Origin of the sequence: Pantoea sp. GbtcB22 (assembly GCF_019091025.1) — a bacterium.
Taxonomy (GTDB): Bacteria; Pseudomonadota; Gammaproteobacteria; order Enterobacterales; family Enterobacteriaceae; genus Pantoea; species Pantoea leporis.
On the sequence record NZ_JAGXKB010000006.1, the window covers coordinates 1 to 114,765 of the forward strand.

109 protein-coding genes and 1 tRNA gene (1 of these 110 only partly in view) are annotated in these 114,765 nt (G+C 56.0%); 56 read left to right on the forward strand and 54 right to left on the reverse strand.

Annotated elements, in window-relative coordinates:
* Window positions 1-112: 112 nt before the first annotated feature.
* On the reverse strand, window positions 113-325 hold the full coding sequence (locus tag KVT28_RS17710) for a hypothetical protein (protein WP_217549666.1): 213 nt from the start codon (window positions 323-325) through the stop codon (window positions 113-115).
* Between KVT28_RS17710 and mdtD the strand changes: the two genes are divergently transcribed.
* On the forward strand, window positions 264-1,667 hold the full coding sequence (gene mdtD / locus KVT28_RS17715) for a multidrug transporter subunit MdtD (protein ID WP_217549492.1): 1,404 nt from the start codon (window positions 264-266) through the stop codon (window positions 1,665-1,667). The genes KVT28_RS17710 and mdtD overlap by 62 nt on opposite strands.
* Here the strand turns inward: mdtD and rbsR are convergent.
* From rbsR to KVT28_RS17750, 7 genes are all read right to left on the reverse strand, one after another.
* Window positions 1,664-2,656, reverse strand: a complete 993-nt coding sequence (rbsR, locus tag KVT28_RS17720) for a ribose operon transcriptional repressor RbsR (RefSeq protein ID WP_368734931.1) — start codon at window positions 2,654-2,656, stop codon at window positions 1,664-1,666. The genes mdtD and rbsR overlap by 4 nt on opposite strands.
* A gap of 4 nt (window positions 2,657-2,660) precedes the next feature.
* On the reverse strand, window positions 2,661-3,590 hold the full coding sequence (rbsK, locus tag KVT28_RS17725; protein WP_192236788.1) for a ribokinase: 930 nt from the start codon (window positions 3,588-3,590) through the stop codon (window positions 2,661-2,663).
* A gap of 64 nt (window positions 3,591-3,654) precedes the next feature.
* A complete protein-coding gene (gene rbsB / locus KVT28_RS17730) occupies window positions 3,655-4,530 on the reverse strand; it encodes a ribose ABC transporter substrate-binding protein RbsB (RefSeq protein WP_008106759.1) in 876 nt (291 codons plus the stop codon).
* 26 nt (window positions 4,531-4,556) lie between these two features.
* Window positions 4,557-5,528 carry a ribose ABC transporter permease gene (gene rbsC, locus KVT28_RS17735; protein WP_008106756.1) on the reverse strand — a complete coding sequence of 324 codons (972 nt, stop codon included), beginning with the start codon at window positions 5,526-5,528 and terminating at the stop codon, window positions 4,557-4,559.
* On the reverse strand, window positions 5,525-7,033 hold the full coding sequence (gene rbsA / locus KVT28_RS17740; RefSeq protein ID WP_101763923.1) for a ribose ABC transporter ATP-binding protein RbsA: 1,509 nt from the start codon (window positions 7,031-7,033) through the stop codon (window positions 5,525-5,527). The genes rbsC and rbsA overlap by 4 nt, the downstream gene beginning before the upstream one ends.
* 7 nt (window positions 7,034-7,040) lie before the next feature.
* Entirely contained in the window at window positions 7,041-7,460 is a 420-nt protein-coding gene (rbsD, locus tag KVT28_RS17745; RefSeq protein WP_137386811.1) for a D-ribose pyranase, read from the reverse strand.
* A gap of 172 nt (window positions 7,461-7,632) precedes the next feature.
* Window positions 7,633-8,028: a YgiW/YdeI family stress tolerance OB fold protein gene (locus KVT28_RS17750; protein WP_217549493.1), complete on the reverse strand. Its 396-nt coding sequence runs from the start codon at window positions 8,026-8,028 to the stop codon at window positions 7,633-7,635.
* Window positions 8,029-8,208: 180 nt separating this feature from the next.
* On the opposite strand from KVT28_RS17750, the gene qseB reads away from it, so the two are divergent.
* On the forward strand, window positions 8,209-8,871 hold the full coding sequence (gene qseB, locus KVT28_RS17755; RefSeq protein WP_101763920.1) for a quorum sensing response regulator transcription factor QseB: 663 nt from the start codon (window positions 8,209-8,211) through the stop codon (window positions 8,869-8,871).
* The gene (gene qseC, locus KVT28_RS17760; protein WP_101763919.1) at window positions 8,868-10,199 is read left to right on the forward strand and encodes a quorum sensing histidine kinase QseC; all 1,332 of its coding nucleotides are present in this window, start codon (window positions 8,868-8,870) and stop codon (window positions 10,197-10,199) included. Before qseB ends, qseC begins: the two co-directional genes overlap by 4 nt.
* An 11-nt stretch (window positions 10,200-10,210) precedes the next feature.
* Here the strand turns inward: qseC and kup are convergent, their stop codons facing one another.
* The gene (gene kup / locus KVT28_RS17765) at window positions 10,211-12,079 is read right to left on the reverse strand and encodes a low affinity potassium transporter Kup (RefSeq protein WP_101763918.1); all 1,869 of its coding nucleotides are present in this window, start codon (window positions 12,077-12,079) and stop codon (window positions 10,211-10,213) included.
* Between the two features lie 297 nt (window positions 12,080-12,376).
* On the opposite strand from kup, the gene ravA reads away from it, so the two are divergent.
* The 24 genes from ravA to KVT28_RS17885 all read left to right on the forward strand — a co-directional run bounded on the left by ravA (window position 12,377) and on the right by KVT28_RS17885 (window position 38,974).
* On the forward strand, window positions 12,377-13,873 hold the full coding sequence (gene ravA, locus KVT28_RS17770) for an ATPase RavA (RefSeq protein WP_101763937.1): 1,497 nt from the start codon (window positions 12,377-12,379) through the stop codon (window positions 13,871-13,873).
* Entirely contained in the window at window positions 13,870-15,330 is a 1,461-nt protein-coding gene (gene viaA, locus KVT28_RS17775) for an ATPase RavA stimulator ViaA (RefSeq protein ID WP_217549495.1), read from the forward strand. Before ravA ends, viaA begins: the two co-directional genes overlap by 4 nt.
* Window positions 15,331-15,397: 67 nt before the next feature.
* A complete protein-coding gene (gene ovoA, locus KVT28_RS17780; RefSeq protein ID WP_217549497.1) occupies window positions 15,398-17,524 on the forward strand; it encodes a 5-histidylcysteine sulfoxide synthase in 2,127 nt (708 codons plus the stop codon).
* Window positions 17,525-17,630: 106 nt separating this feature from the next.
* Window positions 17,631-18,092 (forward strand): transcriptional regulator AsnC, encoded by a 462-nt coding sequence (gene asnC, locus KVT28_RS17785; protein WP_008106733.1) that lies wholly within the window; start codon window positions 17,631-17,633, stop codon window positions 18,090-18,092.
* Between the two features lie 154 nt (window positions 18,093-18,246).
* Window positions 18,247-18,687 (forward strand): FMN-binding protein MioC, encoded by a 441-nt coding sequence (gene mioC, locus KVT28_RS17790; protein WP_217549499.1) that lies wholly within the window; start codon window positions 18,247-18,249, stop codon window positions 18,685-18,687.
* A 442-nt stretch (window positions 18,688-19,129) separates the two neighbouring features.
* Window positions 19,130-21,019 carry a tRNA uridine-5-carboxymethylaminomethyl(34) synthesis enzyme MnmG gene (mnmG, locus tag KVT28_RS17795; protein ID WP_217549501.1) on the forward strand — a complete coding sequence of 630 codons (1,890 nt, stop codon included), beginning with the start codon at window positions 19,130-19,132 and terminating at the stop codon, window positions 21,017-21,019.
* Window positions 21,020-21,066: 47 nt separating this feature from the next.
* Window positions 21,067-21,684 carry a 16S rRNA (guanine(527)-N(7))-methyltransferase RsmG gene (gene rsmG, locus KVT28_RS17800; RefSeq protein WP_110868235.1) on the forward strand — a complete coding sequence of 206 codons (618 nt, stop codon included), beginning with the start codon at window positions 21,067-21,069 and terminating at the stop codon, window positions 21,682-21,684.
* A 713-nt stretch (window positions 21,685-22,397) separates the two neighbouring features.
* Window positions 22,398-22,778: a F0F1 ATP synthase subunit I gene (gene atpI / locus KVT28_RS17805; protein ID WP_064738312.1), complete on the forward strand. Its 381-nt coding sequence runs from the start codon at window positions 22,398-22,400 to the stop codon at window positions 22,776-22,778.
* A gap of 8 nt (window positions 22,779-22,786) precedes the next feature.
* On the forward strand, window positions 22,787-23,605 hold the full coding sequence (gene atpB / locus KVT28_RS17810) for a F0F1 ATP synthase subunit A (protein WP_007893608.1): 819 nt from the start codon (window positions 22,787-22,789) through the stop codon (window positions 23,603-23,605).
* 49 nt (window positions 23,606-23,654) lie between these two features.
* On the forward strand, window positions 23,655-23,894 hold the full coding sequence (gene atpE / locus KVT28_RS17815; RefSeq protein WP_003849523.1) for a F0F1 ATP synthase subunit C: 240 nt from the start codon (window positions 23,655-23,657) through the stop codon (window positions 23,892-23,894).
* 107 nt (window positions 23,895-24,001) lie between these two features.
* Window positions 24,002-24,472: a F0F1 ATP synthase subunit B gene (atpF, locus tag KVT28_RS17820; protein WP_007893603.1), complete on the forward strand. Its 471-nt coding sequence runs from the start codon at window positions 24,002-24,004 to the stop codon at window positions 24,470-24,472.
* A gap of 14 nt (window positions 24,473-24,486) precedes the next feature.
* Window positions 24,487-25,020 (forward strand): F0F1 ATP synthase subunit delta, encoded by a 534-nt coding sequence (atpH, locus tag KVT28_RS17825; protein WP_008106723.1) that lies wholly within the window; start codon window positions 24,487-24,489, stop codon window positions 25,018-25,020.
* A 14-nt stretch (window positions 25,021-25,034) separates the two neighbouring features.
* On the forward strand, window positions 25,035-26,576 hold the full coding sequence (gene atpA, locus KVT28_RS17830; RefSeq protein WP_008106721.1) for a F0F1 ATP synthase subunit alpha: 1,542 nt from the start codon (window positions 25,035-25,037) through the stop codon (window positions 26,574-26,576).
* A 52-nt stretch (window positions 26,577-26,628) separates the two neighbouring features.
* Window positions 26,629-27,495 (forward strand): F0F1 ATP synthase subunit gamma, encoded by an 867-nt coding sequence (gene atpG, locus KVT28_RS17835; RefSeq protein WP_101763910.1) that lies wholly within the window; start codon window positions 26,629-26,631, stop codon window positions 27,493-27,495.
* Between the two features lie 63 nt (window positions 27,496-27,558).
* Window positions 27,559-28,956 (forward strand): F0F1 ATP synthase subunit beta, encoded by a 1,398-nt coding sequence (atpD, locus tag KVT28_RS17840; protein WP_008106718.1) that lies wholly within the window; start codon window positions 27,559-27,561, stop codon window positions 28,954-28,956.
* Window positions 28,957-28,980: 24 nt separating this feature from the next.
* Window positions 28,981-29,400, forward strand: a complete 420-nt coding sequence (locus tag KVT28_RS17845; protein WP_008106717.1) for a F0F1 ATP synthase subunit epsilon — start codon at window positions 28,981-28,983, stop codon at window positions 29,398-29,400.
* 163 nt (window positions 29,401-29,563) lie between these two features.
* The gene (glmU, locus tag KVT28_RS17850) at window positions 29,564-30,934 is read left to right on the forward strand and encodes a bifunctional UDP-N-acetylglucosamine diphosphorylase/glucosamine-1-phosphate N-acetyltransferase GlmU (protein WP_217549503.1); all 1,371 of its coding nucleotides are present in this window, start codon (window positions 29,564-29,566) and stop codon (window positions 30,932-30,934) included.
* Window positions 30,935-31,064: 130 nt separating this feature from the next.
* On the forward strand, window positions 31,065-32,894 hold the full coding sequence (gene glmS, locus KVT28_RS17855) for a glutamine--fructose-6-phosphate transaminase (isomerizing) (RefSeq protein WP_217549505.1): 1,830 nt from the start codon (window positions 31,065-31,067) through the stop codon (window positions 32,892-32,894).
* 176 nt (window positions 32,895-33,070) lie between these two features.
* A complete protein-coding gene (pstS, locus tag KVT28_RS17860; RefSeq protein ID WP_049852409.1) occupies window positions 33,071-34,114 on the forward strand; it encodes a phosphate ABC transporter substrate-binding protein PstS in 1,044 nt (347 codons plus the stop codon).
* A gap of 89 nt (window positions 34,115-34,203) precedes the next feature.
* Window positions 34,204-35,166, forward strand: coding sequence for a phosphate ABC transporter permease PstC (pstC, locus tag KVT28_RS17865; protein WP_101763907.1), 963 nt, complete (start codon window positions 34,204-34,206; stop codon window positions 35,164-35,166).
* The gene (gene pstA / locus KVT28_RS17870) at window positions 35,163-36,050 is read left to right on the forward strand and encodes a phosphate ABC transporter permease PstA (protein WP_101763906.1); all 888 of its coding nucleotides are present in this window, start codon (window positions 35,163-35,165) and stop codon (window positions 36,048-36,050) included. Before pstC ends, pstA begins: the two co-directional genes overlap by 4 nt.
* A 43-nt stretch (window positions 36,051-36,093) precedes the next feature.
* Window positions 36,094-36,867, forward strand: a complete 774-nt coding sequence (pstB, locus tag KVT28_RS17875; RefSeq protein ID WP_101763905.1) for a phosphate ABC transporter ATP-binding protein PstB — start codon at window positions 36,094-36,096, stop codon at window positions 36,865-36,867.
* 14 nt (window positions 36,868-36,881) lie between these two features.
* A complete protein-coding gene (gene phoU / locus KVT28_RS17880; RefSeq protein WP_007893583.1) occupies window positions 36,882-37,616 on the forward strand; it encodes a phosphate signaling complex protein PhoU in 735 nt (244 codons plus the stop codon).
* A gap of 119 nt (window positions 37,617-37,735) precedes the next feature.
* Window positions 37,736-38,974 carry an MFS transporter gene (locus KVT28_RS17885; protein WP_217549507.1) on the forward strand — a complete coding sequence of 413 codons (1,239 nt, stop codon included), beginning with the start codon at window positions 37,736-37,738 and terminating at the stop codon, window positions 38,972-38,974.
* Between the two features lie 171 nt (window positions 38,975-39,145).
* Here KVT28_RS17885 and yieH read toward each other — a convergent pair whose 3' ends face one another.
* Entirely contained in the window at window positions 39,146-39,808 is a 663-nt protein-coding gene (gene yieH / locus KVT28_RS17890; RefSeq protein WP_192414277.1) for a 6-phosphogluconate phosphatase, read from the reverse strand.
* Window positions 39,809-39,959: 151 nt separating this feature from the next.
* Between yieH and KVT28_RS17895 the strand changes: the two genes are divergently transcribed.
* Window positions 39,960-41,273, forward strand: coding sequence for an NCS2 family permease (locus KVT28_RS17895; protein ID WP_217549509.1), 1,314 nt, complete (start codon window positions 39,960-39,962; stop codon window positions 41,271-41,273).
* Between the two features lie 28 nt (window positions 41,274-41,301).
* Here the strand turns inward: KVT28_RS17895 and KVT28_RS17900 are convergent, their stop codons facing one another.
* Entirely contained in the window at window positions 41,302-42,048 is a 747-nt protein-coding gene (locus KVT28_RS17900) for a 4'-phosphopantetheinyl transferase superfamily protein (protein ID WP_110868240.1), read from the reverse strand.
* Window positions 42,049-42,342: 294 nt separating this feature from the next.
* Here KVT28_RS17900 and KVT28_RS17905 point away from each other — a divergent pair, with 294 nt between their 5' ends.
* Window positions 42,343-42,852, forward strand: coding sequence for a flavin reductase family protein (locus KVT28_RS17905; protein ID WP_101763900.1), 510 nt, complete (start codon window positions 42,343-42,345; stop codon window positions 42,850-42,852).
* Between the two features lie 46 nt (window positions 42,853-42,898).
* Here KVT28_RS17905 and KVT28_RS17910 read toward each other — a convergent pair whose 3' ends face one another.
* The 6 genes from KVT28_RS17910 to rpmH all read right to left on the reverse strand — a co-directional run bounded on the left by KVT28_RS17910 (window position 42,899) and on the right by rpmH (window position 47,527).
* A complete protein-coding gene (locus KVT28_RS17910; protein WP_217549511.1) occupies window positions 42,899-43,489 on the reverse strand; it encodes a malonic semialdehyde reductase in 591 nt (196 codons plus the stop codon).
* A 192-nt stretch (window positions 43,490-43,681) separates the two neighbouring features.
* Window positions 43,682-45,046: a tRNA uridine-5-carboxymethylaminomethyl(34) synthesis GTPase MnmE gene (mnmE, locus tag KVT28_RS17915; protein WP_137386828.1), complete on the reverse strand. Its 1,365-nt coding sequence runs from the start codon at window positions 45,044-45,046 to the stop codon at window positions 43,682-43,684.
* 96 nt (window positions 45,047-45,142) lie between these two features.
* Window positions 45,143-46,789 carry a membrane protein insertase YidC gene (gene yidC / locus KVT28_RS17920; protein ID WP_217549513.1) on the reverse strand — a complete coding sequence of 549 codons (1,647 nt, stop codon included), beginning with the start codon at window positions 46,787-46,789 and terminating at the stop codon, window positions 45,143-45,145.
* 2 nt (window positions 46,790-46,791) lie between these two features.
* A complete protein-coding gene (gene yidD, locus KVT28_RS17925) occupies window positions 46,792-47,049 on the reverse strand; it encodes a membrane protein insertion efficiency factor YidD (RefSeq protein WP_007893564.1) in 258 nt (85 codons plus the stop codon).
* On the reverse strand, window positions 47,013-47,372 hold the full coding sequence (gene rnpA, locus KVT28_RS17930) for a ribonuclease P protein component (protein ID WP_036648555.1): 360 nt from the start codon (window positions 47,370-47,372) through the stop codon (window positions 47,013-47,015). The genes yidD and rnpA overlap by 37 nt, the downstream gene beginning before the upstream one ends.
* Window positions 47,373-47,386: 14 nt before the next feature.
* A complete protein-coding gene (gene rpmH, locus KVT28_RS17935) occupies window positions 47,387-47,527 on the reverse strand; it encodes a 50S ribosomal protein L34 (protein ID WP_003849659.1) in 141 nt (46 codons plus the stop codon).
* Between the two features lie 602 nt (window positions 47,528-48,129).
* On the opposite strand from rpmH, the gene dnaA reads away from it, so the two are divergent.
* The 11 genes from dnaA to KVT28_RS17990 all read left to right on the forward strand — a co-directional run bounded on the left by dnaA (window position 48,130) and on the right by KVT28_RS17990 (window position 61,883).
* Window positions 48,130-49,530: a chromosomal replication initiator protein DnaA gene (gene dnaA, locus KVT28_RS17940; RefSeq protein ID WP_101763897.1), complete on the forward strand. Its 1,401-nt coding sequence runs from the start codon at window positions 48,130-48,132 to the stop codon at window positions 49,528-49,530.
* 5 nt (window positions 49,531-49,535) lie between these two features.
* Entirely contained in the window at window positions 49,536-50,636 is a 1,101-nt protein-coding gene (gene dnaN / locus KVT28_RS17945) for a DNA polymerase III subunit beta (protein ID WP_008105300.1), read from the forward strand.
* A 167-nt stretch (window positions 50,637-50,803) separates the two neighbouring features.
* Complete coding sequence (recF, locus tag KVT28_RS17950; protein ID WP_217549515.1) at window positions 50,804-51,889, forward strand: DNA replication/repair protein RecF; 1,086 nt, start codon at window positions 50,804-50,806, stop codon at window positions 51,887-51,889.
* A 17-nt stretch (window positions 51,890-51,906) separates the two neighbouring features.
* Window positions 51,907-54,312 carry a DNA topoisomerase (ATP-hydrolyzing) subunit B gene (gene gyrB / locus KVT28_RS17955; protein WP_101763895.1) on the forward strand — a complete coding sequence of 802 codons (2,406 nt, stop codon included), beginning with the start codon at window positions 51,907-51,909 and terminating at the stop codon, window positions 54,310-54,312.
* Between the two features lie 170 nt (window positions 54,313-54,482).
* Complete coding sequence (gene yidA, locus KVT28_RS17960; protein WP_101763894.1) at window positions 54,483-55,292, forward strand: sugar-phosphatase; 810 nt, start codon at window positions 54,483-54,485, stop codon at window positions 55,290-55,292.
* 260 nt (window positions 55,293-55,552) lie between these two features.
* Window positions 55,553-56,251, forward strand: coding sequence for a FadR/GntR family transcriptional regulator (locus tag KVT28_RS17965; RefSeq protein WP_101763893.1), 699 nt, complete (start codon window positions 55,553-55,555; stop codon window positions 56,249-56,251).
* Entirely contained in the window at window positions 56,248-57,126 is an 879-nt protein-coding gene (locus KVT28_RS17970; protein ID WP_101763892.1) for a 2-dehydro-3-deoxygalactonokinase, read from the forward strand. The genes KVT28_RS17965 and KVT28_RS17970 overlap by 4 nt, the downstream gene beginning before the upstream one ends.
* Window positions 57,110-57,727, forward strand: coding sequence for a 2-dehydro-3-deoxy-6-phosphogalactonate aldolase (locus tag KVT28_RS17975; RefSeq protein WP_061719996.1), 618 nt, complete (start codon window positions 57,110-57,112; stop codon window positions 57,725-57,727). The genes KVT28_RS17970 and KVT28_RS17975 overlap by 17 nt, the downstream gene beginning before the upstream one ends.
* Window positions 57,724-58,872, forward strand: a complete 1,149-nt coding sequence (gene dgoD, locus KVT28_RS17980) for a galactonate dehydratase (protein ID WP_007893527.1) — start codon at window positions 57,724-57,726, stop codon at window positions 58,870-58,872. The genes KVT28_RS17975 and dgoD overlap by 4 nt, the downstream gene beginning before the upstream one ends.
* 307 nt (window positions 58,873-59,179) lie before the next feature.
* Window positions 59,180-60,475, forward strand: coding sequence for an MFS transporter (locus KVT28_RS17985; protein ID WP_101763891.1), 1,296 nt, complete (start codon window positions 59,180-59,182; stop codon window positions 60,473-60,475).
* 145 nt (window positions 60,476-60,620) lie between these two features.
* Window positions 60,621-61,883, forward strand: a complete 1,263-nt coding sequence (locus KVT28_RS17990) for a DUF3748 domain-containing protein (protein WP_217549517.1) — start codon at window positions 60,621-60,623, stop codon at window positions 61,881-61,883.
* Here KVT28_RS17990 and KVT28_RS17995 read toward each other — a convergent pair.
* The gene (locus KVT28_RS17995; protein ID WP_304622225.1) at window positions 61,861-62,220 is read right to left on the reverse strand and encodes a YceK/YidQ family lipoprotein; all 360 of its coding nucleotides are present in this window, start codon (window positions 62,218-62,220) and stop codon (window positions 61,861-61,863) included. The genes KVT28_RS17990 and KVT28_RS17995 overlap by 23 nt on opposite strands.
* Window positions 62,221-62,506: 286 nt before the next feature.
* Here KVT28_RS17995 and ibpA point away from each other — a divergent pair, with 286 nt between their 5' ends.
* Window positions 62,507-62,920 (forward strand): small heat shock chaperone IbpA, encoded by a 414-nt coding sequence (gene ibpA / locus KVT28_RS18000; protein WP_101763888.1) that lies wholly within the window; start codon window positions 62,507-62,509, stop codon window positions 62,918-62,920.
* 46 nt (window positions 62,921-62,966) lie between these two features.
* Here ibpA and KVT28_RS18005 read toward each other — a convergent pair whose 3' ends face one another.
* From KVT28_RS18005 to KVT28_RS18030, 6 genes are read right to left on the reverse strand one after another with little or no spacing between them, the layout of a single operon-like run.
* Window positions 62,967-63,872, reverse strand: a complete 906-nt coding sequence (locus tag KVT28_RS18005) for an EamA family transporter (protein ID WP_217549519.1) — start codon at window positions 63,870-63,872, stop codon at window positions 62,967-62,969.
* Between the two features lie 21 nt (window positions 63,873-63,893).
* On the reverse strand, window positions 63,894-64,394 hold the full coding sequence (locus tag KVT28_RS18010; RefSeq protein WP_217549521.1) for a YbaK/EbsC family protein: 501 nt from the start codon (window positions 64,392-64,394) through the stop codon (window positions 63,894-63,896).
* A 27-nt stretch (window positions 64,395-64,421) separates the two neighbouring features.
* The gene (locus KVT28_RS18015) at window positions 64,422-65,222 is read right to left on the reverse strand and encodes a hypothetical protein (protein ID WP_192236807.1); all 801 of its coding nucleotides are present in this window, start codon (window positions 65,220-65,222) and stop codon (window positions 64,422-64,424) included.
* A 5-nt stretch (window positions 65,223-65,227) separates the two neighbouring features.
* Complete coding sequence (locus tag KVT28_RS18020) at window positions 65,228-65,935, reverse strand: class II glutamine amidotransferase (RefSeq protein ID WP_110868247.1); 708 nt, start codon at window positions 65,933-65,935, stop codon at window positions 65,228-65,230.
* Entirely contained in the window at window positions 65,923-67,200 is a 1,278-nt protein-coding gene (locus tag KVT28_RS18025; protein ID WP_217549523.1) for an acetyl-CoA carboxylase biotin carboxylase subunit family protein, read from the reverse strand. Before KVT28_RS18025 ends, KVT28_RS18020 begins: the two co-directional genes overlap by 13 nt.
* 17 nt (window positions 67,201-67,217) lie before the next feature.
* Window positions 67,218-68,684 (reverse strand): hypothetical protein, encoded by a 1,467-nt coding sequence (locus KVT28_RS18030; RefSeq protein ID WP_217549525.1) that lies wholly within the window; start codon window positions 68,682-68,684, stop codon window positions 67,218-67,220.
* A gap of 196 nt (window positions 68,685-68,880) precedes the next feature.
* On the opposite strand from KVT28_RS18030, the gene KVT28_RS18035 reads away from it, so the two are divergent.
* Window positions 68,881-70,314: a PLP-dependent aminotransferase family protein gene (locus tag KVT28_RS18035; protein ID WP_217549527.1), complete on the forward strand. Its 1,434-nt coding sequence runs from the start codon at window positions 68,881-68,883 to the stop codon at window positions 70,312-70,314.
* A gap of 72 nt (window positions 70,315-70,386) precedes the next feature.
* Here the strand turns inward: KVT28_RS18035 and KVT28_RS18040 are convergent, their stop codons facing one another.
* From KVT28_RS18040 to KVT28_RS18080, 9 genes are all read right to left on the reverse strand, one after another.
* Window positions 70,387-71,634, reverse strand: a complete 1,248-nt coding sequence (locus KVT28_RS18040; protein ID WP_217549530.1) for a valine--pyruvate transaminase — start codon at window positions 71,632-71,634, stop codon at window positions 70,387-70,389.
* Between the two features lie 82 nt (window positions 71,635-71,716).
* Entirely contained in the window at window positions 71,717-72,691 is a 975-nt protein-coding gene (ghrB, locus tag KVT28_RS18045; protein WP_217549532.1) for a glyoxylate/hydroxypyruvate reductase GhrB, read from the reverse strand.
* 50 nt (window positions 72,692-72,741) lie between these two features.
* Window positions 72,742-74,025 carry an MFS transporter gene (locus tag KVT28_RS18050; protein ID WP_101763879.1) on the reverse strand — a complete coding sequence of 428 codons (1,284 nt, stop codon included), beginning with the start codon at window positions 74,023-74,025 and terminating at the stop codon, window positions 72,742-72,744.
* Window positions 74,026-74,204: 179 nt separating this feature from the next.
* Window positions 74,205-75,149: a sugar kinase gene (locus tag KVT28_RS18055; RefSeq protein WP_008105274.1), complete on the reverse strand. Its 945-nt coding sequence runs from the start codon at window positions 75,147-75,149 to the stop codon at window positions 74,205-74,207.
* Between the two features lie 10 nt (window positions 75,150-75,159).
* Window positions 75,160-75,906 (reverse strand): sugar phosphate isomerase/epimerase, encoded by a 747-nt coding sequence (locus KVT28_RS18060; protein WP_217549534.1) that lies wholly within the window; start codon window positions 75,904-75,906, stop codon window positions 75,160-75,162.
* 125 nt (window positions 75,907-76,031) lie between these two features.
* Window positions 76,032-77,057, reverse strand: coding sequence for a LacI family DNA-binding transcriptional regulator (locus tag KVT28_RS18065; protein ID WP_217549536.1), 1,026 nt, complete (start codon window positions 77,055-77,057; stop codon window positions 76,032-76,034).
* 58 nt (window positions 77,058-77,115) lie between these two features.
* Window positions 77,116-78,120: a LacI family DNA-binding transcriptional regulator gene (locus KVT28_RS18070; RefSeq protein WP_137384838.1), complete on the reverse strand. Its 1,005-nt coding sequence runs from the start codon at window positions 78,118-78,120 to the stop codon at window positions 77,116-77,118.
* Window positions 78,121-78,279: 159 nt separating this feature from the next.
* Window positions 78,280-78,942: an OmpA family lipoprotein gene (locus tag KVT28_RS18075; RefSeq protein ID WP_101763875.1), complete on the reverse strand. Its 663-nt coding sequence runs from the start codon at window positions 78,940-78,942 to the stop codon at window positions 78,280-78,282.
* A gap of 109 nt (window positions 78,943-79,051) precedes the next feature.
* Window positions 79,052-79,612, reverse strand: a complete 561-nt coding sequence (locus tag KVT28_RS18080) for a DNA-3-methyladenine glycosylase I (RefSeq protein ID WP_217549538.1) — start codon at window positions 79,610-79,612, stop codon at window positions 79,052-79,054.
* Between the two features lie 140 nt (window positions 79,613-79,752).
* On the opposite strand from KVT28_RS18080, the gene KVT28_RS18085 reads away from it, so the two are divergent.
* The 5 genes from KVT28_RS18085 to KVT28_RS18105 all read left to right on the forward strand — a co-directional run bounded on the left by KVT28_RS18085 (window position 79,753) and on the right by KVT28_RS18105 (window position 83,726).
* The gene (locus KVT28_RS18085) at window positions 79,753-80,448 is read left to right on the forward strand and encodes an autotransporter (RefSeq protein WP_217549540.1); all 696 of its coding nucleotides are present in this window, start codon (window positions 79,753-79,755) and stop codon (window positions 80,446-80,448) included.
* A gap of 73 nt (window positions 80,449-80,521) precedes the next feature.
* Window positions 80,522-81,199 (forward strand): hypothetical protein, encoded by a 678-nt coding sequence (locus KVT28_RS18090; protein ID WP_192236815.1) that lies wholly within the window; start codon window positions 80,522-80,524, stop codon window positions 81,197-81,199.
* A gap of 111 nt (window positions 81,200-81,310) precedes the next feature.
* Window positions 81,311-81,847, forward strand: a complete 537-nt coding sequence (gene dnaT, locus KVT28_RS18095) for a primosomal protein DnaT (RefSeq protein ID WP_217549542.1) — start codon at window positions 81,311-81,313, stop codon at window positions 81,845-81,847.
* Complete coding sequence (dnaC, locus tag KVT28_RS18100; protein WP_110868257.1) at window positions 81,847-82,587, forward strand: DNA replication protein DnaC; 741 nt, start codon at window positions 81,847-81,849, stop codon at window positions 82,585-82,587. The genes dnaT and dnaC overlap by 1 nt, the downstream gene beginning before the upstream one ends.
* Before the next feature lie 8 nt (window positions 82,588-82,595).
* Window positions 82,596-83,726 (forward strand): ROK family protein, encoded by a 1,131-nt coding sequence (locus tag KVT28_RS18105; protein ID WP_137384842.1) that lies wholly within the window; start codon window positions 82,596-82,598, stop codon window positions 83,724-83,726.
* A gap of 45 nt (window positions 83,727-83,771) precedes the next feature.
* On the opposite strand, the gene KVT28_RS18110 is transcribed toward KVT28_RS18105, so the two are convergent.
* A complete protein-coding gene (locus KVT28_RS18110) occupies window positions 83,772-85,235 on the reverse strand; it encodes a sugar porter family MFS transporter (protein ID WP_101763868.1) in 1,464 nt (487 codons plus the stop codon).
* A gap of 401 nt (window positions 85,236-85,636) precedes the next feature.
* Here KVT28_RS18110 and KVT28_RS18115 point away from each other — a divergent pair, with 401 nt between their 5' ends.
* Entirely contained in the window at window positions 85,637-86,629 is a 993-nt protein-coding gene (locus tag KVT28_RS18115) for a LacI family DNA-binding transcriptional regulator (RefSeq protein ID WP_110868259.1), read from the forward strand.
* 1 nt (window position 86,630) lies between these two features.
* Here KVT28_RS18115 and KVT28_RS18120 read toward each other — a convergent pair whose 3' ends face one another.
* Entirely contained in the window at window positions 86,631-87,071 is a 441-nt protein-coding gene (locus KVT28_RS18120; RefSeq protein ID WP_217549544.1) for an acetyltransferase, read from the reverse strand.
* A 132-nt stretch (window positions 87,072-87,203) separates the two neighbouring features.
* Between KVT28_RS18120 and KVT28_RS18125 the strand changes: the two genes are divergently transcribed.
* Window positions 87,204-87,668 carry an Rrf2 family transcriptional regulator gene (locus KVT28_RS18125; RefSeq protein WP_110868261.1) on the forward strand — a complete coding sequence of 155 codons (465 nt, stop codon included), beginning with the start codon at window positions 87,204-87,206 and terminating at the stop codon, window positions 87,666-87,668.
* Between the two features lie 30 nt (window positions 87,669-87,698).
* On the opposite strand, the gene KVT28_RS18130 is transcribed toward KVT28_RS18125, so the two are convergent.
* Window positions 87,699-88,076: a DUF1360 domain-containing protein gene (locus tag KVT28_RS18130; protein WP_192414310.1), complete on the reverse strand. Its 378-nt coding sequence runs from the start codon at window positions 88,074-88,076 to the stop codon at window positions 87,699-87,701.
* Between the two features lie 314 nt (window positions 88,077-88,390).
* Here KVT28_RS18130 and KVT28_RS18135 point away from each other — a divergent pair, with 314 nt between their 5' ends.
* A complete protein-coding gene (locus KVT28_RS18135; RefSeq protein ID WP_217549547.1) occupies window positions 88,391-88,789 on the forward strand; it encodes a helix-turn-helix domain-containing protein in 399 nt (132 codons plus the stop codon).
* On the opposite strand, the gene KVT28_RS18140 is transcribed toward KVT28_RS18135, so the two are convergent.
* Window positions 88,746-89,594 carry an AraC family transcriptional regulator gene (locus KVT28_RS18140; protein WP_217549549.1) on the reverse strand — a complete coding sequence of 283 codons (849 nt, stop codon included), beginning with the start codon at window positions 89,592-89,594 and terminating at the stop codon, window positions 88,746-88,748. The two genes, KVT28_RS18135 and KVT28_RS18140, sit on opposite strands and share 44 nt — an antisense overlap.
* Before the next feature lie 111 nt (window positions 89,595-89,705).
* Complete coding sequence (locus KVT28_RS18145; protein WP_217549551.1) at window positions 89,706-90,749, reverse strand: virulence RhuM family protein; 1,044 nt, start codon at window positions 90,747-90,749, stop codon at window positions 89,706-89,708.
* A gap of 195 nt (window positions 90,750-90,944) precedes the next feature.
* Between KVT28_RS18145 and KVT28_RS18150 the strand changes: the two genes are divergently transcribed.
* Window positions 90,945-91,604: a DUF1345 domain-containing protein gene (locus tag KVT28_RS18150; protein WP_101763861.1), complete on the forward strand. Its 660-nt coding sequence runs from the start codon at window positions 90,945-90,947 to the stop codon at window positions 91,602-91,604.
* 18 nt (window positions 91,605-91,622) lie between these two features.
* Here the strand turns inward: KVT28_RS18150 and KVT28_RS18155 are convergent.
* From KVT28_RS18155 to xylF, 5 genes are all read right to left on the reverse strand, one after another.
* A tRNA-Sec gene (locus tag KVT28_RS18155) sits at window positions 91,623-91,717 on the reverse strand.
* Between the two features lie 61 nt (window positions 91,718-91,778).
* The gene (gene xylR / locus KVT28_RS18160) at window positions 91,779-92,957 is read right to left on the reverse strand and encodes a D-xylose utilization transcriptional activator XylR (protein ID WP_061719296.1); all 1,179 of its coding nucleotides are present in this window, start codon (window positions 92,955-92,957) and stop codon (window positions 91,779-91,781) included.
* A gap of 93 nt (window positions 92,958-93,050) precedes the next feature.
* On the reverse strand, window positions 93,051-94,232 hold the full coding sequence (xylH, locus tag KVT28_RS18165) for a xylose ABC transporter permease XylH (protein ID WP_192236832.1): 1,182 nt from the start codon (window positions 94,230-94,232) through the stop codon (window positions 93,051-93,053).
* Window positions 94,225-95,745 carry a xylose ABC transporter ATP-binding protein gene (locus KVT28_RS18170; RefSeq protein ID WP_101763859.1) on the reverse strand — a complete coding sequence of 507 codons (1,521 nt, stop codon included), beginning with the start codon at window positions 95,743-95,745 and terminating at the stop codon, window positions 94,225-94,227. Before KVT28_RS18170 ends, xylH begins: the two co-directional genes overlap by 8 nt.
* 28 nt (window positions 95,746-95,773) lie before the next feature.
* Window positions 95,774-96,766 carry a D-xylose ABC transporter substrate-binding protein gene (xylF, locus tag KVT28_RS18175; RefSeq protein WP_101763858.1) on the reverse strand — a complete coding sequence of 331 codons (993 nt, stop codon included), beginning with the start codon at window positions 96,764-96,766 and terminating at the stop codon, window positions 95,774-95,776.
* A 345-nt stretch (window positions 96,767-97,111) separates the two neighbouring features.
* Between xylF and xylA the strand changes: the two genes are divergently transcribed.
* The 3 genes from xylA to KVT28_RS18190 all read left to right on the forward strand — a co-directional run bounded on the left by xylA (window position 97,112) and on the right by KVT28_RS18190 (window position 101,040).
* Window positions 97,112-98,434, forward strand: a complete 1,323-nt coding sequence (xylA, locus tag KVT28_RS18180) for a xylose isomerase (RefSeq protein ID WP_061719300.1) — start codon at window positions 97,112-97,114, stop codon at window positions 98,432-98,434.
* Between the two features lie 17 nt (window positions 98,435-98,451).
* Window positions 98,452-99,894, forward strand: a complete 1,443-nt coding sequence (gene xylB / locus KVT28_RS18185) for a xylulokinase (RefSeq protein WP_217549554.1) — start codon at window positions 98,452-98,454, stop codon at window positions 99,892-99,894.
* Between the two features lie 213 nt (window positions 99,895-100,107).
* On the forward strand, window positions 100,108-101,040 hold the full coding sequence (locus KVT28_RS18190; RefSeq protein ID WP_217549556.1) for a GlxA family transcriptional regulator: 933 nt from the start codon (window positions 100,108-100,110) through the stop codon (window positions 101,038-101,040).
* On the opposite strand, the gene KVT28_RS18195 is transcribed toward KVT28_RS18190, so the two are convergent.
* The 10 genes from KVT28_RS18195 to KVT28_RS18240 form a co-directional block, all read right to left on the reverse strand.
* Window positions 101,025-102,020 (reverse strand): acyltransferase, encoded by a 996-nt coding sequence (locus KVT28_RS18195; RefSeq protein ID WP_217549558.1) that lies wholly within the window; start codon window positions 102,018-102,020, stop codon window positions 101,025-101,027. The genes KVT28_RS18190 and KVT28_RS18195 overlap by 16 nt on opposite strands.
* Before the next feature lie 113 nt (window positions 102,021-102,133).
* A complete protein-coding gene (locus KVT28_RS18200; RefSeq protein WP_217549560.1) occupies window positions 102,134-103,249 on the reverse strand; it encodes a mandelate racemase/muconate lactonizing enzyme family protein in 1,116 nt (371 codons plus the stop codon).
* 32 nt (window positions 103,250-103,281) lie between these two features.
* A complete protein-coding gene (locus KVT28_RS18205; protein ID WP_210081047.1) occupies window positions 103,282-104,043 on the reverse strand; it encodes a GntR family transcriptional regulator in 762 nt (253 codons plus the stop codon).
* A gap of 14 nt (window positions 104,044-104,057) precedes the next feature.
* The gene (locus KVT28_RS18210) at window positions 104,058-105,434 is read right to left on the reverse strand and encodes a dihydroorotase family protein (RefSeq protein ID WP_217549662.1); all 1,377 of its coding nucleotides are present in this window, start codon (window positions 105,432-105,434) and stop codon (window positions 104,058-104,060) included.
* Window positions 105,434-106,357, reverse strand: a complete 924-nt coding sequence (locus tag KVT28_RS18215) for an ABC transporter substrate-binding protein (RefSeq protein ID WP_217549562.1) — start codon at window positions 106,355-106,357, stop codon at window positions 105,434-105,436. The genes KVT28_RS18210 and KVT28_RS18215 overlap by 1 nt, the downstream gene beginning before the upstream one ends.
* Complete coding sequence (locus tag KVT28_RS18220; RefSeq protein WP_217549564.1) at window positions 106,357-107,400, reverse strand: alpha-hydroxy acid oxidase; 1,044 nt, start codon at window positions 107,398-107,400, stop codon at window positions 106,357-106,359. Before KVT28_RS18220 ends, KVT28_RS18215 begins: the two co-directional genes overlap by 1 nt.
* A complete protein-coding gene (locus KVT28_RS18225; RefSeq protein ID WP_217549566.1) occupies window positions 107,384-108,913 on the reverse strand; it encodes an amino acid ABC transporter permease/ATP-binding protein in 1,530 nt (509 codons plus the stop codon). The genes KVT28_RS18220 and KVT28_RS18225 overlap by 17 nt, the downstream gene beginning before the upstream one ends.
* A 55-nt stretch (window positions 108,914-108,968) precedes the next feature.
* Window positions 108,969-109,865 (reverse strand): transporter substrate-binding domain-containing protein, encoded by an 897-nt coding sequence (locus KVT28_RS18230; RefSeq protein ID WP_217549568.1) that lies wholly within the window; start codon window positions 109,863-109,865, stop codon window positions 108,969-108,971.
* A gap of 116 nt (window positions 109,866-109,981) precedes the next feature.
* Entirely contained in the window at window positions 109,982-110,953 is a 972-nt protein-coding gene (locus KVT28_RS18235; RefSeq protein ID WP_217549570.1) for a D-2-hydroxyacid dehydrogenase, read from the reverse strand.
* Window positions 110,953-111,345: a RidA family protein gene (locus tag KVT28_RS18240; RefSeq protein WP_101763844.1), complete on the reverse strand. Its 393-nt coding sequence runs from the start codon at window positions 111,343-111,345 to the stop codon at window positions 110,953-110,955. Before KVT28_RS18240 ends, KVT28_RS18235 begins: the two co-directional genes overlap by 1 nt.
* A gap of 347 nt (window positions 111,346-111,692) precedes the next feature.
* On the opposite strand from KVT28_RS18240, the gene glyQ reads away from it, so the two are divergent.
* Window positions 111,693-112,604 (forward strand): glycine--tRNA ligase subunit alpha, encoded by a 912-nt coding sequence (glyQ, locus tag KVT28_RS18245; protein WP_008105242.1) that lies wholly within the window; start codon window positions 111,693-111,695, stop codon window positions 112,602-112,604.
* A 9-nt stretch (window positions 112,605-112,613) separates the two neighbouring features.
* Window positions 112,614-114,683 carry a glycine--tRNA ligase subunit beta gene (gene glyS / locus KVT28_RS18250; protein WP_101763843.1) on the forward strand — a complete coding sequence of 690 codons (2,070 nt, stop codon included), beginning with the start codon at window positions 112,614-112,616 and terminating at the stop codon, window positions 114,681-114,683.
* Window positions 114,684-114,751: 68 nt separating this feature from the next.
* Here glyS and KVT28_RS18255 read toward each other — a convergent pair whose 3' ends face one another.
* A protein-coding gene (locus KVT28_RS18255; RefSeq protein ID WP_217549573.1) for a type II toxin-antitoxin system RelE/ParE family toxin crosses the window boundary here: on the reverse strand, window positions 114,752-114,765 show its final stretch. 277 nt of this gene lie beyond the right edge of the window; only the last 14 of its 291 coding nucleotides appear in the window; its start codon lies beyond the right edge, outside the window; its stop codon occupies window positions 114,752-114,754.

The window sequence follows — 114,765 nt, forward strand, 5'->3', positions numbered from 1 at the left end:
TCTGCGTTGCCGCTTTGCCGTCTCAGTGGTGGCGCATTATAGGGAGTTATTCGGAGCTGACAAGGGTTAATTGCAAAAAAATGACTGAGCGCCTCTTTTTTAAACGAACGCGTTAAAAACGGACATTTCCCGGCGAAGAATCAGTCAAAATCGCCGCTTCATCGGCATAAATCAGCGTCATCACCTTAGACACCAATGCTATTCTCTTTAACCAAACGTAATTTCTTTGTCGCAGGCTGACAATTATTCGAGAAGGACTTTCAATGATTCGCTCCGCGCGCAGCATGGCCGGCTTGCCCTGGATCGCCGCCATGGCGTTTTTCATGCAAGCACTTGATGCCACCATCCTGAATACTGCGCTCCCTGCTATCGCCACCAGCCTTGAACGTTCCCCTCTTGCCATGCAATCCGCCATCATCAGTTACACGCTAACGGTAGCGATGCTGATTCCGGTGAGTGGCTGGTTAGCCGATCGCTACGGCACACGCAAAATCTTCATTCTTGCGGTATCGCTATTTACGCTGGGTTCGCTAGCCTGCGCCTTATCCGGCTCGCTGAGCATGCTGGTGGTCTCGCGCGTGGTACAAGGGATTGGCGGGGCGATGATGATGCCCGTCGCGCGCCTGGCGTTGTTACGCGCTTATCCACGCAGTGAACTGCTGCCCGTGCTGAACTTCGTCACCATGCCGGGTTTAGTGGGTCCGATTCTGGGCCCAATGCTGGGCGGATTGTTAGTGACCTACGCCAGCTGGCACTGGATATTCCTCCTCAACATTCCCATCGGTATCGCCGGCATCTTCTACGCACGCAAATATATGCCGGACTTCACTACCCCAAAACGCCGCTTCGACTTTTCAGGCTTCCTGCTGTTTGGTTTGGGTCTGGTGCTGATCTCGGTCGGTATCGAGTTGTTTGGCGAGCGCGTGGTGTTGCCGTGGCAAGCGTTGTTGGTACTGTTTGGCGGCATTGCATTACTTCTTCTCTATATAGTGCACGCGCGTCGCCATCCGGCACCGCTGATTAATCTGCCAATATTTAAAACCCGCACCTTCTCGGTCGGCATCATTGGCAACATAGCTTCGCGCCTGGGAACCGGCTGCATTCCGTTCCTGATGCCGCTGATGTTGCAGGTGGGCTTTGGTTATCCCGCACTGATTGCCGGTTGTATGATGGGTCCAACGGCGATTGGCGCGCTGCTGGCGAAATCCACGGTGACGCAAGTGCTACGCCGCTTTGGTTATCGCCATACGCTGGTGGGTATCACCATTATTATTGGCATATTGATCGCCACCTTCTCACTGCAATCGCCGGGTGGCAGCGTGGTGATGTTGCTGGCGGCACTGTTGATTCTGGGGATGGCGATGTCAACGCAGTTCACCGCGATGAACACCATCACGCTGGCAGATTTAAATGATGAGAACGCCAGCGGCGGGAACAGTGTGCTAGCGGTAACGCAGCAGCTGTCGATCAGCTTTGGCGTAGCGGTGAGTGCCGTAGTGCTGCGTTTCTATCAGGATGTCGAGGCCACAACCGTCGCGCAATTCCACGCCACCTTCCTGACGATGGGCGTCGTCACGGTGTTGTCTGCCTTTACCTTTATGATGTTACGTCCGAGCGATGGGCGTAATCTGATCGCCAACCGCGAGAAAAAGAAGAAAGCGACTTAGACCGAACCGCGCTCCACCAGCTCCGGCGTCAGCACCAGCGTTTGCTGACTGGCGTCGGGATCGCCCATACGATGAATCAAGGTATCAATCGCCAGTTCACCTAACTCATCTTTCGGCTGATGGATGGTACTAAGCGGCGGAGTCAGGTAACGCGCCAGCTCAATGTTGTCATAGCCCATCACCGCAATATCCTGCGGCACGCGCAATCCGGCCTGGAACAAGGCGTGATAGACGCCAACCGCCATCGCATCGTTGCTGGTAAATATCGCTTCTGGCAGCGTATCCAGCGTCAGCAGTTGATTCATGGCGTTGAAGCCGCCCTGAAACTCGAAATCACCATCAACCACAAAACCCGGCAGAACCGATAATCCGCTGTTGGCCATCGCTTTATGGAAACCTTCAAGACGCAAACGCGCGGGGGTTTTATCCTGCGGCCCGGCAATACAGGCAATGCGCGTGTAGCCACGATCAATCAGATGCTGGGTTGCCAGTTCGCCGCCGAGCAGCGCGTTGTCCTGAATAATGTCGCCGCGTCCTTCAAATGGCGCCCAGTCCATCATCACCATCGGTACCGAGGGATAACGATTGAGGATCTCCGCCGACGGCAGATGGGTTTCGGTGCACATCATCAGTAAACCATCGACGCGCTTTTGCATCAGCGTTTCGAGGCTGCGATTCATACGCTCTTCATCGCCTTCGGTATTACACAGAATCAGGCTGTAGCCGCGCTCGTAGCAGCTGTTTTCTACGCCGCGCACCACTTCGGAATAGAATGGGTTACTGCTGGCGGTCAGCAGCATGCCGATGGTGCGGGTTTGTTTGATCTTCAGGCTGCGTGCCAGCGCGGACGGCGCATAGTTCAGCTCACGAATTGCCTGTTCCACCTTTTCACGCACCTGCTCGCTGACAAAGCGATTGTTATTGATGACGTGTGAAACGGTGGAGGTAGAGACGCCCGCCAGGCGGGCGACATCTTTCATGGTAGCCAAGCGCTTAGCCCTGTTGTTGCAGGAAGGCGTCAATCTCAGTGCGCCACGGCACTGAGGGCTGCGCGCCCGGACGCGTCACTGCAATCGCAGCGGCGGCATGGGCGAAACGTACAGCATCATGCATCGCCACACCTTCCAGACGTGCGGTAATAAATGCCCCGTTGAAGGTATCGCCCGCTGCGATAGTATCGATGGCCTGCACGCTGAAGCCCGGAATGCGCACGCCGTTGCCTTGCTCACTCAGCCACACACCGCGACGGCCTAGCGTGATCAACACGGTAGCAATACCTTTCGCATGCAATGCCGCAGCAGCACGCGCGGCATCTTCATCGCTCTTTACCGCAATGCCGGTGAGAATTTCAGCTTCGGTTTCATTTGGCGTGATGATGTCGATAAGCGCGAGCAGCTCATCAGAGAGCGCCGTGGCCGGTGCGGGATTCAGGATCACTTGCGTCTGCTGCGCGCGAGCAATCTTCGCGGCGGCCAGAACGCTTTCCAGCGGAGATTCCAGCTGCATCAGCAACGCATCAGCATCGGCAATCACCTGCTGATGCTGCGCAACGCGAGCCGGCGTCAGCGCGGCATTGGCACCGGAATAGATGCCGATATTATTTTCGCCTTCGCCATTCACGAAGATCATCGCTACACCGGTCGATTCATCTGCGACAGTTTCAACCGGTGCGGTATCAATGCGGTCTTGCTGCAACTGCTGACGAATACGCTCGCCAATATCATCAGCGCCTACACAGGCAATAAAAGCAATGTCTGCACCGGCACGGCCCGCAGCCACAGCCTGATTGGCCCCTTTGCCGCCAAAAGCAATTTGATACTGTTTCCCGATCACCGTTTCGCCCGGACGTGGAAAATGGGCGAGGTTAAGGATGTGATCGGCATTGATGCTGCCGAGAACGGCCAGTTTTGCGCTTGTGGTCATTGGGATTCATCCAGAAAGATGCGCCACCAGGACGGTGGCGCGTTGCCCTGCTTTTCTTTACTTATTATTTGGTCACCAGCTTCAGGTCAACCGGATTAACCGCCTGCACCTTCTCGCCTTTCAATACTTTATCGGCAGTCTGCACGCCAATCACACCAATCTTGTCTGGCATCTGCGCCACAGTCGCGGTCAGTTTACCCGATTCTACGGCTTTCACACCGTCAGCGGTGCCGTCAAAACCCACCACCAGCACGTCGGTTTTACCCGCGGTTTGCAGCGCACGCAGCGCGCCCAGCGCCATTTCATCGTTCTGAGCGAAGACAGCCTGCACATCCGGATGTCCCTGCAGCAGGTTCTGCATCACGTTCAGACCTTTAGTACGGTCGAAGTCAGCAGGCTGGCTCGCCAGGATGTTGAATTTGTGGGCATCGGCTGCCTGTTTGAAGCCTTCGCCGCGCTCACGCGCCGCAGAGGTACCGGCAATGCCTTGCAGTTCAATAATTTTCGCGCCATCGCCCAGTTTTTTGGCGATGAAGTCACCGGCCATTTTGCCGCCGAAGCGGTTGTCAGAAGCCACGTGGCTCACCACGGTGCCTTGTGCTGCTACGCGGTCCAGCGTGATCACCGGAATATTTGCCTGGTTCGCCATCTTCACGGCGTTACCCACCGCATCAGAATCAGTTGGGTTGATCAGCAGCAGCTTGGTGCCGCGCACCGTCAGATCCTGCACGTTCGCCAGCTCTTTCGCCGGGTTGTTCTGCGAATCCAGCACCACGAGGTTATAACCCAGTTGGTCAGCTTCTTTCTGTGCGCCATCTTTCAGTGACACAAAGAACGGATTATTCAGCGTAGATACCACCAGAGCAATGGTGTCCTTAGCCATCGCGCCAGCACTGAGGGTGGCGCCAAGAATGACGGCCAATGCAGTTAACTTTTTCATTTTTAAATCCTGTGTGAAGGTCAGAGTTATTTACTGCTTTTGTTATCCACCAGCACCGCTAGCAGAATGACGACGGCTTTAACAATCATTTGGTAGTAAGACGATACGCCCATCAGATTCAGGCCGTTATTCAGGAAACCGAGGATCAACGCACCAATCAGCGTGCCCATGATGCGACCTTTACCGCCCGCCAGGCTGGTACCGCCCAGCACCACGGCAGCAATCGCATCCAGTTCATAACCGGTGCCCGCTGTAGGTTGTGCGGAAGAGAGACGCGCCACTTCGATGGTGCCCGCCAATGCCGCCAGCAGGCCGCACAGCGAATAGACGATGATTTTAACGCGATTAACGTTGATGCCCGACAAACGCGTGGCCGCTTCGTTGCCACCCAGCGCATAGATGTAACGACCAAGGCGCGTGTGATGCAGCATGTACCACGCCAGCCCGAACACCGCGACCATCAGCCACACCGGCGTTGGAATGCCCAACGGGCGACCGATACCGAACCAGCCGAACAGATCGGCGTTATCGTTAAAACCGGTATTAATTGGGCTGCCGTTGGTGTAAACCATGGTGACGCCGCGCAGCAGCAACATCATCACCAGCGTGGCGATGAAAGCCTGCACCTTGCCGCGCGCCACAATCACGCCGGTAATACCGCCAATCGCCGCCCCCAGCGCCAGCGAAGCCGCAACGGCCACCAGCGCATTCACCTCTAATCCGACAATCGATGCCGCCACCGCGCCGGTCAGCGCCAGCAGCGATCCCACCGATAGATCAATGCCCGAGGTCAGAATCACCAGCGTCATGCCGACCGCCATGATGGCGTTGACCGACGTCTGCTGCAGAATGTTGAACATGTTAGCCAGCGTGAAGAAGTTCGGACTCTGGCTGGCAACCACGGCGATCAGCACGATCAATGCAATCAGTGATTTCTGCTCCAGCAGCCAGGCTTTGCTAAACCAACGACGGCTGGCGGGTAAGGTTTGGGTGCTCATACAACTAACTCCTCGCTGTGTTGCTTACCGACTGCCGCCGCCATCAGGGATTCCTGGGTAGCTTGCTCACGGGAAAATTCGCCACTCAGATGGCCTTCATGCATCACCACGATGCGATCGCTCATGCCCAGCACTTCCGGCATTTCCGACGACACCAAAATGATGCTCAGCCCTTCGGCTTTAAACTGGTTAATTAACTGATAAATTTCTTTTTTTGCCCCGACATCGACGCCGCGTGTCGGCTCATCAAGAATCAGCACATCGGGGCGCGTCATCAGGCCACGCGCAATCGCCACTTTTTGCTGATTACCGCCAGACAGCAGACCAATCGGCTGCTCCATTGATGGGGTTTTAACGTTGAACAGGCGGATAAAATCGCCCACCGCCAGCTGCTCGTCGCTGTGGCGCAGGTTGCCCGCGCCAGTGCTGAAATAGCGCAGCGCGGTCAACGACATGTTCTCTTTCACCGACATGCCGAGCACCAGACCATCGCGCTTGCGATCTTCCGAGATATACACAATGCCGCTGGCGAGGCCATCCTGCGGAGAGCGGGTCACGATCTCGCGGCCGTTCAGCGTCACTTTGCCTTTGCTGCGCGGCAGCGCGCCGTACAGCACTTTCATCAGTTCAGTACGTCCTGCGCCCATCAGACCCGACACGCCAAGGATTTCCCCTTTGCGCAGCGTAAAGCTGACGTTATCAACGCCCGGACCGCTGAGATTTTCGACTTTTAAGCGGATCTCGCCCGGCTGTTGATCGATACGCGGATATTGATCTTCCAGCTTGCGGCCGACCATCATCTCGATCAGGCTCTCTTCGCTGAGATCGCACACCGCGCGTTCGGCAATAAACTGCCCATCGCGGAACACAGTGACGTCATCGCAAATCTCGAAGATCTCTTTCATGCGGTGCGAGATATAAACGATGCCGCAGCCCTGCGCTTTCAGTTCATTGATGACGCGGAACAGCGACAGCGTTTCGGTATCAGTCAGCGCATCGGTCGGTTCATCCATAATGATGACTTTCGACTCGAAGCTGAGCACTTTGGCGATCTCGACCATCTGCTGATCGCCAATCGACAAATCGCCCACCAGCTTGTGGCTGTCGAAACGCAGATTGAGGCGCTTTAATAGCGCATCCGCTTCGGCATACATCTTTTTCCATTCGATGCGACCAAAGCGGTTAACACATTCGCGGCCAAGGAAGATATTCTCGGCAACAGTCAGCTGCGGAATCAGGTTCAGTTCCTGATGGATAATGCCAATGCCTGCTTCCTGCGACGCCTTTGGACCGGAGAACGCCACATCCTTACCCAGCCACTGCAGGGAACCGGCATCCATGCTGTAAATGCCGGTCAGCACTTTCATCATGGTGGATTTGCCCGCGCCGTTTTCACCCACCAGCGCCATCACGCGTCCCGGATAAACGGCCAGCGATGCGCCATTCAACGCCTTCACGCCAGGAAACGACTTTTCAATTCCTTTGAGTTGCAATAACGGTTGCATAGCGGCCTCAGAAGGTCACGCCGGCGCTCAGGATGACATTCGCATACGGAGAACACTCTCCGCTGCGAATGACCGCCTGACTACGCTGCGTATGTTGTTTGAATTGTTCATGGCTGGTGTAACGGATGGTGATGACATTCCCCTGGTGCTGTTGCAAGGCTTCGAGCACGGCGAGCAGTGCGCTGTGGAGCTGCGGATTGTGCTGCTTAATCTCCTCCGCTATCAGGGCGCTTTCGACCTGCATCTCCTGCGTGACAACGTCAACTACCTGTAGAAATTCGGGCGTACCCGGCGTTAACGCCAGATCGATGCGCTGTGGACCGGCCGGAATCGGCAAGCCTGCATCTGCAATCGTCAGCGTATCGGTGTGCCCCAGGCGAGCAATCACATGTGAGACTTCAGCGTTTAACAAGCGACCTTTTTTCATTTATTCCACTCCACAGCGAAACGTTTCGCTGATCGGGAGTGTATAAAATGCGCACGGCAACTCAATGGCGGCATCGCGGAAATGTGATCGCCATCGAAACGTTTCGCTTGTGCCAGAGAGAATTTGAGTTTGGTGGGATTTTGGAGCCGCTGCTGCGGCCCCGAAGATGGGATTACGGCAGTTTACGTACCTGTTTCACGTCCAGTTCGATGGAGTTGAAATCTTTATCCAGTTCGCCGGTCAGTTCTACCTGATCCTTCGGCGTGATGGTCAAACCGTTCCAGCGTTTATGATCGATTTCAACCTTCATGGTGCCGGTGGCATCACGGAACTGATAATCCTCATCACCGATTTGCTTCTCAAGCGTACCGCGCACGGTAATCCAGCTATCGTCTTTCATCTCTTCGGCCTGTTTCACCGTGACAACGCTGGTGTTATCGGTTTTGAACCCGCCGGACTTCACCTGCGCGGATGGCGCATTGGGATCAACAAAGCCACCTTGCTGAGCGGCAAGAACCGGCGTGGCGGCCAGGGCGACAATCGCTAACAGAGCTGCAGACTTTTTCATAATTCACCTCTTTTCCATGAATGTGTCGGTTTACAGGAGCTATTTCACCATAAGGTTCTTAACAGGATCTTAAGAGAATCCGTCTGGCTAACATTCATGAAAAATAGTCTATTTGCCGGGATTTTCGCTGTACAAGAGCAATTGTGCTTCGTATAACTCCGCTTAACAGAAGGAGAGTTGATGCGCATTTTACTGATTGAAGATGACACGCTGATTGGCGACGGTTTGAAAGTCGGGTTGACCAAACTCGGTTTCAGCGTGGATTGGTTTGTCTCCGGCGAAGCCGGATTTCAGGCGTTGACCGCCGCGCCCTGGGACGCGGTGGTGCTGGATCTGTCGCTGCCCGAACGCGATGGTCTGGATATCCTGCGTCAGTGGCGCCAGCAAGGACACGATGTGCCGGTGCTGATTCTCACCGCGCGCGATGCGCTCGATCAGCGCGTCCAGGGATTGCAACTCGGCGCCGACGATTACCTGTGCAAGCCGTTTGCGTTAACAGAAGTGGCGGCACGCTTGCAGGCGCTAATCCGTCGCCGTCACGGGCAACTGCAGCCGGAACTTAAACACGGCAACGTGGTAATGGCGCCCGGCAGCCACAGCGTGCTGTGCGATGGCGAAGCCGTCAGCCTGAAGAGCCGCGAACTGGCGCTGCTGGAACTGTTTCTGCGTAATCCTGGCCGCGTGCTGACGCGCAGTCAGCTGGAGGAGAAGCTCTACAGCTGGGATGAAGATGTCTCCAGCAATGCGGTGGAAGTGCACATTCATCATCTGCGCAAGAAACTCGGCAGCCAGTTTATTCGTACCGTACACGGCGTCGGTTATACGCTGGGAGCGGCGGAATGAGTCTGTTTCTGCGCCTCGCCATCGGCTTTGTGCTGCTGATTATAGTGTGCGGCGGCTTGGCCGGCCTCAGCGCCTGGCATCAAACCCGCGATACGGTAAACGAGCTGTTTGATACTCAGCAGATGCTGTTCGCCAAACGGCTGATAGCGCTTGATCCCACCTCGCTGCAGGACGTGACGTTGCCGAAAACCAAAGCGATCCTGCGCCATCACCGCGGCGATCAGGATGATGATGCGCTGGCATTTGCCATTTTCAGCGCGGCAGGCCAGCCACTGTTGAACGACGGCGAAAACGGTCGCGACCTGCAATTCGATCATCAGCGCGATGGCTTTGTTGATGGACGACTGCGCGGCGATAAAGATAGCTGGCGCCTGGTGTGGCTCACCTCCGAGGATAAGCGCTATCGCGTGGTGGTCGGGCAAGAATGGGAATACCGCGAAGATATGACGCGCGATCTGGCGCTCAGCAGCCTGCTGCCGTGGCTGATTGCCATGCCCTTTATGTTGCTGCTGCTGCTGGCGCTGGTGTGGTTCGAGCTGCGCCCGTTGAAACGCCTCACGCTTTCCCTGCATCAGCGTGCGCCGGATGATGCCACGCCATTGCCGGACACGCGCTTGCCTAAAGAGGTGAAGCCGCTGGTGGTGGCGCTCAACGGTTTGTTCAGTCGTATGGCGCATCTGGTGCAGCGCGAACGTCGTTTTACCTCCGATGCCGCCCATGAACTGCGCAGCCCGCTGGCGGCGCTGCGCGTGCAGAGTGAAGTGATTCAGTTGGCTGATGATGATGAGGCGATGCGCAAACGCGCCATTCAGCAACTGGATAGCGGCATCGTGCGTGCCACGCGTCTGGTGGATCAGCTCTTAACGCTGTCACGCGTGGAAGCAGACGATCTGCGCAGCGAGTTTCAACCAGTGGCGCTGGCGCCGCTGCTGCAAAACCTGCTGGCGGAGCACTTCCCGCAGGCAGAACAACAAAACACCGCTTTGCAGTTCACCAGCCATGCCGAACCGGTGATGAACGGTCATCCGCTGTTGCTGGGGTTGATGGTGCGCAATCTGCTGGATAACGCGCTGCGCTATTCGCCGTCGGGCAGCACTGTTGATGTGCAGCTCAATGCCCGCGCCATTACCGTTGATGATAACGGGCCAGGCGTCAGCGATGAGCAGTTGATAAGGTTGGGTGAACGCTTCTGGCGACCGCCGGGACAGGCGCAAACCGGCAGCGGATTAGGGCTTTCCATCGTGAAAAATATTGCCCAGCTGCACGGCGTTCGCTTGCAGTTCAGCCAGCGCGCCAGCGGAGGATTGCGCGTCACCTTAAGTTGGTGACGCGCACAGCGTTAAATCTCGACCTGGGTTCCCAGCTCGATCACGCGGTTCGGTGGGATTTCAAACTGATCGGGCGCGCGCAGTGCATTACGTTGCAGCGCGAGGAACAGCTTGCCGCGCAGGCGCAGATACCACGGACGATCGCCGATAATCAGCGATTCATGCGACATAAAGAAGGAGGTTTCCATCATGCGGCAGTTCAGGCCTTCAAGACCGCAGCGGTGGAAAATCTCTTCGACGTTTGGCGTTTCGCGCCAGCCGTAACTCGCCACCACGCGCCAGAAAGTCGGCGACAACTGTTCGATGGTCACACGACGGACGTTGTGCACGTAAGGCGCATCTTCCGTACGCAGCGTCAGCAGCACTACGCGCTCGTGCAACACTTTGTTGTGCTTGAGGTTATGCAGCATGGCAAACGGAATCACATTCAGCGCACGCGACATATACACCGCGGTGCCCGGCACGCGTACCGGCGGCGATTTCTCCAGCGACGCAATCATCGCTTCCAGTGAATTGCCGTGCTCATGCATACGACGCAGCAGACGGAAACGCTCGCTTTTCCAGGTAGTCATGATGATGAACATCATCAGCGCCAGCGTCAGCGGCAGCCAACCGCCGGAGAACACCTTGATCAGGTTGGCGGAGAACAGCGACACGTCGATGATCAGCATGGCAATCAGAATCAGCACCACCAGATAGCGGTTCCAGTGCCAGTTTTGAATCGCCACGGTAGAACAGAGAATGGCGGTCAGCACCATGGTGCCGGTGACCGCGATGCCATAAGCCGCCGCCAGATTGCTGGAGTGCTCGAAGCCGACAATCACAATCACCACCGAGAAGTAGAGCAGCCAGTTAATCACCGGAATATAGATCTGCCCGGACTCCTCTTCTGAGGTGTGCACAATGCGCATCGGCGGCAAATAGCCGAGACGCACTGCCTGACGCGTTAATGAGAACACGCCGGAAATCACCGCTTGCGAGGCGATCACTGTGGCTAAGGTGGCGAGAATCAACATCGGGATCAGCATCCAATCCGGCGCAAGCAGGAAGAACGGGTTTTTGATCGCTTCAGGATGTTTGAGCAGCAGCGCGCCCTGACCAAAGTAGTTGAGCACCAGTGAAGGCAGCACCACGATAAACCAGGCGAGACGAATCGGAAATTTACCGAAGTGGCCCATATCGGCATACAGCGCTTCCACGCCGGTAATCGCCAGCACCACCGCGCCCAGCGCGAAGAAAGAGACACTTTTGTATTGAATAAAGAAGTGCAGCGCCCAGTAAGGATTCATGGCGTGCAGCACGTCAGGATTATTAATGATGCTACGCGCACCCAATACGGCGAGGATGATAAACCACAGCAGCATCACCGGCGCGAACAGCTTACCGACAATGCCGGTGCCGTGCTTCTGGATGACAAACAGCAAGGTCAGCACCGCAATCGCCAACGGCACGATGTAGGTATCGAGGCTCGGCGCGGCAATTTCCAGACCTTCTATCGCCGATAGCACCGACACCGCCGGCGTGATCACAACTTCCCCGTAGAAGAAGCTGCCGCCGATCAGGCCCATGATCACCAGTATCGCGGTGGCTCTGGCGCCGGTATTTCGTCCGGCCAGCGACATCAGCGTTAAAATCCCGCCTTCACCGGCGTTATCTGCACGCATCACGTAGCTGATGTACTTCAGCGACACCACCAGAATCAGCAGCCAGAAAATCAGCGACAGGAAGCCAAAAACCGCTTCGCGCTCCACGCCAAATCCAAACTGACCAGAGAGGCATTCACGCAATGTATAGAGTGGGCTGGTACCGATATCGCCATACACCACGCCAATTGCCGCCAGCGTGACTGCCCCAAGGGACTGTTTCTTATCCGAGCTCATAAGTTGTCTTTTGTTGGAGCCGGAGGCGCTTGCCTTCCGCTCAAGCCATCAAAAAGCGCACAGTATGCACATATTCCCAAAAAAACCTACTCTTACAAAGTGTCACCATCGCGTCGGTGACGCGGTTTTTCGCCGAAAATAGCGCCAAAAAACCGTTGGAAGCGGCGAGTTTTCTCGCATCAACCTTCTGAAACAAAAAAGCTGACGGCTATCAACGCAATCGCGCATGATAATCAGTAGAGTATTGCGCTCGCCAGACTATGACGGCACCAGTATCAAAAGGATAATGATGTGATTATGGCTCAACCCCATCTTTTGGCAGAAAGAATTTCTCGCCTGAGCAACGCTCTGGAAAAAGGGCTGTATGAACGCCATCATGCGATCCGCCTCTGTTTGCTGGCTGCCTTAAGTGGCGAAAGCGTGTTTCTGCTCGGGCCGCCGGGCATCGCCAAAAGTCTGATTGCCCGCCGATTGAAATATGCCTTCCAGCACGCCCGCGCATTTGAATACCTGATGACCCGTTTTTCCACCCCCGAAGAGGTGTTTGGCCCGCTGTCGATTCAGGCATTGAAAGATGAAGGGCGTTATCAGCGTCTGACCAAAGGTTATCTGCCGGATGCCGAAATTGTCTTCCTCGACGAAATCTGGAAAGCCGGACCGGCGATTCTTAATACCTTGTTGACCGCCATCAACGAACGCCGCTTCCGCAATGGCGACAGCGAAGAAAAAATCCCAATGCGCCTGCTGGTTACCGCTTCCAATGAATTGCCGGAAGCCGATAGTGGCCTGGAAGCGCTGTATGACCGCATGTTGATTCGCCTGTGGCTGGATAACGTGCATGAGAAGCAGAACTTCCGCAGCATGCTCACCCACCAGCAGGATGAAAACGACAATCCGGTGGCGGAATCGTTGCGCATCAGCGACGAAGAGTATGAGCAGTGGCAGAAAGGCATCAGCCAGGTCAGTTTACCGGATCACGTGTTTGAACTGATCTATCAGCTTCGTCAGCAGTTAGAAACGCTGCCGGACGCGCCGTACATTTCCGATCGTCGCTGGAAGAAAGCCATTCACCTGTTGCAGGCTAGCGCCTTTTACAGCGGTCGCGTGGCCATCGCGCCCATCGACTTAGTGCTGCTGAAAGATTGCCTGTGGCATGACGTGGCGTCGATGAAAATGCTGGATCGCGAAATCGATACGCTAATGTCGCAACATGCGTGGCAGCAACAGGCGCTGCTACATAAGCTGCAGCAGATCAAAAGCCGCCGGCTGGCGCTGCAACAGCAGCAAAGCGTGGCGCAAGCGCTAACGCTGGAGAAACACAGCGGCATGTTCAGCCGCAAACCGCACTACGAATTACCCGCCGCCATCACCGATGATCAACTGACGCTAATGCTGCAACAACCGTTGATGCTGCACGACATGCAGGTGACGCACATTCTGATTGGCCGCGAAGCGCTGGATCAGTGGCTGCTGAAGGGCGGTGAAATCCGTGGCAAGCTGAACGGCATCGGCTTTGGTCAGACGCTGGATATGCTGGTGGATACTCATCACTGTTTGACGCTGCGCGATGTCAGCCTGCAATCCACGCGTCTGACACTGCCGGGCGCCAGCAGCAGTAGCGAGATGCCGCAGGAGATCGCTGATGAATATGACGCGCTGGAAACCCAGCTGCGCGCGCAGCGCACGCTGTTCAGCCAGCATCAGCGCTGCCTGTTCATTAGCGATGACTGGCTGGCACGCATCGAAACCAGCCTGCAGGATGTCGCGGAACAGCTGAAACAGGCGAGAAAATGATCTCACTGGAGACGCTGAGTGCGCTGTTGTCGATTGGCGAAACCGAGTTAATCGAAGAGCTGATTATCGCGCTGCTCGCCTCGCCGCAACTGGCGCTGTTCTTTGAGAAATTTCCCCGCCTGAAACAAGCCATGATGCGCGATCTGCCGCGCTGGCGATCGGAGATCGCCGAGCAGATCAAAGTCACGCCGGTGCCAGAAGCGCTGGCGCAGGAATTTCAGCTGTTTCAACAGATGCAGCTACTCAGCACGCAACATTTCACCCAGCAGTTACCCAACATTATGACGCAGCTGAAAAGCCTGCCGTCGCCGTTCATCGAAGAAGCCAGCAAACTGCTGCTGAATGCTGAAAGCGACCAGCTCAGCAACGCGCAACACACCTTGTTCCTGCAACGCTGGCGCCTCAGCCTGACGCTGCAAACGCTGACGCTGAATGAAACCCTTCTGGAAGAGCAGCGCGAACGCTTGATGGCCGAGCTGCAGCAGCGCATGGCGATCAGCGGTCAGCTGGCGCCGATCCTGACCGATGACGATGAAGCTGCCGCCGGACGCCTGTGGGATTTAAGCAAAGCGCCACTGCAGCACGGCGATTATGAACTGATCGTGCAGTACGGCGATTTCCTCGCCCAGCAGCCGGAATTGATGAAGCTGGCGCAGCAGCTGGGTCGCAGCCGCGAGGCCAAATCGGTGCCGTCGCAGGATGCGCCGCTGGAAGCGTTTCACCAGCTGGTGCGCGAACCGGATAACGTACCGGAAGAAGTCAGCGGCATTCATCAAAGCGATGATGTGCTGCGTCTGTTGCCACCTGAGCTAGCGGCATTGAGCATTAGCGAGTTAGAGCTGGAGTTTTATCGGCGTTTAGTCGAGAAACGCTTGCTGACTTATCGTCTACAGGGCGATGCGTGGCACGAAAAAATCACCATGAGTCCGGTCAGCCACCAGCAGCATGAAGAGCAACCGCGCGGCCCGTTTATCGTCTGCGTTGATACGTCCGGATCGATGGGCGGTTTCAATGAACGCTGCGCCAAAGCCTTTTGCCTGGCGCTGCTGAAAGTGGCGCTGGCGGATAAGCGCCGCTGCTACATCATGCTGTTTGCTCATGAAGTGATCGGTTATGAACTCACCGCTGATAACGGCATTGAGCAGGCGATCCGTTTCCTCAGCCAGCGTTTTCGCGGCGGTACCGATCTCGCTGCCTGCCTTGCGGCGGTGGTGAAACGCATGGAAGGCAGCGCGTGGCAGGAAGCGGATGCGGTGATCGTTTCGGATTTTATTGCCCAGCGTTTGCCGGACGACATCGTCAGCACCATTAAGCAGCGTCAGCGCCAACATCAACAGCGCTTCCACGCGGTAGCAATGTCGCTGCATGGCAAACCCGGCATTCTGCGCATCTTCGATCACATCTGGCTCTTCGATACCGGCCTGAAAAGCCGTCTGCTGCGCCGCTGGCAGCGCTAATTCATCTGGCGGAAATGCTAATTTGCTATATTGATAAGTTCGAGCATTTAGCAAACTGGAGCACCTTGTGACGACCGCCCAACTTCCCGCACCGACCCGTACGCTGAAACTTTCCGGCCAACACTCCGAACAAAAACGGGCCGAGCTGCTGGCGTACTTCACCCAAACCTGGGAACTGTATGAAAGCCTGTTTGATTGCCTGGCGGACGAGCGCGCCTGGTTTAACAAAGCCATTTCGCTGCGCCATCCGCTGATCTTCTATTTTGGCCACACCGCAACCTTCTACATTAATAAGCTGATGGCGGGCCGCTACCTCGATCAACGCGTTGACGATCGTATTGAGGCGATGATGGCGATCGGCGTGGATGAGATGAGCTGGGACGATCTCAACGACAGCCATTACGACTGGCCGACCATCGCAGAAGTGCGCGACTATCGTGGCAAAGTGAAAAGCCTGGTGAGTGAGTTTATTCGCACCATGCCGCTGGAACTGCCGATCGACTGGGACAGCCCGGCGTGGATGGTTTTGATGGGCATCGAACACGAACGTATTCATCTGGAAACCTCCAGCGTGCTGATGCGCCAGTTGCCGATTGAATGGGTTAAGCCGCAGCCGCACTGGCCAGTTTGCCCGCAGGCGCGTCACGATCGTCAATCGGTACCGGAAAATTCTCTGATCGCGATGCCCGGCGGCCGTGTGCAGCAGGGCAAAACCGACGACACTTATGGCTGGGATAACGAATACGGTAGCCAGCAAACCGAACTGAAGCCGTTTAAGGCCAGCAAAATGCTGGTCAGCAATGCTGAGTTTTATCGTTTTATTGCGGCGGACGGTTATAACGATCGCCGCTGGTGGGATGACGAAGGTTGGGGCTGGCGTGAATTTTCCGGTGCGCAGATGCCAACATTTTGGGTCGGTGACGAAAAGCTGCCCGATCAGCTAAAACTGCGCGTGCTGGCCGAAGAAGTGGCGATGCCGTGGGATTGGCCGGCGGAAGTGAATCAACTGGAAGCCGCCGCGTTCTGTCGCTGGCTGGCGGAAGAGACCGGTAAATCTGTTCAGCTTCCCTGCGAAGCCGAATGGGCGCAGCTGCGTGAGCAAGTTGGCGGCGATCAGCCGGACTGGACTGAAGCGCCGGGCAACATCAATCTGGCATATTGGGCTTCCTCCAGCCCGGTCGATCGCTTCGCACAAGGTGAGTTTTACGACATCGTCGGCAACGTCTGGCAGTGGACCACGACGCCAACCAACGGTTTCGAAGGCTTTAAGGTGCATCCGCTCTACGACGATTTCTCCACACCCACCTTTGATGGCAAACATGCGCTAATCAAAGGTGGCAGCTGGATTTCCACCGGCAATGAAGCGTTGAAATCTGCGCGCTACGCTTTCCGTCGTCACTTTTTCCAGCACGCCGGTTTCCGCTATGTCGTTTCTTCCCATGAAGAGAGCATGACGCTCAATCCTTATGAAACCGACAGCATGGTGTCGCAGTATCTCGATTTCCAGTACGGGCCGAGCTACTACAACGTACCCAACTACGCAGCTGCGCTGGTGGAAAAGCTGCTGCCGCACTGTACTGCGCTTGGTCAGGCGCTGGATATCGGCTGTGCCACCGGGCGGGCCAGCTTTGAATTGGCGCGACACTTCGAGTCAGTAACGGGCATGGATTACTCGGCGCGCTTTATTGATGTTGCGCTGCAGCTGACCTCCGGTGAGGATTTCCGCTATGTGGTGCCCGAAGAGGGCGATCTGGTGGAGTATCGTCAGGTGCGGCTGAAAGAGTTTGGTCTGGAAGCTGAGCAAGCGCAGCGTATTCAGTTTGTGCAGGGCGATGCCTGTAACCTGAAGCCGCAGCCGGACCGTTACGATCTGGTGCTGGCCTCTAACCTGATCGATCGTCTGCGTCAGCCAAAACGTTTCCTGCAGGATGTCACGCCGATGATCCGCGCCGGTGGTTTGCTGGTGCTGTCATCGCCGTATACCTGGCTGGAAGATTTCACGCCGAAAGAGAACTGGCTGGGCGGTGTTCGCGAAAATGGTGAAGCGCTGACGACCTATCAGGCGCTGCAGCGTCTGTTGCGTGATGCCTTTGACGAAGTGGCACCGCCGCAGGATGTACCCTTTGTGATCCGCGAAACGGCGCGCAAATTCCAGCACACGCAGGCGCAAGTGACCTTCTGGCGTAAGCGCTAAAAAGCAGGCAGACAACGGCATGGCTGTTGTCTGCACCTTGCCTGCACCGCTAATTTGCTGCACATTCTCCTCTATTCATAGAAGAAGAACTCAACGAGGATGGACAATGGCGGAACACCTTCAGCTGGATAACCTGGATCGCGGGATTCTGAATGCGCTGCTACAGAATGCGCGTACCGCCTATGCCGAGCTCGCCAAGCAGTTCAACGTCAGCCCCGGCACCATTCATGTGCGGGTGGAGAAGATGCGTCAGGCGGGCATTATTTTGGGCACGCGCGTGGAGATCGATCCGCGTCAGCTCGGCTTCGATGTGTGTTGCTTTATCGGCATTATCCTTAAAAGCGCGCGCGATTATCCGGCGGCTCTGAGCAAACTCGACGCGCTGGATGAAGTGGTGGAAGCCTGGTATACCACCGGCCACTACAGCATCTTTATCAAAGTGATGTGCCGATCAATCGATGCCTTGCAACAGGTGTTGATCAACAAGATCCAGACCATCGACGAAATTCAGTCCACCGAAACCCTGATCTCCCTGCAAAACCCGATCATGCGCACCATTAAGCCGTAACCCCTCTCTAATCTGTGCACAAACTTATCCCCGGCAGATCGCGCGTATGGCGCGACTTGCCGCCTGATGCTTTCTACTATTAACCCTGTTTTCCACAGGTGGATCACGGCTTGATCACAGCGTACAATGCTCGCCTTTAGTGCGGGAGAGCATCATGGCCGATATTACGTTAATCAGTGGAAGTACCCTTGGCAGCGCCGAATATGTTGCTGAACATCTGGAAGAAAAACTGCAGGAAGCGGGCTTCTCAACCGAGGTGCTGCATGGCCCAGAGCTGGATGAGCTGCAACCGGAAGGGATTTGGCTGATCGTTACCTCCACGCACGGTGCCGGTGAACTGCCTGATAATTTGCTTCCTTTATATGAAGCACTGCAGGAAACAAAACCGGACCTCTCTGGCTTACGTTATGGCGCAGTCGGCATCGGTAATCATGAATACGATCTTTTCTGCGGCGCGATCAAGCTGCTGGAAGAGCAATTGAACCAACTGGGCGCCAAACGCATTGGCGATCGCCTGGAGATCGACGTGCTGGAGCATGAGATCCCGGAAGACGCGGCCGAAGTGTGGGTCACCACATGGAAAACGCAGATTTAAAACGATCTTTAGTGGCTGGGGATCGGGAAAATAGAATGATCCCCAGTTGATTGCGCTGTTTTTTTACCTTAAACCCGCGATCGACTGTGGATAACATGGCCTGTTTCATGCGTATAACCAGTAGTTATCCAAATAACAACGCCTGTTTCTTTTTTAGGCTGTGCATAAGTAGCCATTTTGATCCCAGCTTATACGGATCAGGATCACCGATCATTCACAGCTAATGATCCTCGCTAATTTGCTGTTTAGCATGAACTTTTTGGGGTTATCAACAGCCGGATGCGATCCTAATAGTAGATCTAACAGAAAGATCATATAAAAGACTTAAGATCCTTTCTTTTAAACCTCGGGATCCCGCGACTTTCGCCGCCGACATTATTTCAGTAGAATCCACCGCCCAGGGCAACGATCCCTGTCCGAAACACTAACGAGGACCCACTTCATGTTTTATCCAGATCCTTTTGACGTCATCGTAATCGGTGGTGGTCATGCGGGCACAGAGGCCGCGATGGCCGCAGCCCGAATGGGTCAGCAAACCCTGTTACTCACCCATAACATTGATACGCTTGGACAAATGTCCTGTAACCCGGCGATCGGTGGCATCGGGAAAGGACATCTGGTAAAGGAAGTGGATGCCTTAGGCGGTTTGATGGCCACGGCAATTGACCAGGCAGGTATCCAGTTTAGGATACTAAACGCGAGTAAAGGCCCCGCCGTTCGCGCCACTCGTGCTCAGGCTGACCGTGTACTGTATCGCCAGGCGGTACGCACCGCATTAGAGAACCAGCCAAACCTGATGATCTTCCAGCAGGCGGTTGACGATCTGATTGTGGAAAACGATCGTGTCGTCGGTGCTGTGACGCAAATGGGCCTGAAGTTCCGCGCCAAAACCGTGGTGCTGACCGTCGGGACCTTCCTCGATGGCAAAATCCACATCGGGCTGGATAACTACAGCGGTGGCCGTGCAGGCGATCCGCCATCAATCCCATTGGCAAAACGCCTGCGTGCACTGCCGCTGCGCGTAAACCGTCTGAAAACCGGTACGCCGCCACGTATCGACGCACGCTCGATTGATTTTTCGGTGCTGACACCGCAGCACGGTGATCATCCGATGCCGGTGTTCTCGTTCATGGGCAAGGTTTCACAGCATCCACAACAAGTACCATGCTGGATCACCTACACCAACGAACAGACACATGACGTGATCCGCAATAACCTCGATCGCAGCCCGATGTATGCCGGGATCATCGAAGGTATTGGTCCACGTTATTGCCCATCGATCGAAGACAAAGTGATGCGCTTTGCCGATCGTAATGCGCACCAGATCTTCCTGGAGCCGGAAGGCCTGACCAGCAATGAGATCTACCCGAATGGTATCTCCACCAGCCTGCCGTTTGACGTCCAGATGCAGATTGTACGTTCGATGAAAGGACTGGAAAACGCGAAGATCATCCGTCCGGGTTACGCCATCGAGTATGATTTCTTCGATCCACGCGATCTCAAACCGACGCTGGAAAGCAAATTTATCCACGGTCTGTTCTTTGCCGGCCAGATCAACGGCACCACTGGCTACGAAGAAGCGGCAGCGCAAGGTTTGCTGGCCGGCCTCAACGCAGCACGCGCTTCCGCCGACAAAGAGGGCTGGGCGCCACGTCGCGATCAGGCTTACCTTGGTGTGCTGGTTGATGATTTGTGCACGTTGGGCACGAAAGAGCCGTACCGCATGTTTACATCACGCGCGGAATACCGCCTGATGCTGCGCGAAGACAACGCCGATCTACGTTTGACCGAAGCCGGTCGCGAGCTCGGTCTGGTTGATGATGCCCGCTGGGCGCGCTACAACCAGAAACTGGAGGCGATTGAGCAGGAGCGTCAACGCCTGCGCGATCTGTGGGTGCATCCAAAATCGGATAACGTGGCGGAAGTGAACGCGGTGATCAGTGCGCCTCTCACCAAAGAAGCCAGCGGTGAAGATCTGCTGCGTCGTCCAGAGATGACCTATCCGCTGCTGACGTCACTCGCCAGCTACGGTCCGGCACTGTCAGATGAGCAAGCTGCTGAGCAGGTGGAGATTCAGGTGAAATACGAAGGGTACATTGCGCGTCAGCAGGAAGAGATTGATCGCCAGCTGCGCAATGAAAACACCTTGTTGCCTGTCGAGCTCGACTATCGTCAGGTAAATGGCTTGTCGAATGAAGTAATCGCCAAACTCAACGATCACAAACCGACTTCCATCGGCCAGGCTTCTCGTATTTCGGGCATCACGCCTGCGGCCATCTCAATTCTGCTGATTTACCTGAAAAAACAGGGCTTGCTGCGTAAAAGCGCCTGATCGACTTTGGGGCGAGGCAACTCGCCCCCGTTAATGGAATTCTCGTTGTGATCAACAAACTCTCCTCGCTGCTAAAAGCGGCAAACATTTCCCTTACCGATCAACAAAAACAGCAGTTGGTTGGCTATGTTGAGTTGTTACATAAGTGGAATAAGGCCTATAACCTGACATCAGTGCGCGACCCGCAGCAGATGCTGGTACGCCATATTCTCGACAGCGTGGTGGTTGAGCCACATTTGCAGGGCGAACGCTTTATTGATGTCGGCACCGGTCCGGGCTTACCAGGCATTCCGCTGGCCATTGTGCGCCCGCAATCGCATTTCACCTTGCTGGATAGCCTCGGCAAACGCGTGCGATTCCTGCGTCAGGTACAACATGAGTTAGGACTTACTAACGTCACGCCGGTGCAGAGCCGCGTTGAAGAGTACCCGTCTGAGCCGCCATTCGACGGTGTTATCAGTCGTGCATTTGCTTCACTCGAGGATATGCTGACCTGGTGTCATCATCTGCCGGGTCCTGAAGGTCGCTTTTATGCCCTGAAAGGTGTGCGTCCGGATGATGAGATTGCTGCATTACCCGCTGGCTTTACGGTGGAAAAAATTCAACCTCTGCAGGTACCCGAGCTGGATGGTGAACGTCATCTGGTGGTGATTACCCGCCAATAGCCTTTTAAACGGTATGGATTTAAGCTGCTTCATGCCGTTTGTCTTAGTCATTGCCCTGAACGAAAAAGCAGCGATTGAACACTTTTAGGTAAAAGCTTTTATTTCGCAGGGCAGGGCGCGCGAGTTAACATCCCCGGCGGAAATTATCCGAAAATCTCTGTTACATTTAACGAATAATTCACATTTCATTATCACGGAGATCACTTTTTTGGGTGTATTTACCCAACCAAATAATCACTGGTGAAAATATAACTTTGCAATAAATTGGCGTACGTAATATCAGTTTTGCGTTTTTATTGCAGCGCATGATGTCAATAGAGTGTTTTTCTCGAAAATCGTAGCGCAACAGTTAAATAATAAAATTAAGACTCTGATTTATAAGTGCTTAATACAATGTAGAAATCGTATAAATCTTGTCTGAAACAAATTCAGTCAGGCATTCCTTGTTTATTATGTGATCTAAAGCACGCTTTAAAAGCAAGTCGGTCGGGCATTTTCAGACTTAAAGTCAGACATTGCCTGAAGACGATGTTTTGAAAAATAGCCCTTCAGAAAGAAATTTAAATAATTGTTCACCTTTTCGCTACTTACCGATTGAAATCGCAGGTGGCGCCCGTATAATTTGCACGGCTTTTGCTGCTTGACTCAAATGAGTAAAGGCAGTCTTATACGACACGCGACATACCCCGTTCGGGGCAGGAGAGTTCAGCGTCATGTCAGTGTCTCTTTACAGTGTGAAATTAGCCCGGGCCGTGCTGATCATTCAGCTGGTGACCTTTGTCATCATCGGTGCGCTCTTTACCCTGAAAGAGGTTACCTGGGGCGCCTCCGCCATCGCGGGTGGCGTGGCAGCCTGGCTGCCGAACGTGTTGTTTATGTTTTTGGCCTGGCGCCTGCAGGATCAAACGCCTGCGAAAGGACGTGTTGCCTGGAGCTTCGCCCTCGGTGAAGTGTTGAAGGTGTTCACAACCGTCATTTTCCTCGCGGTGGCGTTGGGTGTGTTTGGAGCGGTCTTCTGGCCACTCGCAATCACGTGGTTATCGGTGCTGGTGGTGCAGATCGTCGCTCCGGCTGTAATTAACAACAAAGGGTAAGAGGCATCATGGCTGCTGGAGAAATCTCTACTCCGCAAGAATACATAGGTCACCACCTGAATAACCTTCAGTTGGACCTGCGTACTTTCGAGTTGGTGAATCCGCACGACGCTCCCGCGACGTTCTGGGTATTAAATATCGATTCCATGTTTTTCTCTGTGGTGCTGGGACTGATTTTCCTGGTGTTGTTCCGCAAAGTGGCGAAAAGCGCTACCAGCGGTGTTCCAGGGAAATTACAAGCGGCTATCGAATTGGTTGTCGGCTTCGTTGATAACAACGTGCGCGACATGTACCACGGTAAAAGCAAACTTATCGCCCCGCTGGCTCTGACGATTTTCGTCTGGGTCTTCCTGATGAACTTCATGGATCTGCTGCCTATCGATTTGCTGCCGTTTATCGGCGAGCACTATTTAGGCCTGCCGGCGCTGCGCGTCGTGCCGTCTGCAGACGTGAACATCACGCTGTCTATGGCGCTGGGCGTATTTATTTTGATTCTGTTCTACAGCATCAAAATGAAAGGCATTGGCGGCTTCACCAAAGAGTTGACGCTGCAGCCTTTTAATCACCCGATCTTCATCCCCATTAACCTGATTCTTGAAGGTGTTAGCCTGCTGTCTAAGCCTGTTTCACTGGGTCTGCGACTGTTCGGCAACATGTATGCGGGTGAGTTGATCTTTATCCTGATTGCCGGCTTGCTGCCGTGGTGGTCGCAGTGGTTGTTGAATGTGCCTTGGGCCATTTTCCACATCCTGATCATTTCGCTGCAGGCTTTCATTTTCATGGTCCTCACGATCGTCTATCTGTCGATGGCATCTGAAGAACATTGATTTTTATCTCAACACTTAAGCTTTTAACTGAAACAAACTGGAGACTGTCATGGAAAACCTGAATATGGATCTGCTGTACATGGCTGCCGCTGTGATGATGGGCCTGGCGGCAATCGGTGCTGCGATCGGTATCGGCATCCTCGGAGGTAAATTCCTGGAAGGCGCCGCGCGTCAACCGGATCTGATCCCTCTGCTGCGTACGCAGTTCTTTGTTGTAATGGGTCTGGTGGATGCAATCCCGATGATCGCTGTAGGTCTGGGTCTCTACGTGATGTTTGCTGTCGCTTAAACCTGGTAGCCTTGTTCACTCATGGCACCTGGTGTGATGAGGGACGGATTCTGCCGTTTATCTCTGATAGCGGCAGAGCAAGTTAACTTAATAAGAGGCATTGTGCTGTGAACATTAATGCAACAATCCTCGGCCAGGCCATCGCGTTCATTCTGTTTGTCGCGTTCTGCATGAAGTACGTATGGCCGCCGATTATGGCTGCCATCGAAAAGCGCCAGAAAGAAATTGCTGAAGGCCTTGCTTCTGCTGAGCGCGCGAAGAAAGATTTAGATCTCGCGCAGGCCAATGCGACCGACCAGCTGAAAAAAGCGAAAGAAGACGCTCAGGTCATTATCGAGCAGGCGAACAAACGCCGTGCCCAGATTCTGGACGAAGCGAAAACCGAAGCTGAGACTGAACGTAACCGCATCGTGGCGCAGGCGCAGGCAGAAATTGATGCCGAGCGTTCGCGTGCCCGTGAAGAGCTGCGTAAGCAAGTCGCGTTGCTGGCATTAGCTGGCGCCGAGAAAATCATCGAACGTTCCGTGGATGAAGCTGCTAACAGCGACATCGTTGATAAACTGGTCGCTGAACTGTAAGGAGGGAGGGGCTGATGTCTGATCTGATTACTGTAGCTCGCCCCTACGCCAAAGCAGCTTTTGACTTTGCTGTTGAGCATCAAAGCATCGATCGCTGGCAATCCATGCTGGCGTTTGCCGCAGAAGTGGCTCGCAACGAACAGATCGCAGATCTTCTTTCCGGTGCGCTCGCACCGGAAGCTTTGTCTGCTTCTTTCATTGCAGTTTGTGGCGATCAACTTGATGAAAACGCCCAGAACCTGATTAAGGTAATGGCCGAAAACGGACGTTTGACAGCGCTTCCAGCCGTACTGGCTCAGTACATTCAACTGCGTGACGCTTATGAAGCGACAGCCGAAGTTGATGTGATTTCTGCCAGCACGCTGAGTGACAGTCAGCTGACTAAAATCAGCGCCGCGATGGAAAAACGTCTGTCACGTAAAGTTAAGCTGAATTGCAAAATTGATAAGTCTGTAATGGCAGGTGTGGTTATCCGTGCGGGTGACCTGGTCATTGATGGCAGCGTACGCGGCCGTCTTGATCGTCTGGCAGACGTCTTGCAGTCTTAAGGGGACTGGAGCATATGCAACTGAATTCCACCGAAATCAGCGAACTGATCAAGCAGCGCATTGCTCAGTTCAATGTCGTGAGTGAAGCTCACAACGAAGGTACTATTGTTTCTGTAAGTGACGGTATCATCCGCGTACACGGCCTGGCCGATGTCATGCAGGGTGAGATGATTGCCCTGCCGGGCAACCGTTACGCTATCGCACTGAACCTCGAGCGTGACTCGGTTGGTGCAGTAGTGATGGGCCCGTATGCTGACCTCGCGGAAGGCATGAAAGTAAAATGTACGGGTCGTATTTTAGAAGTTCCAGTTGGCCGTGGCCTGCTGGGCCGTGTGGTGAACACCCTGGGTGCACCGATCGACGGTAAAGGCGCAATCGAAAACGACGGCTTCTCGCCTGTTGAAGTGATTGCACCGGGCGTTATCGACCGTCAGTCAGTAGACCAGCCTGTTCAGACCGGTTACAAATCTGTCGATGCGATGATTCCAATCGGCCGTGGCCAGCGTGAGCTGATCATCGGTGACCGTCAGACCGGTAAAACTGCAATGGCAATCGACGCCATCATCAACCAGCGCGATTCAGGCATCAAGTGTGTCTACGTTGCGATTGGTCAGAAAGCGTCAACCATTTCTAACGTAGTTCGCAAACTGGAAGAGCACGGCGCGCTGGCTAACACCATCGTGGTTGTCGCTTCTGCTTCTGAATCTGCAGCACTGCAGTACCTGTCACCGTACGCCGGTTGTGCGATGGGTGAGTACTTCCGTGACCGCGGTGAAGATGCACTGATCGTGTACGATGACCTGTCTAAGCAGGCTGTTGCTTACCGTCAGATTTCTCTGCTGCTGCGCCGTCCACCAGGTCGTGAAGCATTCCCTGGTGACGTGTTCTATCTCCACTCTCGTCTGCTGGAGCGTGCATCACGCGTTAGCGCTGACTACGTTGAGCGCTTCACCAACGGTGAAGTGAAAGGCCAGACCGGTTCTCTGACCGCACTGCCAATCATCGAAACTCAGGCGGGTGACGTTTCTGCGTTCGTTCCGACCAACGTAATCTCGATTACTGATGGTCAGATCTTCCTGGAATCTAACCTGTTCAACTCCGGTATTCGTCCAGCCGTTAACCCGGGTATCTCTGTATCCCGTGTTGGTGGTGCTGCACAGACCAAGATCATCAAGAAACTGTCCGGTGGTATTCGTACCGCGCTGGCACAGTATCGTGAACTGGCTGCGTTCTCTCAGTTCGCTTCCGATCTGGACGATGCAACGCGTAAACAGCTGAGCCACGGTCAGAAAGTGACCGAGCTGCTGAAACAGAAACAGTATGCGCCGATGTCAGTCGCGCAACAGGGTCTGGTGCTGTTTGCTGCTGAGCGCGGCTATCTGAACGATGTTGAACTGGCGAAAGTCGGCAGCTTCGAAGCCGCTCTGCTGGCGTTCGCGGATCGCGATCACGCTGAGCTGATGGCTGAAATCAACCAAGCGGGTAACTTCAATAACGAAATCGAAGAGAAGCTGAAAGGCCTCCTCGAAACGTTTAAAGCAACCCAGTCCTGGTAATGTCTGGCGGCTTGTCTGAAAAGGCAGGCCGCAAGGCTTTGAGGAGAAGCTAATGGCCGGCGCAAAAGAAATACGTAGTAAGATCGGAAGCGTAAAAAATACGCAGAAGATCACCAAAGCGATGGAAATGGTCGCCGCCTCCAAAATGCGTAAAACGCAGGAACGCATGGCGGCCAGCCGTCCGTATGCAGATACCATGCGCAAAGTGATTGGTCACCTTGCCTTGGGTAATCTGGAATACAAGCACCCTTACCTGGATGAGCGTGACGTTAAGCGCGTCGGCTACCTGGTCGTTTCGACTGACCGCGGGCTTTGTGGTGGTTTGAACATTAACCTGTTCAAAAAATTGCTGGCAGATATGAAAAGCTGGGCGGATAAAGGCGTACAGAGCGATCTGGCTGTTATCGGTTCGAAAGGCAATTCATTCTTCGGCTCTGTAGGTGGCAACATCGTGGCACAAGTCACCGGTATGGGCGATAAGCCTGCACTGTCTGATTTGATCGGCCCGGTAAAAGTGATGTTGCAGGCCTACGATGAAGGTCGCATCGACAAGCTGTATATCGTTGCCAACAAGTTTAATAACACCATGTCTCAGACTCCGACCATTACCCAACTGCTGCCGTTACCGCCAGCGGAAGGTGAAGAAGAGATGAAGGCGAAGACCTGGGATTACCTGTACGAACCCGATCCGAAAGCGCTGCTGGATACTCTGCTGCGTCGTTACGTCGAATCGCAGGTTTATCAGGGTGTGGTGGAAAACCTGGCCAGTGAGCAGGCCGCACGTATGGTTGCAATGAAAGCTGCAACCGACAACGGCGGAAACCTGATCAAAGAGCTGCAGTTGGTTTACAACAAAGCTCGTCAGGCCAGCATCACCCAGGAACTTACCGAGATCGTCTCGGGAGCTTCCGCGGTTTAACCAGGCATATATCCTGTCGCGCGAGCGCGGCTGGGTATTTTCGTATTAGGTAGAGGATTCAAGATGGCAGCTGGAAAGATTGTCCAGATTATCGGCGCCGTAGTTGACGTCGAATTCCCTCAGGACGCGGTACCGCAGGTATACAGCGCTCTCGAGGTGAAAAATGGTGATGCTCGTCTGGTGCTGGAAGTTCAGCAGCAGCTGGGTGGTGGCGTGGTTCGTACCATCGCCATGGGTACTTCTGACGGCCTGAAGCGCGGTCTGGAAGTTACCGACCTGAAAAAACCTATCCAGGTTCCGGTTGGTAAAGCAACCCTCGGCCGTATCATGAACGTATTGGGTGAGCCAATCGACATGAAAGGCGACCTGCAGAATGACGACGGCACTGTAGTAGAGGTTTCCTCTATTCACCGTGCAGCACCTTCGTATGAAGATCAGTCTAACTCGCAGGAACTGCTGGAAACCGGCATCAAGGTTATCGACCTGATGTGTCCGTTCGCTAAGGGCGGTAAAGTTGGTCTGTTCGGTGGTGCGGGTGTAGGTAAAACCGTAAACATGATGGAGCTGATCCGTAACATCGCGGCTGAGCACTCAGGTTATTCGGTATTTGCTGGTGTGGGTGAGCGTACTCGTGAGGGTAACGACTTCTACCACGAAATGACTGACTCCAACGTTATCGATAAAGTAGCGCTGGTGTATGGCCAGATGAACGAGCCGCCGGGTAACCGTCTGCGCGTAGCACTGACCGGTTTGACCATGGCGGAAAAATTCCGTGATGAAGGCCGTGACGTTCTGCTGTTCATCGACAACATCTATCGTTACACCCTGGCCGGTACTGAAGTATCAGCACTGCTGGGTCGTATGCCATCTGCGGTAGGCTATCAGCCAACGCTGGCAGAAGAGATGGGTGTGTTGCAGGAGCGTATTACCTCCACGAAGACCGGTTCAATCACCTCTGTACAGGCCGTTTACGTTCCTGCGGATGACTTGACTGACCCGTCACCAGCAACCACCTTTGCTCACTTAGACTCAACCGTTACGCTGAGCCGTCAGATCGCCTCTCTGGGTATCTACCCAGCCGTTGACCCGCTGGATTCTACCAGCCGTCAGCTGGATCCACTGATCGTGGGTCAGGAGCACTATGACGTTGCGCGTGGCGTGCAGTCTCTGCTGCAGCGTTACCAGGAACTGAAAGACATCATCGCCATCCTGGGTATGGACGAGTTGTCTGAAGAAGACAAACTGTTGGTGGCACGTGCGCGTAAGATTCAGCGCTTCCTGTCTCAGCCGTTCTTCGTTGCTGAAGTCTTCACCGGTTCTCCAGGTAAGTACGTCACCCTGAAAGACACCATCCGTGGCTTCAAAGGCATCATGGAAGGCGAATTCGACCACCTGCCAGAGCAGGCGTTCTACATGGTCGGCGCTATCGAAGAAGCCGTAGAAAAAGCGAAGAAACTGTAATTTAGGTTTCCCAGGAGGAATGGTATGGCTATGACTTATCATCTGGACGTGGTCAGCGCGGAGCAACAAATGTTCTCCGGTCTGGTCGAGCGTATCCAGGTGTCAGGTAGCGAAGGTGAGCTGGGGATTCGTCCTGGCCACGCCCCGCTGCTGACAGCCATCAAGCCTGGTATGATTCACATCGTGAAACAGCACGGCGAAGAGGAGTTTATTTACCTCTCTGGCGGCGTGCTGGAAGTTCAGCCTGGCAGCACCACCGTTCTGGCCGACACCGCGATTCGCGGTGAAGACCTCGACGAAGCGCGCGCGCTGGAAGCGAAACGTAAAGCGGAAGAGCACATGAACAGCAGCCACGGCGACGTGGACTATGCTCAGGCTTCTGCGGAACTGGCGAAAGCCATCGCGAAACTGCGTGTCATTGAGCTGACCAAAAAAGCGATGTAATCAGGCTTTATGCGTCACGAAATGCCAGCCCTTTGGGTTGGCATTTTTTTTGCCCAAAATTTGCCGCCTGGCGCTGAGCCCGGCTAATTTCGACCCGAGAAAAATGTAGTAATCTCGGGGTTAAACCTTACACTTTCGAAAGTTGAAGAGAATCAGGATAGTTATGTCTACGAACGCGATGAGTGTGGTGATCTTAGCCGCTGGCAAAGGCACCCGAATGTATTCCGACCTGCCCAAAGTTCTGCACACCCTTGCAGGTAAACCAATGGTTCAGCACGTTATTGATGCCGCAACCGGTTTGGGCGCCCAGCAGGTCCATCTGGTTTACGGCCACGGCGGAGATTTACTGCAGTCAACGTTAGCGCATAACGCACTCAACTGGGTGCTGCAGGCAGAGCAACTGGGTACTGGTCATGCGATGCAGCAGGCGGCACCCTTCTTTGCCGATGACGAAGATATTCTGATGCTATACGGCGACGTGCCGCTGATCTCGCAGGCCAGTTTGCAACGTCTGCATGATGCGAAACCCGCGGGCGGCATTGGTTTACTCACCGTGGTTCTGGATAACCCCACCGGCTACGGTCGTATCGTGCGTGAAAACGGCACGGTGATCGGCATCATTGAGCAGAAAGATGCCTCGCCAGAACAGCTAAATATTCAGGAAATTAACACCGGCATCCTGATTGCCAACGGTGGCGACCTCAAGCGCTGGCTGGCACAACTTAACAACAACAATGCGCAGGGCGAATTCTATATCACCGATATCATCGCCATGGCGCACCACGAAGGCCGCGTGATCAATGCGGTGCATCCGGCGCGCATCAGCGAAACCGATGGCGTCAACAATCGCCTGCAGCTGGCAACGCTTGAGCGTGTCTACCAAAGCGAGCAGGCAGAAAAGCTGCTGCTGGCGGGTGTGATGCTGCGCGATCCGGCGCGTTTCGATCTGCGCGGTGCGTTGCAACACGGCCGCGATGTGGAGATCGACACTAACGTGATCATCGAAGGCAAGGTCACGCTCGGCAACCGCGTAAAAATCGGTGCCGGCTGCATCATTAAAAACAGCGTGATTGCTGACGACTGTGAAATCAGCCCTTATTCGGTGATCGAAGATGCCACGTTAGCCGCTGCTTGTACGGTTGGGCCTTTTGCGCGTCTGCGTCCGGGCAGCGAGTTGGCGGAAGCGGCGCATGTGGGCAACTTTGTAGAGATGAAGAAAGCCACGCTCGGCAAAGGCTCCAAAGCCGGTCATCTCTCTTATCTCGGCGATGCGGAAATTGGCGCGGGCGTGAATATCGGTGCGGGTACCATTACCTGTAACTATGATGGCGCCAACAAATCCAAAACCATCATTGGCGACAACGTGTTTATCGGTTCGGATACCCAGCTGGTGGCGCCAGTCAGCGTGGCGAGCGGTGCGACCATCGCCGCGGGCACCACGATAATGAAAGATGTGTTAGCTGCGGATCTGGTCTACAACCGTAAAGAACAGAATCAAAAATCGGGCTGGCAGCGTCCTGTTAAGAAAAAATAAATTTTAAAGGCCGACAACGATCGGCCTGTTAGCAGTGCCATAAAAAAATATCCCCACTCTCTACAAGGCTCGGGGAAATCAGGTCGTATGACAACGCAATGGCCGAAAGCCATGAAGTCAGGAAATTACTATGTGTGGAATTGTTGGTGCAGTAGCGCAGCGTGACATCGCAGAAATTCTGCTGGAAGGTTTGCGTCGTCTTGAGTATCGCGGTTATGACTCCGCGGGATTGGCCGTCGTTGATCGTCAGGGCCATATGACGCGCCTGCGTCGTCTGGGTAAAGTGCAGAACCTGGCGGAAGCCGCAGAGCAGCAGCCGCTGATTGGCGGCACCGGTATCGCACATACGCGCTGGGCGACACACGGTGAACCGTCGGAGGCCAATGCGCATCCGCACGTTTCCGAGCACATCATCATCGTGCACAACGGCATCATGGAGAACCATGAGCCGCTGCGCGCGCAGTTGCTTGAGCGCGGCTATCACTTTGCCTCAGAAACCGACACCGAAGTGGTGGCGCATCTGGTGCATTGGGAGCAGAAGCAAGGCGGCACACTGCGTGAAGTGGTGCTGCGCGTCATTCCGCAGCTGCGCGGTGCGTATGGCATGGTGATCATGGACAGCCGCGATCCTTCGCTGCTGGTGGCGGCGCGCTCCGGCAGTCCGCTGGTGATTGGCCGTGGCGTGGGTGAAAACTTTATCGCTTCCGATCAGCTGGCGCTGCTGCCAGTGACGCGTCGCTTCATCTATTTGGAAGAGGGCGACATTGCCGAGATCACCCGCCGCGAAGTCACCATTATCGATCGTGACGGTAAAACGGCTAAGCGCGCTGAAATCGAATCGACCGCGCAGTACGATGCTGGCGACAAAGGCATCTATCGTCACTACATGCAGAAAGAGATTTACGAGCAGCCGAACGCGATCAAAAACACCATCACCGGTCGTTTTAATCACGGCGAAGTCGATCTCAGCGAGCTGGGCCCGGATGCTGAGACGCTGTTGAGCCAGGTCGAACATATTCAGATCATTGCCTGCGGTACGTCATACAACTCCGGCATGGTTTCGCGTTACTGGTTTGAGTCGCTGGCTAACCTGCCTTGTGATGTGGAAATTGCTTCAGAATTCCGTTATCGCAAATCTGCAGTGCGTAAAAATAGCCTGCTGATCACGCTGTCACAATCGGGTGAAACCGCCGATACGCTGGCGGCGCTGCGTCTGTCGAAAGAGCTGGGTTATCTCGGTTCGCTGGCCATCTGTAACGTGGCCGGTTCATCGCTGGTGCGTGAATCCGATTTAGCGCTGATGACCAAAGCCGGCACTGAAATTGGCGTGGCATCCACCAAAGCCTTCACCACGCAGCTGGCAGTATTGCTGATGCTGGTGGCGAAACTCGGTCGTCTGCACGGCATGAAAGCCGAAACCGAGCACGAGATTGTGCACGCGCTGCAGGCCTTGCCGAGCCGCATCGAACAGATGCTGGCGCAGGACAAAGTGATCGAAAACCTGGCGGAAGGTTTCTCTGATAAGCATCACGCGCTGTTCCTTGGCCGTGGCGACCAGTATCCGATCGCGATGGAAGGCGCGCTGAAGCTGAAAGAGATCTCCTATATCCACGCCGAAGCCTATGCGGCGGGCGAGCTGAAGCACGGCCCGCTGGCGCTGATTGATGCGGATATGCCAGTGATCGTGGTTGCGCCCAACAACGAACTGCTGGAGAAGCTGAAATCCAATATTGAAGAGGTACGCGCGCGCGGCGGTTTGCTGTATGTGTTTGCCGATCAGGATGCCGGTTTCAGCGACAGCGAGGGCATGAAAATCATCTCCCTGCCGCACGTAGAAGAGGTGATTGCACCGATCTTCTACACCGTGCCGTTACAGCTGCTCTCGTACCATGTGGCGCTGATTAAAGGTACCGATGTTGACCAGCCGCGTAACCTGGCGAAATCGGTTACCGTTGAATAATCAGTAACAAGAGTGGGCCCGTAACGGGCCCGCTTCATTTCTGCACGCTGTCATATAACTGTCACATTTCGTACATTTCACTGTCATCAAATTGTCCTATTTTCCCTCCAGCAGCAATCACTGACTCCTACTAAAAAGGCATTGAGCCTGATTTTTTTGAATCCCCTGGAGGGAACATGACACTGATGCGTAGCACCGTAGCCCGAATCCTCGCCGCCACCTTCGCAGTAAGCGCGGTTTCTGCTTTTGCAGCCACCGATCTGACGGGCGCAGGCGGGACATTCCCGGCGCCGGTTTATGCCAAGTGGGCAGCCGAGTACCAGCAAGCCACCGGTAGCAAAATCAACTATCAGGGTATTGGTTCTTCCGGCGGCGTGAAGCAAATCATCGCGAAAACCGTCGATTTCGGTGCGTCTGATGCGCCAATGAAAGAAGAAGATCTGCAGAAAAACGGCCTGTTCCAGTTCCCTACCGTCATCGGTGGTGTGGTGCTGGCGGTTAACATCCCAGGTGTGAAATCCGGTGAACTGACTCTTGACGGTAAAACCGTGGGCGACATCTACCTCGGCACCATCAAAAAGTGGAACGACCCGGCGATCACTAAACTGAACCCAGGCGTGAAACTGCCAGATTCCAACATCAACGTGGTTCGCCGCGCTGACGGTTCCGGTACTTCCTTCGTCTTCACCAGCTACCTGGCAAAAGTGAACGAAGAGTGGAACAGCAAAATTGGTAAAGGTAACACCGTTAACTGGCCAACCGGTCTGGGCGGTAAAGGTAACGACGGCGTGGCCGCTTTTGTACAGCGTCTGCCGGGTTCAATTGGCTATGTGGAATACGCTTACGCCAAGCAGAACAACCTGACCTACACCAAACTGGTTGATGCCGACGGTAAAGCGGTTGCACCAAGCGAAGAGAGCTTTGCTAACGCCGCGAAAGGCGCAGACTGGAGCAAAACCTTTGCTCAGGATCTGACCTTCCAGAAAGGCAACGATGCATGGCCGATCACCTCAACCACCTTCATCCTGATTTACAAAGATCAGGCGAATGCGGAGAAAGGTAGCGAAGTGCTGAAGTTCTTCGACTGGGCATACAAAGGTGGCAGCAAAACCGCAACCGACCTGGATTACGCCGCGCTGCCAGAAAGCGTAGCTAACCAGATTCGTGCAGCGTGGAAAGCGAACATCAAAGATAGCTCCGGTAAAGCGCTGTACCAGTAACAGATTGACCCGGCCAGCCGAGACGGTTGGCCAACCCCAATGGGCGGCCTGCGTGCCGCCCTGACATCCCCCTGAGAACAGAGAATTCTATGGCTGCCACTAAGCCGACGTTCAAAGCCCCCGGTAAACAAGGCGACATGATTTTCGGCGCGCTGGTGAAGCTATCCGCGCTTATCGTGTTGCTGTTGATGGGCGGCATTATCGTCTCCCTGATTTTCTCCTCCTGGCCAAGCATCCAAAAATTTGGTTTCTCTTTCCTGTGGAACAAAACCTGGGATGCGCCAAACGAACAATTTGGTGCGCTGGTACCGATTTACGGCACCCTCGTCACCTCGATTATTGCCTTGATCATTGCCGTGCCGGTGAGCTTCGGCATCGCGCTGTTCCTGACCGAACTGGCGCCAGGCTGGCTGCGTCGCCCGCTGGGCACCGCCATTGAGCTGCTGGCGGCCATCCCCAGCATCGTGTACGGCATGTGGGGCCTGTTTGTTTTCGCGCCGCTGTTCGCCGAATATTTCCAGACGCCGGTTGGCAACGTGATGGCGAATATCCCGATTGTCGGCACGCTATTCTCTGGCCCGGCATTCGGTATCGGTATTCTGGCGGCGGGCGTGATTCTCGCCATCATGATCATTCCGTACATCGCCTCGGTGATGCGCGACGTATTTGAACAAACGCCGGTGATGATGAAAGAGTCGGCTTACGGCATCGGCTGCACCACGTGGGAAGTGATCTGGCGCATCGTGCTGCCGTTCACCAAAAACGGCGTGATCGGCGGCGTGATGCTTGGCCTGGGCCGCGCGTTGGGTGAAACCATGGCGGTGACCTTTATCATCGGTAACACCTACCAGCTCGACAGCGCTTCGCTGTTTATGCCGGGCAACAGCATCACCTCCGCGCTGGCCAACGAATTCGCTGAAGCGGAATCGGGTGTCCACGTTGCAGCACTGATGGAACTGGGTCTGATTCTGTTCGTGATTACCTTTATCGTGCTGGCGATCTCCAAACTGATGATCCTGCGTCTGGCGAAGAGTGAAGGAGCCCGTTCATGACCGCTATTGAAGTTCAGGCTCGCGCTGAGCTGGAAGCCTCGCGCCGCAAAATGCAGGCATGGCGCAGCACCAAAAACAAAATTGCCCTGACGCTGTCGCTGATGACCATGGCATTCGGTCTGTTCTGGCTGGTGTGGATTCTGTTCACCACCGTTACGCGCGGCGTTGATGGGTTGAGCTGGGAGCTGTTTACCGAATCGACACCGCCGCCCAACACCGCAGGCGGTGGTTTAGCCAATGCCTTACTCGGCAGCGGTTTACTGATTTTCTGGTCAACGATCATCGGAACGCCGCTCGGCATCATGGCTGGGATTTATCTGGCGGAATATGGCCGTAAACACTGGCTGGCGGAAGTGATTCGCTTCATCAACGACATTCTGCTGTCAGCACCGTCGATTGTGGTGGGCCTGTTCGTTTACACCATTGTGGTATCGCAGATGCAGCACTTCTCCGGTTGGGCGGGCGTAGTAGCGCTGGCGCTGCTGCAAATCCCGATTGTGATTCGTACCTCCGAAAATATGCTGCGTCTGGTACCCGACAGCATGCGTGAAGCGGCTTATGCGCTGGGTACGCCGAAGTGGAAGATGATTTCGGCGATTACGCTGAAAGCCTCGGTTTCCGGCATCATCACCGGTGTGCTGTTGGCCGTGGCGCGTATTGCCGGTGAAACCGCACCGCTGCTGTTTACTGCGCTGTCGAACCAGTTCTGGAGCACCGACATGATGCAGCCGATCGCTAACCTGCCGGTCACCATCTTTAAATTCGCCATGAGCCCCTTTGCCGAGTGGCAAAGCCTGGCGTGGGCGGGTGTGCTGATTATTACCGTGTGCGTGCTGCTGCTGAACATTGTGGCGCGTGTGGTTTTCGCCAAGGGCAAACACTAATTTCCCAGCGCGGCTTCGGCGGCGCTGCTTATGAGAGACGAGAATGAGTAACGTGACTTCATCAGCCGGTAAAATTCAGGTCCGTAATCTGAACTTCTATTACGGTAAGTTTCACGCGCTGAAAAACATCAATCTGGATATCACCAAAAATCAGGTGACCGCGTTTATCGGCCCATCAGGTTGCGGTAAATCCACTTTGCTGCGCACCTTCAACAAAATGTACTCGCTCTATCCGGAGCAGCGTGCCGAAGGTGACATCCTGCTGGATGGCGATAACATTCTGGCTTCCAATCAGGATATCGCCCTGCTGCGCGCCCGCGTCGGTATGGTGTTCCAGAAGCCTACGCCATTCCCGATGTCGATTTATGACAACATCGCCTTCGGCGTGCGGCTGTTTGAGAAGCTGTCGCGTGCCGATATGGATGAGCGCGTGCAGTGGGCGCTGACCAAAGCCGCGCTGTGGAATGAAACCAAAGACAAGCTGCATCAGAGCGGTTACAGTCTTTCCGGCGGTCAGCAGCAGCGTTTGTGCATCGCCCGCGGCATCGCGATTCGCCCGGAAGTGCTGTTGCTGGATGAGCCTTGCTCCGCGCTGGATCCGATCTCAACCGGTCGTATTGAAGAGCTGATCACCGAACTGAAGCAGGATTACACTGTGGTGATCGTGACTCACAACATGCAGCAGGCTGCGCGTTGTTCTGACCACACCGCTTTTATGTATCTGGGCGAGCTGATTGAGTTCAGCGATACCGATACCTTGTTCACTAAGCCCGCAAAGAAGCAGACCGAAGATTACATCACCGGTCGTTACGGCTGATTCAGGAGACGCACATGGATAATTTAAATCTGAACAAACACATCTCCGGTCAGTTCAACGCGGAGCTGGAGCACATTCGCACGCAAGTGATGATCATGGGCGGCATGGTTGAGAAGCAGCTGATGGACGCCATCACCGCGATGCACAACCAGGATGGCGAGCTGGCGCGTCACGTCATCGACGGCGACCAGAAGGTCAACATGATGGAAGTGGAGATTGATGAAGCCTGTGTGCGCATCATCGCCAAACGCCAGCCGACCGCCAGCGATTTGCGCCTGGTAATGGCGATCATCAAGACCATTTCTGAGCTGGAACGCATTGGCGATGTGGCGGAAAAAATCAGCCGCACCGCGCTGGAGAAGTTCAGCCAGCAGCATCTGCCGCTGCTGGTGAGCCTTGAAGCGCTTGGTCATCACACCGTGCAGATGCTGCACGACGTGTTGGATGCGTTCGCGCGCATGGATCTCAACGAAGCCATCAAAATCTACCGCGAAGATAAGAAGGTGGATAAAGAGTACGAAGGCATCGTGCGTCAGCTGATGACCTACATGATGGAAGATCCGCGCACTATCCCAAGCGTGCTGACCGCGCTGTTCTGCGCGCGCGCCATCGAGCGTATCGGCGATCGCTGCCAGAACATTTGCGAAATTATCTTCTATTTCGTCAAAGGTCAGGATTTCCGTCATGTGGGCGGCGACAAGCTGGATGAACTGCTGTCGGGCGATGACGGCAGCAATAAACCCTCTTGATTGATGCGTCGGCGGCCCGTTGCCACTGTGGCTAACGGGCTGCCTGCTTAAATTCTGTCTGTTCTCATCGATTCCCTCTCTTTATACTTGGCGCACTTTTTTCTGCCAGGTGCTGTTACATGTCTTCCCCAACTCCTCAAAAACAAGCCATTACACCGGCGAAAGCCATGGTGGCGGCTATCAGCGGCTACGCGATGGACGGATTTGATCTGCTGATTCTTGGCTTTATGCTGCCGGCGATCAGCGTCTCGCTGGCGCTCGATCCGTCTCAGGCCGGTTCGCTGGTCACCTGGACGCTGATTGGCGCAGTGATCGGCGGCATCGTGTTTGGTCATCTGAGCGATCGTTATGGCCGCATCCGTATCCTTACCGTCACTATTCTGGTGTTCTCGGTATTCACTGGCTTGTGCGCCGTGGCGCAGGGTTATTGGGATCTGCTGGTGTACCGCACGCTGGCGGGCGTGGGATTGGGCGGCGAGTTCGGCATCGGCATGGCGCTGATTGCCGAAGCCTGGCCGAAAGAGAAGCGCAACCGCGCCTCGGCGTGGGTGGGCATTGGCTGGCAGCTCGGTGTGCTGCTGGCGGCCTTTATCACGCCGCCGCTGCTGAGCGTGATTGGCTGGCGCGGCATGTTCCTCGTCGGTTTGCTGCCGGCGCTGGTCTCGTTTGTGATTCGCCGCAGCATGGGCGAGCCGGAGAGCTTTACCCGCCACGTGGAGAAAACGCCGCAGCTCTCCTTTGGCGCACGTCTTAAATTACTGTTTGCCGATCGCGCCACCAGCAAAGCCAGCCTGGGGATTTTCATTCTCTGCTCGGTGCAGAACTTTGGTTACTACGGATTGATGATTTGGATGCCGAGCTATCTGTCGTCCAGCTTCGGTTTCAGCCTGACCAAATCAGGCTTGTGGACCGCGGTGACGGTGGTGGGCATGACGTTCGGCATCTGGCTGTTTGGCGTGCTGGCCGATCGCTTCGCGCGCTGGAAAATCTTCCTGCTGTATCAGTTCGGCGCGGTGGTGATGGTGGTGGTGTATGCGCAGCTGCGCGATCCTACGGTGATGCTGTTTACCGGCGCGCTGATGGGGATGTTTGTGAACGGCATGATCGGCGGCTACGGCGCGCTGATTTCCGATACTTTCCCACCGCAGGCGCGCGCAACAGCGCAGAACGTGTTGTTTAATTTGGGGCGTGGCGTGGGCGGATTTGGTCCATTGGTGATTGGCCTGCTGGCGACCAATATCTCTTTCACCGCGGCGATCACGCTGCTGGCGCTGATTTATCTGCTGGATATCGCCGCCACGCTGTTCCTGCTACCGAAGAAGCAGAGCAACGAGGATTCGTTAGGGGCGATTGGCTGATTTGGATTGTGCTGGCTGTCCCCCTCCTCGGTCCTCCCCCATGAATGGGGGAGGAAGATGCTGCAATATGTGGGTTGGGAGTTGCATGTGGCAGCATCTCCTTCCCCCATTCATGGGGGAAGGCCGGGATGGGGGACAGCCAGCACGAACCGAGGAGGGGGAAAACGAGCTCTACCCCACCAAATCCCAGCCACGCGCGCGCCACAAATCCGGCAACTGCGCCATATCATCAAAGCGCGTCACCAGCGGATGATCGAGTTCGGGATTGTGCGCATCGGCGCAGTAGTAAAACACCGGAATCCCGGCCGCGATCCCGGCACGCGCGCCCGCTTCGGAATCATCCACCAGAATGCACTTCTCAATCGGCACCTGCATCTGCTCGGCGGCGTGATACATCAATTCCGGATCCGGCTTCCAGTGGTTAATGTCATACCCGCTGTACAGCTTGCCATCGAGATACGGCAGCATGCCGGTCAATCCCAGCGAATGCTGCATCTTCTTCACCGTGCCGTTTGAAACCACACACATTGGTACTTTCACGCGCTCCACCAGCGCTTTGGCACCGGCAATCGGCTTCAAATCGAGATCAAACAATCTCGCCACTTCGGCGCGATAGGCGGTTTCCACTTCTTCGAGTGGCAGTTCAACCTGATGTTCGGCTGCCACATCGCGGATGATGTCGTAGAGCTTTACCCCTTTATACTGCTCAAACATTTGCTGCAGAGAGCGTTCAATACCGTAGCGGGCAAAGGTGTTGACGTAAGCTTGCGTACAGATCACTTCGCTGTCGACCAGCGTGCCGTCGCAATCAAAAAAAATACATTCCACCGACATCGCACATCATCCTTTTGTTAAACAATAAGCTGACACTCTAGCGCACTGAGCGCAGAAAGCGACCCTGAGCAACCGGTTGCGAAAAATCAGTGTTTTGCCACGCTAAACTCTATAGGATACGCGGCGATAAATTTTTTAGCGGAACAGTGGAATGACTAATCAGGGCCTTTTGCAGCGCATCTTCAAACTGCAGGAACACGGAACCACCATGCGTACCGAAGTGATTGCCGGTTGCACGACTTTCCTGACGATGGTGTACATCGTTTTCGTTAACCCGCAAATTCTCGGTGTAGCGGGCATGGATACGCAGGCAGTGTTTGTTACTACCTGCTTGATTGCCGCGTTCGGCAGTATTCTGATGGGGCTGGTGGCGAATTTGCCGGTAGCACTGGCACCGGCGATGGGCCTGAACGCCTTCTTCGCCTTTGTGGTGGTCGGGGCCATGGGATACTCGTGGCAGATTGGTATGGGCGCGATTTTCTGGGGCGCGCTGGGTCTGCTGATCCTCACACTGCTGCGCGTGCGTTACTGGATGATTGCCAACATTCCGCTCAGCCTGCGTGTTGGCATCACCGCTGGTATTGGTCTGTTTATCGCCATGATGGGGCTGAAAAACGCCGGAATTATCGTGCCAAACGCCGATACCATTGTAGCTGTGGGTAATCTGACCTCGCACAGCGTGCTGCTTGGGGCGCTGGGTTTCTTCATCATCGCAATTCTGGCTTCCCGCAATATCCATGCGGCGGTGCTGGTGTCGATTGTGGTGACGACCGCGCTGGGCTTGATCATTGGCGATGTGAAATTCAGCGGCGTGTTCGCCGCTCCGCCAGCGATCACTTCTGTTGTGGGCCAGGTTGATATCAAAGGCGCGTTCAACATCGGCATGGCCGGGGTGATCTTCTCCTTTATGCTGGTGAATCTGTTCGACTCCTCCGGCACGCTGATTGGCGTGACCGATAAAGCCGGGCTGACCGACGAGAAAGGCACTTTCCCACGCATGAAGCAGGCGCTGTACGTTGATAGCATCAGTTCGGTGACCGGTTCGCTGATTGGTACCTCATCGGTAACCGCCTACATTGAAAGTTCGTCCGGCGTGGCGATCGGCGGTCGTACCGGCCTGATGGCGGTGATCACCGGGATTCTGTTCCTGCTGGTGATGTTCCTGTCACCGCTGGCGGCGATGGTGCCGTCCTATGCGGCGGCGGGTGCGCTGATTTACGTTGGCGTATTGATGACGGCGTCGCTGTCACGCGTGCAGTGGGACGATCTCACCGAAGCGGTGCCAGCGTTTGTTACTGCGGCGATGATGCCGTTCAGCTTCTCGATCACGGAAGGTATCGCGCTGGGCTTTATCTCTTACTGCGTGATGAAGTTGGGAACCGGCCGCTGGCGTGAAATCAGCCCGTGCGTGGTGGTGGTCGCGCTACTGTTCGTGCTGAAAATCGTCTTTATCGATGCCCACTAAACAGTAAAGGCCGCTGATGCGGCCTTTTTTACGGATGTCCCATCTCATGCGGCGTGACCAAACTGGTCAGGCGCAGCGTATGCGGCCCGATATTGGGTTTACTCATCTCGACATCGCGCAGTGCTTGCCACTGCTGCGCGCCATCAATCTCCCACAGATGTAAGCGTTCGGTGCCGGGCGACAGCGCGCATGACCACACCAGCGTGGGCTCAGCATCACACACCGCCTGAATATCGGGGAACACGGTGGAACGCAGCCGACCGGCCGCAGGATGCAAACGCAGTGAATCAATACCGCTATCGGTTTCGCCGGTGAGCTTGAGAATGCTTTGGCGCAGCGTCCAGATTTGCGTCAGCGCTTCCATGAAATCCTGCTGCGCGTTAATCCATGCTTTTTCGCCGGAGGAGAGATCCTGTGTCAGCATATCCTGTGTTTGGCGACTGTGTGCGCGCACAATTTCCATATCCAGTCCGGCGCGGCCGCCTTCTTCGGCCAGCAGCACACCGATAGTGTTTCCGGCGTAGGAGATGCTGAAATCGGGCAGGTTGGCATCGGCAAAACAGGGACGTCCGCTGCTGCTGGTCGTTAGCGCGGGGAGTTCGCGGATACCGTAGACGCGTAACATCAGCTGAGCCAGCAGTTCGCGTGCGGCGAGAAAGCGTCCGCGACGCTTGTCAGCGAAGCGCTGAGCGCTGTTGATCACTTCTTGTGGCACCCGCATGTTCTCAGAAGAAAAGGGCGGATTACCTATCCAACGTACAAAATGACTAGCCATCTGTCGCTCCATGAAAATGGTCGAATAATCATCAGTGCTATTGTAAGAATTTTCTCATGGGTTTGCATCCGGCTTAAGATGGAATAGGCGATATTTCAGATAAGGACGAAGCCATGCGGCAATCCCATTTGGCAACTTTGCATAGAACGCTTTTGCAGAAACCTGCCGGATTGAGTGCCTAACTGTGTGATGTGGTGTAGGATTTGGGCAGTAAAACAGCACATCAAAGTGCGCTAACTCTTCATTCATCTGCCCATTGTGCGCATTGTTAAAACAGGCACGTCGGAGTTTTTTATGTCAGATACCGCTATTTCTCGCCAGGAATCGATCTCGCTTGATGAGTTTCGTCACGGCATGCGTCGCTTAACCGCGGGTGTTTCTCTGGTTACCACCGAATTTCAGGGCGAAAAGCTGGGGCTGATTGCCACGTCGGTCAGTTCGCTTGCGGCTGAGCCACCCAGCCTGCTGGTGTGCGTGAATCGTAGCGCGTCCAGTCATGATGCTTTTATCGCAGCCGGCCATTTTGCCGTGAACGTGCTGCGTGAGCAGCATGACGACTTATGTGCCCAGTTCAGCCAATCCTCACGCCGCGCCGAGCGTTTTCAAAACGGTACGTGGCAGACGCTGAATACCGGCGCGCCGATTCTGGCTGATGCGCTGGTGAGTTTTGATTGCCAGCTGGAGAAGGTAGTGGAGTGGAACACGCACAGCGTGCTGCTGGCGCGTATCGTGGGCATTGCTCTGCCAGGTGAAGCGGCAGAGCCGATGATCTACTTCAACAGCGGCTTCCATTCACTGGGATAACCGCTTGAAACGGGCGTCGTGGGCTAAGCCCGACGCCTTTTCTCAATCAGGCAAAGGTGCTGGCTTCATCAAAGCCGAGACGTGGCAGACGCGCGTGCAGTTTGCTGGCTTCGCCATAGCCGAGATTGATCAGTAAGTTCACCTGCCATTTGCTCTCGCTAAAGAAGGCGTCGTTCACTTTTGTCGGATCGAAACCGGACATCGGGCCGGCATCCAGGCCCAGCGAACGCGCGGCCAGAATCAAATAACCTGCCTGCAAGCTGCTGTTACGGAACGCGGTCTCTTTCGCCAGATCCGGGCTGCTGGTAAACCAGCTGCGCGCATCACCATGCGGGAACAGCTTCGGCAGCGCTTCGTAAAACTCAGGATCCCACGCCACGATCACCGTTACCGGAGCGGACATGGTTTTGTCGACGTTGCCGGAGGAGAGCGCGGGTTTCAGCTTCTCTTTGCCTTCCTGCGAGGTCACAAACACAAAACGGCCCGGCGAGCAGTTAGCCGAGGTTGGGCCCAGCGCGGTCAGATGATAGAGCTGCTCCAGCACCTCACGAGAAACCGGTTTGTCCTGCCAATAGCTGTGGGTGCGGGCTTCAATGAACAGCGTGTTCAGCGCCACGCTGTCGAGCGTTGTACTCATGTTTCTCTCCTGTTCAGGCAGCAACTTGCGCCCAATATTTAGCATGAATAATGAATGTACCCAGCAGGACCTGTTCGCCGGGCAATGATCGTTATACTGCAAAGGCGTGGGAGAGCCAAATAACAAAGACGCATGTCTACCGGGCGCCAGATGCGCATGAATGCGCACCCGACATGAGAACGCCGCAGGCCATTACTTACCAATACAGAAACTGGAGAAGATTCTGCCCAGCAAATCGTCGGAGGTGAATTCACCGGTGATTTCGCTCAGCGCTTGCTGCGCTAAACGTAACTCTTCTGCCAGTAATTCGCCGGCCCACGCGCCTAACAGCTGATGCTTGCCCTGCTGCAAGTGCGTTGCGGCTAACTCCAGTGCTTGCAGATGGCGGCGGCGTGCGAGAAATCCGCCTTCCATATTGCCGGCAAATCCCATGCTCTGTTTCAGGTGATCGCGCAGCGCTTCCACACCTTCCCCGGTGCGCGCCGAGAGACGAATCAGTGAGTGACCGTTCACTTCAGTGAGGCCCAGCTCTTCGCCGGTCATATCCGCTTTGTTACGCACCACGGTAATTGGCAGCGCTTCCGGCAAACGGGCAACAAAATCTGGCCAGATGGCGGCGGCTTCAGTCGCGTCTGTGGTGGTGCCATCGACCATAAACAGCACGCGGTCGGCCTGCTCGATCTCCTGCCACGCGCGTTCAATACCAATGCGCTCGACCTCGTCGCTTGCTTCACGTAAACCGGCAGTATCGATGATGTGCAGCGGCATGCCGTCGATATGGATATGCTCGCGCAGGACGTCGCGCGTGGTGCCAGCGATATCAGTCACAATCGCCGCTTCGCGTCCGGCTAAGGCATTCAGCAGGCTCGATTTTCCGGCATTGGGACGACCGGCAATCACCACTTTCATCCCTTCACGTAGCAGGCTGCCCTGACGCGCTTCGGCACGCACGCCGTCGAGGTCGCCGATCACTACATTGAGCTGTGCTTCAATTTTGCCGTCGGAAAGGAAATCGATCTCCTCATCCGGGAAGTCGATGGCCGCCTCCACATAGATGCGCAGGTGAGTAAGTGCTTCCACAAGTGCGTTGATGCGCAGGGAAAACGCGCCCTGCAGCGAGTTTACCGCCGAGCGGGCGGCTTGCTCTGAGCTGGCATCGATTAGATCGGCAATCGCTTCGGCTTGCGCCAAATCGAGCTTGTCGTTGAGGAAGGCGCGTTCGGAGAATTCACCAGGTTGCGCAATGCGTAATCCGGGCAGCGCTACGATGCGCTTGAGCAGCAGGTCGAGAATCACCGGGCCGCCGTGGCCTTGCAACTCCAGCACATCTTCACCGGTGAAGGAGTTCGGGCCAGGAAACCACAGCGCAATGCCCTGATCCAGCACGCTGCCATCGGCGTCGGTAAAGGGCAGATAGTCGGCATAGCGCGGCTTTGGCAGCTTGCCAAGCACGGCTTGCGCTACCTCAGCGGCTTTGGCGCCGGAGATACGCAGAATGCCAACGCCGCCACGGCCGGGAGGCGTCGCCTGGGCAACGATAGTGTCGCTGTGGCTCATGATTCCACCTTAAACTTTTAGGGTATTAATAAATAAAAATAGGGCGACATAAATGTCGCCCTTTGATTATACGCTGCTGCTGGTCGCAGTCAGGCGTTACGCTTTCTTCTTGTCGCGGCTATGCAGACCACGTTTTTCCAGGCCGCGATAAATCATCTGCTGCTGGAGAATGGTCACCAGGTTGCTGACGATGTAGTACAGCACCAGACCTGATGGGAACCACAGGAAGAACACGGTAAAGATCACCGGCATGTAGGTCATGATCTTCTGCTGCATCGGATCGGTCACGGTGGTCGGTGACATCTTCTGAATGAAGAACATGGTGATACCCATGATGATCGGCAGAATGTAGTACGGATCCTGCGCTGACAGGTCATGAATCCACAGAATAAACGGCGCATGACGCAGTTCAACCGAGCCTGACAGCATGTAGTACAAGGCCAGGAAGATTGGCATCTGGATAACCAGTGGCAGACAGCCGCCCAGCGGGTTCACTTTCTCCGCCTTATACAGCGCCATCATTTCCTGGCTCTGTTTCTGCTTATCATCGCCCAGACGTTCACGCATCGCCTGAATCTTCGGCTGCAGCATACGCATCTTCGCCATCGAGGTGTACTGCGCTTTAGTCAGCGGGTACATGATGCCACGTACGATGAAGGTGATAACGATAATGGAGAAGCCCCAGTTACCGATAAAGCTGTGGATGAACTTCAGCAGTTTAAACAGCGGCTGCGAGATGAACCACAACCAGCCGTAATCCACGGTCAGATCCAGGTGAGGCGCGATGGCTGCCATCTGGTCCTGAATTTCCGGGCCTACCCACAGCGTTGCGCCGAGATCTTGCTGTGCGCCTGCGCCAACGGTCACAGGAGCAGATTTGTAGCCAATTGCCGCTACGCCATTGCCGAAGTTAGTGGTGTACAGCGTGTTATTACCCTGCGTGCGCGGCACCCAGGCGGTAGCAAAGTACTGCTGCAGCATCGCCACCCAACCATTGCTGGTGGTGGTGTTCAGGTTCTCGTTATCCGCGATGGTGTCGAATTTATATTTTTCGTATTTCGCATCGCTGGTTGAGTACGCTGCGCCACGGAAGGTGTGCAGAGCAAAGTTGTTGCTGCCGGTATCGCGGTGCTTAGGCACCTCGATGGTCTGCTTCAGCTGACCAAACATCGATACTTCCAGCGGCTGCTGAGTGGTGTTGTTGATGTTGTAGTCAACGTTTACCGCATACTCACCGCGCTTGAAGACGAACGTCTTGGTGTAAACCACGCCGTTTTCACCGGTCCAGGTCAACGGTACGCGCAGTTCGCTCTGGCCATCTGCCATCACGAAGCTATCTTGCGAAGTGGTATACAGCGGACGTGCGCCATTGTTCGGGTTATCCGGGCCGTTGCGGCCAGTTAAGCCACTCTGCGCCTGATAAACGAAGGCCGGTGTAGTTTCAAGCAGCTGGAACGGTGCATCTGAACCCAGTTTGTCCGGGTAAGTCAGCAGCTGAGCCTGCTCAATATCGCCACCACGCGTATTGATGTTGAGTGACAGGACATCTGTCTTAACGGTGATCGTTTTGCCCTGTCCGCTAGCCGGCACGCCGGAAGTGGCGGCATCACCCGCTGCGCTGTTTGTGTTTTGCGTGGTCTGGGTTTGCTGTGGCTGCGGAGCGTGGTCCGTCTGCCAGGCTTGCCAGATCATAAAAGACACGAACAGAAAAGCGATGAGAAAGAGATTGCGTTGCGAATCCATCGTTAATGTTCTCTGGTATCAAAGGTTTTTGGCGGCACAGGATCGTCACCACCCGGGTTCAAAGGGTGGCATTTTAATACGCGTTTTATCGTCAACCAACTGCCTTTTACAACGCCAAAGCGGCGCAAGGCCTCAATCCCATACTGCGAACAGGTGGGATGGAACCGGCAATGAGGTCCCAGCAGTGGGCTGATGGCGCGTTGATAAACGCGTATCAGGGCAATCAGGAGCCGCGAGCCAGGCGACAGTGACGACGCCATAGTTTCTCCAACGCTTCCGTCAGCGCACGGTTATCCAGGTCAGCAATCCCTTTTTTAGCCACGATCACAAAATCCATTGCAGGGAGCTCATGTTGACGCAGACGAAAGCTTTCGCGGGTCAATCGCTTGATCCGGTTGCGTTCGTGGGCGCGTTTTACATGTTTTTTTGCGACGGTGAGACCGATGCGGGGATGCCCCAGCGCGTTAAGTCGGCCGAGTATGGTGATTTGCGGCGTACCGGCTCGTTGTGGCTGCTGGAAGACGAAAGTGAAATGAGTGGGAGTTAACAAACGTAACTCCCTGGGAAATGCGAGCTTAACCACGAGGGTTAGCTTTATTACTTAGAAACGGTCAGACGAGAACGGCCTTTAGCACGACGACGTGCCAGAACCTGACGACCATTTTTTGTTGCCATACGAGCACGGAAACCGTGTGAACGGTTGCGCTTCAGTACGGACGGTTGAAAAGTGCGTTTCATGGCGATTTCTACCTAAACTTGAAAATTTTCACTGGGTGACGCGTTTTCGGGCCAGTAAATCGACCAACGCCTCAATGTGTCTTTAATAAAGAGGCGGGATTGTAATAATTGTACAGTCCAGAGTCAATTCACTTCGCTGGTCGCGGCACCTGGAAACCCAGATACAGCCCGCTGATTCCGGGCATCAAGGCTTCACGCAATAATGCCGGGTGGGGAATTATACGGGCTGTGGGTTAAAGCGCAAGGATCGCGCAGGATCTTCTTGCGATCAGTTTGCAGATTTGCTGCACGGAAACGAGAGCTTGCCAGAAAAATTAACGCTTTCAGCCACATTAACGCTGGCTTTTTTCGCAGAAAGCGTAAACTCATTATCACTTCAGTAGCCTGTGGATAAATTGGATCAAAACTGTGTAGAAAGGGAAGATCTCTGTGCAGCTTTACGTTATGATCCGCCCTTCCGCTGACGATCCTCGCTGCGATCGCCGGGGAAGACTACCGCGAATAGCGGTCGCAGGCGCTTTCCAACCGTCTGTGTCTAAAAATTACGTTTCTATTTATTAGCGCCTAAAATTCTTATCGATTTTGTACGAGTGGAGTCCGCCGTGTCACTTACGCTTTGGCAACAGTGTCTTGCCCGTTTGCAGGATGAGCTTCCTGCCACCGAATTCAGCATGTGGATTCGTCCGCTGCAAGCTGAATTAAACGACAATACGCTGACCTTGTATGCACCAAATCGGTTTGTACTCGACTGGGTTAGAGATAAATATCTCAATAGTATCAATGGGCTGCTGAATGAATTCTGCGGTGCAAATGTGCCTTTACTGCGTTTCGAAGTCGGTACGCGCCCTGCAGCACAGGTCACCACTAACCAACCGGCGATGGCCAGTTACAATGCGCCCGCGCCGATCGAAAATCGTCCGGCACCCGCGCAAATTTTGCGTCCAAGTTGGGATTCCGTTCCCGCACCGGCCGATGTGACTTACCGCTCCAATGTGAATAACCGTCATAACTTCGACAACTTCGTTGAAGGTAAATCGAACCAGCTGGCGCGCGCGGCGGCACGTCAGGTGGCGGATAATCCTGGCGGCGCTTATAACCCACTGTTCCTTTATGGCGGCACCGGCCTGGGTAAAACTCACCTGTTGCACGCGGTGGGTAACGGCATTATTGCGCGCAAGCCTAATGCCAAAGTGGTGTACATGCACTCTGAGCGTTTTGTGCAGGACATGGTTAAAGCCTTGCAGAACAACGCCATTGAAGAGTTTAAGCGTTACTACCGCTCGGTTGATGCGCTGCTAATTGATGACATTCAATTCTTTGCCAATAAAGAGCGCTCGCAGGAAGAGTTCTTCCATACCTTCAACGCGCTGCTGGAAGGCAATCAACAGATCATCCTGACCTCGGATCGCTATCCAAAAGAGATCAACGGCGTAGAAGATCGCCTGAAATCACGTTTTGGTTGGGGTTTAACGGTGGCGATCGAGCCGCCTGAACTGGAAACGCGTGTCGCGATCCTGATGAAGAAAGCCGATGAAAACGATATTCGCCTGCCGGGTGAAGTCGCCTTCTTTATTGCTAAGCGTTTGCGTTCTAATGTCCGCGAGCTGGAAGGCGCGCTGAACCGCGTGATTGCCAACGCGAACTTTACCGGTCGCGCGATTACCATCGATTTCGTGCGCGAAGCGCTGCGCGATCTGCTGGCGCTGCAGGAAAAGCTGGTCACCATCGATAATATTCAGAAAACGGTGGCCGAGTATTACAAAATTAAAGTGGCGGATTTGCTGTCGAAACGCCGTTCGCGTTCGGTAGCGCGTCCGCGCCAGATGGCGATGGCGATGGCGAAAGAGCTCACCAATCACAGCTTGCCGGAGATTGGCGATGCGTTTGGTGGTCGCGACCATACCACCGTGCTTCACGCTTGCCGTAAAATTGAGCAGCTGCGTGAAGAGAGCCACGACATTAAAGAAGATTTCTCTAACCTCATTCGAACACTATCTTCCTGACGCATATGAAATTTATTGTAGAACGTGAGCAGTTACTGAAGCCACTGCAACAGGTTAGCGGTCCACTTGGCGGACGCCCGACGCTGCCAATCCTCGGAAATTTACTGCTGCAAGTAAGCGAAGGCTCGCTGCGCTTGACCGGTACCGATCTGGAAATGGAAATGGTAGCCCGTGTTGCGCTGACGCAGCCACACGAGCCGGGCGCCACCACGGTTCCTGCGCGTAAATTCCTCGATATTTGCCGCGGTTTGCCGGAAGGCGCTGAAATCAGCCTGACGCTGGAAGGCGACAGAATGCTGGTGCGTTCTGGCCGCAGCCGTTTCTCGCTGTCAACGCTGCCCGCCAGCGACTTCCCGAATCTGGATGACTGGCAGAGCGAGGTGGAATTCACCTTGCCGCAGGCGACGCTAAAACGCCTGATTGAAGCCACGCAGTTCTCAATGGCGCATCAGGATGTGCGTTATTACCTCAACGGTATGCTGTTCGAAACCGAAGGCGAAGAGTTGCGTACCGTCGCCACCGATGGTCACCGCCTTGCAGTGTGCTCCATGCCGATTGGTCAGGCGCTGCCGAACCATTCGGTGATCGTGCCGCGTAAAGGGGTGATTGAGCTGATGCGTTTGCTCGACGGTGGCGAAACGCCGCTGCAGGTGCAAATCGGCAGCAGCAACATCCGCGCACACGTTGGCGACTTTATCTTTACGTCGAAGCTGGTTGATGGCCGTTTCCCGGATTATCGCCGCGTATTGCCGAAGAATCCCGACAAAGCGCTGGAAGCCGGCTGTGATATTTTAAAACAGGCGTTTGCGCGTGCGGCGATTCTCTCGAATGAGAAATTCCGCGGTGTTCGCATCTACATCACCGAAAATCAGCTCAAGATCACGGCGAATAACCCAGAGCAGGAAGAAGCGGAAGAGATGCTGGATGTCTCTTACAACGGCACCGATCTGGAGATTGGCTTCAACGTCAGTTACGTGCTGGATGTGTTGAATGCGCTCAAGTGCGAGAATGTGCGTTTGCTGCTGACCGATGGCGTATCGAGCGTGCAGATTGAGGATGTGGCCAGTCCGGCTGCAGCCTACGTCGTGATGCCAATGCGTTTATAAATATCGGCCTGGCTTACTTGCCATTCTGGTCCCGGGCAGTGCTCGCCCTTGGTCACATACTTCAGTATGCTCCCAAGTTCTGCGCGCTGGCCGTAACCAGACTGGCTGCGCCGCCGACGGCCTGGATCTCAAATGTTAGGTAAAATCCCCCTCTCGCTGGATTCGTTATGGCTTTAACCCGCCTCCTGATTAAAGATTTTCGCAATATCGAGCAGGCCGATCTGGCTTTGGCGCCGGGATTTAATTTCCTTGTCGGTGCCAACGGCAGCGGTAAAACCAGCGTGCTGGAGGCGATTTACACGCTAGGGCACGGTCGCGCATTTCGCAGTTTGCAAGCGGGCCGCGTGATTCGTCACGATCAGGACGCCTTTGTGTTGCACGGCCGCATTGAAGGCAGCGAACGTGAAATGTCGGTCGGTCTGACCAAGAATCGCGCTGGCGACAGCAAAGTGCGTATTGATGGCAGCGATGGTCACAAAGTCGCCGAGTTGGCGCAGCTGCTGCCGATGCAACTGATTACGCCGGAAGGATTTACCCTGCTCAATGGCGGTCCAAAATATCGTCGTGCCTACATCGATTGGGGCTGCTTTCACGCCTCGTCTGGTTTTTTCCATGCCTGGAGCAATTTGCGTCGCCTGCTGAAACAGCGCAATGCGGCGCTGCGTCAGGTTTCGCGCTACAGCCAGATTCGTCCCTGGGATCAGGAACTGGTGCCGCTGGCCGAACAGATCAGCGCCTGGCGCGCCGAATACAGCGCGGCGATTTCCCGCGAGATCATCGCCACCTGCGGTCAGTTTTTACCGGAGTTTGCGTTGACGTTCTCTTTCCAGCGCGGCTGGGATAAAGAGAGCGACTACGCCGAACTGCTGGAACGCAATTTCGAGCGCGACCGCGCGCTCACGTATACCGCCAGCGGCCCGCATAAAGCCGATTTTCGCATTCGTGCTGAGGGCACGCCGGTGGAAGATTTACTCTCACGCGGCCAGTTAAAACTGCTGATGTGCGCGCTGCGCTTAGCGCAGGGTGAATACCTGACGCGCAGCAGCGGACAACGCTGTTTGTATTTGATTGATGACTTTGCCTCAGAGCTGGATGACACCCGTCGTCGGCTGTTAGCTGAACGCCTAAAAGCCACGCAGGCTCAAGTATTTGTCAGCGCCATTGGTGTCGAGCATGTAATCGACATGAGTGATGAAAAGGGCAAGATGTTCCGCGTGGAACAGGGTAAAATAGTGGTTCAACCTGAAGATTAAATGAGCGAGAAACGTTGATGTCGAATTCTTATGACTCCTCAAGTATCAAAGTCCTGAAAGGGCTTGATGCGGTACGCAAACGCCCGGGTATGTACATCGGCGATACGGATGACGGCACCGGTCTGCATCACATGGTATTCGAAGTCGTGGATAACGCAATCGACGAAGCGCTCGCCGGTCACTGTAGTGATATTACCGTTACTATTCATGCAGATAACTCTGTCTCGGTGCAAGATGATGGTCGTGGTATTCCTACCGGCATTCACCCGGAAGAGGGCGTCTCTGCTGCTGAAGTGATCATGACCGTCCTGCACGCAGGCGGTAAATTTGATGATAACTCATATAAAGTTTCCGGTGGTCTGCACGGCGTTGGCGTTTCAGTCGTAAACGCCCTGTCACAGAAGCTGGAGCTGACCATTCGCCGTGAAGGCAAAGTGCATCAGCAGGTTTATCAGCACGGTGTGCCGCAGGCACCGCTGGCGGTGTCCGGTGATACCGATGCAACCGGTACTCGCGTGCGTTTCTGGCCGAGCTACGAAACCTTCACCAACGTGATTGAGTTTGAGTACGAAATCCTGGCGAAACGCCTGCGTGAACTGTCGTTCCTGAACTCTGGCGTTTCGATTCGTCTGGAAGACAAACGCGACGGCAAGAACGATCACTTCCACTACGAAGGCGGCATCAAGGCGTTCGTTGAGTATCTCAACAAGAACAAAACCCCGATTCACCCAACGGTGTTCTACTTCTCGACGGAGAAAGATGGCATTGGCGTGGAAGTGGCGTTGCAGTGGAACGATGGTTTCCAGGAAAACATCTACTGCTTCACCAACAACATTCCACAGCGCGACGGCGGTACGCACCTGGCGGGCTTCCGTGCGGCAATGACGCGTACGCTGAATGCCTACATGGATAAAGAGGGCTACAGCAAAAAAGCCAAAGTCAGTGCGACCGGTGACGATGCGCGTGAAGGCCTGATTGCTGTGGTTTCCGTGAAAGTGCCGGATCCAAAATTCTCTTCTCAGACCAAAGATAAGCTGGTCTCTTCTGAAGTGAAATCGGCGGTTGAGCAGCAGATGAACGAACTGCTGGCGGAATACCTGCTGGAAAACCCGTCTGACGCGAAAATCGTGGTTGGCAAAATCATCGATGCAGCGCGTGCGCGTGAAGCTGCCCGCCGTGCTCGTGAGATGACGCGCCGCAAAGGCGCGCTGGATTTGGCCGGTCTGCCGGGCAAACTGGCCGACTGTCAGGAGCGCGATCCGGCGCTGTCTGAAATCTACCTGGTGGAGGGTGACTCTGCAGGCGGATCAGCCAAACAGGGTCGTAATCGTAAGAATCAGGCGATTCTGCCGCTGAAGGGTAAAATCCTGAACGTGGAGAAAGCGCGTTTCGACAAGATGCTCGCTTCGCAGGAAGTTGCCACGCTGATCACCGCGCTGGGCTGTGGTATCGGCCGTGACGAATACAATCCGGACAAACTGCGTTATCACAGCATCATCATCATGACCGATGCGGACGTCGACGGCTCGCACATTCGTACGCTGCTGTTGACCTTCTTCTACCGTCAGATGCCAGAAATCGTCGAACGTGGTCACGTCTATATTGCGCAGCCGCCACTGTACAAAGTGAAGAAAGGCAAGCAAGAACAGTATATTAAAGACGACGAAGCGATGGATCAGTATCAGATTTCCATCGCCCTCGACGGCGCAACGCTGCACACCAACGCCAGCGCACCGGCGTTAGGCGGCCAGCCGCTGGAAACGCTGGTGGCGGATTTCAACGGCACGCAGCGCATGATCAAACGTATGGAGCGCCGTTTCCCTACGGCTCTGCTGCGCGGCCTGATCTACCATCCGACCTTAAGCGACCTCAGCGATGAAGCCGCTGTAAAAGGCTGGATCGACGGTTTAGTGGCGTATCTGACCGAACGTGAAGCACACGGCAGCAGCTATCTGGCCCATGTCCGCGCCAACCATGAGCAGAAGTTTGAACCGGTGCTGCGTGTGCGCACGCACGGCGTTGATACCGATTATCCGCTGGATAGCGAATTCATCGATGGACCGGAATACCGCAAAATCTGTGCGCTGGGCGAGCAGCTGCGTGGCCTGATCGAAGAAGATGCCTATATCGAACGTGGCGAACGTCGTCAGCCGGTCACCAGCTTCGAGCAGGCGATTGAGTGGCTGGTGAAAGAGTCGCGTCGCGGTCTGTCAGTCCAGCGTTATAAAGGTTTGGGTGAGATGAACCCAGAGCAGCTGTGGGAAACCACCATGGATCCCGATAGCCGCCGCATGTTGCGCGTGACCATCAAGGATGCGATTGCTGCCGATCAGCTGTTCACCACCTTGATGGGCGATGCGGTAGAACCGCGCCGCGCCTTCATCGAAGAGAATGCGCTGAAAGCCGCCAACATCGATATCTAATCGACACGTCAACACGTAAAAACCCTTCCCTGGTGGAAGGGTTTTTTATTTTCCGCCCGGCAAAACGCGCAAAGCCCGCTGCGGTAAAAAATCTGAATGGGGCGCGAAACTGGTCAATGTGAGCTGAATCGCGCTAGCATTGATCAAAACCCTGACTCAATGAGGACGTTATGGCTATAAAACTGGTTGCAATCGATATGGACGGCACGCTGCTCAATCCGCAGCACGAGATCACGCCTGCCGTTAAATCGGCCATTGAACGCGCACATAAAAAAGGTGTGATGGTGGTGCTCACCACCGGCCGTCCGTTTGTCGGTATTCAGCGCTATCTGATGGAGCTGAATCTGGTTGATGAAGGCCAATATTGCATCAGCTATAACGGTGCGCTGGTGCATCGCGCTAATGATGGCGAGTGCGTCGCGGAAATCACCTTGGGTTTCGACGACTATCTGTATATCGAACAGCTGGCGCGCGATCTTGGCGTCCACTTCCAGGCCTTCGATAAATCTTTCCTTTATACGCCGAACAAAGACATCAGTGAGTTCACCATCCACGAAGCGAGCCTGACCGGCATTCCGGTGCGCTATCGTTCTGTGGAAGAGATGGATCGCGCCACGCGTTTCCCTAAGCTGATGATGATCGATAAGCCCGATCTGCTGGATTCTGCCATACAGCGCTTGCCGCAGCGGGCACGCGACAACTACACCATTCTCAAAAGCGCACCTTATTATCTCGAAATCCTCGATGCCCGCGTGAATAAAGGGCAAGGCGTGAAAATGCTGGCTGAGAAGCTCGGCCTGGCGCGTGAAGAGGTGATGGCGATTGGCGATCAGGAAAACGATCTGGCGATGATTGAGTATGCAGGAACCGGCGTAGCAATGGGCAATGCGATTGATTCCGTGAAGAAAATCGCGCAGTTCATTACCAAAACCAACATGGAACACGGCGTAGCGCACGCCATTGAAGAGCTGGTGCTGTAAACCCTCGTTATTCCTCGTCACGCTGTTTTTAGGTCGCCATACATGGCGACACTTCAAATCTCACCAAGCCTTCATAAGGTCGCCATTTATGGCGACCTTATCGCGTTATGACACATGACTTGTCTATTTTGTGATCCACATTGTAGTACAACTTGGATTAATGGTACTACAATCGACAACGCAGGTCAGGGCGGCCGTTAGGCTTCGCCAGGCGAAAGCAGTAATCTGATGCGTACCTGCCTTTCACTGAATGGAACATCATGACGCAAGAACAACTAAGCAAAACAGAGCGCATCATCCTGACGCTGGGTGAAGAGATTGTGGCCGGCAAGTTTGTGCCGGGCGCGGCGTTACCCGCGGAAGCTGAGCTGTGTGAACGCTTCGGCACCTCGCGCAATATCATCCGCGAAGTGTTTCGCTCGCTGATGGCGAAACGCTTGATGGAGATGAAACGCTATCGTGGCGCGTTCGTCACGCCGCGCAATCACTGGAACTATCTGGATAGCGACGTATTGCAGTGGGCGCTGGCGCACGATCAGGACCCGCGTCTGATTGCCGCCATGAACGAAGTGCGTGTGCTGGTCGAGCCGCAGATTGCACGCTGGTCTGCCGAGCGCGCCACCTCAAGCGATCTGGCTGCGATTGAACTGGCGTACAACGACATGGTGGCCAACCATCTCAATCGTGATGCCTTTAATGAAGCGGATATCCGCTATCACGAAGCGGTGCTGAATTCGGTACACAATCCGGTGCTGCAGCAGCTCAACGTGGCGATCAGCCAGCTGCAAAAAGCGGTGTTCGCGCAAACTTACATGGCGGACGAAGGCAACATGCCGCGTACGCTTGCCGAACATAAAGCGCTGTTTGATGCCATTCGTCATCAGGATGGCGATGCTGCCGAGCAGGCGGCGAAAGCGATGATTGCCAGCTCAACGGCGCGACTCAAGGAGATTATGTGACCAGCTATATCGCGATTGATTGGGGCTCAACCAACCTGCGCGCCTGGCATTACCAAGCCGGCGTTTGCATCGATGAGCGTCGTTCGGAAGCCGGCGTCACGCGCCTGGGCGATCGCACACCAGCCGAGGTGTTTGCCAGCGTCACCGCAGGTTGGCCAGTCGATGACGTGCCGGTGGTGATGGCGGGCATGGTAGGCAGCAATGCCGGCTGGCTGTCGGTGCCCTATCTCTCCTGCCCGGTGGCGCTGTGCGACATCGCTAGCCGCCTGACGCGCGTCGAGGATAAAGCGTGGATCGTGCCGGGATTGAGCGTCGAACGTGCCGACAACTACAACGTGATGCGCGGTGAAGAGACGCAGCTGCTTGGCGCGCTGGAACTGCAGCCTGCGCCGCTCTATGTGATGCCAGGCACGCACGCCAAATGGGTGCAGATGGAACAGGATCGCGTGCTGGATTTCCGCACCGTGATGACCGGCGAACTGCATCATCTGCTGCTCAAACAGTCGCTGGTTGGCGCAGGTTTACCCGAACAGCAAGAGAACGCGGCGGCTTTCCGCGCAGGTGTGCAAGTCGGCAGCAACGATGCCTCGATTCTGTCGCGCCTGTTTGAAGTGCGTGCTTCACACGTACTCGGCGCGCGCGATCGCCGCCATATCAGCGACTTTCTTTCAGGCTTGCTGATTGGTCACGAAGTGGCGCTGATGACGCAACAGGCCGACGCCGCAAGCCAACCGATCACCATTATTGCCGGTAGCGCGCTGGCGCAACGTTATCAGCAGGCGCTGCAGTTTATCGGCATGGATTCAGTCACGCTGGAAGGCGATCGTGCTTTCCAGCACGGAATAAGGAGTATTGCGAATGTCCTGGCAAACTAAAGTCCCGCTGATCGCCATTCTGCGCGGCATCACGCCGGATGAAGCCGAAGCGCACGTTGGCGCGCTGATTGAAGCGGGTTTCGATGCGATTGAAATCCCGCTCAACTCGCCGGAGTGGGCGAAAAGCATCGGCGCGATGGTGAAAACCTTCGGCGATAAAGCGCTGATTGGCGCCGGTACGGTGCTGAATCCGGCGCAGGTCGATGAGTTGGCGACGCTGAACAGCAAATTGGTTGTCACACCGAACACCGATGCTGCGGTGATCCGCCAGGCGGTCGCCAAAGGGATGATCGTTGCCGCCGGTTGCGCTACCGCGACAGAAGCGTTCACCGCCTTACAGGCCGGTGCGCAGGCGCTGAAAATTTTCCCATCGTCAGCCTTTGGTCCGGGCTACATCAAAGCGCTGAAAGCGGTGCTGCCGCCAGAGGTGCCGGTGTTTGCCGTGGGCGGCGTGACGCCGGAAAACCTGCATGAATTTATGGCCGCAGGCTGCATTGGCGCGGGCTTAGGCAGCGATCTCTATCGCGCCGGTCAACCGCTGTCACGCACTGTGGAACAAGCTCGCGCATTTATTGCTGCATATAAGGACGCTGTACGATGAAAATTACCAAACTGACCACTTATCGCCTGCCGCCGCGCTGGATGTTCCTGAAAATCGAAACTGACGAAGGCATCGTTGGCTGGGGCGAACCGGTGATTGAAGGCCGCGCGCGCAGCGTGGAAGCGGCGGTGCATGAGCTGTCGGAATACCTGATTGGTCAGGATCCAGCGCGCATCAACGACTTATGGCAGGTGATGTATCGCGGCGGCTTCTATCGCGGCGGCCCGATCCTGATGAGCGCCATCGCCGGTATCGATCAGGCGTTGTGGGATATCAAAGGCAAAGCGCTCGGCGTGCCGGTTTATCAACTGCTTGGCGGATTAGTGCGTGACAGCATCAAAGCCTACAGCTGGGTGGGCGGCGATCGTCCGGCCGATGTGATTGATGGCATCAAGAAACTGCGCACCATCGGTTTTGATACCTTCAAACTCAACGGCTGCGAAGAGATGGGCATTATCGATAACGCGCGCAAAGTCGATGACGCGGTGAATACCGTGGCGCAAATTCGTGAAGCCTTCGGTAAAGAGATTGAATTTGGCCTCGATTTCCACGGCCGCGTCAGCGCGCCAATGGCAAAAGTGCTGATCAAAGAGCTGGAGCCGTATCGCCCGCTGTTTATCGAAGAGCCGGTGCTGGCGGAGCAGGCGGAATATTATCCGCGTCTGGCGGCGCAGACTCATATTCCGATCGCCGCTGGCGAACGCATGTTCTCGCGCTTCGAGTTCAAACGCGTGCTGGAAGCGGGTGGACTGGCGATTCTGCAACCGGATCTGTCACACGCGGGCGGTATCACCGAGTGCTACAAAATTGCCGCGATGGCCGAATCTTACGATGTGGCGCTGGCGCCTCACTGTCCGCTCGGCCCAATTGCGCTGGCTGCGTGCCTGCACGTTGACTTCGTGTCACGCAATGCGGTGTTCCAGGAGCAAAGCATGGGGATTCACTATAATCAGGGCGCTGAACTGCTCGATTACGTGATCAATAAAGACGATTTTAAAATGGATGATGGTCATTTCTATCCGTTAAATAAACCGGGCCTCGGCGTGGAAATTAACGAAGAGCTGGTGATTGAACGCAGTAAAAATGCCCCCGACTGGCGTAATCCACTATGGCGATTCCCGGACGGTTCAGTCGCTGAATGGTAAATACCCGTCATAATTCAAGCTGCAGATGCGTTGGCTGCGCTCATTCACCCCAGTCACTTACTAGTGTGAGCTCCGGGGGATTCATTCGTTTGCCGCCTTTCTGCAACTCGAATTCTTTAGGGTATTAAATTTTATTAAATCTCGATAATTATATGCCGGTGAAATAAGGCATTGGGCTGCGTTCAGCCTGTTTCCCGGCACAGCTTATTTACCGCTGACGCGGTTTTACCTTTGATATCGCTACCCTACATTTGCCGGGGCGTGCTCTGTCGTGCCCAAACGGCAAAACCGATTACGGAGAAACACCATGGATCTCTCTGCTGTTCACGCCAAACCGACGCGCCGTCGTTATATCACGCTGCTGATGATATTTATTACGGTGGTCATTTGTTATGTCGATCGCGCTAATTTAGCCGTCGCTTCCGCGCATATTCAGGAAGAGTTCGGTATTACTAAAGCGCAAATGGGTTATGTATTTTCGGCCTTTGCCTGGTTATATACGTTATGCCAGATTCCCGGCGGCTGGTTCCTTGATCGCGTGGGTTCACGCTTAACCTATTTTATTGCCATCTTTGGCTGGTCGGTTGCGACGTTATTGCAGGGTTTTGCCACCGGCTTATTATCATTAATTGGTCTGCGTGCGATTACCGGCATATTTGAAGCGCCGGCTTTCCCGACCAATAACCGGCTGGTGACCAGCTGGTTCCCGGAGCAAGAGCGCGCTTCCGCCGTCGGCTTCTACACGTCCGGTCAGTTTGTTGGTCTGGCGTTCCTCACGCCCTTGCTGATCTGGATTCAGGAACTGCTGAGCTGGCATTGGGTCTTCATTATTACCGGCGGCATCGGCATCATCTGGTCGTTCATCTGGATTAAGTTCTATCAGGCACCCAGCCAAAGCAAAGGCATCAATAAAGCCGAGCTGGATTACATCCGTGAAGGTGGCGCGATGGTGGATGGTGATGCGCCGAGCGAAAAGAAAGCCCGCACCAAACTTACCGCCGCCGACTGGAAACTGGTGTTCCACCGCAAGCTGTGCGGCGTCTATCTTGGCCAGTTCGCCGTCACATCCACGCTGTGGTTCTTCCTGACCTGGTTCCCGAACTATCTGACACAGGAAAAACACATCGCGGCGCTCACCGCGGGCTTCATGACCACCGTGCCCTTCCTCGCGGCATTCGTTGGCGTGATTCTCTCGGGTATCGTCGCCGATCGTCTGGTGCGCAGTGGCCGTTCGCTGGGCTTTGCGCGCAAAACGCCGATCATCTGCGGTCTGCTGATCTCCACCTGCATCATGGGCGCGAACTACACCAACGATCCAATATGGATTATGACGCTGATGGCGATCGCCTTCTTCGGCAACGGCTTCGCCTCAATTACCTGGTCGCTGGTCTCCTCGCTGGCACCGGTGCGCCTGATTGGTTTGACCGGCGGCATGTTCAACTTTGTTGGCGGCTTGGGTGGCATCACCGTGCCGCTGGTGGTGGGTTATCTGGCGCAGGACTACGGCTTTGCACCGGCGCTGGTGTATATCTCGGCGGTGGCGCTGATTGGCGCGCTCTCCTACATCCTGCTGGTCGGTGATGTAAAACGCGTAGGTGAATAAATTCGCGCGATGAATCGCGCCGCTACAAATACGGGCACAATCCGTAGCGGCGCCGTTCATTGCGCAATCAACCGCGGCGAAATTGCTGCTTCTCACTGCAGAATCACGTAATTTATCCGGCAACTGTTAGATGGAAGGTTGCCTCATGTCAGAAAAACAAATCACCTTTGCCGCGCGTCATCATCAACTTACCAACATCAACGTCTGGACCGGCGACAGCCAGTGGCTGGTATTTGATGTGCGACCTTCCGGCGCCTCTTTTACCAGCCTGACTATCGAGCGCGTCAACGTGGCGAGCGGTGCCGTTGAAGTGTTGTATCAGGCTCGCGATGGTGCGCACGTTGGCGTGGTCACCGTCAGTCCGGATCTGCCGCCGCGTTACGTTTGCATTCATGGTCCGGAATATCCGGATGCGCACTGGCGCTACGATTTTCATCACCGACGCGGCGTGATCGTGCAGCAAGGCATCGCCGAGAACCTCGATGCCTGTGACATCACCGCGCCCTACACGCCCGGCGCGCTGCGCGGTGGCTCGCATGTCCATGTTTTCAGCCCGGATGGTTCGCGCCTGAGCTTTACCTACAACGATCATGTGATGCATGAAAAGGAGGCTGGCGACGACCTGCGTAACGTCGGCATAGCCGTGCCGCTGCATCCGGTGTGTCCGCCTAAACAGCATCCGCGTGAATATGAGGGCAGCCATTATTGCGTGCTGGTCAGCCAGACGCAGCGCGATCCTCAGCCGGGCAGCGACCAGATTGACCGCGCCTATGAAGAGTGCTGGATCGGGAATCAAGGCTATCAGAAAGCGGATGGCAGCTGGCAGCGCTGGGCTATCGCCTTTATCGGCGATACGCGCGCCGCCAACGGCGACAAAGTGCCGGAAGTGTTTGTGGTGGATCTGCCCGCCGCGTTAGCCGATTACGCCAAAGCGGGCGCTTCGCCCTTACAGGGCACGGCGGATAAATTGCCTGCGCCGCCAGCTGGCGTGCAGCAGCGACGCATCACGCACACCCATGGCCTGGCGCTGCAACCGCGCCACTGGCTGCGCGCCTCCGCGGATGGCAGCGCCATCGCCTTTTTGCTGGCGGACGAACAGGGCGTGATTCAGCTGTGGACGGTTTCACCGAATGGCGGCCAGCCACGCCAGGTGACGCAGCTGGCGAGCAGCATTCAGTCGGCCTTTAGCTGGCATCCACAAGGCGGCGCGATATGCTTTATCTGTGATAACAGTGTGATGCGCTGTGAAATGGCGACGGGAGCCTGTACGCGCTTAACGCCACGTAGCGATCATGCGCCATCCGGTGATGCAGTGGTCTGGTCGCCGGATGGCGAAAAGATCGCTTATATGCGGGAAGTGGACGGCTGGCGGCAGCTGTTTTGCGTCAGTGCGGCTGCGCGGGCATAGACGCGGCGGTCGCCAGGCTGGCTTGCGTGCCGGCCATTTTTTCGCTCTGCATCACGCGCTCGTGAATCGAATCCTTACTTTTATCGTCGTCAGAACGGAAGTAATCCCACGGCAGCAGCACGGTGTCCATCACCGCTGAGAACGGGAGATCGATCAGCGCCAGCGGCTTGATCGCCCAGCTGGTGTTGTCGTCAGTGATCATCTCTGCGCTGGCGCGCGTGCCGGGATAGTAGCCCTGACTGGCGCCAGTGTGAGACATAACGCTGGAGCAACCTGAAGTAACAAAGGTACTGCAAACCAGCACAGCTGTGAGTGGAAAGCGTTTCATCATATTCATCATCATCATCCCTTCAGTCATGGCATGGCCCTGGCTGGAGTGTGTCACCTGACGTTAAGCAAAGCTCTGTGGCTGCGTCTTGGATCTCAGGCGATTGGTCCCCTGAGTGTATGTCATATCGTCAGATTTGCTGTAAAAAAATACGCATCAGCCCTTGAAAGCGACCAGGCTGCACCCACTTTTAAGGAACGGTCTTGTTGCTGTTGCCGGAAGGGACAGCAACGGACTGCACAACCTGTCCATGGTGGAAGGTTGCCTAAACTTGCTGAATATCAGGAGTCTTATTATGCGTAACTTTGATCTCACCCCACTTTATCGTTCTGCCATTGGTTTCGATCGCCTATTTAACCTGCTTGAGTCCAACCAAAACCAGGCCAATGGTGGCTACCCTCCGTATAACGTTGAGCTGGTGGATGAGAATTTCTACCGTATCACCATTGCCGTGGCGGGCTTTGCCCAGAGCGAGTTAGATATCACCTCGCATGACAACGTGCTGGTGGTGCGCGGCGCACATCCTGAAGAGCAGCCGGAGCGTAAATACCTGTATCAGGGGATCGCCGAGCGCAACTTCGAGCGCAAATTCCAGCTGGCCGATCACATCACGGTGCGCGATGCGCGTCTGGAAAATGGTCTGCTGAGCATCGATCTGATTCGCATTGTCCCGGAAGAGGCGAAACCGCGTCGTATCGAAATTCTGTAATCAGGATGTGAGTTAAAAAAACGCCGCTGAAAAGCGGCGTTTTTGTTTAGGTGCGCACCAATAATCGCCGACTCACCATGCCGCCAAACACATTCACCAGCAGGCCGAGGATGATCACTGAAACGCCGATCATCTGCTGAATCGACAAGGTTTCACCGAGGATCAGCGCCGCACTGAGAATCCCTACCACTGGCACCAGCAGCGACAGCGGTGCCACGCGCCAGGTTTCATAGCGGCTCAGCAAATTACCCCATATCGCGTAGCCGACAATGGTGGCGATAAAGGCGAGATAGATCAGCGCCAACACCGTTTGCAGTGAAATGTGCAGCAGGCTGGTGATAATCGCCGCTTCGCCATCGAACAGCCATGAGCAGGCAAAGAACGGCACGATCGGTACCAGCGCACTCCACACCACCAGCGACATCACCGGCACTTTGCGGTTACGCAAAATGATTTTGTTGGTGATATTGCCGAGGCCCCACGACAGCGCCGCAGCCAGCGTCAGCATCATGGTAGTGAGCGTAATGCCCGCTGTGGTTTGGCCTGCCATGCCTGCGGTTGCCAGCATAAACATGCCGAGCGTCGCCACCAAAATACCGACGATATGATTCCAGCGTAACTTCTCCGCCAGGAACAGCGCCCCCAACAGTAGCGTGAAAAAGGCCTGCGCCTGTAACACCAGCGACGCCAATCCTGCCGGCATGCCCAGCTTGATGGCGAGGAACAGAAAGGCGAACTGGCCAAAGCTGATGGTCATGCCGTAGACGATCAGCCAGCGCAGCGGAATCGCCGGACGCTTCACAAACAAGATCGCCGGAAACGCCACCAGGCTAAACCGCAATCCCGCCAGTAAAAAAGGCGGCATATCCTGCAGGCCCAGCTTAATCACCACAAAATTCACGCCCCACGCCACCACAACCAGCAGGGCTAACAACATATCTTTCACTGACATACACAGTCCTTACTGCCGCGATCAGGCGGTTGCCGTCACCGGTGTTGCGATCTCGGCACAACATTCATCACCGACAACCTTAAAGAAATCATCCACCTGTAAAGCCACGGAGCGATCCAGTGCCCCGGCGTTAAACCACAGCGTGCCAACGTCGCGCAGGCGCACATCGACGCGCAGCGCCAGCCGATCATCAAAACTAAACGGCGGCACCGCGCCCATCACGCACTGGGTTAACTCCTGCGCTTTCTCTGGCGCCGCAAAGCTCGACTTCTTGCCGCCAATGGCACGCGCGGCGCTCTTGAAGTTGATCTTGCAGTCGCCTGGCACAATCGCCAGCAGATAGCGCGCATCCGCGCCATCCGGCATCGTCACCTCCAGCACCATCGCTTTGGCCGCCTGATTGAGATCGTTACCGCGAATCTCGCTAATCAGGTCGGTCTGGCCGATGGCTTCATGCTCCACCACGCGATAACGCGCCTGATGGTGATCCAGCAGGGCCGCTACTTTTTCAAAGGTATTCATGTTCGTCTCCTCGTCGAAAACCTGGCGTTAACTCCAGGCGATGGCGTGTTTCATTTTTTTGTCGGTCAGGCCAAAGAAGAAGCCCATGGTGATGCGCGTGTCGCCTTCCACGCGATCAATTTCGTGATAAAACGCCGGATTAAACAGATAGATATCGCCACTGCGCGGTGAGAACTCGCACACCTCGCTGTGCTCGATGACGCCGGTTTGATAACCCAGTTCGCCCGGCGTTTTGTACCATTCATCTACCGGCTGCCACTTCTTATTGAAGATGCGCAGCGCGCCGCCGGCGTTGCACTCCTGCAAACAAACCACGCAACTCAGCTGGTGCAAGATGCGGGTCACCGCCAATCCGCTGCCGGCGGCATCGCGCACGATGTTGTCGTTATGCAGGGGATTGGCGACGCCGTCAGCGTGGAAGCGCACAATCGAACCGGCGTAATCGCCCAGCTCGGGCTCATTAGCGGTTTGCAGGCTTTCCAGGCGCAGCGCGTGCTGCACCCAGTTGTAGATCTGATCGCGCAGGCAGTGCAGCGACGACGGCAGCGCGTGCTGAATATCGCGCAGCTCGGTGAAGTAGTTTTCCGGCGCGGCGGTGTGCTTCGCCAGATAAGGGCCGAGCGTGGTCAGCGCGCCGTTTGGATAGTGCGATACCCGCACCTGTTCGCGGCACTGCTGCAAATCCTCCACCACCGCTGCGCGCACGTCCGGCTTGAGGAAGTTACGTAACACCAGCAGCGGCACGCGCGCCGTCACGATGTCATCCAGCCAGGTGCTCTCCACAAACATGTTTGGATGAATAACGCGGATCTGATTGAATATCGCCATGTTGATCACTCCCCAATTGGAAATTCATGAAGTTCATGGTTGTTCATACGACGCCATTCAGACGCCGTGCCCAGTGCTGAAATAGGTTCAGAAGAGATGAAAGTGGTGTCGTTTTTCTGTAAGCGGTGCAGCGTGAAATAGTTGGGATAGGGCGTGTCGTCGGGATGCCATTGCCACGCCCAGGCTTTATCGCGGGTGACAAAAATGGCGTTGGCCGAACTGCCGCCCGGCGCGACCTGCGCCATCTTGTCGCGCAGATAATCGCGGGTGAAATCGGCGGGCGTGGCGCGATCCACCATATATTCGAGATACTCCGCGGAATCGAAACGCGACTCCGCCATGCCCAATTGCTGATAAACGGTGGGCAAAAAACCGTTATGCATCATGTACCACTGCGTGTCGCCGCTGGTGCGCCACAGCGGATGGGAAAATTCGATACCGTGATTTTTGCTCAGCGTGGCGTGGCGCACATGTACCGCCAGAAAGCGGCCGCGCAGGCGATCAACATCAATGGTCGGCAGCGCATCGGCGAACGTGCCGGTGCCGTGCAGCGTGCGAATGTGCCCTTGCTCCAGCCATAAACAGCCCCAACCGTTAGGATGCTGTTTAATCGGACCTTCGTGCGTGGCGGTTTCGCCGCAGCTCATGGCACGCGCGGCGTCCAGCACTGCGGCGGCATCGAATTGGCCGTGCGCCACAATCATTCTGCACATAGTAAATCTCTCCGAGTGGTGAGCGATGAGGCCTCAAGGATCTGATGGAACACCGCCAGAATGTCGTCGCGGCTGGTCGCTGCGAGACGCAAGGTGGCGAGAATGCCGGCGTGGCGGGTTAAATCGGCATACAGCGAAGAGCGTGGCGAAACTGCCAGCGCGGGCAGATTGAGCGGCGGCAACAGCTGACCGCGCTGATGCTGTGCGATCCAGCGCTCAGCCGCGTCATACTGCAGGCGCTGACGCAAACGCACGCGGCCCACCGCCTGCGTTTGCGCCGGAAAATGCAGCGGCGGCATGCCGTGACCGGCTTCGATGTGAAACGCCACTTCCGCCCAGTTGATGCCGGTGACTTCCTGCACCAGATTCACCACGCCCATGCCGGAAAGGCGGAAGCCCATTTCAAGGAAATGCGGTTCGCCGTTGACCAAAATGAAGTCGATGTGAAATGCGCCCTGACGATAGCCGAAGGTTTCGCAGCAGAAGCTCATCAGGCTGCTAAAGCTGGCGGGCAGCTGCTGCGCGGCGACCGCCACATGGCCGGATTCGTAAAAACTGACGCAGCCGTCTGCATCGCTATGGTGTTCGATCACCTTTTGGCAGCAGGTCAGCGCCACCGCATGGCCGTCCGCCACCACGCCTTGCAGCGAATACTCATCGCCCGCCAGCCAGCTCTCCACGATAAAACCGCTGAAGCCGCGCCCGCCGTAATTCATGGTGTCGACCAGCTTGCCGATCACCGCATCAAGCTGGCTGGCCTGTTTCACCAGCCAGACGCCAAGACCGCCGCCGCCGTCAACCGGCTTGATCACGCAGGGATAGAGCAACGCGTCTCGCGCATCCCGAATGCTGAGCGGCGAGGCAAAAAAGCGAAACTCCGGCTGCGGAAAGCGCTGCCAGGCTTTGCGCAACGCCATACGCTGCGCGTACTTATCCGGCGGAATAAAGCTGGCACCGGCGTCGGGCCCCGCCAGCAGTTCGCGTACGCGACCGGCGCTGGCGTTGTAAGCTTCAAAGCCCGCCAGCACCACGTGAGGATGCTCCATCAACCCGGCATGCAAACAGGCTTGCAGTACATCCCACGGATTTTCCGGGCGATCGAGCCGCACAATCAGATCGAACGGCAACGGGATGCTCAGCGATTGGTAATCGACGAAATCGCCCATCTCCGCCAGCACGGTAAAGTAGCCCTCGCGTTTGGCCACCGCGCAGTAAGGATTTTGTCCGTCGCGGGTGGCACCAATCTGCAGGAAAATCTTTCTCATCGCGTTGCCTTACCGGGTTAACGCCCGGAGATCACTTCAGTGACGACGTCGTGCATGACCCCGTTATTCACCTGAATCACTGCTTTGTGCGGGTCAAAACGCAGCACGCGCGAAAGCGCATCGCCGCGCTGATCGTCCAGCAGTGAACTCACCTGCTTGCTACGCCAGCAGTGACGCATCTGCGCCACGGTCAAACCAGAGCGTTGTTCCAGCTGCTGCGCCAGCCCCAGGTCGTCGCTTTCGCCGCGCAGCAAGGCGCGCACCGCCGCTTCGTCCGGCGCATCGACTAGCTGCTGCAGCCAGCTTTTCAGCTGATTGCCTTCGGCGATAAACGGCGAATAGATCATGCAAACCAGTTGGGTTTCATTGAGGCCAAATGCCTGTTCGGCGAACTGCGCGGCACGCTGGCGGGCGCGCTTAATCGCTTCATCGTCCTGATAACGTGCCGCCATCTCATCAATCAGCTGCGGCGGGAAATCTTTTTTCACCATCAGCCCGAGCGCAAAGCGCACATATTCGCGAATGCCTTCGGCGTAGCTGCGCTGCAACAGCGTCTCCGCACGCAGACCGCGAATATGTGCCATTAATGTCGGGTTCCCGCAGTCCGATTCGGAGAAGCTGAACATCAGTTCATCAAAGCGGAAATGCATAAATTCAGTCAGCAGCGCCCAGTGCGCGCCCGCTTCATAGGCGGTGTCCTGATAGATATTGAAGAACAGCGGATCGCGTTCCAGCTGCCAGGTAATGCGGTGCGCGGGCGTCACCTGATCGGCACCGTAGATATCGGCGAAATAGCGCTCGGCCACGCCATCCAGCGTCTGCAGGAAGCCGCTAAAGCCGCGCGATTTATCCGCCACCGGAGCCGCAAACAGCCGTGAAAGGTGGCGCGCCCACGCCAGATAAGCGGTTTGTTCCTGCGGCGAATCGCCGGTGATGATCACATCAACGCCGCCGTCGTAATGCGCCGCCAGGCCAAACGAGTTCACCATGCTGAGATTACAGGCGTTACAAAACGTCGAGCGCGCATCGGCGCGGAAGCGATGGCCATTCATCAGCACATCGTTGCGATTCTGCTGGCGCACGCTGTCTGGCATCGGTAAATGGCGATCGAAGTGGCGGATTTGCAGGCCGTCAGTCACCAGACATTCGGTAAAGTCATCATCGTGGATGTGCAACGCGCGATACACGCGATCGATATTCTCCATTACGCTGTCGTTCATTGCTGCATGGCGATTGGTGCTGATGCGCAGCTGAAAGGTGCTGCCATGTTGCAGCCAGATCAGCCCCTGAATGTAGCGCACGTACGCCACCATATAGCTGCTGTCTTTGCCGCCGCCGTAGGCCAGCAGCACGCGGTTATTCTCCGGGTGAGTGGCATCCGGGAGCGCGGCAAGTAAACGGCGTGAACAGTGTTGCGCGGAATCGATAATCGTGGGGGTGAGATATCCACTAATCTCTCGCATCAGGGTGGACAGATTATTCATTTTTCACTTCATCCTTTGGCTAAAAAGTCGCTGCTGCCGTGCTGGCGGCATCAGACGGGAAATGGGCCACGAAGGTGCTACGGAATGAATGCCTTAAAGACGATTGCGCGGGTTATCAATTAACTAATGCAGCCTAAAGTACTTTGAATGTAATCTGGTGAAAACGCACAGATCCGGACGAAATAGGGTGGAACAGATGGCGGGTGAAACGGAACAGGGCAGTCGTTACCGTCAAATCGCAGAGCAGATAAAACAAGCCATTCACAGCGGCTCGCTGCCGCCCGACAGCCGTTTACCGTCGGTGCGCATGCTGGCGACGCAGTACAGCGTCAGCATGACCACCGCGCTGAAAACATTACGCACGCTTGAGGATGAGCACTACGCGGTGGCGCGTCCCAAGTCCGGTTTTTTTGTCGCCCCGCGGCCTGTTAATAAAACCTTTCCCACGGTCATCAACGAGCAAGCGCGCGAAGTGGCGCCGCTCGATGAGCAGACCGAGCTGCATCTGGCGATGCTCGGTTCAGACTGCCGCGTGCGGCTGGATCTGGCCAACGGCGACCTCTCACTCTATCCGGTGAAGAAGATTGGTTTGCTGATGCGCCAGATGGGTTACAGCAAACCGGCGCTGCTGGGGAATACCGTAAAAGGCACCGGTTATGCGCCGCTGAAAAATGAAATTGCACGCCGCGCGGTGGATTATGGCTGCAATATCAATGCGGATGACATCCTGATCACCAACGGCTGCATCGAAGCGATTTCGCTGGCGCTACGCGCCACCACGCGGCCCGGCGATATCGTCGCGGTGGAATCGCCGTGCTATTTCGTGTTGCTGCAGATGCTGCATAACCTCAATCTGCGGGTGATTGAGGTGGAAGCCGGGCCGGAAGGTTACGTTAATGTGGAAAAACTCACTTCACTGTTCCAGCGCAAAGCGGTGCAGGCGTATCTCACCATCAACAACATCAATAATCCGCTCGGCAAAAGCATTCCCAACGAGCAGAAAGCCTATATCGCGCGTCAGGCCGACGAGAACGATGTGGTGATCATTGAGGATGATATCTTCGGTGATACCGCGTTTAGCGAACGCCGTCCGTTCCCGATGCGCGCCTTCAGCCCGAACGCTATTCTGTGCAGCGGCTTCTCGAAAACGGTTGCGCCGGGCATTCGCATTGGCTGGGTGCACAGCAGCAACTACATGCGCAAAATCGCCTCGCTGAAATACACCACCAGCATGGGCACGTCGGTGTTGTCTCAAGCAGCGATTGCCGAACTGCTGCGCAGCGGCGGCTATGATGCGCATCTGCGTAAGCTACGGCGCGAGTTGAAGAATCAAATCCAGCATATGCGTCAGGCGGTGCTGCGCTACTTCCCGCCGGGCACGCGGGTGTCTGATCCTGAAGGCGGCTATGTGTTATGGGTGGAAATGCCGATCGGTGCGCTGAATGTGCGCGCGCTGTTTCTCAAGGCGCGCAACGCGGGTATCGGTATCGCGCCGGGCCACATTTTCGCTACCGATCACCGCTACGATCACTGTTTTCGACTCAATGCCGGTTTTGGCTGGAATGCCGAAGTGGAGCAGGCGATTCAGCAGCTGGCGCAGTGGTGCCAGCTATCTATAACGCAGGGATAGCGCAATAGATTGCGCCGCTACGGAATGTGCACACAATCGTAGCGGCGCGATTCATCGCGCGATTTTGAAGCTTTAATTCTTAAACGCGGCTTCCAGCTCTTCCGCCAATATCTGCACCGCGCGCTCAATCTTCTCTGCATCCGGCACATAGTTCATGCGCATGCATTGATGGGTGTGTGGCCATTCATGTTCCAGCCCGGGGAAGAAGAAGTGGCCGGGCACCATCAGCACGCCGCGCGCTTTCAGGCGCTGATACAGCGTTTCGGTGCTGATCGGCAGATCGCGGAACCACAGCCAGAGGAAAATCGCGCCTTCGGGTTTATGAATCAGGCAGCGATCTTCCGGCAAATAGCGGCGCAGAATCGCAATCGTCTCGCTGACTTTGGCCTGATAGAACGGCTTAATCACCTCTTGCGACAGCCGCAGCAAATCCCCGCGTACGATCATCTCATTAGCAATCGCTGGGCCGATGCTGCCCGGCGCCAGGCTAATAATGCCGTTCATGTTGCCAATGGCGGTGATAGTGCTCTCATCGGCGACGATAATGCCGCAACGTGCGCCGGGCAGGCCAAGTTTCGACAGGCTCATGCACAGAATGGTATTGGGATTCCACAGCGGACGCGCTTCGCTAAAGATGATGCCGGGGAACGGCACGCCGTACGCGTTATCAATCAGCAGCGGTACGCCGTGCTGCTGCGCCAGCGCATCCAGCTGCAGCAGTTCATCATCGGTGATCACGTTGCCGGTTGGGTTGGTCGGGCGCGAAACGCAGATCAGGCCGACATCGTCATTCAGCGGCAAATGGTCGAAATCAACGTGATATTTGAACTGGCCTTCCGGCAGCAGCTCAATGTTTGGCTTGGCGGAGACAAACAGATCCTCTTCCAGACCGGCATCGGCGTAGCCGAGATATTCCGGTGCCAGCGGGAACAGCACGCGCTTTTTGCTGCCGTCGGCGCGACGTCCGGCGAACAAGTTGAAGAGATAGAAAAACGCACTCTGGCTGCCGTTGGTCAGCGCGATGTTTTGCGCGGTTAATGGCCAGCCAAGTTCCTCACGCAGCATCTTCGCCAGCGCATCCAGCAGCAGCGCTTTGCCGCGCGGACCATCGTAGTTGCACAGCGCTTCGCTCAGCTGGCCGTCCTGATGCATCTGCATCAGCAACTGGTTGAAATAGTCGTTAATCGCCGGGATCTGCGCCGGATTACCGCCGCCAAGCATGATGGTGCCGGGCGTGCGCAGGCCTTCACCCATGTCTTCCATCAGACGTGAGATGCCGGAGTGTTGAGTAAATTTGTCGCCGAACTGAGAAAAGGACATAGGAAGTTAAAACGTTGTGAAATCGAATGGGGAACCACCATAGCGCCCGCCGCTGGCAGGCGCAATGGATAAAGCAGCAAGCTTAGCCTTGGATCTGCGGGTTAACGCAGTTTTTCTCGACTTTACCGCTCAGGGCGGCGATCAGGTTATCTACCGCGTCGCGCGCCATGCCGTAACGGGTTTCATGGGTGGCGGAACCGATGTGCGGCAGCGCGACCACGTTCGGTAGCGTCAAAATCTCAGCATCGGCGGGCACCGGTTCAACTTCGAACACATCCAGACCGGCGGCGTGGATAGTGCCGTCTTTCAGCGCCGCCGTCAGCGCCTGCTCATCCACCACCGGACCGCGACCGGCGTTGATCAGAATTGCGCTTGGCTTCATCAACTTGAGCTGCGCCGCGCCAATCATATGGTGCGTCTGTTCGGTCAGCGGCAGGCTGATGCAGACAAAATCACTCTCTTTCAGCAAGGTTTCCAGTTCGCAGGCACGCGCACCAAAGCGGGTTTCCGCCTCTTCATGCTGACGACGCGCGTTGTAGAGAATGTTCATGCCGAAGCCAAAGTGCGCACGCTGCGCCAGCGCCAGGCCGATGCGGCCCATGCCGAGAATGCCGAGGGTTTTGTGGTGCACATCAATGCCGAAATGATCCGGTCCGATGCTCTTTTTCCACTCGCCGTTTTTGACCCACTTATCCAGCTCGGTCACGCGACGCGCGGTGCTCAGAACCAGCGCCATCATGGTATCGGCGACGGTTTCGGTCAGCACGGTTGGTGTGTGCATCAGCAGCACTTTGCGTTGATTCAGCGCATCAACGTTGAAGTTATCGTAACCCACCGACACAGTGGAGCAGGCGCGCAGCGCGGGCATTTTTGCCAGCAGCTCGCCATCCACTTTGCCGCCAGAGCCGAGCAAACCTTGCGCCTGTTCGAACTGTGCCGCGTGCTTTTCGATAGTTTCCGGGGAAATGTCATGCACTTCAGTGACGGTGAAATGGGCATCCAGTTTGGTGCGCAGGTCATCTGGCAGGCTCTTATAAAGAATCACAGCAGGTTTCATCTTTTGCTCCCTTTAAAATGTAGGGGAGGCTTTAAGGCCTCCCGAATCGATTACGCGTGCTTCGCCCCGTGAACGGGCGGCGGCGTTTTGTTCTGGGCGGGTTTGACGATCAACGTCAGCCAAACCGAAGCCAGCAGCGCAGCACCCATGAAAATGTAGGAGGCGGCAGGCGAACCGGTCGCGCCATTAAGATAGCCTACAATCCACGATCCGACGAAGGAACCCAGTGCGCCCATGCTGTTGATTAATGCCATCGCACCACCGGCGACGTTGCGCGGCAACATCTCCGGAATGATGGCGAAGAACGGACCGTAAGGCGCATACATCGCCCCACCGGCAATTACCAGCAGCGTATACGACAGCCAGAAGTTGCTGGAGCCCACCAGATACGAACCGAGGAACGCCAGCGCGCCAATCAGCAGCAGCGGCCAGACAAACAGTTTACGGTTCTGGGTTTTATCTGACGCCCACGACACCACGATCATCGCAATGGTCGCCACCAGATACGGCACCGCAGACAGCCAACCGGCTTCCACCATGCCCATCTGCGAACCGTTACGCAGAATGGACGGCAGCCACAGCACGAAACCGTACACGCCGATGCTCCAGGCAAAATATTGCAGGCACAGCAGGATCACGTTGCGATTACGGAACGCTTCACCGTAGTTACGTACCGCTTTAATCCCTTCCTGCTCTTTTTGCAGCTGCGCCTGCAGCGCGGCTTTCTCGCTTTCGCTCATCCATTTGGCCTGGGCAGGTTTGTCCTGCACCAGGAACCACCAGGCCACCGCCCAGATCACTGCCGGGATGCCTTCAATGATAAACATCTCGCGCCAGCCAAAGGACTCAATCAGATAGCCGGAAACCACCGACATCCACAGCACCGTCACCGGATTACCGAGGATCAGGAAGGTATTGGCGCGCGAACGTTCGGATTTGGTAAACCAGTTGCTGATATAGATCAGCATCGCCGGCATTACCGCCGCTTCCACCACGCCGAGCACAAAGCGGATCGCCGCCAGCATCGGAATGTTGCTGACCACACCGGTCAGCGAGGCGCAGCCGCCCCATAAAATCAGGCACCAGAAAATCAGCTTCTTCACGCTGCGACGTTCGGCGTACAGCGCGCCGGGGATCTGGAAGAAGAAGTAGCCGAGGAAGAACAGGGCGCCCAGCAGCGATGACATGCCTTTGGTGATGCCGAGATCGTCATTTATCCCTGCGGCAGAGGCGAAGCTGAAGTTCGCCCGGTCCAGATACGCCAGACTGTAGGTGATAAACACGATGGGCATGATAAACCACCAGCGTTTTGGCGCGATTGTCTGCGATTTCATGGGTGACTCCTCTGGTTGAGGTGGACGCATTCAGTGGATGCGTCTCGCGATATTGTTGTAGTGGGTACAGCTATTTGGTTTCGTACGGACCCGTAGCGGCGCAATTTATTGCGCTTCTGGCAGCGAAGCCGCTGCGAAAAGCGCGCGATGCATCGCGCCGCTACGGGATTGTACTGTTATCAGTAATCGCCCAATGCCGCGCGCGTCGGCAGGCCTTCACTGTCGCCAGCGACCTGAATCGCCAGCGAACCGATCTTATTACCGCGCAGAATCGCCTGCGGCAGGGATTTGCCCTCCAGCAAAGCGCTGATCAGCCCAACCGCAAAGCCGTCGCCGGCACCCACGGTATCGACCACATTCTCGACGCGAATCGGTGCGACCTGGCCTTGCTGGCCGTCGGCGGTTTTGTACCAGGCGCCGTCGCCACCGGTTTTGATCACCACCGCTTTCACCCCTTTATCGAGGTAGAAATCCGCGATGGCTTCCGGCTGGCGGTAGCCGGTGAGAATCAAACCCTCTTTCTCGCCCGGCAGCACCCAATCGGCGTATTCCGCCAGATGATTGAGTTGCTTGCGCATCTCCTCTTCGCTGCGCCATAACACCGGACGCAGATTGGGATCGAAGGAGATGGTTTTGCCCCGCGCGCGCATCTCTTTTGCCGCGTGTTGCGCCAGGGCAAGCGAGCTGTCAGAGATTGCCGCCGCCACGCCGCTTAAATGCAGATGGCGCGCGCTGCCAAAGTAGTCGTCGTTGAAATCGTCGGGCGACAGATGGCTGGCGGCGGAGCCTTTGCGGAAATATTCGACTTCCGGATCGGAGCCGTCATCGACGCGGGATTTGAGCTGGAAGCCGGTGCGATAGCGCGCGTCCGTGGTGACGCAGCGATGATCGACGCCCTCTTTTTCCAGCTGTTGCAGTGTGAAGCGACCAAAACTGTCGTCGCCGACGCGGCTCACCCAACCGACCTGCAAACCGAGGCGCGCCAGGCCAATCGCCACGTTGAGTTCGGCCCCAGCAATGCGTTTGACGAAGCCTTCTGCTGCGGCGAGATCGCCGGTTTGCTGGGCGATAAACATCGCCATCGCTTCACCAATCGTCACCACATCCAGCGTTTTTTGCGTCATCATCGGCTCCTTACGCTGCACGCAGCAGGTCAACGTAATGGCGCGTGACCGCCAGCAAATCCGCGCCTTCAAGCGGGAATTCGATGCCGCGCGGTGCGTCGGTTGGCAGCGCGTTCAGCAGCGTGCGCCAGCTATCGTCAGCCTGATCCAGCGCGATCGCGCGGAAAGTAGCGCCGTGTGGCACCGCTGCTTTAACGTGGATGTAGCTGACGTAGCGACTGAGTTGCGCGGCGGCCTGCAAACCGTCTTCGCCGGTCCACTGCCAGTTGCCCATATCGAAGGTCATATCCAGCGGCAATGCGGCATCGCAAGCCTGATGGAAGAAGCGCAGCATCGGCGCCAGTTTGCTGTCTGGCGTTTGATCGTTCTCAACCACCAGCGTCACCGTTGATGCTTTAAGTACATCGAGCAGCGCGCGCGCATCAAGTTCAACGAAATGGCCAAGCGCCACTTTCAGGCGCTGAGCGCCGATTTGTTCGGCTTCCTGCAGGAACTGCGCCAGACGCGGATTCAGCGCACCATCATCCAGCCACAACGCTTCCGGCACGGAATAGCTGGCGCTCAGCCGATGCTGGGAAATCGCATTGCCCAGCGCATGCAGCAGGCAGAGTTCATTTTCGTTGAACAGCTCGCGACGAATTTCGACGCCATCCGCGCCGGCCTGTTTGATCAGCGGCAACAGCGCGGCCTGGCCACCCAATTCCGCTACTTTCTGCGCGCCGTATGCGGCAGTTACAACAATAATTTCTGGTTTCATCACGTTTCTCCGGGCATGACCACATCCCATTCGTTATAAAAAACCTAAATGGAACCGGTTCCAAAGGAAAGGCGCAGACCGTGAAATTATGATCATGCTCACGAAGTGAGCCATAAAAGGCCGGCTTAGCGCAGCGGCTGGCTGGAGCCGCGTACGATCAGTTCGCCGGAGAAGAGCTGTTCGCTGACCGATTGCTCGCTGCCCTCAATGCGCGCGATAACCTGCTCCAGTGCGGCGTAACCAATCTGCCAGGTGGGCTGTTTCAAGGTGGTGATGCCGACGCCCGCCAGCGCCGCCCATTCCAGTTCGTCAAAGCCCAGCAGGCCAATCGCTTCGCCCCAGCGCAGCGCAAGGCGCTGCAGCGCGCGCGCCACTTGCAAGGTCAGCGCGCCGTTGGCGGCGATCACCGCACAGCGTTTGTCGGGATGGCGCTGGTGGAATTCCCGCAGCTGTTTTTCCAGCGCGTCGGGCTGATGCAGCGCTATCTCGGCATTCTCTGCCGCAATCTGAGGTACGTTTTTTACCGTATCGTAGAAGGCGCGCAGACGTTCACGGCGTGTATTAACGCTGCCGAGCGGCTCGCTAAGGAAGAGCAGGGCTTGATAGCCGTTATCCAGCAAATGTTGGGTCGCAACCGTGGAGGCTTCAACGTTGTTGAGCCCCACCATATCGCAGGCGAAATCGGGGATTTTCCGGTCAATCAATACCATCGGCAGCATCGACTGTTGCAGGCGATTGAGCACTTCTTCATGCATGCCCACGGCATTAACCACAATGCCTTCCACCTGATAGCTGCTGAGCAGTTGCAGGTAATGTTGTTCGAGATCGACTTCGTTGTTGGTGTTACACATCAGCAGGGTAAAGCCCTGCGCACGACACGCCGCTTCGATGCCGCTCAGCACGTCAACCGAGTATGGATTGGTGATGTCGGCAATGATCAGGCCAATCAAACGCGTGCGGCCGCGTTTCAGTCCGCGTGCCATCTGGCTGGGACGATAGTTGAGTTCGGCGATGGCCTGTTCGATACGGGCTTTGAGATCGGGCGAGAGCAGATTCACTTCGCCATTCAGATAGCGGGAAACGCTGGTTTTACCGGTTTTTGCCGTACGGGCAACGTCACTGATTGTGGCTCGTGGCGGCCTGGTTTTCATTGCTTACACCTGCTGAAAAGAAACAGGCGAAGACTAACACAGCTCGCGCCAGGCGCAATCATTGCGCGTCAGAAGTGAGTCGCAGCACCGGCTGCCAGAGCGTTTGCAGATCGCCAGGCGGCACATCATCGAGCAGTTGCAGCACCATTTCGGCGATGCGCTCGCCAATGTGCTGCTGCGATGATTGCAGAATGGTGTTCACCGGCTGATCGACAATCGAATCGGGCGGCAATCCATCATACACATACAGCGGAATCGCCTGCGCGCCCTTCAGGCGGGCCGCCTGCTGCAGCGCAATCGCGGCACCTTCACCCAGCGTGCTGCAATCGGTGATGATCGCCTGCGGCGCGTCGCCTTGCGCCAGCCAGGCATTGGTTTGCTGATAGCCGGAGCGGCGTGTGGCGGGTAGCGCGGCCATCAGGGATTGATCGACCGGCGCCTGATGCTGAATCAGCGCATCAATGAAACCCTGGCGGCGATCGAGGATGTAAGTCGCCGTTTCGTTACTGCCGAGATAGGCCAGACGTGGCCAACCTTGTTGCAGGCAGTGTTCTGCCGCCAGAAAGGTACCGGCGTGATTATCGTAATCAATCCATGCGTATGGCAGCGGCAGCTCGCTGCGGCCGAGCGTCAGGAAGCGGAAACCCTTCTGCTGCAAGCGTTGCAGTCGCGCATCCTGCGGCAGGGTGTGGGTTAAAATCAGCGCATCGATGGCGCCGCTGCGCAGCATGCGGATCAGCTTACGCTGTTGCCCTTGCGGTTTGTCAGGCAGCAACAACAAATCAATATCGTGCTGGGCGAGGCGTTGATCGAGCATCAGCAGCATTTGGCTGTAATAGCTGTCATTGAGCGAGGCGTGGCTGATGGGAAAGAGCAGACCGACCGCATTGGCGCGCCCGGTTTTCAGGCGGCGGGCAGCGTCGTTGGGGCGATAGCCGCGCGCATTCGCTTCGTCTTCAATGCGTTTACGCGTGACGGCCGCTACATCGTCATAGCCATTTAGCGCCCGGCTCACGGTAGTAACAGAGAGGCCAAGGGTAGCGGCGATGGCTTTGAGTGACATGATAGCGTCCCACTGATCAATTTTTGATCACGCTAGCATAAAGGAAAAGGCGGCTCTATCGGTTACGAATTTTTTAGCTTTTTCTAACAAAGATGGTGTCAAAAGAGGCGAAAAAATGTGACAAAAGCCGATCTGTTCGTGCAGATCGGCTCTTTACTTTTAGCCCAGCGGGCTGAGGGTGATCTCAACGCGACGGTTCTGCGCTTTGCCGTCTTCGGTGCTATTGCTGGCAACCGGATTATCCGGGCCTAAACCCTGGGTGCGCAGACGGTTTTGCGCCACGCCTTGCAGAATCAGACCGCTGGCCACGCTGTCGGCGCGCTGCTGTGACAGGCGCATATTCAGCGCGCGCGTGCCGGTGCTGTCGGTGTAGCCCACCACATTCACGGCGGTTTTTGGATACTCTTTCAGCACCATCGCCACGCCGGTCAGGGTGTTGGCGCCCGCCGGTTTCAGGTTGCTGCTGTTGGAATCAAAGGTGACATTATTTGGCATGTTGAGCACGATGTTGTCGCCCTGACGCGTCACGCTGACGCCGGTGCCGCGCATTTTGTCGCGCAGTTTCGCTTCCTGCACATCCATATAATAGCCCGCGCCGCCGCCCAGTGCAGCACCGGACGCCGCGCCAATCAACGCACCTTTACCGCGATCTTTCTTCGACGACGACAGCACGCCCACGCCCGCACCCAGCACCGCGCCCAAACCGGCACCGATACCCGATTTGCCCGCCTGCGATTCGCCGGTATAGGGATTGGTGGTACAACCCGACAGCGCGAGGCTGCCGCTCAGTAACAAGGTCAGCGCCAAAATACGCTTATTCATGAAAAATCCCTCACAGATTTAAACGGGGAAAAGCCCCAAAACGGCACTATTATGCCGTTCAATTATGGGGAAATGCGTGAGGGTCAGTCTTAATTTGTAAACTTTTGCTTTAAAGATTATCAGGATGGCAAAAACAGCTGGTTTGATGATCGTTAATTAAGCCGCAGGCCTGTAGAAATGAGTGGCAGGTTGTGGGGCCGACGAATTTAAAACCACGCTTCTTAAGTGCTTTCGACAGCGCAATCGCGGGCTCGGAGGTCGTTGGCGCGTCTTTGTAATTCGCGTAACGGTGCAAAATCGGCGTATGGTCGACAAAAGACCAGATAAAGCGTGAAAACTCCTCTCCGGTGGCTTCCAGCGCCAGCAAGGCACGCGCATTGTTGATGATCGCTTCCAGCTTGCCGCGATGGCGAATCAGTCCCGCATTTTGCATCAACCGTGCTATGTCGCTTTCATCCATCAACGCCACGGCTGCGGGATCAAATTCATGGAACGCGCGGCGGTAGTTTTCGCGTTTTTTCAGTACCGTAATCCATGAAAGTCCGGCCTGTTGGCCTTCAAGACAGACCATTTCAAATAAGACTCGCTTATCGGTTTGCGGCACGCCCCACTCTTTATCGTGGTACGCCAGATACAGTGGATCCTCAGTTACCCAGCCACAACGTTGCATTGCATCACTCCCTTAGCCTATGAAATAGCGGTAGTTCCCTTGACGAATGGCAAAAGCGATTAATAGTTATACAAGGGGCGCCGATATAGATCTTATAAAACCTAAACGCCCATCTCTTCCCGGCTCGTCAGGAGTCCTTCATGTTGCAGAAAAGTCAGCGGACAGGCCAGCATATAATCGCGCTGGCTTTTGGCAGTGTATGGCCTTTTTTTCTGGCCGGGAATACCTATGCCTTTGATCAATCGAGCCAGAATAGCGCACCCGATTACAACGCCATACTTGCTGAAAAAATTTCCAGTAATCACCTGATGTTGACAGAAAACCCCGATGCCAACCTGTTTGACGCCGCGCTTAACTCGCCGAAAGACTACGCGCTGGTGATGCACAGTGAAACCGCCAGCGTCGGCGCTACGCCTTTTGTTAATCGCTACTCTGCCGGTTGGTCGATGCCGATGAGTAAAGCGGTGAGCACCGGGCCGGTGGCGCAGTTTGCGGTAGATGATTCGACCTTGAGCTGTCCGAAGTGCGCAGGAGTGGATAGCAACAACGCCGAGCACATTGCCTCCGTTGGCTGGCGCGTGGATTCCAGCCTTAGTGGGATATCGCCGTGGGCGCAGGTGAGTTACAGCCATCTGGTAAATGAAGAGTTGCCATCGCCCACCCGCGAACGAGCCGAGGATATCAACGGACGGGAAAACAATTGGGTGGATGTCAGCGTCGGCGCAAATATGCCGCTGGGGCAAAATATGGCGGCCTTTGCTTCTTTTGCGCAAACCGGCGCAGTGACCAGCGGCGAGCAGTTTATTTATAGCCTGGGCGTCAGCGCCAGCTTCTAATCGGCATAAAAAGAGAAGTGACAAAACTTGAGGTCCATATACTAAGCGCGCTAATCATTACTTTGGTCACAATATGCGCAACAATATTATTCTTATTAGCCGTGAAGTTACGGCCTTTCTCATCAGTGGATTGGTGCTCGTTTTCTGTATGGCGATGGTCTACATCGACGTCAACTGGATGAACGATGCCCTGCACGAAACCTCCTTCACCGAAATCACCCAGGAGCTGATGCTCTTGCTCATCGCCACCTTCTATTTCCTCTCGGCCTGGCAGCGGCCATCACAACGCAGCGTGCTGATCCTGGTCGGCGGTTTTTACAGCTGCATGCTGATTCGTGAGATGGACTTCCTGTTCGATTTCATCAGGCACGGCGCCTGGCTGTGGTTTGCGCTGGCGACGACGGCGGCCTGTCTGGCGATGGCCTTCCGCCAGCCGCGCCAGATCCTGCCCGGGCTGGCGTCGCTGGTTCAGCATCGCAGCTGGCAGATGATGGCCGCAGGTTTACTGGCTATTTTGGTGTTTTCGCGCCTGTTTGGCATGCATCAGCTGTGGGAACATCTGATGCTCGATGGCTATAACCGCGTGGTAAAAAACATGGCGGAAGAGGGCAGCGAGATGTTTGGCTACAGCCTGTGCCTGATCGCATCGGCTCGCTATCTTTGGCAAACCCGGCCGCAGCCTGTCGCGGTTCGGGTGCCGCACGCGTCACGCCATGTGGATCGCGCCGAACCGCTGACGATGCCACGCTAATCGCTGCGACCTTTTTGACGATCACTTGTCCTAAAACAGGTACACTTACCGCATAACGCCGGGCTGAATTTGCCGCCCGGCGCACCATGCTGGTTAACGTCAGGTTTCTTCATGTCAGTCAAAATCTTATCTTCAACGTTGGTGGGGCTGGATGGCTTCTGCCATGACCCGCTCGCCGTGCTGCAGCAGGCCGATAACGGCACGCTGGCGGTGCTGCATAACAATACGCCGGCGTTTTATGCGCTCACGCCGCAGCGTCTGGCGCAGCTGCTGGCGCTGGAAGCCGCCGCGCAGCAGCCCAATGATGTCACGCTGGATGAGAGTCTGTTTCAGACCGAAAGCGCGCCCATCGCCACGCCGGTGGGCAAGTTCGCAATGTATGAAGGCTGGCAGCCCGATGGCGATTTTCAGCGTCAGGCCGCCATCTGGGGCGTGGCGTTGAGTGAACCGGTTACCGCCGCCGAGCTGGCCACGTTTGTGGCGTACTGGCAGGCGGAAGGCCGTTTGTTCCATCATGTGCAGTGGCAGCAGAAGCTAGCGCGCAGCGTGCAGATGAATCGCGCCGCCAATGGCGGACAGCCAAAGCGCGATCTCACGCAAATCAGCAATACTGATTACGATATTCCCGATGGATTCCGAGGTGAGTAATGAAAACGCCGAACGATCTTTTTAGTCGCCTGAAAAAGATGATGCCGTCCGAAGTGCAGCCGAAATTCAAAAGCGGCGCGGAGCTGCTGGCCTGGAACCAGGAACAGGGCCGCTTGCGCTCGGAAGCGATTGTGCGAGAAAACCGCGCGATGAAAATGCAGCGCATCATGGGGCGCTCGGGCATCCGCGAGCTGCACATGAACTGCTCGTTCGACAACTATCGCGTGGAAAATGATGGGCAGCGCAAAGCGCTGGCCATGGCGCGCGAATACGCCGCCGGATTTGAAAACAGCATCTCCAGTTTTGTTTTTTCCGGTCGTCCCGGCACCGGTAAAAACCACCTTGCCGCAGCGATTGGTAACGATCTGATTATTCGCGGTAAAAGCGTGCTGATTGTGACCGTGGCCGACTTGATGTCGAGCATGAAAGGCACTTTCAGCGGCGGCAGCGATTTAACTGAAGAGCGCCTGCTGCACGATCTCAGCCATGTGGATCTGCTGGTGATCGATGAGATCGGCATGCAGAGTGAATCGCGCTATGAAAAAGTGATCATCAATCAGATTGTTGATCGCCGCTCATCGTCGAAACGCCCAACGGGCATGTTATCGAACCTCGATCCCGCCGGCATGAATTCGCTGCTGGGTGAACGCGTGATGGACCGTATGCGCCTCGGCAACAGCTTGTGGGTGCGCTTTGACTGGGAAAGTTATCGCAGCCGTGTGCGCGGTGATGAGTATTGAGGAGTGCTATGAAAGCAGCCGGTAAAGGTCCAGCACTACTTCGCCTGAACAACCTGAAGCGGGTGATGATGCAACTGCGCACCACCCGCATCACCTCCCGCCAGGATCTGGCATTAGCGCTCGAGCTGAGCAAAAACACCGTTTCACTGATTGTCGATGATTTGCTGGAAGCCGGGCTGATCAATGAGCTCGGCCCGGTTAGCGTGGCGTCAGCAGGACGACCGAAAATCGAAATCTCGCTGCGCGCCGAAAAGCTGAAAAGCGCGGGCATCATGGTGGAGCGCCAGGCAATTCACTGGCGCGTGTGCGACTATTTCTCGCAGGTGATTGCCGAGCAAACCTGGCGTACCGAAACCAGCGATCCCGAGCAGTTGCTGCATGAGCTGGTGGAAGTGTGCCAGACCTTGCACGCGGCGCATCCCGAGCTGCTCGGCGTGGCGATTGGTTTCCCTGGCATCATCGATCCGCATCGCGGCTGGGTGCATTTTTCCGCGCATTTGGGCTGGCAGGATGTGGATGTGATGACCATTCTCAGCCACGAGATGCCGCTGCCGCTGCGCATCATGAATAACGTCAAAGCGGCGGCCCTGCTTTCGGTGCAGCAACTCGAACTGAATAAGTCGCAAAGCCATTTCTATCTGCGAATTTCTGAAGGATTAGGTGGCGCGCTGGTGGAACACGGCGAAGTGTTTACCGGCAGCAGCTGGACGGCGGGCGAGATCGGCCATCTTACCGTGCAACCCAACGGCGAACGCTGTAGCTGCGGCCGCTTAGGTTGTCTGGAAACGCTGGTGAGCAAGCCGGCCATTCAGCAGCAGCTGGCAAAACGTAAACCGGGCCTGCGCTGGCAGAATGGCGAGAGCGAACCGGAAATCCTGAAAGAGGTGATGACGCAGGCGGGCACCCACTTGGGCAACGCGTTGAGTCAGGTGATGCAGCTGGTGAATCCGGCCAGCATCATTATTGATGGGCCGTGGAATGCGCAGCCAGCGTTTGTGCAGGCGGTGCAGCAGGCGGCGCAGGCCGGTGCGCTGGCCTTTACCTTCGCCCATACCGCGCTGCATTTCTTGCCGCTGCGTATCGATCCGGCCAACGGCTTAGCGCTGGCGGTGATTGAGCAGTACGAACGCCTGAGTTAACAAGGGCGCCATAGAGGGCGCCCTGCAGATCCCTATCCTTACCGATTAATGCCGTGGAATATCAAATGATTCGCTCGCCTTCACGGTGGACGTCGTCTCCGGCAACTCTGCTTCGACGTTAAATTTACGCAGCACCAGCGCATGAATCTTCTCAAGCGACACGCCGGCCGTTTCTGGCAGATAGCGGAAGGTGAAGAAGTACATACCCAGCGAGAAGATCGCGAACAGCAACAGTGGGAAGCCACCGTGGAACATATCCAGCAGCATCGGGCTGCTGTTCATGATCGGGAAGGTGCTGCTGATAACAAAGTTGGCCATCGACATCGCGCAGATGGAAATCCCCACGCAAATCGAACGAATCTCGGTTGGGAACACTTCGCCCAGCACCGTCCAGACGATCTGCCCCCACGTCATACCGAAGAAAATCATGTAAGCGAACAGGCCAATAACCGCCAGCATACCCGGCAAGTGGTAATAGAAGGCGATGAAGGAGTAGGTCAGGCACACGCAAGAGGTGATTGCGCCCAGCAGCAGCAGCTTACGACGACCGACTTTATCGATCAGCATCATCCCCGCCAGCACGCCAATAAACTGACAAATCGACAGCCAGAAGGTTTGCAGCAGCGCTGAGTCAGTGCTGCCCGCGACGTTTTTCAGCAAGGTTGGCCCAAAGTACTGAATGACGTTGATACCGCTGATCTGGTTACCCACCGCCAAACCGATGCCGACAATCAGCAATGGAATGGTGGTTTTATCCAGACGCAGACGCGATTTGTGCTGCTGCGCGGTTTTATCAGAAAACGAATGTTTGATTTCGTTGAACACGCTTTCGGCATGTTCGCGGTTAGAGATTTTGGTCAGCGTATCCAGCGCTTCATCGTACTTGCCTTTCAGCACGTTCCAGCGCGGTGATTCCGGGATAAAGGCGATGAACAAAATAAACAGCGCGCACGGCACCAGCGCGGTGGCGAGGATGTAGCGCCAGCCCATGTTGATCATCACATCCGGCAAGGTGGATTTGGTGATGAAGTAGTTGGTCAGCAACACCACCGATTGTCCGCCGACGCAGCACACCGCATAGAGCGCGGTGGTACGGCCACGAAACTTCGAAGGCGACAGCTCGGCCAGATAGATAGGCGAAATTACCGACGCCAGGCCAATCGCTAATCCGCCAATCATGCGGAAGATGACGAACACGGTGAAGTTATGCGCCAGCGCCGTGCCGATTACCGAAACGGTAAACAGCAGGGCGGTGATGGCGAGGGATTTTTTACGTCCCAGCTTGTCACTGAGGCGCGGTGCCATAAAGCAGCCGATCAAACTGCCGAGCAGGATATTGGAAACGGCCCAGCCGGTTTCAGCGGGCGTTAACTGGAAATATTCACTTAAGGGTTCGATTGCACCGGAGATAATGGAAGAGTCATATCCCATCAGCAGACCGCCGAATGCCGCGACAGTACAGCAGAGAATGACATACTTCATGTTGTAGCGTTTTTGCCTGGTATCCATTGTTATAGCCCCTTGTCTCTACGGCCTGAACGTTACTTGTCCAGAAAGAGGGTGGTGTAGGTTTCGATGTTCAACTTTTATTCACGCGAGGTCTTCGTGTTGGAATATATGTTCTAAATGATGGTATTTGGATCATTTTTTCCGAAAAGTGTGAAGGGGGTGGCGAAAATTGCCGAATAAGTCGTCAGGAGTATGCTTATAGCCCAATGAAATGATAGGTTTTTCATCAACTCACTCAGTAAGGGCATTGCACAATTTGCTTTTTATTGGAATTTTCATTCTGTTGAATACGTGGGTTTGCCGGGTTTATTTCACCCGACGGAGCGCACGGGTGCGTTTCATTTTTTAACAGGCAACGGGCATAATACGTTGATTATCAGCCCCTCTTTGCGGACGCCGTAATGAAAACGCAGCGCATCACTCTGGACGATATTGCTACCCTGGCGGGCGTCACCAAAATGACGGTAAGTCGCTATCTGCGCACGCCGGAAAAGGTCAAAACGGAAACGGCGGAGAAAATCGCCAGCGTGATTGCCGAAATTGGCTACGTCGCGGATAGCGAAAATGTCTCAGCGACCAAACAGAACCCACCGCGCATCGGCGTGTTAATTCCTTCTTTTAATAATCAAATCTTTGCCGACTTGCTGGCGGGTATTGAATCGGTGACCAGCGCGCACGGTTATCAAACGCTGGTGGTCAATTACGACTACAACGCCCAGCGTGAAGAGGAGCAGATCGCCACGGTGCTGGCCTTTAACATCAAAGGGCTGATCCTGACCGAATCCGTGCACACCGTGCGCGCAGAAAAATACCTAAACGCCGCCAACATTCCGGTGGCGGAAGTGATGGGGCTGACCGAGGCGCGGGGACGCATCAATGTGGGCTTCGACAACTATCGCGCCGGCTACGACATGACGGCGATGCTGCTGGCCAGCGGCAAACAGCGCGTTATCTATTTTGGTTCGATGTCCGATCGCCGTGATGAGCAACGCTACGCCGGTTATCGCGATGCGGTTGAAGCGGCCGGGTTGCCTGCGGGCCGGATTGTGCCGAACAAGGTCTCTTCGGTATCGATTGGCACCGGCATGATGACGCTGGCGCGCCAGCTCTATCCGGAGATGGATGCGATTCTTTGTACCAATGACGATCTGGCGGTTGGCGTGCTGCAGGAGTGTCAGGCGGCGCGCATTGCCGTGCCACAAGCGATGGCGATTGCCGGTTTTCACGGGCTGGAAATTGGTCAGGCAACCACGCCACGCTTAGCTAGCGTGATCACGCCGCGCTTTGAGATGGGAAAAGTGGCGACGGAGATCATCCTGAAAAAGATCAACCAGCAGCCCACCATCGAGCAGGTCGACCTGCATTATCGCCTTTCAATGGGCGCGACCATTTAAATCACGGCGCATAGCGCAGATGAAGCAGCGGAAAAGGATTTCCCTGACCATCCAGCGGCGAGCGGCCGGTGATAACAAATCCCTGATGCTGATAGAAACCTAGCGCCTGCGGATTCTGCTCGTTCACATCCAGTTCGGTGACATTCATTTGTTCGATGGCGAAGCGCAGTAGCTGTTTGCCTATGCCGAGACCAAACACTTGCGGCGCGACAAACAGCATCTCCAGCCGATTATCCGCCACGCCGAGAAAACCGACGATGTTCTGTTGTTCATCGCGATAAACACGCAGCTCAACCATCGGCAAATATTGCTCGCGCACTAACGGGCGCAGAGCGCGGATATCCGCATCTTGCAGGAAATGATGCGTCGCCCGCACCGAGGCTTCCCATACCGTGGTTATCGCCTCGAAATCGCTCCTCTGCGCGGGGTGAATTCCTTTCATGGTGTTCTCCTTGATATTTTCGTGTCATATCCGTAAACGCTGATGATTAAGCTTTTGACTCGATGATAGCGCGATAAATTGTTGCCACTTTACTCCTTTGTTAGAGTGTGGTGAATTTTAGAGGAATGATTTATGCCGCGCGATAATCGCTTGTCCCGCTCGTTGCACGCACTGATACATCTGGATCGGCACGTTAAACGCGCCACTTCAGAAACGATGGCTAAAATGTTGGGCACTAATGCGGTGGTGGTGCGCAGGATGATGTCCGGCCTGCGTGATAAAGGGTATGTGGTGTCAGAAAAAGGGCACGGTGGTGGATGGGAGCTGCGTGTGGCGTTAACGGAAATATCCCTGCTGGATGTTTATCAGGCAATCGGCGCACCAGCGCTGTTTAGCATTGGCCCGGCTGCGGAGCCCTCGCCTTGTCTGGTTGAGCATGCCGTTGATGCGCAACTCGATCAAACCCTTAGCGAAGCGGAAGCGCTGTTGTTGAAGCGCTTTAGCCAAATTACTGTTGCCGATATTAGCGACGATTATCTGAGTAAAATGGCTAAACTTGGCCTCCCGTCCGATACCTTCCCTAAATGCAGTGAATAACCGATTTTTCCCGGCTATTCATCACATCGGTTAATCCTGTTTTTGTAAGGTGATTTGTGCTTCATGCTTCATGACGTGCGTAGTAATGGCCGCCTGGAAAACCTTAAACATCAAACCATTAATAAAGGTTGTTAGCGTGAGGGTGATAAATGCTGTCATCAGCCAGTCAGCAATTGCCATTCCGCTATGTAATAAATCAGGGTGATAAACCACCATGCCGAAAAATACCACCCAGTGGCTCATGCAATAGAAGCAATGAAACAAGTGACCCAATAATGCGTTCTTTTTAGCGGTCCATGCGCGTAATCCCGCGAATAGCTCAGTTTGGGTAATTGTCATGGAAATACTGGCCGATGCCAGTGCGATCGCCAGGCATATTGACAGGTTCGATATTATTAAGCTGCTCATACATTCTCCTTTTCATCTCAAAGTATCATTTCATGTAACTAACAATATTACATGATGCATTTGGCTACAAGATGCCGAAGAGTCCTAGCTGTAGGAACAGCCATAAATTGGCGAGTTATCGTTATTTATTGGCTTTTGACCATCACATAGCCAGCTAACGTCTTCTTATAATGCTTATCAGTTAATCGCTGACACCGAAATTTCAGAGCGCACTGATCGTAGCGGCGCAATTTATTGCGCGATAAATCGCGCCGCTACGGGATGTGCGACGATTTATCGGTATCACGGTATTCATTTCGACATCAGGAGGAAAGATGGATATGCACGCCGCCTTTATGCAGCAACTGATGCTCTGGATTGAGGACAACATTGAGCAGAAACTCATTCTGGAAACCGTAGCGCGCCGCGCGGGGTATTCGCAGTGGCATCTGCAGCGACTGTTTCGCAGTTACACCGGCGTCGCGCTGGGTACCTATATTCGCGAGCGCAAGTTAACGGTTTCGGTGATTGCGCTGTTGAACAGCAATATGCCGCTGATGGATATCGCCATCAAATATGGCTTCGACTCGCAGCAAACTTACTGCCGCACCTTCCGCCGCATGTTCGACCTGCCGCCAGGCGCGTTCCGTCGCAAATATCAGCACAGTTTGCCGGACATTGATGGGCCTGCTAGTTTGCTGTTTTTGCATCCGCAGAGTCGGCTGGCGGCGTAAAGTATTTGCCGGGCGTTGAGCCAAACGCGCTGCGAAAAGCGCTGATGTAGCTGCTAACGCTGTCGAATCCGACCTGCCACGCCACTTGCTGCACACTTTTGCCCGCGGCCAATCCTTCCAGTGATTTGAGTAAACGTGAAACCTGGCGATAGCGCGTCAAACTCATGCCGACCGCGCTGGCCCAATGACGGCTGAGGCTGCGCGGGCTGAGTCCTGCCCAGCGCGCCAGTTCGGGCCCGGTACGCGTATCGGCGGGGTCGTCCATTAACAGGCGCGCAATCTGCAGCAAGCGCGGTTCTACTGGCAGCGGTAACGTCAGCGGATGTTCGGTCGATTCATATAACTCATCCAGGAACACCTCGCACAGGCGATGGTAGCGCGCGCTGCCCCAGTGATCGGGCGACAAGGTTGCCAGTCTTTCCGCCAGCGGCTCCAGCACCGACGGGCAGGAAAGCAGGACGGGATGATCCGGCAAGGGTGCGGCCAGCGCGTCGTCCACCAATACTGTCCAGCCAAGCACCGGGCCCGGCCCGATGATCGCATGTTCAAAGTAGGGCGGAATCCAGCCCACCAGTCGCGGCGGATTGGCGAAAATACCCGACGGCGTTTTCACCGTCATCAATCCCTGCTTCAAACAGAAGAGCTGCCCGGCAGCGTGGCGATGGGTGAAGGTTTCACGGTCCAGCTGCTTCGCTAACGCAGCGGCAATCACTTTCGGCGCATCCGGCTGCAGCAGGCGCTGACGCAGCTCAGCCTGACGCGGATTGCCGGAAAAAGTCAGAGTATCGGTTGGATGGATTAACATGCCTGGCTCCACAATGCGATGAAGGAGCAAAGTGGCGGAGATAGGTGGGGAAGTAAAGCGTGGGTGTGTATAAGTTGAGGAGTGAAAGGGCGGGATGCGGCCCAGCGGCGATCATTTCGATTTCTTAGGGCTTGTCTGCCACTGCAGTAGACCGGCGATGTTGTTTTCACCTTCTGCCTCTTTTAAACGACGCTGTTGCTCGGCGAATTGACCGTATTCAGCCTGCGCTTTTTCATCGGCAATTTTCTTACTGATTGAACCTGCACCTTGCAGCACATCGCGATCGTTAAACTGCAAAAATTGATCGAGTTTGCTCTGCCAATCGCGAAGAAAAACCTGCTGGCGGCGGCGCGCTTGATCTTCTGCGAAATCCAGCCACATCGTGACCACGCGATTAAGCTCGCTCACTTCGTCCTGAACCAGATAATTTTTAGCCACGGTGACATCGCTTCTGCGCACCTCTTCACCTTTGAAACTGGTCAAACCCATATGAGGTTGGCTGGCGTTGGCGCGCAAATGAATCAGCTCGGCAGCGGTATAACCGGTACAGGCAAAGTGCAATTTGTTCTGAATGGTTTGAAAAAACTGCGTGGTCTCTTTGAGGGAAGGTTGATAGTCAGCCGCTAAGGCAAAAATCTCGCGAACGCGTAAATACATCCGACGCTCACTGGCGCGAATGTCGCGAATACGCTCCAGCATTTCATCGAAATAGTCAGGTACTGCGGATGAACCAACCGGCGGATTTTTCAGCCGCTCATCGTCCATCACAAATCCCTTAATCAAATATTCTTGCAGGGTTTGCGTTGCCCATTGGCGGAACTGAGTACCGCGAGCAGAGCGGACGCGATAACCGATAGCGAGAATCATTGGCAGATTGTAATGAAGGGTATTGCGGCTGACTTGACGAGTTCCTTCCTGTTGAACTTGTAAGTAAGACTTACAGGTTGCGTTTTGTTCAAGTTCGCCTTCGTCATAGATCGCTTTAATGTGCTGTGTAATGGCTTGCGGCGTGATTTGGTAAAGGGTGGCGATTGATGCTTGCGAAAGCCAAAGCGATTCCTGCTCGAAGCGACATTCAACCCGCACTTTCCCATCGCCGCTCGCAAACATGACAAATTCGCCTGCTGGTGATGGTGTGGATTGCTCCTCTGACATGTCGCCTCCGCTCTTTTAGGATCTGGTGCACAGTATGCCAGAGAGACGCAATGAAGCTCATTAGTCGATTGGCGATTATTTTATCAACTGCAGCGCAGCAGATTTGGTAAACGGTTGGGGTGCTCCGCAATTACAACCCCTTTATCAGCGTCTACAGTTAACCTATCCACCTTCCTTCACTAAGCCTCTGACACCATGAGCCTTTCCTTGATGCATTACCTTCGCGCGCGCCTGCGTTTGCTGATTTCGATAGTCGCTGGCGTGGCCTGTTATTTCTTCCTGCCTGCGCATCTGGGCATGTTGCAGCGGCTGCTGATTGGCTGGAACGTGCTGGCATGGCTCTATCTCGCTTTTCTGTGGCTGCGCATGTTAGGCACTGAGGCCAAAGATATTCCGCATATTGCAAAAATCGAGGATGAAAGCGCGACGCTGGTGTTGAGTATGGTAACGCTCACCTGCCTGGTCAGCATTCTGGCGATCCTGATGGAGCTCACCACGCTGAAGAGCCTGACGGGAACGCCGCGCGTTCTGCATCTGCTGCTGACAGCGGCAACCTTGGTGGTTTCCTGGGCGCTGCTTCCGACGTCATTCGCCATGCATTACGCGCACCATCACTATCTGCGGCGCAGCAAGGATGTCACGCCGATGATCTTTCCTGAAAAGCCCGAGCAGCCGGGATACTGGGATTTTCTCTACTTCTCTTTCACCATCGCGGTAGCATCGCAAACCGCCGATGTGGCAACGGGCACCACGGATATGCGGCAAATCGCTCTGTTACAGTCGGTGATTTCGTTTGTATTCAATCTGGCGATTTTGGGATTGTCGGTGAATGTGGGGGCGGGGTTGTTGAGTTAGCTGAATGAAACAAAAAAGTGGCGGAAGATCACAGGAGTCGAACCTGCCCAGGACCGCTGGCGGCCCCAACCGGATTTGAAATCCGGCCGCCTCACCGGAGACGACGATCTTCCTTTGAAGATGCCGCAGGAGTATAGCGACAATCACGGCGGAATTCTTGATCTCAGCCGTGCGTCACAGCACGTTTTCACCGTGAAGCTGCCGATACTCCTTCGGCGTATTGGCGTAACTCTTTTTAAACACCGAATAGAAATATTGCAGCGACGGGTAACCACACATTTGTGAGATCTCATTGATGCTCAGCGAAGAACACGCCAGCAGCTCGCGCGCTTTCTCCAGTTTTTCGCGGTGAATCATGGCGTGAATGGTGTCGCCGGTTTCATCGCGGAAACGTTTTTCCAGATTCGATCGCGAGATGCCGATGGCATCCAGCACCTGTTCAACTTTAATGCCTTTGCAGGCGTTAAAGCGGATGTAATGCATCGCCTGAATCACCGCAGGATCGTGCAAGGAGCGGAAATCGGTGGAGCGTCGCGCAATCACTTTTACCGGTGGTACCAGAATTCGCTGCAGTTGCAGAGGCTGATTATCCAGCAGGCGATGCAGCAGTTTTGCCGCCTGATAACCCATCTGGCGTGAACCCTGCGCCACGGACGAGAGCGCCACGCGCGACAGATAACGCGTCAGTTCCTCGTTATCAATCCCGATCACCGTGAGCTTCTCCGGCACCGGAATTTTGAGGTATTCACAGGCCTGCAGCAGATGGCGCGCACGCGCATCGGTGACGGCGATAATGCCGGTTTGCTGCGGCAGGGTTTGCAGCCAGTCAGCCAGACGGTTTTGAGCGTGCTGCCAATTTTCCGGCGCGGTTTCCATGCCCTGATAAACCACGCCTTGATAACGCTCGCGCGCCACCAGCTGGCGAAACGCATGTTCACGCTCCTGCGCCCAGCGTTTGCCGCTGGCTGCGGGCAAGCCATAGAATGCAAAGCGGTTCACGCCTTTCTCTTTCAAATGCAAAAAGGCGCTCTCGACCAGCGCGGCGTTGTCGGTGGCGATGTAATGCACCGGCGGATAGTCCTGCGGCTGATGGTACGATCCGCCAACGCCAACAATCGGCACCGACACGTTCGCCAGCAGTTTTTCAATCGAGGGATCGTCGTAATCGGCGATAACCCCGTCGCCCAGCCATTCACGGATATTGTCGATGCGGCAACGAAAATCCTCTTCAATGAAAATGTCCCAATCCGTTTGTGATGCCTGTAAATACTCACCGACGCCCTCAACCACCTGGCGGTCATAGACCTTATTGGCGTTGAACAGCAACGTAATGCGAAAGCGTTTCTCATGCATCGTGGCGCACTCTCCTAAATCGACAGCACCTTGCATAGCATGGCACGACGGACAGCAGAAAGAATTTGCGCCACATTGTGATCCCCCACGCGATTACACCCGGCGGCGCGTCGCGGTATCCATCCACACTGCCAGCAGCAGGATGGCGCCCTTGACGATGTACTGCCAAAAGGTCGGGACATCCATCATGCTCATGCCGTTATCCAGCGACGCCATGATAAATGCGCCGATGACCGCGCCCGCCACCGAACCAACACCGCCCGCCAGGCTGGTGCCGCCAATCACACAGGCGGCGATGGCATCCAGCTCGGCAATGTTGCCTGCCGAAGGCGAACCCGCGCCAAGGCGTGAGCTCAGGATCAGGCCAGCAATCGCCACCATCACGCCATTGATGGCGAAAACCGCCAGCTTGGTGCGGGCCACATTAATGCCGGAAAGGCGCGCGGCATCCAGGTTGCCACCGATGGCATAAATCCGGCGACCAAAGGCCGTGCGCGTCGCCATAAACATGCCGCCGAGCAGCAGCAGCGCCAGCAGCAAGACCGGCGTTGGCACGCCGCGATAATCGTTGAGCAGCCAGATCGCGCCCAGTACCAGAATGGCGGTGACGACCTGTCGCACCAGCGCACCGCTGACGGAAGTTTGCGCCAGACCAAGCTGTTGGCGACGCAGACGCAAGCGCCATTGCCAGAGGATAAACAGCGCCAGGCCAGCAAAGCCGAAGCCAAATCCGATCCCGCCAGGCAGATAGCTTTGGCCAATCTGCGACATCGCCGGGCTGGTAGGCGCTACCGTGGTGCCATCGGTGATGCCGACCAGAATGCCGCGAAACGCCAGCATCCCCGCCAGCGTGACAATAAACGACGGAACTTTGCGATAAGCCACCCACCAGCCGTTCCAGGTGCCGAGCAGCAAACCCATCACCAAAGTCACGACGATGGTGAGCGGCAGCGGCCAACCGAGCCAGACGTCAAAGATAGCTGCAGCACCGCCGAGCAACCCCATCATCGAACCCACCGAGAGATCGATCTCCGCAGAGATAATGACGAACACCATGCCGACCGCAAGAATGCCGGTGATGGCGGTCTGGCGCAGCAGGTTGGAAACATTACGTGCGCTGAGCCAGGCACCGTCGGTGGTCCAGGTGAAGAACAGGGCGATTAGCACAATCGCACCCAGCATCACCAGCACCTGCAGATTTGGCAGCGAGAATTTACCTGGCGCACCTTTACCCGGCGTAGTGAGGCCGCGTTGCGTACTTTCGGTCTTAAACATAGTGTTCACTCCGCAGGGCGGCTTCCATCACCTGCTCCTGAGTCAGGTTATCGTTAATCAGATCGGCTTTGATTTTGCCTTCATGCATCACCAAAACCCGATCGCTCAGGCCCAGCACTTCGGGCAGCTCAGACGAAATGACAATCACGGCAATCCCTTGCTGCACTAGCGAATTGATCAGCAGATAGATTTCCTGGCGCGCGCCCACATCAATGCCGCGTGTAGGCTCATCAAGAATTAAGATTTTTGGATTGAGCAGCAGGCATTTAGCGAGGATCGCTTTCTGTTGATTGCCGCCGCTCAGGCGACCAATCGGCAGTTCCGCCGACGAGGTTTTCACCCGCAATCGCGTAATGGCCTGATTAATTGCCTGTTGTTCCTGCGCGTCATCCAGCAGCGAAAGCCGGGGGCTAAATTGGTCCAGCGCGGCCAGCGTAATGTTTTTGCCCACGCCCATTAGCGGCACGATGCCATCCTTTTTGCGATCTTCCGGCACCATCGCGATGCCGTGCGCGATGGCGGCGCGGCAGTCCTTGATACGGACTTTCTTGCCGTTGATATGAATATCGCCCTGCCAGCGTCCCGGCCAAACGCCAAACAGACACTGCACGGTTTCGGTTCGCCCGGCACCAACCAGCCCGGCAATGCCAAGAATTTCGCCGCGCTTCAGGCTAAAAGAGACGTTATCCACCCGGCGGATATGGCGGTTGATGGGATGCCACGCCGTGAGGTTCTCTACCTGCAACAGGTTTTCGCCAATCTCGTGTGGGCTATGCGGATAGAGCGCCGTCAGCTCGCGCCCGACCATCATGGTGATGATGTCATCCTCACTCAGCCCGGCGGCCGCGCGGGTCGCGATATGCTGACCGTCGCGGATCACGCAGACGGTGTCCGAAATCGCTTTTACCTCGTTGAGTTTGTGCGAAATGTAGATGCAGGCGATGCCATGTTCGCGCAGGTTTTTGATGATGCTAAGCAGCACCTCCGTTTCCTGTTCGGTGAGCGAAGAGGTCGGTTCGTCGAGGATCAGCAGGCGCACCTGTTTATTCAAGGCGCGTGCAATCTCCACCAGCTGTTGCTGGCCTAATCCCAGTTCGCCGACGCGCGTATCCGGCGATACCTGCAGCTTGACCCGCTCCAGCAGCTGCTGGCAACGCAACGTCATGGTTTCGTCATCCACCATGCCGAAACGTCCCAGCTCTGCGCCGAGGAAAATGTTCTCCATCACCGTCAGCTGCCGCACCAGCGCCAGCTCTTGATGGATGATCACGATCCCTTTGCGTTCGGTATCACGAATGGTCTGCGCCTGAATCTCGTCGCCCGCAAAATGGATACTGCCTTCAAAGTCACCGTGCGGATACAGCCCGCACAGGATCTTCATCAGGGTCGATTTCCCCGAGCCGTTTTCGCCGCACAGCGACATCACTTCACCGGCTTCCAGCTGCAGGCTCACGTCATCCAGGGCTTTCACCGCGCCGAAACGCTTGGTGATATGGTTCATTTCCAGCAACATCGGCCTCTCTCCTTTACGGGCTCGCGCCTCAGAGTTCGCTCTGCTTGTGGAAGCCGTCTTTGACTACCGTGCTTTCAATGTTGTCTTTGTTCACCGGAATAGGATTCAGCAGGCGCGATGGCACATCTTTCAGGCCATTATTCAGCTTGCTGTTGCTGGCGGGTTGTTTGTCGTCACCGAGTTCCACCGCGATTTTGGCTGCTTCAGTCGCCAGTTCGGTGATGGGTTTGTAAACCGTCATGGTTTGCGTGCCGTTCATAATGCGTTTGATGGCGGCGAGATCGGCATCCTGGCCGGAGATCGCGACTTTGCCGGAAAGTCCCTGCGCGCTTAATGCCTGAATCGCACCGCCTGCGGTGGCATCATTCGACGCCACAACGGCATCAATGTGGTTGCTGTTTGCGGTTAAGGCGTTCTCCATTATTTTCAGCGCATTTTCCGGCAGCCACGCATCAACCCACTGATCGCCGACCACTTTAATGCTGCCATTATCAATATAAGGTTTTAACACTTTCATCTGACCGGCACGGAACAGGCGCGCGTTATTATCCACCGGCGAGCCACCCATCAGAAAGTAATTACCTTTTGGTACTTGCTTCACAATACTTTCGGCCTGTAATTCGCCCACTTTCTCATTATCGAATGAGATATAAAAATCAATATCGGCGTTATTTATCATGCGGTCATACGCCAACACTTTAATGCCTTCACGTTTCGCTTCTGCCACCACGTTACTTAAAACCTGGCCGTTATAAGGAATGATGACCAATACATCGACGCCACGATTAATCATATTTTCAATTTGCGACATCTGCGTTTCTTCGTTGCCGTTGGCCGATTGCACAAACACTTTGGCGCCCAGTGATTCGGCTTGTTTAACAAAGATATCGCGATCTTTTTGCCAGCGTTCCAGACGTAAATCATCAATAGCCATACCGATTTTGACTTCTTTAGCGCTACCCGCGTGACTAAACAGGGCCAGAGCCGCGCAGGCGGCCAACAGTGATTTTTTCATGTTCATGGTATTAATCCTGTAGGTTGAGGCTGTTGTCGTTGTAAGGCTGATAACCAGGCCGATGAATTGTTGCCCTGAGTTTCAGATGACATCAATTACTGATTTTTATCCGGCTATTACGTTTTTTGGTTTATTTGCGATTTTATGAGCGCGATCGATATTTCAACGCTTTCAGAAAAAACGACGTGAGAGAGGCTGAATGAAAATAACGACATTATTTTGCGAGCTGGCGCACAAATAATAATTATCTTACGTTGAGTGTTAAATATCGTAATTGAGCAGCAGTAAATTACATCATCACAATAACCGCTCAAAGCTGACCATTCGGGTCCTCATGCTAAGGAGCTAACTATGCACGCCTATTTCGACCAGCTTGATCGCGTTCGTTATGAAGGGAGTAATACCCGCAATCCTCTGGCGTTTCGTCATTACAACCCGGACGAGGTGATTCTCGGTAAAACCATGGCGGAGCATCTGCGCTTTGCAGCCTGTTACTGGCATACCTTCTGCTGGAACGGCGCGGATATGTTTGGCGTTGGCGCGTTTGATCGTCCGTGGCAGAAGCCGGGTGATGCGCTTGAGCTGGCGAAGCAAAAGGCCGATGTCGCCTTTGAGTTCTTCCATAAACTGAATGTGCCTTATTACTGCTTCCACGATGTGGATGTCTCACCGGAAGGGGATTCGCTGAAAAGCTATCGTGAAAACTTCGCGGTGATGACCGATAAATTACTGGAAAAACAGCAGGAAACCGGCGTGAAACTGCTGTGGGGAACCGCCAACTGCTTTACCCATCCGCGTTACGGTGCGGGTGCGGCGACCAATCCGGATCCGGAAATTTTTGCCTGGGCCGCCAGCCAGGTGTGCAGCGCCATGCAGGCCACGCAAACTCTGGGCGGCGAGAACTATGTGCTGTGGGGCGGGCGTGAAGGGTATGAAACCCTGCTGAATACCGACCTGCGTCAGGAGCGCGAGCAGATTGGCCGGTTTATGCAGATGGTGGTGGAGCACAAACATAAGATCGGTTTCCACGGCATGTTGCTGATTGAACCCAAGCCACAGGAGCCGACGAAACATCAGTATGACTATGATGTCGCGACAGTTTATGGCTTCCTGAAGCAGTTCGGGCTGGAGAAAGAGATCAAAGTGAATGTGGAAGCCAACCATGCGACGCTGGCGGGTCACTCTTTCCATCATGAGATCGCAACGGCCATCGCGCTGGGCATTTTCGGCTCGGTGGATGCTAACCGCGGCGATATGCAGTGTGGCTGGGATACCGACCAGTTCCCGGTCAGCGTGGAAGAGAATGCGCTGGTGCTGTACGAAATCATCAAAGCGGGCGGATTCACCACCGGCGGCTTAAACTTTGATGCCAAAGTCCGCCGTCAGAGCACCGATAAATATGACCTGTTCTACGGCCATATCGGCGCGATGGATACCATGGCGCTGGCGTTAAAAGTCGCGGCCCGTATGGTGGCGGATGGCGAGCTGGATAAGCGTGTGGCGCAGCGCTACAGCGGCTGGAACGGCGAGTTCGGACAGCAGATCCTGAAGGGAGAATTTTCCCTTGCCGCGCTGGCGGAACAGGCGCAGCAACAGCAATTTAATCCACAGCATCGTAGTGGACGCCAGGAACAGCTGGAGAATCTGGTGAATCACTACTTGTTTGATTTTTAACTTTTCAGGAGCGCAGCATGGTTATCGGCATCGATTTAGGCACCTCCGGCGTGAAAGTGGTATTGCTGGATGCGCACGGCAAAGTGATTGCAGTGGAGAGTGCGCCGCTGGAGGTGTCGCGGCCGCAGCCGTTATGGAGCGAGCAAGATGCCGAAAGCTGGTGGCGGGCGACCGATCGTGCCATGCAGGCGCTGGCCCAGCAGCACGATCTCAGCGGCGTGAAGGCGATTGGCCTGAGCGGGCAGATGCACGGTGCCACCTTGCTGGATAGCGAGAGTCGGGTGCTGCGTCCGGCAATTTTATGGAATGACGGGCGCAGCGGCGAGCAGTGTCAGGAACTGGAGAAGCGCGTGCCGGATTCGCGTCGCATCACAGGCAATCTGATGATGCCCGGCTTTACCGCACCTAAGCTGCTGTGGGTAAAACAGCATGAGCCGCAGGTTTTTGCTCAGGTGGCTAAAGTGCTGCTGCCAAAGGATTATCTGCGCTTGCGCATGAGCGGTGAGTTCGCCAGCGACATGTCGGACGCGGCGGGAACGATGTGGCTGGATGTGGCGCAGCGCGACTGGAGCGATGAGATGCTCAACGCCTGCGATTTGCAACGCAGCCAGATGCCGCAACTGTTTGAAGGCAATCAGATCACCGGCACCTTGTTGCCAGATGTCGCCGCGCGTTGGGGCATGCAAAGTGTGCCGCTGGTGGCGGGCGGTGGCGATAACGCGGCGGGCGCGGTGGGTGTCGGCATGGTTGAGCCGGGACAAGGCATGCTGTCGCTCGGCACGTCGGGCGTCTATTTCCTGGTGAGCGACGGCTATCTCAGCAATCCACAGCGTGCGGTGCACAGCTTTTGCCACGCGCTTCCGCAGCGCTGGCATCTGATGTCGGTGATTCTCAGCGCGGCTTCCTGCCTCGATTGGGCGGCGGCGCTGACCGGCTGCGCCGATGTGCCGCAACTGCTAAGTGAGGCGGAAAAAGCGCGCAGCGATGTGCCGCCAGTGTGGTTCCTGCCCTATCTTTCTGGCGAGCGCACGCCGCATAACAATCCGCAGGCGCAGGGCGTGTTCTTTGGTTTAACGCATCAGCATGGCCGACCAGAACTGGCGCGCGCGGTGCTGGAAGGCGTGGGCTTCGCGCTGGCCGAAGGCATGGATGCGGTGCATGAGTGCGGCGTGCAGCCGAAAACCGTGATGCTGATTGGCGGCGGCGCGCGAAGTGCGTACTGGCGTCAGATGCTGGCGGATATCAGCGGGCAAACGCTGGATTATTGTCATGGCGGCGAAGTCGGTCCGGCGCTGGGTGCGGCGCGACTGGCGCAGCTGGCGGTTGATCCGGCGAGCGAATGGCCGTCGCTGGAACTGGCGCAGCGGCATCAACCGGATGCGGCGCGGCATCAGGCGTATCAGCCACAGCGCGAGGTGTTTGCGCGCTTGTATCAGCAGTTGCAGCCGTTGATGTCTTGATGTGGAGGAGTGATGGCTGGATTTGGCAGGGTGTTGGAGTTTTTATCGGGTATGATTGGGGTTTTGTGTTAAATGTAGTGGCCTGATTTGCCCTCACCCCAACCCTCTCCCGTAAACGGGAGAGGGAGTTATTAGCTCGATCGGTTCCCTCTCCCGCTTGCGGGAGAGGGCTAGGGTGAGGGGGAAAAACACCAAACCCAACCGGAGCTCACCATGCCGCAGTCCGTCTTCTTCCTCGTGCTTCCCGGCGTGATGGCGCTGGATCTCACTGGCCCCGCTGAAACCCTGCAGCTGGCCGACGGCCACTTCGCGCTGCACTACATCGGCCCGCAGCCGAGCGTGCTGTGCTCCACCGGTATGACCATCGCTGACATCGCGCCCTTGCCCGCGCAACTGCCGGAAAACAGCCTGCTGGTGGTGCCCGGCGTGCACGATTCGCGCGTCTGTTTCGACACCGAACCGGCCGCGATAGCGCGTGACTGGCTGCGCCAGCAGCAGACAGCGATTACCGATCAGCACATCACGCTGGTGTGCATCTGTTCTGGCGCATTACTCTCGGCGCAGGCGGGATTGCTGGATGGCATTCAATGCACTACGCATCACGATGTGTTACCGCGCCTGAAAGCAGCAGCACCGGCAGCGTTTGTAAAAGATAACCGGGTCTTCGTCGAAGATGGCGGCATCTGGACCAGCGCGGGCATTACCGCTGGCATCGATCTGGCGCTGCATCTCATCAATCGGCTATGCGGTGCGCCGCAGGCACTGAAAGTGGCGCGCGAAATGGTGGTGTGGTTCCGGCGTTCCGGCGACGATCCGCAGCTGTCGCCATGGCTGCGCTATCGCAATCACATGCATCCGGCGATTCATCGCGCGCAGGATGTAATGATTGCCCATCCCGAACACGATTGGTCGCTTACCGCACTGGCCGAGCGGGCGCATGTCAGCGAGCGTCATCTGACGCGCCTGTTCCGCCAGCATCTGGGCATCAGCGTGCGCGAATACCACGAACAGCTGCGCTTAGTGATTGCGCGGCAACGCCAGCAGCAGGGCGAAGCGGCGGAGAAAGCGGCGCTGGCCGCCGGATTCTCCTCGGCACGCCAGCTGCGCCGCGCGCACCAGCGCTGGGACGATCAGCTCACCAGATGACGCTTATCCACGCGTTGTAATCCCATCGCCAGCAGCAGGCTGCCGATCAGCGTCGCGCCCATCACCCATGGCAAATCGAGCCACGGGCGCGACATATCGTCGTAGTGATGGGTGCGCAGAAAGTGGATAAACAGCGCGTGAAAACCGTAGATTGGCAGTGAATAGCGGGAGAAGGTGGCGAGTCCCGGCAGGGCGCGCTGATTCAGCGTATTTTTGAACAAAATCAACAAGCTGATGGCGGCAATAAACACCAGCGGCCCGCAGTAGAGATACCAGGTATCGTTGAACGCGCCGTTGATTTTCAGCATCTGTTTGGTGCCGAGCGCAATGCCAATCACGCAGGCAACAAAGCCCAATCCCGCCAGCCAGCTGATGCTGCGCTTGTCGGTCTGCATACAGCCAATCGCACGTCCAAGTAGCGCATACAGCAGGTAGTAAATGCTGTCGCCGCTGACATACAGATTCACCGGCAGCCAGTGGAATGGCCCCAGCGATTGGCTCACGGTATTCGGATTCGCCAGCACCGCCAGCACGATCACCAGTATCGCGACATAGCGCGGTGCCACGCTTTTCACCTGAATCAGCGGGGATAACAGGTAGATGCCGATAATGGCGAAGAAGAACCACAGGTGATAGAACACCGGTTTTTGCAGCAGTTTGAGCAGCGACCGCCCTTCGCTGATCGGCGTCAGCCAGGTGATATAGGCCAGCGCCACCGCGCTGTAGAACAGCAGGCACAGCACGATGCGCAGCAGATGCCGCCCTTGTGCACTGCGTTCGCCGAAAAACAGATAGCCTGAAATCATAAAGAACAGCGGCACACAGACGCGTGACGCCGAGTTAAGCAGGTTCGCCACATCCCAGCTCAGGCCTGTCACCGCCATCGGTCCGGTGATGTACCAGGTTGTGGTGTGAATGACGATCACCATCAGGCAGGCAACCGCACGTAAGTTGTCGATCCAGTAAATTTTTTGCTGCATGGCACCCTCTTGCATTCGCTGCGAAGAAGGGTAGCCAGTGAGCCGCGCGCCAACAACCTTTTGCGTTGTAATTCAGATCACTCTGTTACAGGTCGCCATAAATGGCGACCTGGTTAATCACGCACCAAAAACTTCTCGATCACCGCTTCGTCGGGTTCAACGCCGAGGCCCGGCTCGCTCGGCAGCCACGCGTATCCGTCGGCGATGCGCACCGGATTCTTCGCCAGCGAGCGGCTGATCTCGCCCGGCTCGACGCAATACTCCATCACCAGCGCATTCTCAATCGCGCACAAGAAATGCAGCGAGGCGGCGGTATTTATGTCGGTGGTGAAGTTGTGGTTGCACACTTTGCGTCCACGGCTGTGCGCGTAGCTGGCGATCTCCATTGCCTGCGTAAAGCCGGTGCGCGTCAGGTCGATCTGCACGATATCGATGCCGCCTTCATCTATCAGGCGCTGGAAACCCGTTACCGAACACTCTTGCTCACCGGCGGCGATATGCTGCTGGCAGGCGGCGGAAACCTGGCCGTAACCGGCGTAGTTATCGGGATGCAGCGGCTCTTCAATCCAGAACAGATTGAGGTGTTCATAGCGCTGGCTGCGGCGAATGGTGGTTTTGGCATCCCACACGTGGCCGACATCCAGCATCAGATCCACATCGTCGCCCATCGCTTTACGCAGGGCGTCGAGATAGCGCAGATCCAGCGCTTCGTCAGTGCCAAACGGCTCCCAGCCAAACTTCACGCCGCTATGGCCGGTATCCATCGCATGCTGCGCGCGCGCGACCGTCTCTTCCACGCTGAACTGGAACATGTTGGAGGAGTAAACGCGCATTTTGTCGCGCATGGCGCCGCCCAGCAGTTCAACAATCGGCTTGCCGAGTGCTTTACCTTTGATGTCCCACAAGGCGATGTCGATGCCGGCCATCGCCTGTAGTACCGCGCCGCTGCGGCCGTAATAGAGGGTGGCTTTGTGCATCTTCTTCCATAAACGGCCGGTTTCCAGCGGGTTTTCGCCGATTAACAGCGACTTCAGGCCGGTGACCATGGTGTGCGAATAGGGCGCTTCAATGATGGCTTTGGTGACATACGGGCTGCCATCCACTTCGCCCCAGCCGGTGATGCCGGCATCGGTGGTGATTTTGATCAGCAGCGCATCCTGAGAGCTGTCGGTGCGCTGCTCAATCACTGGCAGGCGCAGGTAAAACGCCTCAACGTTAATGATTTTCATGGTGTTTTCCCTGGTGTAAAGGCAAGGCGAAATTAGCCGAGAGCGGAACGGTGCTGTCGGCGCTGTGTTATCAGGGTTTCGTAATCCACGTCCAGCGCCTGAATGCGGATATGGTTCTCAACCTCGTCGGTCATTTTGGCGATGTCGCCATCGGCAAAGACATTAATCAGCCGCTGATGCTCCTCAATGATGTCGCTCATCGATTTGCCCATGGTGGAGAGACCGAAAATCACCGTCAGCTGACGGGCAATCGACTCCCACAAATTGCTCAGCACCGGGTTGTGCGCGAAGCTGCACAGCGTGCGGTGGAAATCGGTATCGGCGGAGGCAAAACCGTAAACGTTATCGCTTTGCATCATCGCCTGCATCTGCGCCACGCCCTGATAGAGCTGATTAAGCTGCTCAGCGCTGTTGCGTCCGGCCTCAATCGCCCGACGACAGGCCAGCGTCTCCAGCGGGATGCGCACATCGATAATCTGCTCCAGCCGCTGATGCGAAATCTCCATCAGGCGGATACCTTTATACGGCTCGCTGGTGACAATGCCCTGGCTCTCCAGAATGCGCAGCGCTTCGCGGATCGGCACGCGGCTCATACCGAGTTTCGCCACCAGTTCGGGTTCTGCGATGCGATCGCCGGGCAGGATCAGGCCGCGCGAGGCGGCGCTGAGAATGGCATCCACGGCGTGATCGACCAGCGTGCGCGGACGCGCGCTATTCCAGCTGTTATCGGTGGCCGCGTCCTGCGCCAGCGGGGCGCTGTTTTTACGACGAGCGGTAGAGGATTTTCCTGCCATGTTATTTGTCCTGTTTAAACCTGTCGGGTCACGAACTGACCGAAGCCGGGTTCAACCTGCATCTGGTCATCCTGGAATACCGTGACGCCACGAATCAATGTGCGCACCACTCTACCCTGACAGCGCATCCCTTCAAATGCGCTCCACTTGCCGAGTCCCTGAAAATTGGCGCCGCGCACCGTCCAGCTTTGGCTGGCGTCGTAGAACACCAAATCGGCGTCGAAGCCGGGCGCAATCGCCCCTTTTTTGCCCCACAGCTGGAAGGCTTTGGCCGGGCCGCTGGCGGTCATGCGCGCAAACTCGCTGAGCGCCACGCCACGTTCAATATGGGCCGCGCTGAAGAACATCGGGCTGAGGGTTTCCACGCCGGTGAGGCCCATGCCCGCCTCCCAGATGCTGGCTTCACCCGCCTGTTTTTGTGCGGGCGTGTACGGACAATGGTCAGAGGCGATCATGTCGATATCGCCGCGCAGCAGCACCTGCCACAGCGCATCCACCACCGGACGCGGGCGGATCGGTGGGCCGCAGCGCGCGTTGGGGCCGATGCGCACCAAATCGTCTTCGTCGAGCAGTAAATAGTGCGGACAGGTTTCGAAGCTGGCGCGTACGCGGGTTTTGGCAGCGACAATGGTTTCCGCCGCGCGCGCCGAGCTGACGTGCACGATATGGCAGCGCGCGCCAGTCTCTTCGGCAATCGCTAACACGCGTCCCACCGCTTCGATCTCGGCAATTTCCGGCCCCGCCAGCGCATGAGCGCGCGCATCTTTGCGTCCGGCGCGGCGCTGTTCGCTGCTGGCACCGATCAAAATCTCGTGATTCTCAGCGTGCACGCCAATCAGCCCGTCGAACGTGGCCAACTCGCGCATGGCGCGCAGCAGGCCGTCATCGTCGAGACGCGGCAAACCTTTCTCGTCGGTGGCGTCGCCGTTGGGTGCGCCGCTGCACAGGAAAGCTTTGAAGGCCAGCGCACCGGCCTGATTCAGCGCCGCCAGTTCATGCACGTTATTTCCATCTAACCCAGCCCACAGGGCGTAATCCACCGAGCAGTTGTCTGCCAGCCAGCTTTTTTTGGCGCTGAAGTTAGCCAGCGATGTGGCCGGTGGCAGAGAATGCGGCATCTCGACGATGGTGGTAACGCCGTGCGCCGCCGCACCGCGTGTGCCTTCACGCAGCTCCTGTTCGGGAAAATCGTGCGAGCCGGTGAAATGGGTATGCGCGTCAATCGCGCCGGGCACGATGATCAAGCCACGTGCATCGATCACCTCGTCAACGCCGTGCGTGATGGCGTTAGGCGATAACACGCCACTGATCTTGCCGTTTTCGATCAGCAGATCGGCCAGTTCCGCGCGGGTTTCTGTCACCACCAAACCATTAATAATCAGCTGTTTCATCATTCTGCTCCTGCCTGCGTCACCAGCGCCGCATACGGCACCGGCTGTGAAGAGTCGAGCCAGCCGATAGCAGTTAACAGCTGGCTGAAATGCGTAAACTCAGCGCGCGGAATCACGCCATCTGGCGCAAACACGCCGGCCTGTTGATAGGCCGCGAGGCCGCGCACCAGCGCCTCGCGCGGATAATCGGGGTAAAACGCCTGCACCTGTTGCGCCAGCGCAGTGGCGTCATGGTTGGCGATCCACGTCAGCGCCTGGGCAATGGCGCGGGAGAAGGCGGCGAAAGCGGTGGCTTTCTCCTGCAATACATCGGTGCGGGCGATGTAGGCGCTCCAGGGTACGTGGCCGCACACGCTGGCGAGGCTGCTGATGTTGTGGAGTTGTCCGGCGGCGATGGCGGGCGCCAGCATATGCATGGCGTGCAGCGCATAATCCGCTGCCCCTTGGGCCACGACGGTGAAATCCCGCGCCTGATCGCCGCTGCCGGCGATCAGCTCAACGTCATCCTGCAAACCGTGACGCGCCAGCAGCCAGCGGAACGTCAGCGTGGCGGTGCCGACATTACCGACATCCAGCACACGTTTGCCGCGCAGATCGCTGAGCTGAAAATCGGGCTGCGCCTGCGCCGCCGCAAGAAACCACGGATTGGCCGCCACCGAGGCGCAGAAACACTGCAACTCTGCACCGTGCTGCTGAAAATGCTTCATCACCACCATCGGGCCGCCCAGCGTGAGATCGGCGTCGCGATTCAGCACTGCGGGAACCTGGCCGCCTTGTACCGTATGCCCGCCTGATTCGCTGGTGGTGAAGATCACCTGCAGCTGCTCTGCGGCGAACAGGCCGAGGCTGTGCGCCAGATAGTGCGCGCAGTAATAGATGCGGGATTCGCTGGCATCGCCTTGGTTGAAAATCAGTGTCTGCATCAGTGGCGCTCCTCGGTGATAAAGCTGCCGTTCAGCGCCGCCATATCGCTGACGCCGCACCAATGACTAATGGCCGTAACTTCATTGATCCAGCCGGAAAGCAGATCGAACACCGCGCTCTCGCCACCGGCGACTAAAGCACTGATGATCGGGCGCACGCTGAGCGACAGCGACGCGCCAAGACAGCGCGCCACCACCGCATCGCTGCCGCAGCGTACGCCGCCATCCAGCAGCAGCGGCAGCCGCGTCACCGCTTGCAAATCGGGCAGCTGATCGACCGGCGTAGCCCAGCGCGCGCTCTGGCGCAGGCCGATGTTTGAGGCAATCACTCCGCTGACGCCGTGCTGCGCGGCCTGCGCCGCATCGTCATGATGCAGAATGCCTTTTAGCCACAGCGGAAGCTGGCGATCGGCGCAGTGCGCCGCCACCTCATCAATCTCCTGCCAGCGCCACACCGGGAAAGCCGGCAGCGGCGCAACACCCGGCTGCGTGCCGCCGATGGTGTGCCAGCCGCGCTGTTTCAGGGCGTCGCCGATAGAGAAGCCGCCGGGCTGTAACCCGGCCACCGGATGCACCGGCGCCAGCACCGTGAGCACGATATTTTTAAATCCGGCCTGCGCGGCCTGGTCGATCAAGGCGTTGATGCGGCCGACATCGCCCGCCGCGCGCAGTTGCAGCCAGCAGCGGTCGTATTCGGCACCAATCTGCTCCAGCGTTGTGACGCTCTCTTCGGAGATCACCAGCGGCAGTTGCAGACGTTTGCAGGCGCGCGCAATCGGCAGCACCCCTTCTTCATGGAAAATACGGTCACCGGCAAACGCGCCGACGCCAATCGGCGCGGACCAGTTTTGCTGGTGCAGGGAAATCTGCGTGTCGATGCTTTCATTGCCCTGCAGCACGCGCGGTAACAGACGAAAGCGGCGCAGCGCCTGCTGATTGGCATCGGGTTCATTACCCAGCGCATCGGCCGGTTGGCCCTGCATATAGCGGAACAGCGCATCGCCGAGGCGCTCGCGTGCCGTGAGTTCAAAGCGCGTTGGCATGTGGCGCCTCCGCAGCATTTTCATGTTCAAGGAAGGTGGCAAAAGCCGGCGTTTGCGGATTTTGCAGAATCGTCGGCGGGCCTTCTTCAATCAGCGCGCCATCCTGCAGGAACACTACCCGATCGGCAACGCCCGCCGCAAACGCGATGTCGTGGGTGCTGATGATCATGGTGATGCCGGTCTGCGCCAGGCTGCGCATGGTTTGGTTCACTTCGCGCACCAGTTCGGGATCGAGCGCGGAAGTCGGTTCATCAAATAGCAGAATTTGCGGTTCTGCCGCCAGCGCGCGCGCAATGCCGACGCGCTGTTTCTGTCCGCCAGAGAGTTCGTGCGGCAGCGAGGCGGCGAAATCACCGAGTCCTACCATTTTCAACGCGCGCATCGCTTTGCCGCGCGCGATTTCCGGCTGTGCGCCCTGCACGCGCAGCAGAATGCTCATCACGTTTTCCAGCGCGGTAAGATGATCAAACAACGCGAAGTGCTGGAACACGATGCCAATGCCCGACTTGGCGCGGTTGACCGGCAGATGTCGCGGCGCCAGTGCGCGACCGTTTTCGTCGCTGCCCATGAAGTGGCCTTCGGTCTGAATGGTGCCGCTGCTGCGTGGCGTCAGCGCCAGAATCGATTTCAGCAGCGTACTTTTGCCCGAACCGGAGCGACCAAGCAGCACCACCACTTCGCCGCGACGGACGGTTAACGACAGCGATTTCAGTACCGCTTTACCGGCGTAGTCGACGCACAGCTGATTCACTTCCAGCACCGGCGCGGCGGTTTGCGTATCCCAGCGCCGTTTTGGTAGCTGCATCGGCATCACTTCCGCTTCCGGCGGCAGTTTCGCCAGGCGCGCGCGCGCCCGACGCGCACGTTCATCAAGGTTGTAGAACTTCTCCAGCCACCACTGACCGCCCGCCAGCAGCGTGGAAAGAATCAGGTAGATGCCGCCCGAGGCGACCAGCACCGGAATAAACAGGAAGTTTTGCGACACAATCGCCTGGCCGCGCATCGTTAGCTCGTTGACGCCCACCACCGAAGCCAGCGAGGTGGATTTCAGCAGGCCGACGGTTTCATTGCCCATGGTGGGCAGAATGGCGCGCAGCGCCTGCGGGATCACCACGTGAATCATCTCTTTGCTGCGCGAATAACCGAACGCCTGCGCCGCCATGCTTTGATCGCGATCGGTCGCCATAATGCCGCCGCGAATGATTTCGGCGCAGAAGGCGGTTTCGTTGATCATCAGGGCGATAAGCGCGCTGGTGAATGGGCTCAAACGCAGACCAAATTCCGGCAGCACGTTGTACAGCAAAATCAGCTGCAGCAGCACCGGCGTGCCGCGCAGCGTATAGATGTAGATTTTCACCGGCACGCGAATAAATCCGTGCTTTGAGCTGCTGGCTAACGCCAGGAAAAAGCCAATCACAATGCCGCCCGCCAGCGCGCCAATCAGCAGCTGCACGGCGATAACAGCGCCTTCCCACAAGTAGGGGAAAGTCAGGTACTTAAGAAAATCATCCAAGGCGTTATCCTCCTCAACGCCTCGGATTAGTCACCGAGGCGGCTGAGTTTATGCATTAACCACGCGCAACCACTGGACGCTCGGCAGCGCTGCCCTGGCCCCAGTAATCCAGCAGTTTTTTCTGTGCACCGCTCGCCTGAATCACCTTCATCGCGTCCAGCACCGCCGCGCGCAGCGTGGCGTTGTCTTTGGCGATCGGGAAGCCCACCATGATCGGCAGATCCACGGTGAAGCCGCTTTGCAGCGATTTGTCCGCTTTGGCGATAGCAACGGCGGAACCGGCTTCGGTCAGATAGACGTCCGCGCGACCGCTTTTCACCGCCTGAATGCTGTTGTCGGTGTTCTGCACCATCAACATGCTGACTTCGGGCTTACCGGCGGCGCTGCATTTGGCGCTTTGTTCCGGCACCAGTTTGTTGGCTTCGTACGAACCCGCAGCGGCGGCGACGGTTTTGCCGCACAGATCATCGACGCTGTTGATTTTCTTCGGGTTGCCCTGTGCCAGCACCGAACCATCCTGCACCTGCATCGAGGCGACGAAGGCGATCTGCTTCATGCGTTCTTCGGTGACGTACAGCATCGGACCGATATCCGCGCGTCCGCTGGCGATCGAGGTGAGCAGCACGTTGAACGAGCCACTTTGGTAACTGTGTTTCGCGCCGATGCAGCTGCTGATGCGCTCGAACAGGGAAGGATCGAGTCCTTCAATGATGCTGGGATCTTTTTCCGATGGCGCTTCAAAGCCTTTGGTGTAGCCGCCGAGGCCGACGACCAGATCTTTGCCTTTCAGCGAGGGATATTTGGTTTGCAGTGCTTTGCACTGCGCCATCGCCGCGAAGTCGCTGGCGGCAGGCGTGATGGGATCGGTGCTGGCTGCGTGGGCGCTGGAGATGCCCGCCAGTAAGCTGCCGCTGAGACCAGATATTAACAAAGCAGTGCGTGCAAATTTCATAATAAGGTTCCCCTGATGCTGGTGAATGAGAAAGCGATGACCTTGTGATTTATGAACGTCTTTGGTGCTTTTTTAGGTGGTCGCCATGAATGGCGGCCCTACGGAAATATCGGGGGTTAATAACCTCGTGCCGGATCAACCTGATTACGCAGCGGTTGTCCGTGGCGGAAGCGCCCCAGGTTATCGATAAACACGTCAAGGCAACCGGCGAGGTAGGCGCTGTGATCGTCAAGGCTGCAGTGCGGTGTCATCACCACGCCAGGCGTGTACCACAGCGGGTCGTCGGCCGGTAGCGGCTCTTGCGGATAGACATCCAGCACCGCGCCGGCCAGTTCGCCTACGTTGAGTTTTTCGCGCATCGCGCTGTAATCAAATACATCAGCGCGGCCAACAATCACGATGCCAGCGCGTACGGGCAGCAGATTGAGACGGCGGCGATCGAACAGATTGCGGGTTTGTGGCGTCAGCGGCAGCGTCGACACCACCACATCCACCTGCGGCAACACCTCGTCTAGCGCATCAATGCGGATGCAGCGCGCCACGTTGGCATCGCACTGGCCGCTGCGCGTCACGCCAATCACGCGATAGCCTTGCGCCGTCAGCAGAGTTGCCGCTGCGGCGCCAATGCCGCCCACGCCCAGCAGCAGCACGATTTTGCCGCGTGCGCAGCCGCCAAAGGTCGGACGCCACACACGCTGCGCCTGATCCTGCAGAAAACCGGGAATGCCGAAGTTGAACATCAGCGCCGCCATCAAAATGAACTCGGCACCTTTATCGCCGTGTACGCCAGAAGCATTGGTGAGCGTCACGCCCGGCGGCCAGTGCGCCAGCCACTGCTCAACGCCAGCGGACATCACCTGCACCCAACCCAGACGCGGCGTGCTGAACTGATCGAGCGCCAGCTTACGGCCGCTCCACAGAATGTCGCAGCGGGCGAGAAAGTCGGCGGTCTGCGCCGGATCGCGGTTTTCGCTCAGCGTGAAGTGGCTGCGCAACGGCGGATGCGCGTCGAGCTGCAGTTGCAGCTGCTCGACAGAGAGATGAAGTGCGCGCGGTGCGCTGGCGTCGTTCTCGATATGAATATGCATCAGCGCATCGCCGTCACTTCCATCTCGACCAGCAGGTCAGGATGGTTGAGTTGAATGCCCACGGTGGCGCGCGCCGGGAAGGGGAACCGAAAGAATTCACTGTAAGCGGCATTCATCGCGCTGAACGTGCTGAGATCGGTCAGGTAAACAGTGACGCGGACCACGTTGTCGAAGGTCATATTCGCTTCGCTCAGCAGATCGCCGACGTTTTTCAACACCTGACGCGTCTGGCTGGCGATGTCGTTGCCCATAATCTCGCCGCTGTAGGGATCAATCGCCACCTGGCCGGAAATGAACAACATCGGTTCGTGCAGCACGGCGGCGGAGAGCGGCGCAGGCCCCATTGGGCGGTCGCTGGCGTTCATGCCGGGATAACTCAACGCAATCTTCATGGTGAAATCTCAAGCAAAACTGTTTCACCGCAATTTCGTATACGATTATACGAGTGTCAACGCGCGATTTTTAACCATTGGGTCAAAAAGGTGATATTCATCACGTAATAGGATTTGCTGATATATCGATCAAGATTATGATATGTAAGATTTTAATGAAAATTTTATGTTGAGTGCTCGCGATGAGTGTAAATCGTATACGATTTTCTTATTGTTCTGTTTTTGCCCGCTAAACCTTGCCGTAATCGCCTGCGCACTGGCCTGGATTTCCGGCTGCACAATCCGCGGTCAAAGGGTATACTGGCGCACTCTTTTTTTAACCGATCCGTATCGCGTGCGAATTCAACATGCAAAAGTTTGATACCAAGACCTTTCAGGGCCTGATCCTGACCTTGCAGGATTACTGGGCGCGTCAAGGCTGCACCATTGTCCAACCGTTGGACATGGAAGTGGGCGCCGGCACCTCACACCCGATGACCTGTCTGCGTGCCTTAGGCCCAGAGCCGATGGCGACCGCTTACGTGCAGCCATCTCGTCGTCCAACCGATGGACGTTACGGTGAAAACCCGAACCGTTTACAGCACTATTACCAGTTCCAGGTGGTGATTAAGCCCAACCCGGACAACCTTCAGGAGCTGTACCTTGGATCGCTGAAAGAGCTGGGTATGGATCCCACCATCCACGACATTCGCTTTGTCGAAGACAACTGGGAAAACCCAACGCTGGGCGCGTGGGGACTCGGTTGGGAAGTGTGGCTGAACGGCATGGAAGTGACGCAGTTCACTTACTTCCAGCAGGTTGGCGGCCTCGAGTGTAAGCCAGTAACCGGCGAGATCACCTACGGCTTGGAGCGTCTGGCGATGTACATTCAGGGCGTAGACAGCGTTTACGATCTGGTGTGGAGCGACGGTCCGTTCGGTAAAACCACCTACGGCGAAGTGTTCCATCAGAACGAAGTGGAGCAGTCGACCTATAACTTCGAATACGCTGACGTTGACTTCCTTTTCACCTGCTTCGAGCAGTATGAGAAAGAAGCGCAGCAGCTGCTGGCGCTGGAAAAACCGCTGCCGCTGCCGGCTTACGAGCGCATTCTGAAAGCGGCGCACAGCTTTAACCTGCTGGATGCCCGCAAAGCGATTTCGGTTACCGAACGCCAGCGTTATATCCTGCGTATCCGCACCCTGACGAAAGCCGTGGCGGAAGCCTATTATGCGTCCCGTGAGGCGCTTGGCTTCCCGATGTGCAATAAAAACAAGTAAGAGGCAGCCATGACCGATAAAACTTTCCTGGTGGAAATTGGCACCGAAGAGTTGCCTCCGAAAGCGCTGCGCAGTCTGGCGGAAGCCTTTGCTGCGCATTTCACTGCTGAACTTGATAGCGCCGGTCTGGCGCACGGCGAAGTGAGCTGGTTTGCTGCTCCGCGCCGTCTGGCGCTGAAAGTGGCCCAGCTGGCTGCCGCGCAGCCGGATCGCGAAGTTGAAAAACGTGGCCCGGCTATCGCCGCCGCGTTTGATGCCGATGGCAACGCCACCAAAGCGGCCGAAGGTTGGGCGCGTGGTAACGGCATCACCGTGGCGCAGGCTGAACGTCTGAGCACGGATAAAGGTGAATGGCTGGTGCATCGCGCTGCCATCACCGGCGAAAGCGCGCAGGCGCTGCTGCCCGCTATGGTGGCTACCGCGCTGAGCAAGCTGCCAATTCCTAAGCTGATGCGCTGGGGCGCGAGCGACGTGCAGTTTGTGCGTCCGGTGCACACCGTTACGCTGCTGCTCGGCGATGAGCTGATTCCCGCGAAGATTCTCGGTATTGAGTCCGATCGCGTGATTCGCGGTCATCGCTTTATGGGCGAGCCAGAATTCACCATCGACCACGCCGATCAATATCCGCAGCTGCTGCTGGAGCGCGGTAAAGTGGTGGCGGATTACGCCGCGCGTAAAGCCAAAATCAAAGCGGATGCGGAAGCGGCAGCGCAGAAAATTGGCGGCATCGCCGATCTGAGCGAAAGCCTGCTGGAAGAAGTGACCTCGCTGGTGGAGTGGCCGGTGGTGCTGACGGCGAAATTCGAAGAGAAGTTCCTCGCGGTGCCAGCTGAAGCGCTGGTTTACACCATGAAAGGTGACCAGAAGTACTTCCCGGTGTACGACGCGGCGGGCAAGCTGCTGCCGAATTTCATCTTCGTCACCAACATCGAATCCAAAGATCCACAGCAGATTATCGCCGGTAACGAGAAGGTGGTGCGCCCGCGTCTGGCGGATGCCGAGTTCTTCTTCAACACCGACCGCAAAAAGCGTCTGGAAGATAATCTGCCGCGTCTGGAAACCGTACTGTTCCAGAAAGAGCTGGGTACGCTGCGTGATAAAACCGATCGCATTCAGGCGCTGGCTGGCTGGATTGCCGCGCAGATTGGCGCTGATGTGAACCACGCTACCCGCGCGGGCTTGCTGTCGAAATGTGACCTGATGACCAACATGGTCTTCGAGTTCACCGACACCCAGGGCGTGATGGGCATGCACTACGCGCGCCACGATGGCGAAGCGGAAGATGTGGCGGTGGCGCTGAATGAGCAGTATCAGCCGCGCTTTGCCGGTGACGATCTGCCGTCAAATCCTGTGGCCTGCGCCGTGGCGATTGCCGACAAAATGGACACCCTCGCGGGTATCTTCGGTATCGGTCAGCATCCGAAAGGCGACAAAGATCCGTTCGCACTGCGCCGTGCTGCGCTGGGCGTGCTGCGTATCATCGTGGAGAAAAACCTGCCGCTCGATCTGCAAACGCTGACCGAAGAAGCGGTGCGTTTGTACGGCAGCAAGCTGAGCAACGCCAAAGTGGTCGATGAAGTGATCGACTTTATGCTGGGCCGTTTCCGTACCTGGTATCAGGAAGAGGGCCACAGCGTTGACACCATTCAGGCGGTGCTGGCGCGTCGTCCAACCCGTCCGGCTGATTTCGATGCGCGCATGAAGGCGGTTTCGCACTTCCGTACGCTGGAAGCGGCCGCCACGCTGGCTGCTGCCAACAAACGTGTGTCGAACATCCTGGCGAAATCGACCGAAACCCTGAACGACAGCGTGCAGGCTTCCCTGCTGAAAGAGAACGAAGAGATCCAACTGGCGACCTTCGTGACCGCGCTGGGCGACAAGCTGCAGCCGTACTTTGCAGAAGGTCGCTATCAGGATGCGCTGGTTGAACTGGCGCAGCTGCGTGAAGCGGTAGATAACTTCTTCGATAAAGTGATGGTGAACGCTGACGATCAGGCGGTGCGTATTAACCGTCTGACGCTGCTGGCACAGCTGCGCCAGCTGTTCCTGCAGGTGGCGGATATTTCACTGCTGCAGTAATTGGCGTGGTCGCCATGAATGGCGATGCTACAAAATAAAGGGGACGAGAGATCGTCCCTTTTTTGTTTTCAAAACTCGGCGC

Excerpts from the sequence above, each read along its gene's own strand:
- ravA (WP_101763937.1), top strand. The coding sequence starts at position 12,377 with ATGGCTCAACCCCATCTTTTGGCAGAAAGAATTTCTCGCCTGAGCAAC.
- mioC (WP_217549499.1), top strand. The coding sequence starts at position 18,247 with ATGGCCGATATTACGTTAATCAGTGGAAGTACCCTTGGCAGCGCCGAA.
- KVT28_RS18240 (WP_101763844.1), bottom strand. The coding sequence starts at position 111,345 with ATGAAGATTGCGTTGAGTTATCCCGGCATGAACGCCAGCGACCGCCCA.
- kup (WP_101763918.1), bottom strand. The coding sequence starts at position 12,079 with ATGAGCTCGGATAAGAAACAGTCCCTTGGGGCAGTCACGCTGGCGGCA.
- glyQ (WP_008105242.1), top strand. The coding sequence starts at position 111,693 with ATGCAAAAGTTTGATACCAAGACCTTTCAGGGCCTGATCCTGACCTTG.
- KVT28_RS18230 (WP_217549568.1), bottom strand. The coding sequence starts at position 109,865 with ATGAAATTTGCACGCACTGCTTTGTTAATATCTGGTCTCAGCGGCAGC.
- KVT28_RS18210 (WP_217549662.1), bottom strand. The coding sequence starts at position 105,434 with ATGAAACAGCTGATTATTAATGGTTTGGTGGTGACAGAAACCCGCGCG.
- viaA (WP_217549495.1), top strand. The coding sequence starts at position 13,870 with ATGATCTCACTGGAGACGCTGAGTGCGCTGTTGTCGATTGGCGAAACC.
- KVT28_RS17895 (WP_217549509.1), top strand. The coding sequence starts at position 39,960 with ATGACTAATCAGGGCCTTTTGCAGCGCATCTTCAAACTGCAGGAACAC.
- KVT28_RS17750 (WP_217549493.1), bottom strand. The coding sequence starts at position 8,028 with ATGAAAAAGTCTGCAGCTCTGTTAGCGATTGTCGCCCTGGCCGCCACG.
- pstB (WP_101763905.1), top strand. The coding sequence starts at position 36,094 with ATGAGTAACGTGACTTCATCAGCCGGTAAAATTCAGGTCCGTAATCTG.
- glyS (WP_101763843.1), top strand. The coding sequence starts at position 112,614 with ATGACCGATAAAACTTTCCTGGTGGAAATTGGCACCGAAGAGTTGCCT.
- mnmE (WP_137386828.1), bottom strand. The coding sequence starts at position 45,046 with ATGAGCCACAGCGACACTATCGTTGCCCAGGCGACGCCTCCCGGCCGT.
- KVT28_RS18135 (WP_217549547.1), top strand. The coding sequence starts at position 88,391 with ATGGATATGCACGCCGCCTTTATGCAGCAACTGATGCTCTGGATTGAG.
- mnmG (WP_217549501.1), top strand. The coding sequence starts at position 19,130 with ATGTTTTATCCAGATCCTTTTGACGTCATCGTAATCGGTGGTGGTCAT.
- yieH (WP_192414277.1), bottom strand. The coding sequence starts at position 39,808 with ATGTCGGTGGAATGTATTTTTTTTGATTGCGACGGCACGCTGGTCGAC.
- xylH (WP_192236832.1), bottom strand. The coding sequence starts at position 94,232 with ATGTTTAAGACCGAAAGTACGCAACGCGGCCTCACTACGCCGGGTAAA.
- KVT28_RS18200 (WP_217549560.1), bottom strand. The coding sequence starts at position 103,249 with ATGAAAATCATTAACGTTGAGGCGTTTTACCTGCGCCTGCCAGTGATT.
- KVT28_RS18070 (WP_137384838.1), bottom strand. The coding sequence starts at position 78,120 with ATGTCACTCAAAGCCATCGCCGCTACCCTTGGCCTCTCTGTTACTACC.
- dnaC (WP_110868257.1), top strand. The coding sequence starts at position 81,847 with ATGAAAACGCCGAACGATCTTTTTAGTCGCCTGAAAAAGATGATGCCG.
- KVT28_RS17965 (WP_101763893.1), top strand. The coding sequence starts at position 55,553 with ATGACGCAAGAACAACTAAGCAAAACAGAGCGCATCATCCTGACGCTG.
- KVT28_RS18115 (WP_110868259.1), top strand. The coding sequence starts at position 85,637 with ATGAAAACGCAGCGCATCACTCTGGACGATATTGCTACCCTGGCGGGC.
- yidC (WP_217549513.1), bottom strand. The coding sequence starts at position 46,789 with ATGGATTCGCAACGCAATCTCTTTCTCATCGCTTTTCTGTTCGTGTCT.
- pstS (WP_049852409.1), top strand. The coding sequence starts at position 33,071 with ATGACACTGATGCGTAGCACCGTAGCCCGAATCCTCGCCGCCACCTTC.
- glmU (WP_217549503.1), top strand. The coding sequence starts at position 29,564 with ATGTCTACGAACGCGATGAGTGTGGTGATCTTAGCCGCTGGCAAAGGC.
- rbsB (WP_008106759.1), bottom strand. The coding sequence starts at position 4,530 with ATGAAAAAGTTAACTGCATTGGCCGTCATTCTTGGCGCCACCCTCAGT.
- yidA (WP_101763894.1), top strand. The coding sequence starts at position 54,483 with ATGGCTATAAAACTGGTTGCAATCGATATGGACGGCACGCTGCTCAAT.
- dnaT (WP_217549542.1), top strand. The coding sequence starts at position 81,311 with ATGTCAGTCAAAATCTTATCTTCAACGTTGGTGGGGCTGGATGGCTTC.
- KVT28_RS18170 (WP_101763859.1), bottom strand. The coding sequence starts at position 95,745 with ATGTTGCTGGAAATGAACCATATCACCAAGCGTTTCGGCGCGGTGAAA.
- KVT28_RS17885 (WP_217549507.1), top strand. The coding sequence starts at position 37,736 with ATGTCTTCCCCAACTCCTCAAAAACAAGCCATTACACCGGCGAAAGCC.
- KVT28_RS18040 (WP_217549530.1), bottom strand. The coding sequence starts at position 71,634 with ATGTCCTTTTCTCAGTTCGGCGACAAATTTACTCAACACTCCGGCATC.
- KVT28_RS18090 (WP_192236815.1), top strand. The coding sequence starts at position 80,522 with ATGCGCAACAATATTATTCTTATTAGCCGTGAAGTTACGGCCTTTCTC.
- KVT28_RS18205 (WP_210081047.1), bottom strand. The coding sequence starts at position 104,043 with ATGGCAGGAAAATCCTCTACCGCTCGTCGTAAAAACAGCGCCCCGCTG.
- KVT28_RS18065 (WP_217549536.1), bottom strand. The coding sequence starts at position 77,057 with ATGAAAACCAGGCCGCCACGAGCCACAATCAGTGACGTTGCCCGTACG.
- pstC (WP_101763907.1), top strand. The coding sequence starts at position 34,204 with ATGGCTGCCACTAAGCCGACGTTCAAAGCCCCCGGTAAACAAGGCGAC.
- atpA (WP_008106721.1), top strand. The coding sequence starts at position 25,035 with ATGCAACTGAATTCCACCGAAATCAGCGAACTGATCAAGCAGCGCATT.
- KVT28_RS18060 (WP_217549534.1), bottom strand. The coding sequence starts at position 75,906 with ATGAAACCAGAAATTATTGTTGTAACTGCCGCATACGGCGCGCAGAAA.
- atpB (WP_007893608.1), top strand. The coding sequence starts at position 22,787 with ATGGCTGCTGGAGAAATCTCTACTCCGCAAGAATACATAGGTCACCAC.
- KVT28_RS18110 (WP_101763868.1), bottom strand. The coding sequence starts at position 85,235 with ATGGATACCAGGCAAAAACGCTACAACATGAAGTATGTCATTCTCTGC.
- ghrB (WP_217549532.1), bottom strand. The coding sequence starts at position 72,691 with ATGAAACCTGCTGTGATTCTTTATAAGAGCCTGCCAGATGACCTGCGC.
- recF (WP_217549515.1), top strand. The coding sequence starts at position 50,804 with ATGGCTTTAACCCGCCTCCTGATTAAAGATTTTCGCAATATCGAGCAG.
- KVT28_RS18035 (WP_217549527.1), top strand. The coding sequence starts at position 68,881 with ATGGCGGGTGAAACGGAACAGGGCAGTCGTTACCGTCAAATCGCAGAG.
- KVT28_RS17900 (WP_110868240.1), bottom strand. The coding sequence starts at position 42,048 with ATGGCTAGTCATTTTGTACGTTGGATAGGTAATCCGCCCTTTTCTTCT.
- atpD (WP_008106718.1), top strand. The coding sequence starts at position 27,559 with ATGGCAGCTGGAAAGATTGTCCAGATTATCGGCGCCGTAGTTGACGTC.
- KVT28_RS18050 (WP_101763879.1), bottom strand. The coding sequence starts at position 74,025 with ATGAAATCGCAGACAATCGCGCCAAAACGCTGGTGGTTTATCATGCCC.
- KVT28_RS18080 (WP_217549538.1), bottom strand. The coding sequence starts at position 79,612 with ATGCAACGTTGTGGCTGGGTAACTGAGGATCCACTGTATCTGGCGTAC.
- pstA (WP_101763906.1), top strand. The coding sequence starts at position 35,163 with ATGACCGCTATTGAAGTTCAGGCTCGCGCTGAGCTGGAAGCCTCGCGC.
- rbsA (WP_101763923.1), bottom strand. The coding sequence starts at position 7,033 with ATGCAACCGTTATTGCAACTCAAAGGAATTGAAAAGTCGTTTCCTGGC.
- gyrB (WP_101763895.1), top strand. The coding sequence starts at position 51,907 with ATGTCGAATTCTTATGACTCCTCAAGTATCAAAGTCCTGAAAGGGCTT.
- xylA (WP_061719300.1), top strand. The coding sequence starts at position 97,112 with ATGCACGCCTATTTCGACCAGCTTGATCGCGTTCGTTATGAAGGGAGT.
- KVT28_RS18235 (WP_217549570.1), bottom strand. The coding sequence starts at position 110,953 with ATGCATATTCATATCGAGAACGACGCCAGCGCACCGCGCGCACTTCAT.
- KVT28_RS18005 (WP_217549519.1), bottom strand. The coding sequence starts at position 63,872 with ATGTCAGTGAAAGATATGTTGTTAGCCCTGCTGGTTGTGGTGGCGTGG.
- KVT28_RS18220 (WP_217549564.1), bottom strand. The coding sequence starts at position 107,400 with ATGCCAACGCGCTTTGAACTCACGGCACGCGAGCGCCTCGGCGATGCG.
- KVT28_RS17710 (WP_217549666.1), bottom strand. The coding sequence starts at position 325 with ATGAAAAACGCCATGGCGGCGATCCAGGGCAAGCCGGCCATGCTGCGC.
- KVT28_RS18120 (WP_217549544.1), bottom strand. The coding sequence starts at position 87,071 with ATGAAAGGAATTCACCCCGCGCAGAGGAGCGATTTCGAGGCGATAACC.
- KVT28_RS18015 (WP_192236807.1), bottom strand. The coding sequence starts at position 65,222 with ATGGCGATATTCAATCAGATCCGCGTTATTCATCCAAACATGTTTGTG.
- KVT28_RS18195 (WP_217549558.1), bottom strand. The coding sequence starts at position 102,020 with ATGCAGCAAAAAATTTACTGGATCGACAACTTACGTGCGGTTGCCTGC.
- rpmH (WP_003849659.1), bottom strand. The coding sequence starts at position 47,527 with ATGAAACGCACTTTTCAACCGTCCGTACTGAAGCGCAACCGTTCACAC.
- KVT28_RS18145 (WP_217549551.1), bottom strand. The coding sequence starts at position 90,749 with ATGTCAGAGGAGCAATCCACACCATCACCAGCAGGCGAATTTGTCATG.
- qseC (WP_101763919.1), top strand. The coding sequence starts at position 8,868 with ATGAGTCTGTTTCTGCGCCTCGCCATCGGCTTTGTGCTGCTGATTATA.
- xylF (WP_101763858.1), bottom strand. The coding sequence starts at position 96,766 with ATGAACATGAAAAAATCACTGTTGGCCGCCTGCGCGGCTCTGGCCCTG.
- KVT28_RS18055 (WP_008105274.1), bottom strand. The coding sequence starts at position 75,149 with ATGACGCAAAAAACGCTGGATGTGGTGACGATTGGTGAAGCGATGGCG.
- atpH (WP_008106723.1), top strand. The coding sequence starts at position 24,487 with ATGTCTGATCTGATTACTGTAGCTCGCCCCTACGCCAAAGCAGCTTTT.
- KVT28_RS18125 (WP_110868261.1), top strand. The coding sequence starts at position 87,204 with ATGCCGCGCGATAATCGCTTGTCCCGCTCGTTGCACGCACTGATACAT.
- KVT28_RS18215 (WP_217549562.1), bottom strand. The coding sequence starts at position 106,357 with ATGCAGACACTGATTTTCAACCAAGGCGATGCCAGCGAATCCCGCATC.
- xylB (WP_217549554.1), top strand. The coding sequence starts at position 98,452 with ATGGTTATCGGCATCGATTTAGGCACCTCCGGCGTGAAAGTGGTATTG.
- KVT28_RS18150 (WP_101763861.1), top strand. The coding sequence starts at position 90,945 with ATGAGCCTTTCCTTGATGCATTACCTTCGCGCGCGCCTGCGTTTGCTG.
- KVT28_RS17985 (WP_101763891.1), top strand. The coding sequence starts at position 59,180 with ATGGATCTCTCTGCTGTTCACGCCAAACCGACGCGCCGTCGTTATATC.
- phoU (WP_007893583.1), top strand. The coding sequence starts at position 36,882 with ATGGATAATTTAAATCTGAACAAACACATCTCCGGTCAGTTCAACGCG.
- glmS (WP_217549505.1), top strand. The coding sequence starts at position 31,065 with ATGTGTGGAATTGTTGGTGCAGTAGCGCAGCGTGACATCGCAGAAATT.
- KVT28_RS18190 (WP_217549556.1), top strand. The coding sequence starts at position 100,108 with ATGCCGCAGTCCGTCTTCTTCCTCGTGCTTCCCGGCGTGATGGCGCTG.
- KVT28_RS18105 (WP_137384842.1), top strand. The coding sequence starts at position 82,596 with ATGAAAGCAGCCGGTAAAGGTCCAGCACTACTTCGCCTGAACAACCTG.
- rbsC (WP_008106756.1), bottom strand. The coding sequence starts at position 5,528 with ATGAGCACCCAAACCTTACCCGCCAGCCGTCGTTGGTTTAGCAAAGCC.
- mdtD (WP_217549492.1), top strand. The coding sequence starts at position 264 with ATGATTCGCTCCGCGCGCAGCATGGCCGGCTTGCCCTGGATCGCCGCC.
- KVT28_RS18085 (WP_217549540.1), top strand. The coding sequence starts at position 79,753 with ATGTTGCAGAAAAGTCAGCGGACAGGCCAGCATATAATCGCGCTGGCT.
- KVT28_RS18025 (WP_217549523.1), bottom strand. The coding sequence starts at position 67,200 with ATGAGAAAGATTTTCCTGCAGATTGGTGCCACCCGCGACGGACAAAAT.
- xylR (WP_061719296.1), bottom strand. The coding sequence starts at position 92,957 with ATGCATGAGAAACGCTTTCGCATTACGTTGCTGTTCAACGCCAATAAG.
- atpG (WP_101763910.1), top strand. The coding sequence starts at position 26,629 with ATGGCCGGCGCAAAAGAAATACGTAGTAAGATCGGAAGCGTAAAAAAT.
- KVT28_RS17845 (WP_008106717.1), top strand. The coding sequence starts at position 28,981 with ATGGCTATGACTTATCATCTGGACGTGGTCAGCGCGGAGCAACAAATG.
- yidD (WP_007893564.1), bottom strand. The coding sequence starts at position 47,049 with ATGGCGTCGTCACTGTCGCCTGGCTCGCGGCTCCTGATTGCCCTGATA.
- KVT28_RS18140 (WP_217549549.1), bottom strand. The coding sequence starts at position 89,594 with ATGTTAATCCATCCAACCGATACTCTGACTTTTTCCGGCAATCCGCGT.
- asnC (WP_008106733.1), top strand. The coding sequence starts at position 17,631 with ATGGCGGAACACCTTCAGCTGGATAACCTGGATCGCGGGATTCTGAAT.
- KVT28_RS17910 (WP_217549511.1), bottom strand. The coding sequence starts at position 43,489 with ATGAGTACAACGCTCGACAGCGTGGCGCTGAACACGCTGTTCATTGAA.
- KVT28_RS17990 (WP_217549517.1), top strand. The coding sequence starts at position 60,621 with ATGTCAGAAAAACAAATCACCTTTGCCGCGCGTCATCATCAACTTACC.
- atpE (WP_003849523.1), top strand. The coding sequence starts at position 23,655 with ATGGAAAACCTGAATATGGATCTGCTGTACATGGCTGCCGCTGTGATG.
- KVT28_RS18030 (WP_217549525.1), bottom strand. The coding sequence starts at position 68,684 with ATGAATAATCTGTCCACCCTGATGCGAGAGATTAGTGGATATCTCACC.
- KVT28_RS17905 (WP_101763900.1), top strand. The coding sequence starts at position 42,343 with ATGTCAGATACCGCTATTTCTCGCCAGGAATCGATCTCGCTTGATGAG.
- ibpA (WP_101763888.1), top strand. The coding sequence starts at position 62,507 with ATGCGTAACTTTGATCTCACCCCACTTTATCGTTCTGCCATTGGTTTC.
- dnaN (WP_008105300.1), top strand. The coding sequence starts at position 49,536 with ATGAAATTTATTGTAGAACGTGAGCAGTTACTGAAGCCACTGCAACAG.
- rbsK (WP_192236788.1), bottom strand. The coding sequence starts at position 3,590 with ATGACCACAAGCGCAAAACTGGCCGTTCTCGGCAGCATCAATGCCGAT.
- atpI (WP_064738312.1), top strand. The coding sequence starts at position 22,398 with ATGTCAGTGTCTCTTTACAGTGTGAAATTAGCCCGGGCCGTGCTGATC.
- rbsD (WP_137386811.1), bottom strand. The coding sequence starts at position 7,460 with ATGAAAAAAGGTCGCTTGTTAAACGCTGAAGTCTCACATGTGATTGCT.
- KVT28_RS18010 (WP_217549521.1), bottom strand. The coding sequence starts at position 64,394 with ATGAATACCTTTGAAAAAGTAGCGGCCCTGCTGGATCACCATCAGGCG.
- dgoD (WP_007893527.1), top strand. The coding sequence starts at position 57,724 with ATGAAAATTACCAAACTGACCACTTATCGCCTGCCGCCGCGCTGGATG.
- KVT28_RS18020 (WP_110868247.1), bottom strand. The coding sequence starts at position 65,935 with ATGTGCAGAATGATTGTGGCGCACGGCCAATTCGATGCCGCCGCAGTG.
- KVT28_RS17975 (WP_061719996.1), top strand. The coding sequence starts at position 57,110 with ATGTCCTGGCAAACTAAAGTCCCGCTGATCGCCATTCTGCGCGGCATC.
- KVT28_RS18130 (WP_192414310.1), bottom strand. The coding sequence starts at position 88,076 with ATGAGCAGCTTAATAATATCGAACCTGTCAATATGCCTGGCGATCGCA.
- KVT28_RS18075 (WP_101763875.1), bottom strand. The coding sequence starts at position 78,942 with ATGAATAAGCGTATTTTGGCGCTGACCTTGTTACTGAGCGGCAGCCTC.
- qseB (WP_101763920.1), top strand. The coding sequence starts at position 8,209 with ATGCGCATTTTACTGATTGAAGATGACACGCTGATTGGCGACGGTTTG.
- KVT28_RS17995 (WP_304622225.1), bottom strand. The coding sequence starts at position 62,220 with ATGAATATGATGAAACGCTTTCCACTCACAGCTGTGCTGGTTTGCAGT.